Origin of the sequence: Chelatococcus asaccharovorans (assembly GCF_003201475.1) — a bacterium.
Taxonomy (GTDB): domain Bacteria; phylum Pseudomonadota; class Alphaproteobacteria; order Rhizobiales; family Beijerinckiaceae; genus Chelatococcus; species Chelatococcus asaccharovorans.
Genome location: NZ_QJJK01000007.1, coordinates 225,160 through 338,988, shown reverse-complemented (window position 1 = coordinate 338,988; position 113,829 = coordinate 225,160). Strand labels below are relative to the sequence as shown.

Sequence of the window (113,829 nt, the reverse complement as noted above, 5' to 3'; positions counted from 1 at the left end):
GCCAGCTCCTCACCCGCGCGGGCAACCTCGCGTTCCTGAAGCGTGGCGATCAGGTTGCGCCGATAGACGACGCGTCCGTCGGATTGGCGGACAGCGTCGCCGTGGTCGATCAGCGCCTCGCGTCGGCGCGCCATCGCCTCGCGCACCTGTTCGCCGAACCCTGACGCTGACAGATCCGACTCGCCCGCGCCCACCAGCCGCCGGTCGAGCCAGGTCGCACCGTCTGATCCGATCTGGCGTTCGAGGTCGAAAGTGGAAAGGATGCGGATATTGGCGCGGGCACTATGCCCGGCATCATAGCCGGCGGCGCGCACCTCGAAATCTGCCGGGATGCGCCATTGATCGCCGTCGATCCGCTCGGCGATCCCGGCGCGGCGCAACGCCTCCAGCCGACGGACATGGGCATCGACGAAGCCCTCATAGTCCCCACCCGGCACACGACCGTCGAACCGAGCCTGCTCCAGATGGCGGCTCGGCCGATAGATGCCGTCTTCGGCCACCCACGCGCCATCCTCATCGCGGCCCTCTCGTTTCCGCTCGGGCCACGAACAGACCGCCCGACTGCGGCACGTTCGCGGAGAGATCGCGCACCGGCGCTGCAGCCGGAGTGTCGCCCGATCGCTCAGCGGAGATGGCACGCGATCAGATTGCCGAACTCGACATCAAAGGCTCACCCGGCTGGGGCTATGGCCTCGGCTTCTCGATCCTGCGCGATTCAACGGCGGCTGGCGTAACCTAGTCTCCCGGCACTTGGCGCTGGGGCGGAGCCTATGGCCATAGCTGGTTCGTCGATCCCATCAGAGGCCTGACGCTGGTCGCCTTCACCAGCACCGCGCTCGAAGGCATGTCGAATGGCGGACGCTTCTCCGCCGACCTCAGCCGGGCACTTTATGCCGCGATCGGACCATAGGGCGGAGCGACCCCTCCGAATATTTCGCCATCGCCGCCGTTTCCCGCACGCTAGCGTTCAATGCCTTCAACGTAGGAGCAAGATGCATCACCTTGGTCGCAGTCATTCCACAGCGATCGAAGGCGATCGACATGAAACGCGAGCAGACAATTTCACAAGAAGATTCAGCCTTGGCCTCCGACACGGCGCAGCCATCCGCTAGCGAGCCTGTCGCGAGCGGCCCGAAGCGGTTTCAGCCACCCGCTGATCTGTTCAAGCGCGTGATCCGTCGCCCGGAGCTTGCGTTCAATCCGCATGTCAAATCCAACTCAGTAGTTTTAATTTGCAACCGCACTAGACCCGACGACGCTTCCGTTTGCTTGGCCCATCGACACCTGGAGATCGTTCACCGATGCTGGGGAACAGAGATTGCCGCGCGCTCAGGTCTGCTGGATGAAATCCGTGATCAGCCTGCCGACTTTGTCTGGGGCGTCTTCGAGGCAGTAGTGACCGACGCCGGCCAGGCGCTGCACGGGCGCGGACGGAAAGATTTGAGTGAAGAGCGGCAGAAAATGCTCGGCGTGGAGCGTCCGGTCTGCCTCACCCCAAATGGCAATGGCAGGTCTGGAGCGAATTGCCCGATCGGCGGCCGCGTCGGGCGTCTCGAACCGGTGCGCTCCGGTCGCAAAGCCCTTGGCCCAGCCGATTGCGCCGAGACACTCGGCAGTACTTGCGAAAGGCGACCCGTATGCGTCGAGCCAGGTGTCCGTGATCAGAGTGTGGTTTTCGAAACCGTTGAGCTTCAGCGTGCTCAGGATATTGAAGCCGAGCTGTCCCAGGACCGGTTCGAGACTGCCGTCCGCCTCTGCCTTCGCGATCCATTGGAACCACGGCGACACGCCGGCATTCGCCGTGACTCGTTCGACAAGATCGGCCTGGCCAAACGGGGTCGGCCCGTTGGTCGAGATCACGCGTTGAATGCGATCGGGATGGCGGGCGGCGAGCCCCATGCCGACAGGGCCGCCAAAGTCATGCATCACGAGGGTGATGTCGTTCAGATCGAGCGAAAGAACGAAGCGCTCCAGATTGTCGATGTGATCCTGCAACCAGTACGACCGGTCCGGCGGCGTATCGCTTTTTCCGAAGCCCATATGGTCCGGGACGACGACGCGGTGTGTTGCGCTCAACACGGGAATCAGGTGGCGGAACAGGTAGCCCCAGGTGGGCTCACCGTGCAGGCAGAGAACGACCGCTGCTCCGCGGGGCCCCTCATCGACATAGTGCATGCGATAGCCGGGGACATCGGTGAAATGCGGCGCGTAAGGGAAGCTGCTGCCGAACGTGGCATCGGCTCTGGTCATCGATGTCTCCAATCCCGGAGCCTGCGCAAGCTGACGTCCGGAGTTTCAAGTTAAAACCAAGCTTGTTGATACCGCTTGAGGTTTCAACTTGCAACCACTATATCTAGCGAAAGCCGCGATCTTCCCGATTTCGATGGGAAGGGGGACGCGGGAGATCGAGCGGGGGGAGCAAGTCACGATGGTCAAGCGAGTCAGCCATAAAGACTCGATGTGCGGTGTTGCCAGGCCGTTGGATGCAATCGGTGACTGGTGGTCGTTGTTGATCGTTCGAGATGCTTTCGATGGCTTGCGCCGGTTCGGAGAGTTTCAAAAGAACCTAGGACTTGCGAAGAACGTCCTCGCGGCGCGACTGCGCAACCTCGTCGCCCACGGCATTATGGACACCGTCCCGGCGTCCGACGGCAGCCCCTACCAGGAATACGTGCTGACAGAAAAGGGACGCGGCCTGTTTCCGCTCCTCGTCGCTCTCAGGCAGTGGGGCGAGGACTTCTTCTTTGAGCCTGACGAGGCTCATGTCCTGCTGGTCGATAGGAAGAGCGGCCTTCCGGTGCGGAAGCTGGAGCTTCGTTCCCAAGACGGGCGGGTTCTGGGGCCCGAAGATACTGTCGTCCGTCCGCCGACGAGTTCAACACATGCTTGGCGATGAAACTGCGCTCTCGCGTAGCGACGAACCTTCATCTGAATGGCTAATCAGGTATTCGAACAAGCATAGGAATCGGTATCCTATGGAATTTCCGTGGTCCGCTAGGCAGCAATCTCCGGACTTCCCTTGAGTGTGCACCGAACGCCGGTCAGGCGGACGACCTTGGATGCCACCTCTCCCTGAAGCGTCAGGAGACTCTTGCCATTCAGGTGGGCCGATAAGGCTGCCTCGTCTGCGTAGAGCTCGTACAGAATAAGCGTGGTCTCGTCCTCCACTGGGATCAAAACCTCAAATGCGATAGCCCCCGCCTCTTCCTTCAAACACCGCGTGCGGTGACGAAGGACGGCCTCAAGCACTTCTTCTCGTTTGCCCGACTGGGCGATAATTGTTCCGATGATGGCAAGCTGGGTCATTTCCGAACCTCTATCCGTTAGCGGCATCAAAAAGCGCATCGGGCGGTGTCTCCGCGGTGGCCGTCCGAAGTCGTGGACCGGACCAGCAACCGCCGCACAATTCGCGGCCTTCGATACGACGTCTCATCGCCCGTCGAGGAAGCCGACGACAGCGGTCAGGAAGGCTGCCGGATCCTCAATCATCGGCGCTTGCCCCAGAGTCGCGATTGTCGAAGGCGATGGTCCTGAATTTCTCGTCGAGCGCCGGCCGGAACTGGGCCCAGAGGCCGCGATCCGCCGATGTGCCGGCAATGAGCAGGAGATCGGGACCGTTGCCCGAAACATCGTATGCGAGTTGGACGCCGTGGTTCGTTACGAATGGCATGGCATTTCCCCCTGGCCTCAAAAGCGGACGACGAGCTTGCCGAAGTGGCGGCCGCTCGCGAGTTCGTCATAGGCCGCCCCCGCCTCGTCGAACGCGAAGCTCCTGTCGATGACCGGCTTGATGCGGTGCTCGACGAGGAAGGCGTTCATCGCCTCGAACTGCTCGGCCGAGCCGACATTGATGCCGTCGATGGTGCCGTTGATCTGCTGAAGACGAATGAGGTTCGAGCGCGGTCCGAAGCCCGTGAAGACGCCGATCTGGGCAATGTGCCCCCAGGCCGCGAGCGCACGTAGCGAACGGTCGAAGGTGTCCGGCCCGCCGAGCTCCAGGATGTGCGAGACGCCGAGCCCATCGGTCAGTTCGCGCACCGCGACGTCCCAGTCCGGCGTCGTGCGGTAGTTCACCGTTGCGAAGGCGCCGAGCGCTTCGGCCCGCTTGCGCTTTTCGTCGGAAGACGACAGCACTATCGTCCTCGCCCCCACGGTGCTCGCGATCTGCAGTCCGAAGAGCGCGACGCCGCCGGTGCCCTGAACCAGAAGCGTGTCGCCGGCTGCGATGCCGCCGCGGACCATGAGCGCCTGCCAGGCGGTCAAGGCCGCGCATGGCAAGGTGGCGGCCTCCTCGAAGCTCAGCTCGTCGGGAATGCGCACCAGCGAGGCTTCGGGAACGGTGATCAGATCCGCGAGCACGCCATCGGTGTCGCCACCGCCGAGGGCCGCTCGCCCATATGCCTCGCGATAGGGACCGGCTACCCAGTCCCGATAGAAGATCGGCGCCACGCGATCCCCCTCGCGCCAGCGCGTCACGCTCTTGCCCGTCGCCACGACTCGCCCCGCGCCGTCGGAGAGCGGAACCAGCCCTTCACGCACGGCTCCGAGTTGACCGCGTAGGACGAGCAGGTCGCGGTAGTTGAGGCTCGCGGCTTCCACCCTCACCAGCACGTCGCCCTGCCCTGGCACCGGCGCCGCATCCTCGACCTGGTTGAGACGGCTACCGCCATCGGTCGGAACGAGCCGGTAAGCGCGGTGTGTGACTGATGGCGATACGGCAGCTTTGGTCACGGTCTTCTCCTTGCGAGGATTAAAATAGTGACCGCTAGTCAATTAGGCGATTGCGCGCCGGTCAAGATATTTTTACATTGACTGCTATGAAAATGATCGAAAAGCGGCCCCGCGGGCGACCGCGCGCACTCGACCGCGACGAGGCGCTGGAAACGGCGCTGCAGCTTTTCTGGCGGCACGGCTACGAGGGCACCTCCATCGCCGACCTAACGGCAGCCATGGGCGTGACCCCGCCGAGCCTCTACACCGCGTTCGGCAGCAAGGAGCGGCTCTATCAGGAGGCGTTGGACCGCTACGGCGCGTCCTATGGCTCCTTCACCGCACGGGCGCTGGCTGAGGAGCCGACGGCGCGCCGGGCGGTAGAACGCATCCTGCAGGAGTCAGTGGCGGTCTATTCCGAAGGGCCGGCACCGCGTGGCTGCATGCTGGCCAGCGGCGCGGTGACCTGCGCGCCCGAGCACACCTTGGTGGTCGCGGATCTGTCCCGGCGAAGAGTGGCGACGATCGCCGCGATCAAGGCGCGGTTCGATCGCGCCGTGATCGAAGGCGAGCTTGCGCCCTCGACCGACACGGAGGCGCTGGCTGCCTTCTATGCGGCGGTCGTTCAGGGCCTGTCGATCCAGGCGCGCGACGGCGTCGAACGCGACGTGCTGGATGCCGTCGCCACGACGGCGCTGAGCGCCTGGCCCGGCGAAGCGACTTCGGATCGCCACCCGGAGTCATAATACGAACCCGTCAGGCGATGGTCAGCTCCCTGTACGCCTTACAATTCCGCAGCGAAGGACGGTCTGCCGCCTCGTCCCTCATCTTCGATCTCACACCTGCCTGTGATCGAGCGCCAGTCTTGATGCCAGCGCCGTCAGTACGCCCGCCATTACCCAACGCTGGATCTTCAACCAGGTCGGCCGCGTAGAAAACCAACTGGCGACGGAACCGGCCGCGAAGACGATGGCGAGGTTGACGGAGAAGCTGACCGCGATCTGCGTCAAACCAAGGGTGATGCTTTGCAGCAGCAGATGCCCTTCAAACGGGTCGATGAACTGAGGGAGCAACGACAGATAAAGCACTGCGATCTTCGGGTTTAACAGGTTCGTGACGAAGCCCATCATGAAGAGCTTGCGCGGCCCGTCGATATCCAGATCTGTCCTTGGAGAGAGAACGGATCGGGCACCGGGTTTGATCGTGCCCCAGGCCAAGTAGAGCAGATATGCAGCCCCCACCCACTGGATTGCCTCGTAGGCATAGGGAACGGCAAGTAGAATTGCCGTCAGGCCAAATGCTGCGCAAAACATGTAGAATACAAAGCCGAATATAACCCCCAACAGGGATATGAATCCCGCTCTCCGCCCTTGGCAGATGGAGCGTGTAATCAGGTAGATCATGTTCGGACCGGGGGTCAGAACCATCCCGAGCGAAACCAGGGCAAACATTGCCAGGCTGACCAAAGGCACCATCGTCAATTCTCCGAACCGAGGCTGTTTGCCAAATTGTCCCGGCAGTAGTATCGGTGCAATTTATATATTGCACTCGGAGCAATTTAATGAACGACTTCCGCGATATCGCCGATGCCGTTGCGTCCGACATCACGTCCGGTCGTCTCCGCCCCGGAGAGCGACTTCCGCCGCAGCGCCAGTTTGCCTATCGGCATCGCATCGCGGCGTCGACGGCGAGCCGGGTTTATGCGGAACTGACGCGCCGAGGGTTGATTTCGGGAGAAGTCGGCCGAGGAACCTATGTTCGCACCGCACTCGCACAGCCCGCTCCAGCTCTTACCGAGCCGAGCTTTGCTCCACTTGATCTCGAGCTGAACTTTCCGCTGCTGCCAGAACAGGGCGCCGCCTTGATCCAAGCCCTCCAAGCAACTCTTCGCCTGGATACCATTCATCAAGCGCTCCGCCCTGTTGGAACGGCCGCCACGACCCAGGCGCGAGCGGTCGCAGCAGAATTTCTTGGTCGCGCTGGATGGAAACCGGGTGCCGAGGGCATCCTGTTCACCGGAAACGGGAAGCAGGCGATTGCCTCCGTCATGGCAGCGTTGGCAGCGCCAGGCGACAGGATCGGCGTCGAGGCCCTGACCTACCCGGTCGTGAAAGGCATCGCCGCGCGGCTCGGAATATCGCTAGCACCACTCAAGCTCGACCAAAAAGGGATAGTGCCCGACGCGCTTATGGAGGCGCATCGTTCAGGCCCGTTGAGAGCGATCTACCTGCAGCCATGCCTTCACAATCCTTTGGGCATCACCATGGATGACGCCCGGCGCAGAGATATTGCAGCAATTCTCAAACGAACCGGGCTGATTGCGATCGAGGATGCGATCTATAGTTTTCTCGCCGATGAGGCGCCGCTGGCGGCTCTCGCACCCGATCAGGTCATCCTTGTCGACAGTTTGTCCAAACGCATCGCGCCGGGGATGACGTTGGGCTTCATTGCCTCTCCTGCTGGCCTTACCGAGCGGATCGCTCAGAGCGTCCGCTCGGGTGCTTGGTCTGCTGCGGGATTGCCGCTGGCTGTTGGCTTGCAATTGATGGTCGATGGTACCGCGGATCAAATTGCCAAACTCAAGCGGGAAGATGCCTCTGCACGACAGGTCATGGCTCGCGCTGCTTTGGCTGGCCTCAATGTCAAAGGTGATCCTCGCGCTTACCAGCTCTGGCTGGAGCTGCCGCGCGCATGGCGGGTCGATTCCTTCGTTGCGGCGGCATTCCGACAGGGCATCGCCATTTCTCCAGGCAGCGCCTTCACCGCCCGCCCCGGACACGCGCCGAACGCCGTGCGAATTGCTCTTTCGGCTCCGCCACGGGACGCTCTGCTTGCTGGCCTGCAGACACTTCGTCATTTGGTCAGCGACGACAACCCCGATGTCGAGTGACGACCGACGTAGCGGCCGGTCGCGCGGCTCTCTGGCCTGCGTCCGCAGAGGCGTCTAAGCCGAGCTGATCGGTATGATCGAGCGCGCCTCGGCCGATACAAACCGTCAGGCGCCCGCCAGATCCTTAAAGGCCTCAAGACCTGCGCGTTCTATCCAGCATTCGGCGAGTCGTCCGCTCTCGACACGCCAGATGGCGATCCCCGAGAACCTGACGGGACGCCCATCGGCGGGAAGCCCGAACATCCCGTTGTTGAGACCCGAGCACATCCACCGCGCAACCACGCGGTCGCCGGTCGCGTTGGCGAAGACTTCGAGGATGTCGTTGCGCGCGTTCGTCAGCACGTTTTGAAAATCGCTTATGCGCCGCGCCCAACGGAAAGGCACTGTGACCGACGATCATCGTCATGGTCTCGCCGCCGCCAATCCCTCGCTGGCCAGCGCATTCGCGATGGTCGGCTGCGCCGTTCCCGCCACCCACTCGGGCAGTCGCTTGCGGACCTCGCTCGACCAGCGCTTCTCCTCGCTGCGGGTCTTCGGCAAGTCGACGCAAAGCGGCATTATCGTTGCTGGGCGACCAAATTGCGCAGAACGGAAGGATTTCGTCCGCGGTCGGGCGAACGTGACACCCGGGAATAGTGCTGCCGTTGTCGTTTCGCCGATTATGGTCAAACCACGCCCGAGCGCCACGAGGTGCATTAAGCTGTCCCCGCCGACTGCCTGATGGTGAACTCCAGGATGGCGCCCAAGATCGGCAAGCCGCTTGACAAGATCGTCGTCGACTTCCTTTCCAGGAGCACCTTCGCTGACGATGATGTATTCGTCAGCGAGCACTCCGAAATCGATGTCGCCTTCAATCATATTCGCCAGTGGCTTGCGAGGGCTCTCAGCTTTCCGCGACTGGCACCGTCCTCCGGTGTGGCTCATCACCCGGCGCCGGTCTAGACCCTCGAACAGGGCCTGCGCCGCTGTCAACCGCAGCACGCCGTCCTCGATCTTCGGCCAGCGGAATTCGCCAACCTCCAGCCGCTTGGCGACGAGCACCACGCCGGTGCCGTCCGCTGCCATGCCATACTGTGAGCGTCAGCGCACACGCCGCCAATCCGAGTCTGATCATCATTGCGGCGGGGACTCTGCCGATTTGTCTGTCCACTCGGGAGGAGCGCCGACCTTGTCGAGGAGCGCCCTTGCAAGTCCAGAGGAACGACCAAAAGCGTCGCAGGCTGCATATTTTGGCTCGCCGCCGAGCCAGGACTGTATGTGCTGGCCGGACGGTAAACTCAGATCAAGCGGCTGCGGCTCCTTTCCGGTGATAAGCATCCGTGAAAATTCATCGCCGAATGTAGAGGCGAGACTATAGGCGTCACCAACCTCTGAGACGCGGGGGGTGTTCGTGATCGAATTCGCGCCGCGAGCCCACACCATTGCCGCACGTTGGACGCCGGTACGGTCGGTAGCCTCCGCCTCGACCGCAAGCCCACCCAGCCCGATCGGAAGGCGTGGAATACCAACGGGCAGAACAGCGCCGCTTCCCAGAGTAACGGCGGTCGAAACGCCCGCCATAACCTTGTCGGTTGGCAACACATCGGTGACGACAGCCCGGACTTTTAGATCAGCGGGCTGGCCCGGGGCGACGATCTCATACTTGTCGCTCAACGCAACGCATAATTCGCGATCCAATGCTCTCGACACCAGGACGCGATCTTGCTCGGTCGTTACGCGTGATTTTGCACCAGGCGAGTAGGCGGTTGGCATGATGCTGACGGTCGTTGCCGCGGCCACGACGTTTGTATCGACGTAGTTTCTTGATTTCGAGAAAGACCCCTTCGGCTCACCGAGATTGGTGTACGAGGTCAGCGTGCCTCCTTCCTGCAGAGGCACGGATGCACACCCAGCAGCCGTCAGAATTATGGGCAATGCAAAGCAGGCGGATTTTAAGTCAATCATTTTCGGGCCATCCTTGCGTCGGAAGCACGTCACCCCAGGCGCGAAATGGGGCAGCAGCCCGGCGGTTCCGTTCGGCTTGTCGTTCCCATGCTGACGTGCCCGTCTTCGCGACGTCCGATCGCCGTTGCTTCGATCCGTGCAAGGCCGATTTCTGACAGCGCCTTTCGACCACGTTGGACAAATTGCTCGCCCGCTTGGGTGAGTGTCACTCCACTCGAAGAGCGGACGAAGAACGCTGTGCCAACCCTTTCTTCCAGTTCGCGGATACGGCGGCTGATCGCCGACTCCTGAACGCCCAATGCAGCAGCCGCTCGACGGAAGCTGCCATAATCCGCCGCAGCAATAACGTAGTTGAGATGGCGGACCTGGACGGGCACAACTACCCCCTTTGGGAGTGAAGTGTACTTCGCGTCGTAGCGTCACTTTCCGTTTCGGTGGGAAGATGATCCATCGCCATGTTCCGAGCTCCCTATGCTTTCCTCAAGCCTGCAAGGTAAGAAGGTCGCACCGCGAGAAAGGCCAAAAGGCGCTGCTGGTAATCCGCCGCGACGGCGCGTTGTACGGACGGGCGCGCAGCAATAGCCGTCCGCCAAGCCGTAACTTTCGGCTTGTCTGCAAATATGCCGAAATCTTCAATCCGGTCGAAGACATCGAAATAGCGGAATATCGGTCCGAAGATGGCATCTACCAGAGAAAACTCAGCCCCGGCGAAATAGGGACCATCCGTCAACCTCGCTTCGATCTGAACGAATTTTGCCGCGATCGAATCGACCTTGACCTCGAAGGCCGTGGCATCCGCCGCGTTATAGAGCCCAGCGATGTCGTTCAGGATCGACGATCCGAACTCGATCCACGAACGATGCTCGGCGCGCGCGAGCGGATCGACAGGGTGGAGGGGATGGGGTTCGGTCTCTTCCAGATATTCGAGAATAACGGCGCTCTCGAAAATGGCATGCTCGCCCACTTTGAGCACCGGCGTCTTGCCCAAGGGTGAGATCGCCAGGAACCAGTCAGGCTTGTTGGCCAAATCGATGTCGATGCGCTCAAAAGGCACCGACTTTTCCGTGAGCGCGATCACAGCGCGCTGCACATAGGGACAGAGATGGTGACTGATCAGCGTAAGACGGCTCATCGTTCACTCACCCCAGACATAAAACAGGTCATCGCCTTCGATGCGCGTCGACAGGAACATGAGGCGCGACCCCTTGGGTGCCGGGCCTTCGGTGCGCTCGCCGGTGGTCATGTCGAAGGCGGCATTGTGCCAAGGGCAGACAAGCCTGCCTTCCTTGCATTCCAGTGGCCCCCCGAAATGCAGGCATACATTGGCCGCCGCCTTAATCGTATCTTCGCTTCTGTAGACATGCACTTCACGGCCAAAGAACGGGACGACGATCGTGCCGGCCCGAGGAATGTCGGCAATCTTGCAAAGCTCGTGTTTCATGATGATCTCCTCATTGAATGACGATTTCATGGCTGCTCGGTGATGGAGCGCGGGCCGGCAAGAACGCGCGACACGGCATAGGCGCCATCGCCCAGCAGGAATTGAACGAAGCTGACGGCCAGAAGAAAGGCCGGGTATTCCCAGCCGCCGCCGGGCGCGGTGAAGACCCAGCCATTGGCGGCATGAACCCAGATAATGGCCCCCAGCAGGGCCGGAGACAGGGCCACAACCACCCAGCGCGTTTGAAGGCCGAGGATCAGCAGGACACCGCCGAGCACTTCACCCGTAATGGTGACATAGGCCAGCCAGCCGGGCAGTCCCGCCTTGACGAAAAAGGCCGCCGTCCCGTCGAACCCATAGGTCAGAACCTTCAACACAATACTGTGGGCAAGATACATGCCCCCTAGACTCAGGCGCAGCACAAGCGCCGCCAGGTCAGACGAGGGTTTCATTGGCTTTCCGCCTCCAGTAGATGCAGTTGCATGTTGTTTAATGCAATTGCATCTAACTGTCAAGCTTGATGCAATTGCATGTACCTGTATAATATCGAAATGGATAAGAGACCTTCCGACACGGTAATTCGCGCCTGGACGCGCTTGATGCGGGCGCAGCAGCTCGCGCTGGGTTCCATCGAAGGTGCGCTGAAGGCGGCGGGCCTGCCGCCGCTGGTTTGGTACGACGTGCTGCTTGAGGTCGAACGCGCCGGCCCGGACGGCTTGCGTCCGTACGAACTGGAACGCGCCATGCTTCTGGCGCAGTATAATTTGTCGCGGCTGATCGACCGCATTGAAGCCGCCGGATATGTCGAGCGAAAGCTTTGCACCGATGACGGCCGCGGGCAACGGGTCGTTATGACCGATGCGGGCAAGGTCATCCGCCGCCAAATGTGGCCCGTCTACGCCCGAGCAATAGAATGCGCGGTTGGTGACCGCCTGTCGGAGGAAGAGGCAGAAATCCTCGGCGACCTGCTTGGCCGATTGATCGGCGGTCAGGACGACCTGACAATTCCGAAAACGGCATCAAACACAGTTCGTGCTCGTGAACTAGCTCAGTGAGCAAGGCCGCCATTCTCTATTTGGAGGCATCTGTTCAAGGTTTGTTTTCGACTATTACCTGCGTCAACTCTTTGCCGTCAGCCAGCCTGATGTTTGGACACATCAAACGCCGCGCATGAGGTTGGCCCGTCAATACCAGTCTCCTGCTGCCGATATAGAGAGCGCCGAGACGTGCTCAATCGAGCTAACCCGGTTTCCTGGATGAAATCGCGGGGCCCATCTCACGGAGCCGAGAATATATGCACACCGTACATGCCAATGAGAATTGCGCCAGCCAGCGTGGCAGATAAAATCGAACCGACGACAAAACGCCGCGCAAAGGTATATAGCGGTAAGAACTGTTCCTGGAATAGGATAGCTATTTGTAAACTTGACACTATTATGGAATCCCGCAAGTAGGAAAAGGTTACGCAAGCGCCAGAACAGGAGCCGCAATACGATGAGCTATGCGTCTCACGCCTTCGGCCCCTCTAGTCGCTCGACCCCATAGCGGCGCAGAAACGCCGACTCTATTTCTCCTTCTGAAAGGCCTCCGTATCGATACGCTGGCGACAAGACAGGCTCTACGGACTGCAGTGTGATCGTCACGACCTCATGGATCGGGTATTGCCGTCCATGGCTCGACCATATGTGCTCTGCTCCCGTCGAGTAGGCCACCGAAGGCGGTTCGTGGACCGTCGCTTGCCCTCTCAAGCGAACCCCGCGTCGCTGAAAAATGTCTGCGACGGCAATGGTAACCCTTGGATCGCGCCGCAAATTCTCGATCGTCGTGCGAGAGGCCATGTTCACGAAGAATAGGAGACCATCCCTCACCGAGAGTGACGCGATCGGGGCGAGGTTTGCGGAACCGTCGTTGTTTGTGGTCGCGACAAACGACAATCCAGCTCGCTCGATCAATTCTATGGCCTCTGGGCCAAGCGTCAGGCTGCTTGTCATGGCGTAACCCTCCCGCCATTAACGTGGATGACCTGCCCGGTGATGAAGCTCGCTGTCGGCCCGGCGAGAAACAGGATAGGTCCCACTATGTCTTCGGGCTGCGCGATGCGCCGCATCGGGATCGTTGGAACGTAGGCATCGCTCATCTTGCGAAACCACTCGTCGCCACCTGAGTTGAGCGCCTTGATCCCGCGCTCACCGCCGCCGCCGGCCAAGAAAGAAGTCTCTATGGCGCTGGGGGCAACCAGGTTCGCTCGGATCTTCGGCGCATTCTCGATCGCAAGCGATTTGGTCAAAGCGACAAGACCGGCTTTTGCAGCCGCGTACGCGCTTTCTCCCGAGATCGGATTGTAAGCGAGGCTAGACCCCACCATGACAATGTTCGGCTCCTTTCCTCGTTTGAGCAAAGGCAGCGTTGCGGCGCTTACCATGAACGCCGAACGAAGATTACCTGCAGCAATCGCGTCCCACTCCTCGATCGGCATTTCCTCGATAGTAGACGGCGGCACTGACATGAAGCCAACGAGGAAAACGAGAATATCAACGGAATCCCATTGGGCCGTAAGGGCGCTGAGACCTTCCTTGACGGATTTATCGTCGGCGGCATCGACTGCAAAGGCGATGACGCCCTCTGGAACCGGGTGTGCGTCAATCGAACGCTGAAGCGCGAAGACAGCGACTTCGAGCCCCATCTCAGCGCAAGCCTTTACAAGCGGCCGGCCGATACCACCGCACCCTCCGACTATTAGGATTCGACGCCCAGAATTCGGTGAAAGTCGGGAAAAATCTTGGACACCAACTAAGGCGCTCATGACCAGCTCCAGCGCGAATGAAATCTTGCGCGAGGTTGCGATCCGGCGTTTGATATGTCCAATTCGATCTCTAGAGATAATTGATATGAAAAACATATCACTTGATACGCGCCGGCTCCGCTACTTCGTCGCGGTTGCTGAGGCGCTCAATTTCCGAAGGGCCGCGGAGGTGCTGAACATCTCGCAGCCCCCCTTGAGCCAGCAGATTCAGACGCTCGAGGCCGAACTTGGCGCCAGCTTGTTCATCCGTCACCGGCGATCGATTGAGTTGACAGATGCAGGGCACGTCTTGCTGCACCGCACGCGGTCGTTGCTCGCGTTAATGGAGGCGACTGCCGTGGAGGTCGGTATGGTCGGCCGCGGCGAAATGGGAATGCTTGGTATTGGATACATGAGCGCCGCCATGCTTGGGCGCCTTGCTTCCATCCTGGCCATGTTCCGACTTAAAAAGCCAAAGGTTGAAGTGCGGCTCAAGCAAGCTCAGCCCCGCGATCAAATCGACGCAATCGCATCTGGCGAAATCGATGTCGGATTACTTTCCGTTTCGACGACATTGAAAGGCGCAGTCTCGGGAAAGCCAGAACTCGCTCTTGAACCGCTATGGACGGAAGAGATGGTACTGGCGTTGCCAATAGATCATCGCTTGGCCAATCAACCGTACTTATCCTTCCAACATTTCGACGACGAGACGTTCATGACCTTACCGCGAGCCCCCTTACCTGGCGCCTACGACCAGCTCGTGCACCTCTGTCATGGCCCTGACACGGCGAGAACAGTGCGTATTCAGGAGGTTGAGGAATTGCCCGCCTCGTTGGCGTTGGTCGCCGCCGGCTATGGCATAGGCCTCGTGCCCGTATGCGTGATGGAAAGCTGGAGTGGTGCACTCATGTTTCGCAGACTGACAGAGCGACCGGCAATTCAAGTGTCGATGCTGTCGCGGCGGGACAATCGCTCACCGGTTCTTTCCGCGTTTCGCAATGCGGTGACGCACCACAATCGAGGCGCACAATATTCGGCCGACGCTCTTCACTGATCGAATACGGTCGCTTGCAAGCTGCCAGGCCCATGAAAACGTGCGGACTTGAATCTGGAGTTCAGGGTCCTGCTGCTGGTGCCGGCAGCGCAATCCCACGCCGCACGGCTGGCCGAGCTTTGATGCGCTCGCGCCATCGCGAGAGATGCAGATGGTGGGCAGGCACGCCGCAAGACGGTCGATAGTCATCACGGCCCCTTCGCAGGTGCCGGCAGCGGTCTCGGCCGGGCTCGCCTTGGCCGTCTTTTCCTGTCGCCTTGCTCCGCCCGGCACCATCGAAATCGGCGAACGATTCAGGCTGCCGCGCCTGCCGTCGTCAGAGATCGTGCTGCACTCGACCCTCAGCGACCCCAAATCGCGGGCCGCGCTGCGCACATTGGCCGCGGCTTTTCGGAAGCACCGCGCGATGGCCGCATAGCGGCGCGCGAAAGGTGTCTGGCCTCGATGGATAGTCATCACGGCCCCGTCGCAGGTGCCGGCAGCGCAATACCACGCCGCACCGCTGACCGAGCTGCGACGCGCTCGTGCCATCGCGAGAGATGCAGATGGTGGGCAAAGGAAAAGTCGCAAACGGCGGCGATATGTGTCCACCCGAACGTGGCGATGTCCGCGATGGAATAGGCGTCGCCAGCCAGCCAGGGATGGTCGGCCAGACGCGCATCCAGCGTGGCGAACGCCTCCTCAGTCAACTGTCGATATCGATCGATCACAATCGGCATTCTCGTCTCGGCAAACATCTCAAAATGTACGCGCTGACCGAGAAGCGGCCCCATGCTTGATGCGTGGAACACAAGCCATTTGATGGCCTCCCAGCGCGGCCTGGTTTCCAGCGGCAGCAGCTGGCCCGTTTTCTCCGCGAGGTAGAGGAGGATCGCCGCAGATTCGAACAGCACGACACCTGTTTCGTCGTCTGTGATCACCGGAATTCGTCCATGTGGATTGAGGGCGAGAAATTCGGGTCGCTTGTGCTCGCCGGCCGACAATTTCACGTGATGCAATCGGTACGGCAACCCAAGTTCCTCAAGCGCGATCGTCGCCTTGAAACCGTTCGGTGAGGACGTCGTGTAGAGATCGATCATCCTTGGTGCCCCACAACGACAGTCGCTGCACCCGCCTCGCGTTGGTCGGGTTTGTTCCCGAGGGTGAGGACCAGCAGCGCCGCGACGACCGAAACGGCAACCGAACCGGTCCATAGGAATCCATAGGCCCCGGTCATGTCGAAGAGCATTCCACCCGCCAGCGCGCCAAGCGCACCCCCGAGCGCGTGACCGCCGGAGATCAGGCCCATTGCCAAGCCGATGCGTTCAATTCCGAAATGGCTCGCCGCGAGCCCGACCGTTACAGGTACTGTCGAATAATCGACCAGGCCAAACAGGACGACGAAGACATAAAGCAGTCGGATGTCCGGCGCGACGTGAAGCAGGAGCACGAAACTTCCGGCCCGGATGAGATAGATCGATGCCAATAGCAGCGGACGATGAACGCGGTCGACCAGATACCCGGCGAGGACCATGCCGGCGAGATTAACAGCCGACAGCACGCCATAGGCTGACGCGCTTGGCAAAGGCGGAAAGCCGCAAAATGACGCGTAGGGTAAAAGATGCGTCTCGATCACGCCGGTGGTCGTGAAGCCGCAAATCAGAAAGCTCCAGAATAGGATGTGGAAAGCGGGAGCCCGAATGAGTGCCCCGACACCAGACAACATCGACGATTGTCGAACTGCCGCCTCGCCGTTCTCCGATGGCAGCAGCGCATAGGCAGCAACGGCCAGCGTGAGAGCGCAAATGGCCAATGCACTGAAGCCAAGCCGCCAACTCGCGCTCTGCATCAGCACTGCCACGATTGGAACCACGATCAACTGCCCGCCCGTGGCTCCGGAGGTTCCAATCCCGGTAGCCAGACCGCGCCGCTCATCGAAGCTTCTGGCAATCGCCGATGCCACGACATTCGTTGCCACGGCGGTGAAGCCGATGGCTGCAACCAAGCCGAACCCGATGGCGAAGATTATTGACGAATGAGAGAGAGACACAAGGCCCGCTCCGAGCGCGATCGCCAGCATCCCGCCGCTCATGAGAAGTCGTGGTCCATGCTGGTCGATGATCCGGCCAGCGATCGGCGCTGCAAACGCCATGACCAGAAGCGCCAAAGCGCCCACATCCGACAGAAACGAGCGGGTCCAGCCCACATCACGCTCAATAACCGGCATCGCCAGCCCAAGCACTGCGCGTACCGAGAACGACACCGCAAGCGCAGCGAAGCCGACGAGAACGAGAATCCATCGATTGATTTTCATGAGCGAGTCAGTCCTTTCTCGCGCCGGTCGCCTTTTCCGCGGAATCGTGCGGACGTCGGAACGCACCGTCACCTGATTGTCAGTTGAGAATCGAAGGTTCGGCCTGTTGCTGCGGCTTTCGTGGCACCGCGCCACGCCAGAGGATGCCGAGGGTGGCCGCGACATCGAGCGCGACGCAGAGGCCAAGAGCCGCCGAATAACCTTGAAAGGTGTCGTGGATGTAGCCGAGCAATGCAGGGGCCAAAGCATAGACAAACTGTCCAACTGCCGTGCTCAAACCGACGATGAGCCCGAAGACATGATCCGGGAACTCACGATGAATGATCAGCGGCGGCAAGGTGATGAGATTGCCGACCGACAGTCCAAACAGGATCACCGCGCCATGAAGCACCGTCGGGCTCATTGGCCACAGGATGATGGCGAGAAGCGCGATCGCCTGGCTCGACAGACAACCGGCCGTCACCGCTCGCTGATCCACGGAGTCGATCACGAAGCCTAGGCCGACACGCCCGAACACTGCCGCTCCGCTGGCGGACATCAGCGCGATACTTGTTCCGTGGGCCCCTAGCGTCGGCAGGAGAACCGCCACCTGATGCATGAGAAAGCCAGCCTGAGCTGCAAGCCCCAAAGACATGGGAGCGGTGACAGACCAGAAGTGGACGGATCGGAACACCTGCCTTGTCGTCAGAACAGGGCGAACCGCCTTGTTTCCGATCGCTGCATTTAGCCGCGGATCTTTTGATTGCCGATTGGTCCTAACGCGAAGCCCAAAAGCAAGAAGCGGGAAGAGCAGGATCAACATGCTCGCGGCAACAAGGGATACCACCGCTCCTAAGCCAATACTGGCGCTGAGAATAACGAGAGCCGGCGCTACTGCGATGCCCGAAACACTGGCTCCGTTGAGCGCGAGACTAATCGCTAACCCACGTCGGCGGTCGAACCAGTGGGACAGTGTCGTGGCAATAGCGGTCGAACTGGTGCATGACCAGCCTGCACCCAAGAGCAGCGCCGCGCCGAACATGTGCCATGGCGCAGTGGCCAGTGAAAAGCCGACCGCCCCAAGGCCTAGCAGCACAGCGCCGCAACCGAGCACAATACGTAGATCGCAACGCGCCAGCAGGCGCGGCGCGATCATCAGGCAAGCTGCGCCAAACAGATAATAGACGGTGGTGGCCGTCGAAATCAGCGCCGTCGACCAACCATTGAACCGTTGCAACTCAGCCAGATAGACGGCCAGGCCGTAGAAGCCTAGACCCCAGCTGAATACCGCGAGGACGAAACAAGCAAGCACCGCAACCCAGCCGTCACGAAACTCTCCTGACCTTGCGGAGCTCGTCGTCGGCGTATGCGATGCGTTTCCGCCGGGGATTTCTCGCGCTTCATCTTGCTTCACTGGCGGCATCGATAAAACTCGCCTCTAAAGAACAGGCATGCTAAATTATGAACCTGTCGTCGGAGGCGAATTTACTGCTGATAATATGCACTTGAAAAATCATATGTCCTAAGTGAAGAGTTTAGGCTGGCTAAGGTATGAATCCTGTTTTTCCACTTCTCGCACTGCGCGCATTCGCAGAAAGCGGGCGTCATGGCAGCATCAAGCGGGCGGCTGCGGCGATGGGCGTGACCTCGGGAGCTGTCAGCCAGCAGATCAGGCATTTGGAAGAACGGTTCGGCATCGCGCTGTTCACGCGCACACGCTATGGCGTCAAATTGACGGAGGCGGGCGCGAAGATTCACCCAGGCTTGCTTCGGGCGTTCGACCAGATCGAAGCCAGTCTTGAGGCTCTCGAAGCTATCAATGCGCGCCAGACGCTTACCGTCAGCACGGTCGCATCATTTGCGGCGTCATGGCTGGTGCCTCGCCTCGGCCGGTTCACCAACCGCTATCCCGAGATCGAGATTCGGGTTGAGGCGACATCGAGCCTGGTCGATCTTCGGCGCGACCGAGTCGATATCGCTATTCGCCATGGCTTGGGGAACTATCCCGGCCTGATCGCAGAGTACTTATTGGCTCCGGTGCTCTTGCCCGTTGCTAGCTCCAAGCTGCTATCGGACGGTCCGCCGATTCTCGAACCTGTCGACTGCCTTGCCTATCCGTTGTTGCAGGACGCCGACCGGTCCGATTGGCGTCTCTGGTTTAGTGCCGTCGGCGTTTCTGACGATCCTCGAGCTGAGCGCGGTCCAGCATTCACGGATGATCTGCTTCTCCTGCGTGCCGCTATCGCTGGCCAAGGTATTGCCTTGGTGCGAGACGTCTATGCTGCCGACGAACTCGCTTCCGGTCGCCTCGCCCTTGCGCTCGATCGGGCCTGGCCGACCGATTTCGCCTATTATGCCGTCGCTCTACCAGATGCCGCGAAACACCAGCCTGCGCGCCATTTCATCGACTGGCTGAAGGAAGAAGCGGCCAATTGAGGCTTTTCAAACTGGCGCCCGCTTCGAGAACGACCGCCGATACTGAATGGGCGAGATTTTCAACGTCGCTGAGAAATGCTGGCGCAAGGACGCGGCTGTGCCGAAGCCGGTCAGCAAGGCGATTGATTCTACCGACTCACCCGTCGTTTCAAGCAGACGCTGCGCCTGCTCGATGCGCCGCTGCGCCAACCACGCGCCGAAGCTGGTCCCAATGGCCTTCTGAAAGCGCCGCGTGAAGGTCCGCCGGGTCAGCCCCGCCGCATCCGCGACGCTGTCCAAGCTATGGGCTTCATCAAGCGTGGCGAGAACCCTGTCGAGGGCCTGCGCAAAGCGATCTGCATCCCGTGTCCTGGTGACGGGATGTTCGATAAACTGCGCCTGACCGCCCTGCCGGTGTGGCGAAAGCACAAGCCGCCGCGCCAAGCGAAGTGCGCTCTCGGCACCAAAGCGCGCGCGCACAATATGGAGGCAGCAATCAAGGCCCGCCGCCACGCCCGCCGAGGTGACGACATCGCCATTATCCACATAGAGCACCTCCGGCTCGACGATTATGTCCGGGTAGAGGGCACGCAACTGATCGACATAGGCCCAGTGCGTGGTTGCCCGGCGTCCCGTCAGCAACCCGGTTGCCGCTATGGCGAAGGTCCCGAGGCAGAGCCCGACCAGCAACGCGCCGCGCCCATGTGCCTTGCGCAGCGCCTCTACCAGCTCAGCTGGAACGGGTTGATCAAGAGCCGTCCAACTGGGGACGATGACCATATCCGCCTCTTCAAGGCCGCCGAGTCCATGCGGCGCGCCGAGCGTCAAGCCGGCTTCGGTTCGGATGAGCCCTTCGTCAATGGCGCAGACCCGGAAATCGAAACGCGGCAGGCCAAGATGTCTCTGATCCTCGCCGAACACCAGGCAGGGCACGGAAAGGTGAAAGGGACTGATGCCGTCGAAGGCGACGGCGGCGACGACCGGATCGGCCATGGCAACTCCAAAGGCAATTTCGTGAATGTCCCGATTCTTTCGAATAATGTCAATTGGGCCAATTTCGATCTGCCGTGCCCGGATTATGCTGTTCGCCACCAACACCACATCAGAGAGGCATGGATCATGACCCAGAGCACCCCTAACACGCCACTTCGCGCCCTAATCGTCGTCGACGCGCAAAACGATTATGACGGCGGCAATCTGGCGATCCAGCACCCGCCCTTTCCCGATGGCATCGAAAATATTACGCGGGCCATAGACGAAGCCCATGCCGCTGGGATCAAGATCGTGATCGTCAAGCAGCTATCGCCTGAAGACAGCCCTGTCTTCGCCAAGGGCAGCCATGGCGGCGCGCTGCATCCGAAGATCGCCGACAGGCCGCGCGACCACCTGATTGAAAAGTCGCTGCCCAGCGCCTTCACCGGCACCGATCTTGAGACATGGTTGCGCGCCAACGCCATTGATACGGTGACGGTGGTGGGCTTCATGACCCATAACTGCGTCCTCTCGACCATTGTCCACGCGCTCCACATGGGCTTTTCGGTCGAATTTCTGTCGGATGCGGCAGGCTCCATTCCCTATGCCAACAGCGCCGGTTACGCCTCGGCCGAAGAGATTCACCGGGTCGTGCGCATCGTCCTTCAGTCGCGCTTCGCGGCAGTGCTCCATACGGCGGATTGGATCGAGCGCCTTAAAGCGGGCGTGCTGCCTGAGCGCGATACGATCTATGCGTCATACCAGCGGGCTCTGGCGAGGCCGGATGTGTGAGCACCGACTAGCTTAGATCGTCATGCTTTGAGGGGCGGTGAGTATTTCGTCGACGAAGTTAAGCCCTCCAGCACCGATTGTTCGATCGTCCGATATCCGATTTACACGCCACAATACGACGCGCTGCTACGCGCAGATATTCGAGCTTCCATTCTGCATCATCTATCGCCTTCTATCCTCTCAGATGGGAGCGAAGGGATATTGGAATGAGGCAGCAAGCCGAGCCATTCATGCGGCGTACCATACGCCGGCATCAACTCCGGGAAATGGTCCCCCTAGCTGACACCACCATCTACGACATGGAACAGCGCGGCGAATTTCCGCAGCGCTTCTACCTCACGTCTCGATGCGTGGTTTGGGATCTTTCCGAGGTTGAAGCTTGGCTGGAGGAAAGGCGCCGCGCCTCACGCGCCAAGCTTGTGAAGCGTGCGCCCATTCCCGATGTCCAACTTCGCAAATCACGCCCGATCAAACATCCGGTTCGGGCGTGAGCAGGTCCATCGTTGGCGGATAGAGGGTTGGCGTGTATTTCTGGCCGGCGACCCAAGCGTCAACGAGATTGGACCACTCCTGCATCATGTGCCGACGCTGCGGTTCGTATTCCGCTTTGTTGTAGACGCCGCGTGACGAGCGCCCGTCCTCGTGGGCGAGGCACTTCTCGATCCAGTCGCTGTTGAAGCCCATCTCGTTCAGGAGCGTCGAGCCGGTCCGGCGCAGGTCGTGGACCGTGAACGGTTCCAACGGCAGCCCCTCTTTCTTGGCCCGCGCCACAACCGCCGTGGTCACGCGATTGAAGGTCGCGCGCGACATGGGGGCGTCGGCGTCGTAGCGCGACGGCAGCAGAAAGCGCGAGTTACCGGCGCAGGTCTTGAGCGCAATCAGGATGTCGAGCGACTGTTGCGACAGATAGACGTTGTGCGCCTTCGACCGCTTCATCCGCTCCTTCGGAATGGTCCAGACGGCGTTCTCGAAATCGACCTCGTCCCAGACCGCGTCCTGCAGCTCGCTCTTGCGCACCATGGTGAGCAGGATCAGACGCAAGCCAAGACGGATCGTCGGCAGGGTCGGCACGTGCTCGATCTCAAGCAGCATAATCTTGATCTCGGCCGGCGACAGCGCGCGGTCCTTCGGCTGGAAGGTCGCGATCGAGGCCGGCCCGACCTCGTCGGCCGGGTTCGGCACCTTCTCGCCGTGCAGGATGGCGAAGGCGAAGATCTGTTTGACGATGTCGCGCGCGTGGATGGCGGTTGCCGGCGCGCCGCGCTCTTTCACCTTGGCGCAGAGCTGACGCAGATCGTCCGGCGTCACCTCGGTCAGAAGACGGTTCTTCCAGGCAGGGAGAATGTCGCGATCGAGGATAGCCTTGCGCATCGAGCGGGTGCTTTCCGCCATCCGCGCTTCCTTGATCCATAAGGCGCCCACCGCACCGAAGCTGCGCTCCATGGCCTTGCGCCGTTTGTCGCGCTGTTTCTCGTGCGCGGGAGAAAGCCCCTCCGCCACGTGCTTGCGAGCGGCGATGCAGCGCTCGCGGGCTTCGGCGAGCGTGAGGCCATCGGCGCCATAGCGGCCGATCGTCAGCGTCTCCCGGCGACCGTTCAAACGGTAGTCGTACCGGAAGGTGATTTGGCCTGTCGTAGCGACGGAAACGTACATACCGTCACGGTCGGCCACCTTGTATAATTTATCTTTTGGTTTCAGCCTCTTGATGGCCATGTCGGTGAGCATGGGGACGGCCTCGTTGACGATCCAAAGCGCCTTTTCGAGCCCCAATTTTACCGTCAAATCTGATACCGTCAATCAACGCCAATAATCGTTATAAAACAGCACACTAACTTGGTTTTCAGTAGGCTGCTTCCGTTTTTGGCCTGACGGTAGGGCAAAAATCCGGCTGCCGGCGAAAAACGCATACCGTCGCGCGCACCGTCAGAGCCCATCGCTTCAAGGCGATAGGCTCCGATAGTGAACGCTTGACTTTTTGTTTGATTTCAGCTAGTTATGATGATGTGGTGATAGTTCGCGAAACGCCGCGAACATGCATCATTTCACTCCCACTCGATCGTTCCCGGTGGCTTTGACGTCACATCGTAGGTGACGCGGTTGATGCCGCGCACCTCATTGATGATGCGGGTGGCCACGCGGCCGAGGAAGGCCATGTCGAAGGGATAGAAATCCGCCGTCATGCCGTCGACGGAGGTGACGGCGCGCAGTGCACAGACGAATTCATAAGTGCGATAATCGCCCATCACACCGACGGTCTGCACCGGCAGCAGCACCGCAAAGGCCTGCCAGATCGTGTCGTAGAGCCCGGCCTTGCGGATCTCGTCGAGGTAGATCGCGTCGGCCTTGCGCAGGATGTCGAGCTTCTCGCGCGTCACGCCGCCCGGAAGGCGGATCGCGAGGCCCGGCCCCGGGAAGGGATGGCGCCCGATGAACTGTTCGGGCAGGCCAAGCTCGCGGCCGAGCGCACGCACCTCGTCCTTGAACAATTCGCGCAAGGGCTCGACAAGCTGCATGTTCATGCGCTCGGGCAACCCGCCGACATTGTGATGGGATTTGATGGTGACCGAGGGGCCGCCGGAGAAGGACACGCTTTCGATCACATCCGGATAGAGCGTGCCCTGCGCCAGGAATTGCGGAGAGCCCTTGCCGTCGGCCGCGATCTTCTTCGCCTCGTCCTCGAACACCTCGATGAACAGGCGGCCGATGATCTTGCGCTTCACCTCCGGATCGGCAACGCCTTCGAGTTCGCCGATGAAGCGCTCTGAGGCATCAACATGCACCAGCGGCAGGTTGTAGTGGTCGCGGAACATCGTGACGACTTCCGCAGCCTCATTGAGGCGCATCAGGCCGTGATCGACGAAGACGCAGGTGAGCTGATCACCGATCGCCTCATGGATGAGCACGGCCGCCACCGAGGAATCGACCCCGCCGGACAGCGCGCAGAGCACCCGGCCATCGCCCACTTGCGCACGGATCTTGCGGATCATCTCGGCCCGGTAGGCGGCCATGGTCCAATCGGATTTCAGGCCGACGATATTGTGCACGAAATTAGCGATGAGCTTCGCCCCGTCCGGCGTATGCACGACCTCGGGATGGAACATGGTGGTGTAGTAGTGCCGGCTCTCGTCCGCTGCGATGGCGAAGGGCGCGTTCTCGGATGTGGCGATAACCTCGAAGCCCTCGGGCAGGCGGGTGACGCGGTCGCCGTGGCTCATCCAGACGGGATAGCGCCCACCGACCTCCCACACCCCCTCGAACAGAGGGCTCGCCGCCTTGATCTCGACATCGGCGCGGCCGAATTCCGCGGCGTGTCCACCCTCGACCGCCCCGCCAAGCTGCAGGCAGAGCGTCTGTTGTCCGTAGCAGATGCCGAGGATCGGCACGCCGGACTCAAACACGGCCTGCGGGGCCCGGGGACTGCCGTCCGCTGTCACCGAAGCGGGGCCGCCGGAGAAGATGACGCCTTTTGGCTTCAGAGAAGCGAAAGCTTCTTCTGCTTTGCTAAAGGGGACTATTTCGGAGTAGACGCCAACCTCGCGCACGCGGCGCGCGATGAGCTGGGTGACCTGGCTGCCGAAATCGATGATGAGGATGCTGTCATGCATGGCATTGAGCTACGGGATAGCGTCCAAAGATGCAAGGATCTCGAACGTGTCGCGGGCCATCGATCGCCACCATACGGGTGCGGAGCACGCACCGCACGCCCTGCCGCCAACGCGCTTGACCGTTGACGGTATGATGGCACCACAGAACGCGCATACGGCCCGGCGAGCAGACGGGGAGCCACGTCCCGATAGCCCCTCCTCCGCGGAGCGCCCGGCCGCGGCGCCGATCGAGGTGGAGATTCGCGACGGCACTGTCTTCGCGGCAGACATGGAATCGCGAACGCACGCCCTGGCCATCGCCGATCTCGCCGGCCGCGCCGCCGAGCCCAATCCCTTCATGCATCCGGCCTTCATCAAGGCCGCTGCCGCTGAATACGGCCCAGCCGCGATCGCAGTCCTCTTCGCCTGGCGTGGGGAGGCCCGCGACCCGCATGCGCTCCTGGGGGCGCTCGTCCTGCGGAGGCTACGCACTCCCTTCCGGCTCTGGTCGGCCAGTGTGGAAGGGCGCTTCCACGACTTCTCTTTCCTCTCGACGCCGGTCGTCGACGCGTCCGCCCTCGAGCCGGTGCTGACGGCGATCCTCGATGCCATGGCAGGTTCATCACTGCCGAAGCGTCTGTCCTTCTCCCTCATTGGGGACGAGGGACCGGTGATGACCGGGCTCAAGACGGTCCTCCGGCAGCGGCATTCACCGCTGGCCGTCATGGCCAGCTATCGTCGCGCGCTCGCGCGCAGCGACAACCCGGCTGCCTTCACGCCATCGGCCTCGACCCGCAAGAAGCTGCGCCAATACAGGCGCAGGCTCGCGGAACAGGGACCTGTCGCGGTGACGCGCCATCAAACGCCGGCGGAGGTGACGATGGCACTCGAGGAATTCCTGCAGCTTGAGGCTTCCGGCTGGAAGGGCCGCGCCGGGACCGCCCTCATCAGCCGCGCCGCCGATGCCGACTTCGCCCGGGCCGCCTTTCCGGCCATGGCCGCAACGGGCGATGCCGTGATCGACGTGCTACGGCTCGATGGCAAGGCGGCGGCCATTCAGATCCTCGCGCGGTCCGGCCGGGGCTATTTCACCTGGAAGATCGCCTATGACGAAGCGCTGCGTGATTATTCTCCAGGCGTTCTCCTGGTGGAAGACTACACGACGCATTTGATGTCGGACCCGGCGGTCGGCTTCCTCGATTCCTGCTCGCACGATGATACGGGGTTCATGGCGGCGCTGTGGAAGGATCGCCAGCCCATCGCCGACGTCATCTTCGATGTCCGTCCGGGCGAACGGGCAGGCACGGTGCTGCTCACGGCCCTCGAGCGCAATCTGCTGAACCTCCGCGGCCGGCTCAAGAGCCTTTACTACCGCTACAAGGATCGCAGGAAGCCGGCCAGGACGTGAGGATCAGGGCGCGCGACGCATCACGGCGATAAAGAAGGCATCCGTACCCGTGCGATGGGGCGTGAGCAGGATGCCGCCGCCCGGCGTCGCCCATTGCGCCAGTTCCGGAAAGCCGGCCGCGGCTGCAACCTCAGCCGCAGGCAGGAGCGTGAAGCCGCGGTGACGCTGGCCGAAGGCCGCGATGGCGTCGTCGTTCTCCTCCGGCAGAACCGAGCAGGTGATATAGGCGATACGGCCGCCGGGCCGCGCGAGAGACGCCGCGCGATCGAGCACCACCGCCTGATCACGACAGCGCTCGGCGAGGCCGCCGGGCCGCAGGCGCCATTTGGCATCAGGATTGCGCCGCCAGGTGCCGCTACCGGTGCAGGGCGCATCGACGAGAACGAGATCGACCGTCCCGGCCAGATCGGCCAGGGGATCGGGCCTGCGGGGATCGTAGCGCCCGCGTGGCGTCCGCACCGTGACATTGGTCGCGCCCGAGCGCTGGAGGCGCGCGTGGCTGGCGACCAGGCGCCGCGCGTCGACATCGGTGGCGACGATCTCGCCGGAGTTGTCCATCAGCGCCGCGAGCGCCAACGTCTTGCCGCCCGCACCCGCGCAGAGATCCACGACGCGCGATCCAGGCACAACGCCGCTCAGCACGCTGACGAGTTGCGAGCCCTCGTCCTGGATCTCGAACCAGCCGTCGAGAAATTCGGGCTCGGCCTGGAGCGCCGGGCCGCGCCCGTCCTCGCCCACGGGGAAGCGCAGGCCGAATGGCGACAGCGGCGTGTTTTCCGGGCCGAGATGGGCCAGCGCCTCGCGCACCGTGCGCCGATCGCTCTTCAGGCTGTTGACGCGCACGTCGAGCGGGGCGCGGGCGGTCAGGGCCCGCATCTCGTCGCGAAGTGCAGGACCGAAAGCGCGCATGAACGACGGCAGAAGCCATTCCGGGCAGTCGCAGGCGGCAGCCAAGGGTGCAGCGTCGAGCTGCGCCGCGCGTGCGAGACGCGCCCGTTCGTCCACAGACAGCGCTTCGGGCGCGAACCGCTCGCCGCTGAAGAGCGCCGCGATCGCCTCGCCGTCCAGTCCGCGCTGCAGGGCGAGCATGCCGATCATCAGCGCGCGCGGCGTCTCGCCTTCCATGACCCAGGCGCTGGACGCACGGCGCCGCAACGCATCATAGACGAGGCTCGCGATGGCCGCCCGGTCCTTCGAGCCTGCGAACCGCCGCGCCAGGCCCCAATCCTTGAGCGCGTCGGGCGCGGGACGACGGCGCTCGATGAGATCGGCCAGAACCTCGATGGCTCCGGCCACGCGGGCCGCGGGTGTCATGCGAAAAATCCTGCCGTCACGCGCTCGCGAGAATCCGCACCGCGAAAATAATCCACATCACGACCAGCACCATGACGCCGAAACCGAAGGCTGGTCCACGCACCCGCACATTATTGGACGTTACGTGGATGAAGGCGTGTACCAGCCGCGTCGCCACGAATATCCACGACATCACCACGAATAAGAAATCAGCCTGGCGCGTGATGAGCGCAAAAGCCACCAGCGCATAGAACAGCACCGGGACCTCGAACTGGTTCTTGAAGGCATTGCCGAACTGCCGCGCCCGCCCATGCCACTGGCGGTCGTCAAGAGCGACCGCCGCGACATCGACCTTTCCGGACCTGAGGGCGGCTGCGCGTATCGGCGCGAGCGACAGCAGGAGGGCGAAAGCCAGAGCGACCAGCACGAAGACAGGCAGCAACACCATTGGCACGGTCATCGGTCAATCCCGCGTGCGATAGTTCGGGCTTTCGCGCGTGATCGTCACATCGTGGACGTGGCTTTCGCGCAGTCCCGCGCCGCTGATGCGGACGAACTCCGCATTCTTGCGCAGCTCTTCCAGGTTACGCGCGCCGACATAGCCCATGGCGGCGCGCAGGCCGCCGACGAGCTGGTGGAGAACGCTCGCCACGCTGCCCTTGTAGGGCACCTGGCCTTCGATGCCTTCCGGCACGAGCTTGAGCGTATCCTTGATATCCTGCTGGAAATAGCGATCCGCGGAACCGCGCGCCATCGCCCCGACGGAGCCCATGCCGCGATAAGCCTTGTAGGAACGCCCCTGCCACAGGAACACCTCGCCGGGCGCTTCGTCCGTGCCGGCAAGCAGCGAGCCGACCATGCAGCAATGGGCCCCCGCCGCCAAAGCCTTGGCGAAATCGCCGGAAAACTTGATGCCGCCGTCGGCGATGACGGGTACGTTCTGAACCGAGGCTGCGGAGACCGCGTCCATGATGGCGGTGAGCTGGGGCACGCCGACGCCGGCGACGATGCGCGTGGTGCAGATCGACCCAGGGCCGATGCCGACCTTGATCGCGTCGGCGCCGGCGTCGATCAACGCCTTGGCGCCGCTGGCTGTCGCGATATTTCCGGCGATCACCTGCACGGAGTTCGACAGCTTCTTGACCTTCGTCACCGCGTCCAGCACGCGCTGGGAATGACCGTGGGCTGTATCGACCACGATGAGATCGCAGCCGGCATCGATCAGAAGTTCGGCACGCCGGAAACCATCCTCACCCGTCGTGGTCGCCGCGGCGACCCGCAGACGCCCCTGCTCGTCCTTGGCGGCATGGGGATAGGCAATCTGCTTCTCCATATCCTTGACGGTGATGAGGCCGATGCAGCGGTAGTGATCATCGACCACGAGCAGCTTCTCGATGCGGAACTGATGCAGGAGGCGCTTCGCCTCGTCCTGGCTCACCCCCTCGCGGACGGTGATCAGCTTGTCCTTGGTCATCAGTTCGGCGACCGGCTGCTGCGGATTGGTGGCGAAGCGCACGTCGCGATTGGTCAGGATGCCGACGAGCTTGCCGCGATTCCCGTTCGGGCCTTCCTCGACCACGGGAATACCCGAGATGCCGTGATGCTTCATCAGCGCGAAGGCATCGGCGAGCGTCGCCTTGGGGTGGATCGTCACCGGATTGACGATCATGCCCGATTCGAACTTCTTGACGAGGCGAACCTCGTCAGCCTGCTGCTCGGGCGTGAGGTTGCGATGGATGACCCCGAGGCCACCGTTCTGGGCCATGGCGATCGCCATGCGCGCCTCGGTGACGGTGTCCATCGCCGAGGCGATGACCGGCAAGTTGATGGTGATGGTGCGGGTCAGCTGCGTGCGGACATCGACTTCGCCCGGCATGACCTCGGAGTGACCGGGCTGCAGGAGCACATCGTCGAAGGTCAAAGCCTCACGGAACGGACTGTCATGGATGACCGGCATCGCCAACCCTTTCTTCAATCTGGTGAAGCAGTCCGCGGAGGCCCAGGGTGCCTCACCGTACGGCGATCGCTTCGCTGTCGCACCGATTCGGAAACATCCGGAGACCGGCCGCGACAATTCTACGGGGTGAGCATGACACCTGGCGAAAACCGTCCCGGAAGGTCGGCTGTCGCGTCAACGTCACGCTGTTGAGTTGGCAGCGGCCTGTACCATGCCCGAAGCGCGCCGTCGAGTATGCGCGACGGACTTTGGCCGCTGCGTCCATGCGTGAAGGAGCGACCAGACCCGCGCTCCAAGCCGACCTCGCCCCAAAGAGCTGTGATATGGGGACGTATTGTCCCGCGTGAAACCAATAAGCTGAGGCCGCGATGGCCCGCCCCATGCTCGTCCCCCTCATCGTCGCCTGCGCCCTGTTCATGGAGAACACGGACTCGACGGTAATCGCCACGTCCCTGCCGGCGATCGCGCTCGATCTCGGCGAAGACCCCATCGCGCTCAAGCTTGCGCTCACCTCCTATCTCGTCAGCCTGGCGGTGTTCATCCCGATCAGTGGGTGGATGGCGGACCGGTTCGGCGCCAAGACCATATTCCGCCTCGCCATGGCCGTGTTCATGCTGGGGTCTATCGGCTGCGCTTTTTCGCATTCGCTCGAGACCTTCGTGCTGGCGCGTTTCTTCCAGGGCATGGGCGGCGCCATGATGGTGCCGGTGGGCCGGCTGGTGCTGCTGCGCAGTGTGCCGCGCAACCAGATGGTGCAGGCGCTCGCCTATCTCTCCATCCCGGCGATGATAGGGCCGGTGTTCGGCCCGCCGCTGGGGGGCTTCATCACCACCTATTTCCACTGGCAGTGGATCTTCTTCATCAACATCCCGATCGGCATTGCGGGCATCGTGCTGGCGACAGTGTTCTTCGAGAACATCCGCGAGGAGGATGTGCCGCCGCTGGATGTCATCGGCGCGCTCCTGTCGGCCGGTGGCCTCTCGCTGGTCATGTTCGGCCTGGCGACCGGCGGCCGTCACCTCGTGCCACCGATCGTATCCTTCGGCGCCACCGTCGCGGGTGCAGTCTGCATCGCGAGCTATGTGCGCCACGCCCGGCGGGTACCGCATCCGGTGCTCGACTTCGAATTGCTGCGGATACCGACCTTCCGAATCGGCGTCGTCGCCGCCTTCCTGTTTCGTGTCGGCATCGGCGCGATCCCGTTCCTGCTGCCTTTGATGCTGCAGGTCGGCTTCGGGCTCGATCCATTGCATTCGGGGCTCATCACCTTTGCGTCAGCGGCCGGTGCGCTGTTCATGAAGACGCTCGCCGCGCGCATCCTGCGGCGCTACGGCTTCCGCCGCGTCATGACGATCAACGCGGTCATCGGCTCGGCCTTCCTCATCGTCCAGGGCTTCTTCACCGCCGACATGCCCTATCTCTTGATGATCGGACTGCTGCTGATCGGCGGCTGCTTCCGCTCCCTCCAGTTCACGGGGCTGAATGCGCTGACGTTCGCGGATGTGTCGAAGCGTGGCATGAGCCTCGCGACAAGCTTCTCCAGCGTTGCCCAACAGCTCTCCTTGAGTGTCGGCGTCGCCGTCGGCGCCTTCGTGCTCGAGGCCGTGAGCAGCCGCCACCCTGCCCCCGGCATCGTCGCGTCCGATTTCTGGCCGGCGTTCCTGACGGTCGCGCTGATTTCGGCGAGTTCGCTCTTCGTGCTGCGCGGCCTCAGCCCCCATGCCGGCGCCGAAGTCTCAGGCCACAGCGATCCCCGCAAGGCGACCGCGGGCAGCATCGAGGAACAGCGCCAGCCGGCGGAATGAGGCGCTCCGGCGCGCCTTACTCACCGGCGGCTTCAGCGGCCTTCGGAGCGCCGCGGCCCCGGAACCCCATCGCGAGCACATAGAGTTCCGCGGAATCGGAGCGGCTCGCGGCAGGCTTGATATGGCGCACGTCGCGAAAATCGCGCTTGAGATCGGCGAGAAGGGCGTTCTCCGTTCCGCCCTGGAGCACCTTCGCCAGGAAGGAGCCGCCCGGCGCCAGAATCTGGCGGGCGAAGTCGGCCGCCGTCTCGGCGAGGCCCATGATCTTGAGATGATCGGTCTTCCTGTGACCGGTTGCGTTGGCCGCCATGTCCGACAGGACGACGTCGGCGGGACCACCGAGCAGCGCGATCAGGCGATCGGGCGCCTCGTCGGCGAGAAAATCGAGCTGGATGAAATCGACGCCCGGCAAGGGATCGATCGGCAGGAGATCGATGCCGACGACACGCCCCGGCCCCTCCCCGGCGCCGTTGATGCCGACCTTGGCGGCGGCCACCTGCGACCAACCGCCGGGGGCCGCCCCGAGATCCACGATACGCTGTCCACGCTTGAGGATAGGGTGCTTCTGGTCGATCTCGATGAGCTTGAAGGCTGCCCGCGAGCGATAGCCTTCGCGTTTCGCCCGCGCGACATAGGGATCGTTCAACTGGCGGGCGAGCCACTTCTGCGACGCGAGCGTGCGCTTGCCCGCCGTCTTGACGCGCACCTTGAGCGCGCGTGGCGCCTCATCCGAACCCTTCTGCTTCATCAACCCCATCCACCACGCCAGACACCGTCCTCGCGCATAAGCGTCATGAGGATGCCCTCGCGCAAGCCCCTGTCGGCAATCCGCAGGCGCTCGCTCGGGAAGGCGCGGCGGATCGCCTCCAGGATCGCGCAGCCGGCCAGGACGAGGTCCGCACGCTCGCGCCCGATGCAGGGATTGGCCATGCGCTGGTCGTAGCCGGTGTCGAGGAGGTGGTCGATGACATCCGACACCTCGCTGTCGGCCATCCACAAGCCGTCGACGCGCCGGCGATCGTAGCGCGGCAGGGCGAGATGGACCCCGGCGATGGTCGTTACCGTCCCGGATGTCCCGAGCAGATGGAACCCGCGTTTCGACGCGGCGATGCCGGCGCGTTCCGCAAAACCTGCAACGAGCCGCGCCACATGCGACACCATCGCCTCGAAGGACTCGCGTGTGACATCGGCGCCGCCATGCAGTTCCGCGAGCGTCACGACGCCGGTCGGCATGGATTCCCAGGCGCGCACACGCTCACTTGTTTCGAGCCGCCCGGATGCGGCCGCTCCTTCGAGCCAGATGATCTCCGTGGACCCGCCGCCGATATCGAACACGATCACGGCATCGGCATCGGGGTCGGCAAGATTGGCGCATCCCGTGACGGCAAGATAGGCCTCGGTCTGCCGATCAACCACTTCCAGCGCGAGTCCGGTCTCGCGCTCGACGCGCTCGATAAATTGCGGGCCATTCACGGCCGCCCGGCAGGCTTCCGTGGCAATCAGGCGCGCGCGCGCCACCCCATTGGCATCGATCTTCGCGCGGCAGATCTTGAGCGCTTCAATGGCGCGGGCAATCGCCGGCTCCCCGAGCTGGTTGGCACGTGCCATCCCCTCGCCCAGACGCACGATCCGCGAGAACGCATCAACGACACGAAAGCCCCTGTAGGTCGGCTCAGCGACCAGCAGCCGGCAGTTGTTGGTTCCGAGATCAAGCGCGGCATAGGTATCCGCCCGCACCCCGCTGCGGCGCCAGCGCCGGCGGCGACCGCGTCTGCGCGGCTTTCTGATCTGCAGAGAAAGCCCCTCCACAGCATCGTTCTGTCGCGCCAGCACAGCAATGCTGTCGGCGCCTGCATCATCCATGACCACCACGGCCGTAAATCCTTGCGCGGCATGCGGCCGAGGACCAGCCACCTCGCCACGCTCTCATTCTCGGTCAGAGTAGCAGTGCAATGGATGCAATGCCAAGCGTTAACCGGTCGAAGTGGCGCGATGGCGCGGTCCGGCGGACGCACCCATTCGCCATGATTTCGCTTCAGAACAGCGAGCGGCGGCTTAATTAACGGTAAAATATACACATAACCATGTCTTTCAACCCGGATCCGTTCGTCAATCATCACGTCAAAAACTGATCTTTGTATATATCCACATACGCGATCAACATGCAGCTGCGCATTGATTGCAATGCCATCCCATTTCGAGGCATAGATACTTCATTCTAAAGGATATTTTTTCTACATATTACATTTTTACTTTCATTAACCATAATCCGATTGCGAGACAGACAATGAATATGGGCCATCTCAGGACAGTACTCGTACTCTTCGGTGCCATTGGAGGCACGGCCAGTGCTTTCGCGGCGGATCTGGGGATACCTCCCGTCCCGCCGCCGGAGCCCATTCCTCCGATTTTCACCTGGACCGGTCCCTATGCCGGGGTCAACGCGGGCTATGCCTTAGGGCGGCTGCGCACCAAGGTCGGCTGGGCCGGCCGGGGCGGTTACACCGCCGCCGACCCGGCCTTCACCGCCGTTCTCGGCCACACCAGCCGTGACCGCGGCGGCTTCACCGGCGGCGCGCAGGCCGGTTACAACTACCAGACGGGCGTGATCGTGCTCGGTGTCGAGGCCGACATCAATGCGCTCAAGATGCGCCGAGACGCGATCGCTTTCGCGCGCTATGCCAATGGAGAGACCGGGGACACCATCGATGCGGCGATGCGCAGCGGCCAGTCGCTGCATTGGGTGGCAACGCTGCGCCCGCGCATCGGTTGGGCCGTGTTCGACAGGTTCATGGTCTACGGCACCGGCGGCCTGGCTGTTGCCCGCGCCAGCCAGCGATCCCTGGGCTTTCTCGCCATCACGGAGGCGAGCGCCGCTCCTGCGCAAGCCAACGCTGCCGCAACGGCACAGACAATCAGCCATTTCGGGACAATGGGCCGGAACGGATCGGGCTACCGCTTCGGCTGGACTCTCGGCGGCGGTGCGGAATATGCCGTCACGGACCAAATCTCGATGAAGGGGGAGTTCCTTCACATCCACTTGAAAGCGCGCAATGTGGCGGCGGCGCCGCTCGATCCGGCGACCGAGGGTGTTGCCTTCGGCGCCCGGAATTCGTCCTCGGCGCAGGTGATCCGCGCGGGTGTGAACTACCGTTTCTGAACGCCCCAAGGGATTTCTGAACGCCCCAAGGGATTCCGGCTGCCACCGCCCGCGCGTCCTCAACGTGCGGGCGGTTGCGGCCATCGGCTTTTGACCACACCGGCAATGCGCCGCGCCGCCAACCGGCCTCGGGGCAACTGGGCAGCGTGGCGCCTGTCAGCGTGGCAGGCCGCGCCAGGGGCTCGCCGATTGCAACTCTGCGCGATCACACCATCTGAACATCTTCACGATGGCCGATCTTCGCGATGGCCGATCTTGGTGATGGCCGATCTTGGCGATTGCCGAGACAACGGAGCTTCGCCATAGTGCGCGATGAAAATCCTGACGGCGCTTGCCGCCATTGTCTGCACGGAGCCCACCAATGGACACGACAGAACCCCATGCCGCGGCCGGCACACCGGAGGAATCCGGCATGCCAATGAGCCTTTTCATCTCCACGATCGTGGTGTCTCTCGTGCTCATCGGCGTATTCACCGTCAGTCACTTCGGCTGAGACAGACGCTTGTTCCCATGAGGACGGCGCGCCCGCACCGAAGGCGCGCCGTTTTTGATTCGCAGGCGGCAAGCATCAGGCCGACGCGGGATGCAGCCGACAGAGGCCGTCCTCGCCGTCAGAGCGCGATGATACGCAGAACATGCCGGCTGACCGGGTCGACGAAAACCATCTTCCGGTCAGGCGAGATGAAATAGGAATAGCCTGCCAGAGCCGGCATGATCACATGGCGATGCCAGCCGCGCACACCGAGGCGCATGAAACCCGTGCCGGTGGGAAGCCATTCGAGATGACCGATGCCGGGTGCGAATGACACGTAGCCCGTCGCCGGGATCACGCTGGCAGTATGCGTCAGCGGGACATAGGACGGCACGATGCTGCCGGGAACAACCTTGAGGCCGCTCGCGACGGTGGGCAGAACGCCTTCGACGGCGGTCGCGCCGTAGCCCGCGACCGCAACGGCCCGGGTCGTGGCAACGACCGGGGTCGTGGCGACATAGGTCTGCGCCGAGGCCTCGGCGGCACCGGCAATGAGACCGGCCGCGGCAATACCGATAATCAGAAATGACTTCATAGCAATAACTCCTGTTGCCAATGGCATCAGGAGAACCGGCCGGAAATTTGATTGTTCCCACCATAGGATTGCAACCAGAGAGGGAATTCAGGCTATGACTGCACTGCTGTGCCCGAAGACCTCGCATCGCCTGATCATGGTTACCAAATGCTTTACGGCATTCGGTCAGAACGCCGTAAAGCCTTGCCGGATTTGCTCTAAGGCGCGGTCAGGCGTCGGTAGAGATGCCAGGTCGCGTGGCCGAGGACAGGCATGACAACGATCAGGCCCACAAGAAGCGGCAGCGAGCCGAGGATGAGGGTCCCGGCGACGATCGCGCCCCAGGTCAACATCGGGATAGGGTTGGTCGTGAAGGCGCGCACCGAGGTTGCCACGGCCGCGACGATGCCGACATGCCGATCGATCAGCAACGGGAATGAGATGCTGCCGGCCGCCAGCACCACGAGCGCGAAGAGAAAGCCGACGCCGCCGCCGATGAGGATCAGCGCCCAGCCCGCCGGCGTGCCGAACACATCGGCGATGAACTGCCCCATGGAGGAGGGATAAGCAGGCCCGAGGGTGAAATGGTAGACGACCATCGCGGCCAGAAGCCAGAGCAGGAAGAGCAGGGTCATGGCGAGACCGAGCATCGCGACCGAGCCAAAAGCCGGCGAGGAGAAGACCTTGAAGGCCTCGAACCAGCCGCCCCGCTGCCCCAGCTCGCGACGCCGGCTGACCTCGTAAAGCCCGGTCGCGGCAAACGGACCGAGCAGGGCAAAGCCTGACGCCAGCGGGAAGACGAGATGCAGCATAGAGCGGCCGACTGCCAGTTGGCTCAGCACGAGCCCTGCAATCGGATAGATCAGCATCACGAACAGCACATCCGAGCGATAGCTGATGAAATCCTGCCACCCTCGGCGCAGAGCCTCGCGGAGATCGTTGAAACCGATGCGATTGACAGGCAGCCGACGCGCACGAACGGCATCGCCTTGATGATAGATCGCATGCCCAAACCCGCCTGCCACCTGCGCGGTCTGGTTCAACTGGTCCCACATCCACTCGACCGGATTGCGTATCGTCATCTCGCCCACTCCCGAACGAACAGTCCGCAGGGCCGCTGGCGCAAGGCGATGCATTCGATCGAAGGCCGGCTGCCCAGCTTCGGGACGGGCCGTTATGCCTGACCGAACGGTACGGATCTGTTCCGGCGAGCGGGCGCTCCTCCCCGAACGTCCGACGCCGGGGATCGGGCACCGATCCGCCCCACCACAGCGACGATGAGAGCGATCATACGCCTCAGCGTCGTGAATGACCATGATTAAGGTTCGGCCGGCCTGGCACACGTGAAGGCGCGGCGAGGCAAGGCGGGTAAATCCGAAGGGTGCTTCAGGCCGACGCCTTGAGCCGAGCCAGCTCAATCCATCTGCATGACGATCCCATCCCGGATCGTGACGCGCCGGTCCATGCGCCTGGCGAGGTCGAGGTTGTGGGTCGCTATGACGGCGCCGACGCGTGATGCACGCACCAGGGCGATCAATGTATGGAAGACGTGGTCGGCGGTACCGGGATCAAGATTGCCCGTCGGCTCGTCGGCGAGGAGCACGCGCGGGCCGTTGGCAACCGCGCGGGCAATGGCGACGCGCTGTTGCTCGCCGCCGGACAATTCCGCCGGACGGTGCTTCAGGCGCTGCCCGATGCCGAGAAAGGTCAGAAGATCGGTCGCACGCTGCCCCGCCACCTTGCGATCCAGGCCCCGAATGAGCTGCGGCAGCACCACATTCTCGAGCGCCGAGAATTCCGGCAGAAGATGATGGAACTGATAGACGAAGCCAATGTCGACGCGCCTGAGACGGGTGCGCTCGCTGTCGTCCAGCTCGACCGTAGGCCTTGCCCCGATATAGACCTCGCCGGCATCCGGCCGCTCCAGGAGCCCCGCCACGTGCAGCAGGGTCGATTTTCCCGTACCGGACGGGGCGACCAACGCCACGATCTCGCCCGGCCAGACCGCGAAATCGGCGCCGCGCAGAATGTCGAGGGTCGCGGTTCCCTGGATATAGCGACGTTCCACCCGGGACAGGAACAAGGCAGGCGGCGGGGGCGCAGATGGACTCATTCCCAGGTCACCCGTAACGCAAGGCTTCGACAGGATCGAGCCGTGCGGCCCGCCAGCTTGGATAGAGCGTGGCTATGAGCGACAGCACGATCGCCATCGTGACCACCGTCACGACCTCGCCCGGCTCGATCACCGCCGGCAGCCGGCTGAGGAAGTAGAGCTCGGCCGGGAAGAGATTGGTGTCGGTGAGCCAGGACATGAAGGCGCGGATCCGCTCCACGTTGAGCGTGATGACGAGCCCGAGGAAGAAGCCCGCGATCGTGCCCACGATGCCGATCGAGGCACCGGTGATCAGGAACACCCGCATGACCGCGCCACGCGTCGCCCCCATCGTCCGCAGGATGGCGATGTCCTCGCTCTTGTCCTTCACCAGCATGATGAGGCCGGAGATGATGTTGAGCGCCGCCACGAGGACGATGAGCGTGAGGATGAGGAACATCACGTTGCGCTCGACCTCGAGGGCCGAAAAGAACGTCCGGTTGCGCTGACGCCAGTCGCTCATCATGATCGGCCGGCCGGCCGCCGCGTCGATGCGGTCGCGGGCCGTATCGACGTCATCGGCGTTCCGCAGGAATACCTCGATGAGGCTTACATCGCCGTCACGGTTGAAGAAGGCCTGCGCCTCCTGCATCGGCATATAGACGAAGGAGCCATCGAACTCCGACATGCCGATCTCGAACACCGCCACCACGGGATAGGACTTGATGCGCGGCGCGACACCCATCGGCGTCGCAGACCCGCGCGGCGAGATGATGGTGATGCTGTCGCCCACCCGCACCCCGAGAAACTCGGCGAGCCGGCGGCCGATGGCGACCCCTCCCTTCTCGTCGAATCCGGCGAGGGTGCCCTCGCGGATCGTGTTCGCGATGAAGGGAATGTGCTTGATGTCCTGCTCCCGGACACCGCGCACCAGCGCACCGCCGTTGTTGCCGCTCTGGGAGGCAGAGGCGAGCGCCTGCCCCTCGACGAGGGGAACCGCCAGCGTCACGCCGTCGACGCCGGCGATGCGCTGCGCAACCGCGGCATAGTCCGTGAGGGGCTGATCGATCGGCTGCACGAAAATATGCCCGTTCACGCCGACAATCTTGCTGAGGAGCTCCTCCCGGAAACCGTTCATCACGGACATGACGACGATGAGAGTCGCCACGCCCAGCATGATGCCCAGGAAGGAGAAGCCGGCGATGACGGAGATGAATCCCTCACGCCGCCGCGCCCTGAGATAACGCGATGCCAGCATCCACTCGAAACCAGCGAAGGGACGCGTCGAATCCGATCCGGGTTCTGCGCTCATTCTTTACCCGTTTCCGGCTCCTCGATTACACAGACGCGGGGATCAACCAGCGACCTTGTTGACAGCCTCCTCGACGGATAGAAGCTCGCGCTCATCGCTGCCGCGCCGCTTCACCTCCACCTTTCCGTCGGCAAGCCCCTTCGGGCCGACGACGACCTGCCAGGGCAGCCCGATCAGATCGGCGGTGGCGAATTTCGCACCCGGCCGGTCGTCGGTGTCGTCATACAGCACCTCACGACCACGCAGGCCGAGCGCATGATAGATCTTGAGCGAAGCTTCGTCGGTCGCGGCGTCGCCGACCTTCAGATTGAGGAGCGCGACATCGAAGGGGGCCACCGGCTCCGGCCAGATGATGCCCTTCTCGTCATGGCTCGCCTCGATCAAGGCGGCGACGAGACGCGACGGCCCAATGCCGTAGGAGCCCATGTGAACAGGGACTTCGTGGCCGTCCGGCGCGGTCACGGTGGCGCCCATCGGCGCCGAGTACTTGGTCCCGAAATAGAAGATGTGGCCGACCTCGATGCCGCGCGCCGAGAGTTTGTCGCCCTCGCTGATGGCGGCATAGCGCGCCTCGTCGTGCTTCTCCGACGTCGCGGCATAGAGCGAGGTCCACGAATCGACGATGTCCTGGAGCCCGGCGACATCGTCAAAATCGGTCTCGGCGCCGGGGATGGGGAAGTCGAGGAAATCCTTGTGGCAGAAGACTTCGCTTTCGCCCGTATCCGCCAGGATGATGAACTCGTGACTGAGGTCACCGCCGATCGGCCCCGTGTCGGCCTGCATCGGAATGGCGCGCAGGCCGAGCCGCGCGAACGTCCTGAGATAGGCCACGAACATCTTGTTGTAGGAGTGGCGCGCGCCCTCCTTGTCCAGGTCGAAGGAATAGGCGTCCTTCATCAGAAACTCACGCGAACGCATGGTGCCGAAGCGCGGCCGGATCTCGTCCCTGAACTTCCATTGGATGTGGTAGAGGTTGAGCGGCAGATCCTTGTAGGACTTGACCGACGCCCGGAAGATCTCGGTGATCATTTCCTCGTTGGTCGGGCCGAACAGCATCTCGCGCTCATGGCGGTCGGCGATGCGCAGCATTTCCTTGCCGTAAGCGTCATAACGCCCGGATTCGCGCCACAGCTCCGCCGACTGGATGGTCGGCATGAGGAGCTCGACGGCACCCGCGCGATTCTGCTCCTCGCGGACGATCGCCGAAATCCTGTTCAGGACTTTGAGGCCGAGCGGCAGCCAAGCGTAAATTCCGGCCGATTCCTGGCGGATCATACCCGCGCGCAGCATCAGACGGTGGGAAACAATGTCCGCCTCCTTGGGCGTTTCACGCAGGACGGGAAGGAAGTAGCGGCTGAGGCGCATCGGGACCTTGCATCAAGAGACTAAGACGATCATTGAGATTCGAGAGGATCGACACAACACCTCTACCGCCGAAAATACAAGCAGTCCCCGGCATATTGGCGTCTGCAGGCCATTCGCCGCGCGTTCGGCGACACCATCGCCGCGTCGCGCAGCGCTCCCCCCGACGTCGTGCGACGGCCCGCCTACGCGCCTCTCAGCGGATCGCGACGGCCCACAGACTTACCGCCGATTGCGGCAGACGCGCGGCTGCCAAAGCTCCGATCCACCACGTCGACGCCCAATGTGCAGGCATTTTCGGTACCGACTTTGCTTTGCGCTGCATGCGTCCGGCATGGCGTGATGCGCAATTGCAAAAAATGCAGGCATGCTATGCTCAAAAGGATGACAACGCCTTTTAGATCGACTATGGATTGTGGCGGATGAATGTCCTGACCGGGATTAACTGGTATCAGGATACGGTCCAGGTCTCGGGAGGAAATATCGCCGTTTCAGAAAAAGGCGTGCAGGCGCTGCATCGAAAGGCGATAAAAGAAAATCCATTCTCGAAGCAAGGCGAAAGCCTTGCTTTTTTTTCTGAGCGAAGCGCAAGCGCCTGTTGTCAAGGCCCCGAGACGCATTTCATCTTCGCAGACAATGATTCAAAATCGCGACATAGCTCGCTGATATTATTTGAATTTTCGAGCAATGTGGGAGCTTGTGAACGGTCTTGGCCGCGATCACGCGGAGGCCCGCGTCGAGCGGCCTCAGTTCCAGTGCCCGCTGCGCGCGAGGCTGATCAACGGACCGCACCGATCAACGGAACATGGGGTGGCTGATGTGATCGCCCGGCTTGGCGCCAATCCGCGCGGCTGTGCCGGCATTCAGCTCGAGAACGCCAAGGACTGGCTCGCCAGACGGAATAAGCCGCTCGGAGAACGGCTCGGTGTGCTCCTCGATGCGTGCGATCGTGCCATCTTTGCGGATGAACAGCATGTCGAGGGGCAGGTAGGTGTTGCTCATCCACATGGTCACGGGCTGCACCTCCTGAAAGTCGAAGAGCATGCCGCGATCGGCAGGCAGATAGCGCCGCTCCATCAGACCACGGCCTCGCTGCGCCGCGGTGCGCATCACCTCGACGGAAAAGGCATGTCTGCCGCTCGTTGTGGAGATCGTGAGGTCCTCGAGCCCCGTCTGCGCATTGACAAGCATGATGGCATCGCCCGGATGCGGCTGGCCCTGCGCGGGCGGAATCCAGACGAGCGGCGCCAGCAGCGCCGAGACCAACAGAAGCTTAAAGGCCGCAGCGAACCCGGTGAACACGACCATGAGACCCTCTTAAGCCAGAACGCGGCGATGGTTGCTTATGCCCCCGTCGCTGACAAGACACCTCATCTCGATCGCGCCTCCCTCACTATCACATCCCAGGCGCAAAGGGACCAACGCGCTGTCGCTCACGGTTGAGCGCACCGGCATGACGCAGTGCCTTGAAGGCATGAAACGCAATTGAAGGCATGAAACGCAAGCGCTGCCCGTGCCTGTGCAAGCCAAACGGGCGCTCCTGTCAGCGGGCCTTGAAAAATCCAACCGGGCCGCGCCAGGCCGGGATGTGACGTCGATCCATCCCGACAGCCTGTCATCACGACGGGCCCTGCGCTGAACAATCGCCTGCCCGCCGATCATTGTACAAAATTGAATAAAATCAGTAATTTGGTCGTAAAATCAAACAAAATGAATCAGGATCTGCGGCTCAATGCGACGCGGGGGCCATGCCGCCGTCGAGAGGCCGAACCTCCGCGGCCATCAAGCCCTTCGGGCCATTGCCGAAACGCACGAGCACCATCTGACCGGGCTTCAGTTCCATCAGACCGTACCGGCGCAGCGTTTCCATATGGACGAAGATGTCCGGCGTCCCCTCGCCGCGGGTCACGAAACCGAAGCCGCGCAAGCGGTTGAACCATTTGACCTCGACCTGCTCGAGCCCGCTCGTGGGGACAACGGTCACGCGGGTGCGCGCCGGCAGCTCCGAGGGATGGATCGCCGACGTTTCATCCATGGAGATGATGCGGAAGGCCTGCAGCCCGCGGGAGCGCTGCACCGCCTCACAGACCACGCGAGCGCCTTCATTGGCGGTCTCGTAGCCGTCGCGGCGAAGGCAGGATACGTGGAGAAGCACGTCCGGCATGCCGTTGTCCGGAACGATGAAGCCAAACCCCTTGGAAACGTCGAACCATTTGATGCGCCCGACCACCTCAATGAGATCGAGCGCACGGTCTCCTTCGGCAACGTCGGATTGGGTGAGGCCGGAAACTGCCTCGTCTGCTTTTTGTTGTCCGATGTGCGGACCAATTAAACTTGTTTCAAAATCGTTGGACATTGAACCACCAGCCGAATCACAAATGTCAATTTACAAGCGCGAGAATAACATCGCGTCCAAGGCGGCAAAGTCAGAAAGGCATGCGGTTGGACCGCCCGCCATGGAGATATCTTAAGATCTTATTGCACGGGGAAAAGAAAAAACGACAGGGGGAGTGCAACTTTCCGTTGCACTCCCGAACGTTAGAGGTTGCAGAGAGCCCGCACTCAGTTACCGCGCAAGGCGTCCACGCGATCGCGCGCTTCCTGAGCAAGCGTGCGAATTTGTCCCCAGTTGCGCTCAGTGACAGCTTTTAGCGGAACGAGCCATGAACCGCCGACGCAGACCACCTGCGGCAGGGTCAGATAATCTTTCAAATTGTCCGGATCGACACCGCCGGTCGGACAGAAGGTGGCGTCCGGGAATGGCCCGGAGAGCGCCTTCAGCATCTTGACACCGCCAGCGAGACCTGCCGGGAAAAACTTCACCAGCGAACGGCCGAGCGCCATGGCGCTCATCAGCTCGGACGCGGTTGCGATGCCCGGCAGCCACGGCAGATCGGCCGCGACCGCCGCATGGTGGAGCGGTTCATTGAAGCCGGGGCTGACGGCAACGGCTGCGCCCGCCTCCTTGACCGCCGCGAAATGCTCCGGCAGCGTCAGCGTGCCGGCTATAACGAGCACATCGGGGCATTGGCGGGCGACGGCTTCTACAGCCTTGAGGCCGGCGGCCGTGCGCAGGGTCAGCTCGACGACGTCGATGCCGCCATCGGCAAGGGCCTGCGTGAGAGGGACTGCGGCCTCGATATCGGGAACCGTGACGACGGGCACCACGCCGCACCGCCGGATACGCTCTACATAACCTTGCATCAGTCCAATCCCATTCACGCGTTCGAAACGGCCCGTGGCCATGTGGCCCGTGGTAACCCGCGGACCATAGCGACCGATGGCGACGTCCGTCACTATGCCTTATGGGACGGGGACGATCCAAGGGCGATGCAAGGGTGATCCATGGGTGATCCATGGGTGATCCATGCGTGATCCATGACGCGCCATCCGTGACCGGGCGATTGGCGCGCGCTGTGTCAGAATCAGTCGAACTCTGTCACATCTCTGATCTTGCCTGTAACGATTGCGCGCCAGCATGGATCAAGGGCCTTCCGTGGACCTCCCCCCGACTTCACCAGCCCAGCCGCATCGCCCGCCGCGCCCCCGCCTCCCGCTGGTCGATGTCGCGCGTGGCGTCGCCATCGTGGCGATGGTCATCTATCATTTCAGCTGGGATTTGAGCTTTTTCGGCCTCGTGGCCACGGATGTCGCCACGGCGCCGGGATGGCGTCTCTTCGCCCAGATGATCGCCGGATCCTTTCTCGGCCTCGTCGGTGTCGGGCTGGTCCTTGCCCACGGCGACGGGATCCGCTGGCGTCCTTTCCTGCGCCGCCTCGGCCTCATTGCGCTGGCCGCGGCGGCGGTCACGCTGGGCTCCTATCTGCTCTTTCCGGACAGCTTCATCTTCTTCGGCATCCTCCACGCCATCGCCTTGACGAGCCTGCTCGGTCTGGCCTTCGTGCGACTGCCCTCAATCGTGACGGCAATCGCTGCGGCGATCGCCTTCGCGCTGCCCGCGCTCGCGTCCTCGGCCTTCTTCAATGCGCCCGGCTTGCTTTGGCTCGGCCTCGCGACCCGCGTGCCCTCGACCAACGACTATATCCCGCTCCTGCCGTGGTTCGGCTGCGTGCTGTCCGGGATTGTGATCGCCCAGCTCCTCCTGCGGCGCCCGCCCCTGCCGGGTTGGCTGCGACAGGAGGCGCCGGGTTCCGTGGGGCGCGGCCTCGTCTTTGCCGGGCGGCACAGCCTCGCCATCTATCTCCTCCATCAACTCGTGCTGCTCGGCCTGCTCTGGGCCTTCGTGCAGGTGGCAGAGCCCGCCCGCACCACGCCCTTCCAGCGCAGTTGCGCCAGGGCCTGCATCGACAACGGCAGCGATGCCGCCACCTGCTCGCGCTATTGCAGCTGCGCCAGCGATGCCATCTCCCGCCTGGATATGTGGGACAAGATGAACGCCAACAGCCTTCAACCCGAGGAGCGGCAACAGCTCAGCGGCGCATTCCGGCAATGCCGCGCCGGCGCGGAACGCCCGGCGCCGTGAGGATCGGTCCCGAGGTCGAGCCCGCCGCAAAACGCACGCCGGTGGACATGAGGCGTTGAGGAACCGCAATTGCGGGCTTATACGTCCCACTCCGCGATGAATGCGTGCCCGTCTAGCTTCTGCTTTGTCTGAACAGGTCGATCCGATGAATCCGCTCCAACGCGCCGTTGACGCCCTTCGGCGAGGCGACAGCCCGTTGCTCACCAGCGTTGCCGACGGGCAGGATGGGCTCGTCGTCGCGGATCTGGTGCGGGCGCTCGCGGACGAGGACAAGGCTGCAGCGCTCGTCTATGTGCTGCGCGACGACCGCCGGCTTGCGGCGACCGAGGCCGCGCTCGGCTTCATCGCGCCGGAACTCGAAGTGCTGAGCCTGCCGGCCTGGGATTGCCAGCCCTATGACCGCGTGTCGCCCACCGCCGCCATCACCGCGCGGCGCATGATGGCGCTCGCGCGGCTGGCGTCCTCCCGCTCCTCCGCCGAGAAGCCGCGCCTTCTCCTGACTACGGTCAACGCCCTCCTGCAGCGCGTGCCGCCGGTCGCCCTGATGGCCCGCGACAGCCTGTCGGCCGCGCCGGGCAACACGGTCGATATGGACGCGCTGGTGCAATGGCTGGAGATCAACGGTTTCCAGCGGACCGCCACCGTGCGCGACACCGGCGAATATGCGGTGCGCGGCGGCATCGTCGATCTCTATGCGCCCGGCTTGCCGGAGCCGCTGCGCCTCGATTTCTTCGGCGATACGCTCGAGTCGATCCGCGCCTTCGACGCGGAGACCCAGCGCACCACGCACCAGCTGCGCTCGCTCGATCTCGTGCCGATGAGCGAGGTGAAGCTCACCACCGACACCATCCGCCGCTTCCGCCAGGGCTATGTCACGGCCTTCGGCGCCGCGACGCGGGACGACACACTCTATGAGGCGGTGAGCGAGGGGCGCCGGCACCCGGGGCTCGAGCATTGGCTGCCGCTCTTCTATGAAGGGCTGGACACGGTCTTCGACTATGTGAAGGGCGCGCCCTTGGCCTTCGACCCGCTGGCGGAAGACGCCGCCGGCGAGCGGCTCGCCCAGATCAAGGACTATTATGAGGCCCGCCGCGCGAGCCCCGCCTCCGGCGCGACCGGCGGCGCCCCGCCCTACAAGCCGTTGCCGCCCGATGCGCTCTATCTCGGCGAACGGGAATGGAACGAGCGGCTCAAGGCTGGCGCGACCCTGCGCTTCTCGCCTTTCGCCCAGCCGGAAAGCGAAGCGCGCCTCGTCATCGATGCAGGCGGCAAGGCGGGACGCAGCTTCGCGCCGGAACGCGCCGACGGCGCCATCAACATCTTCGAGGCGGCGGTCGCCCATATCCGCGACTTGCAGGCCAAAGGCCGCAAGGTTGTCGTCGCGGCCTGGTCGGAAGGGTCGCGCGAGCGTCTCGGCTCCGTGCTCGCGGACCATGGGCTGAAAAAGGCGACGGCCGTCGGCCGTCTCTCGGTCGCCCTCGGGCTGCCGGCCGGCGAGGTCGCGCTCGCGGTCTGGGGCCTGGAGGCCGGCTTCGAGGCGGGCGATCTCGCGGTCGTCGGCGAGCAGGACATCCTCGGCGACCGGCTCGTCCGCCAGACGCGCAAGTCGCGCCGCGCGCAGGATTTCATTTCCGAGGTGTCGAGCCTGTCGGCCGGCGATCTCGTGGTCCATGTCGATCACGGCATCGGCCGCTTCGTCGGCCTGCAGACCATCGACGTCGCGGGCGCGCCACACGACTGCCTCGAACTGCATTATCTCGGTGGCGACAAGCTGTACCTGCCGGTCGAGAACATCGACCTCCTGTCGCGCTACGGCTCCGAGGATACGGAGGTCGCGCTTGACAAGCTCGGCGGCGCCGCCTGGCAGGCGCGCAAGGCCAAGCTCAAGCAGCGCATCCGCGAGATGGCGGGCGCGCTCATCAAGGTGGCCGCCGCGCGCGCCCTCAAGGAGGCGCCGCGGATCGTCCCGCCGCACGGGCTCTACGACGAATTCGCGGCGCGCTTCCCCTATGACGAGACCGAGGATCAGCAGAACGCGATCGACGCGGTGCTGGACGACCTCGCCTCCGGCCGGCCGATGGACCGCCTCGTCTGCGGCGACGTCGGCTTCGGCAAGACGGAAGTTGCCCTGCGCGCGGCCTTCGCCGTGGCGCTCTCGGGCCGTCAGGTCGCCGTGGTCGTACCCACGACCCTGCTCGCGCGTCAGCATTTCCGGGCCTTCGAGGAGCGCTTCCAGGGACTGCCGATCAAGGTGGCCCAGGCGTCGCGCTTCGTTCCGGCCGCCGAGTTGAAGGCCGTGAAAGCCGGTCTCGCCGACGGCACGGTCGATATCGTCGTGGGGACCCACGCCCTCCTCGGCAAGGCGATCCGTTTCAGGGAGCTCGGCCTCATCATCGTCGATGAGGAGCAGCATTTCGGCGTGAGCCACAAGGAACGCCTGAAGGATCTGCGCGCCGAGGTGCATGTGCTGACGCTGACCGCCACGCCAATCCCGCGCACGCTGCAGCTGGCATTGACCGGCGTACGCGAACTCTCGCTGATCGCGACGCCGCCCGTTGACCGGCTGGCTGTGCGCACCTTCATCTCGCCCTTCGACCCGCTGTCGGTGCGCGAGGCGCTGCTGCGCGAGCGCTATCGCGGCGGCCAGTCGTTCTATGTCTGTCCCCGCATCGACGATCTGGCAGAGGTCAAATCCTTCCTCGATCGCGAGGTGCCCGAGGTGAAGGTGGCGGTCGCCCACGGGCAGATGGCCGCCGGCCAGCTCGAAGACGTCATGACAGCCTTCTACGAGGGCAAGTTCGACCTTCTGTTGTCGACGACGATCGTCGAATCCGGCCTCGACATCCCGCGCGCCAATACCCTGATCGTGCATCGCGCGGACATGTTCGGCCTCGCCCAGCTCTATCAGCTGCGTGGCCGTGTCGGCCGCGCCAAGCTCAGGGCCTATGCGCTGCTCACGGTGCCCGCGAACCGGCGGCTGACCCAGAGTGCGGAGCGCCGCCTCAAGGTGCTGCAGTCGCTCGACACGCTGGGGGCTGGTTTCCAGCTCGCGAGCCACGATCTCGACATCCGCGGCGCCGGCAATCTTCTCGGCGAGGAGCAATCCGGGCATATCAAGGAGGTCGGCTACGAACTCTACCAGCAGATGCTGGAAGAAGCGGTGGCCCAGCTCAAGGCCGGGGTCGAGGATACCGAGGAGGGAGCCTGGTCGCCGACCATCACCGTCGGCACACCGGTGATGATCCCCGACAGCTTCGTGCCCGATCTCGACGTGCGTCTCGAACTCTACCGGCGCCTGTCGACCCTCGACACCGACGCGGAGATCGAGGGCTTCGGCGCCGAGCTCATCGACCGCTTCGGCAAGCTGCCTGAAGAAGTCGAGCAGTTGCTCAAGATCGTCTCGATCAAGGCCTTGTGCCGCAGGGCGAATGTGGAGAAAGTCGAAGCGGGGCCGAAAGGCGTCATCGTCTCGTTCCGCGACAACGCCTTCGCCAATCCGGAAGGGCTCGTCGCCTATATCGCCGAGCAGGGTTCGCTGGCCAAGGTGCGGCCGGACATGCGTATCGTCTTCATCGACGATTTCGCAACGCCCGCCCACCGCCTCAAGGGCACCACCGCCATCATGCGCGATCTCGCGCGTATCGCTGAACGCAAGAAGGCGGCGTGACCGAATGGCCTCTGCGATGCAAACTTGGCCGAACGAGCACGGCACAGCCGCCGGAATGGATGAGGAGACACGATCCGCATGGCCAGTCGCGTGATTCCCGTACCGCCCTTCACCCTCGTCATTTTCGGCGCGACTGGCGATCTTGCCCAGCGCAAGCTCCTGCCCGCTCTCTTCCACCGGGATCTCGCGGGCCAGCTGCCCGACGAAGGCAGCATCATCGGCACCTCTCGGCGCGATCTCAGCGACGAAGAATTCCAGGCCTTCGCGCGCAAGGCGATCGCCGACCATGTGCCGTCGCACGAGCTAGAGGATGAGGCGCTGGGCCGCTTCCTCAACCGCCTGTCCTATGTCAGCACCGACGCGGGCTCGGACCGCGGGTGGGACAAGCTGGGCGAACGCCTGTCCGGCGAGGGCGGTCCCATCCGCGTCTTCTATCTCGCGACGGGGCCGGACCTTTTCGGGCCGATCTGCCAGCGCATCGGCAGCCACGGTTTCGTGGACGAACACACGCGCGTGGTGGTGGAAAAGCCGATCGGCAAAGATCTGGAATCGGCGCGCGCTGTCAACGATGCCGTCGGCAAGGTCTTCCCCGAGGAGAGCGTCTACCGCATCGACCACTATCTCGGTAAGGAGACGGTGCAGAACCTGATGGCGCTCCGCTTCGCCAATGCCCTGTTCGAGCCGGTGTGGAACGCCGCCCATATCGACCATGTGCAGATCACGGTCGCCGAGTCGCTCGGGCTGGAGGGCCGCGCCGGCTACTACGACACAGCCGGCGCCATGCGCGACATGGTGCAGAACCACATCCTGCAACTCCTCTGCCTCGTGGCCATGGAACCGCCCACCTCGATCGCCGCGGATTCCGTGCGCGACGAGAAGCTCAAGGTGCTGAAGTCGCTCGTTCCGATCGATTCCACCAATGCCGCGGCGCTTACCGTGCGCGGCCAGTATCGCGCCGGCGCCTCGGCGGGTGGCGCCGTGCCGGGATATCTTGAGGAACTGGGTGCGCCATCGAGCCGCACCGCGACCTTCGTCGCGCTCAAGGCCGAGATCGCCAACTGGCGCTGGGCGGGCGTGCCCTTCTATCTCAGAACCGGCAAGCGGCTGGCGAGCCGTGTCTCCGAAATCGTGGTCACCTTCCGCAAGATCCCGCATTCGATGTTCGGCAGCGATGCAGGCGACATCGAAAGCAACCGCCTCGTCATCCGTCTGCAGCCCGATGAAGGCGTGAAGCTCTGGCTGATGATCAAGGATCCCGGCCCGGGCGGCATGCGGCTGCAGCATGTGCCGCTCGACATGACCTTCGCGGAGGCCTTCAAGGCCCGCAATCCCGATGCCTATGAGCGGCTCATCCTTGACGTCGTGCGCGGCAACCAGACCCTGTTCATGCGCCGCGACGAGGTCGAGGCAGCCTGGACCTGGGTCGATCCGATCATCGACGCGTGGCGCGACACAACCGAAGGCCCGAAGCCCTATACCGCCGGCACCTGGGGACCCTCCGCCGCCATCGCCCTGATCGAACGCGACGGCCGCACCTGGTACGAGGACGGGGTTTAACTTTTTTCGCCTTCCCCTGAGGCGTCCCCTCTCCACCCAACACCGCTGTTGCCGTGTTGGGCTCTACAAGAATGCCAAGTTGGCAACAGCCAACTTGGCGCGGGAGAGGGATAGGGTGAGGGTTCATAACCTGCACCGGGTCCCCCACCTGGCGAAAGAGAGGTTAAAAGCGGCGCCCAGGGCGCCTCACCTCACCGGGATGGCCGGGACAAGCCCGGCCATCCCGGAAAAGTGCCCCCCTATTCCTGGGTCGGCGTAAAGGTGGCCGACAGGTAATAGAGGTTGCCGGGGAAGACTTGCCGGGCGTGGGTGATCGATTCCCCGCCGCGCCAGGTCCGGCGCTCGACCACAAGGCAGGCCGTCTCGGGCGGGATATCGAGGGCTGCTGCATAGGCCTCGCCCGCATTGAGTGAGCGGATCCGATGTTCGGCCTGCGTCCAGGGGACGTGGCCGAGCAGCCATGTCCCGGGAGGTTCGCTCGCGAAATCGACGTCCGCCGCCATGGGCACGGCTGCCAGATTGAGACGTCGCACCTCGAAGGCGAAGGGCTCGCCGGCCGCGAAATGGCGACAGGTGAGGAGAAGGACATCCGCGCCGGCCTCGACCACCAGCAGTTGGCGGTCCTCGGGTGTCGCGCGGCGGCGCTGGCTTGATATCAGCTCGTAGCGATAGGCCTGCCCCCGGCTGACGATTTCCGCCTTGATGTCAGGGATCTCGAGGACAGCGGACTGAACCTGCGGGCGTGCCACAAAGGACCCGGCACGGCGGCGGCGCTCGATCAATCCAATTTCGGCAAGCCGCGACATCACCTTGTTCACGGTCATGCGCGAGCAGCCGTATTCCTGCATCAGCTCATGCTCGAAGGGAATGCGGTAGCCCGGCGGCCAGGCGCCGGAAACGATATTGCCTTCGATGTCAGCCCTGATCCGCTGATGGATGGAATCGGTCTGCGCCCGCCTCGGCGGCGCGATGGCATCGTTCATTCGGCCAGGACCTTGGCGAGCGTTGCCTTGTAGCGCGCTTCAATCGCGTCGCGCGACAGGTGTCGCCCCGCCTGCACGACCTGCCGCCCATGCCGCCAGACGCTGTCGACGATCGGACGCCGCGACGCGAAGATCCAGCCGTCGACATAACCGTCGGTACGCTGCCCGTCGGCGAAAGCCGAGGCATCGAGGGCGACGATGTCGGCGGATTGACCGACCGCCAGTTCCCCCACCGCGACGCCGAGCGCCCGCGCACCGCCGCGGCGCGCGGCATCGAACAGGCTGCGCCCGGTGGACCGATTGGCTCCGGCCGCCATCACATTGCGGCTGCGCAGCGCCAAACGCTGGCTGTATTCGAGCATCGCGAGCTCTCCGGGCACGTCGATCAGGATGTTGGAATCAGTGCCGACGCCATAATAGCCGCCGGCCCCCGCAAAGCGATCGGCCGGGAAGATCCCGTCGCCGAGATTGGCTTCGGTCAGCGGGCAGAGGCCGGCCGTCGCGCCGCTCGCTGCGAGCGCCATGGTCTCAGCATCGGTCATATGGGTAGCGTGGATCAGGCACCAGCGGCGATCGACCGGCGTGCCCTTCTCGGCCATCGCCTGCATCAGCCATTCCACCGGCCGCTTGCCGCTGAAGGCGACGCTGTCCTCAACCTCCTTCACCTGTTCGGCGACGTGAATATGCAGAGGCCCTTCCGGCGCGAGTTGCACGACCTCCATCAGTTCGTCCGCCGTCACGGCCCGCAGGCTGTGGGGAGCCACGCCGATATTGGCAGCCGGAAGGTTCGCGATGCTGGTTCGCGCGCGCTCCAATAAGACAGCGAATTGATCAAGTGAATTGACGAAGCGACGCTGGCCCTCGGTGGGAGGCAGGCCGCCGAAACCGGCATGGGCATAGAAGACCGGCAGCAAGGTCAGCGCGATGCCGGTAGCCTCCGCGGCGGCGGCAATCCGCGCGCTGAGCTCGCCGATATCGGCATAGGCCGCGCCATCGCGATCATGATGCAGATAGTGGAATTCACCGACGCGGGTGAAGCCAGCCTCCAGCATTTCGGCATAGGCGAGCGCCGCGATCGCCTCCACATCGTCCGGGGTCAGCCGGTCAAGAAAGCGGTACATGACCTGACGCCAGCTCCAGAAGCTGTCCCGGCTTTCGCCGCGCACTTCGGCAAGGCCGGCCATGCCGCGCTGGAAGGCATGGCTGTGCAGATTCGGCTGGCCGGGCAGGCCGATGCCATGACGCGCATCGCCGGGCGCGGCGGCGACGCCCGCGTCCAGCGCGATAATCTGCCCGCCCTCGATGGTGAGGCGCACACCGTCCTGCCAGCCCTTTTCCGTCAGTGCCGATTGAAACCACAGGTGCATGCCGCCCTCCATCAACTGCGCTTGACAGCCCCTTATATGTCTATACAAGAAATATGTATAGGCATTTTAAAATCAGCCACCAGGCCAAACAGAGGGTGGAGATAACGATGGTAGGCGAAACGGCACCGAACCCATCGCAAGCGGACCCGACGCATCCGCGCATCTGGCTGAACGCGCGCATCGCGACGATGGCCCCATCCCGGGCGGGTCTTGGTGGGCGCGAAGGTCTTGGAACCATCGAGGGCGGCGCCATCGCCACCGTGGGTGGGCGGATCATTCATGTCGGCGATGCGGCCGATCTGCCCGTGCTCCCCGACGCGGAGCGCATCGACTGCGAAGGCCGCTGGATCACGCCTGGCTTGATCGACTGCCATACCCATCTCGTCTTCGGCGGGGACCGCAGCCACGAGTTCGAGCTGCGCCTCGCCGGTGCAAGCTATGAGGAGATCGCGCGGGCGGGCGGCGGCATCAATTCCACCGTGACAGCGACGCGGAACGCCAGCGAGGATGAGCTCGTCGCGGCGAGCCTGGCGCGGCTCGACCGGCTGATGGCCGACGGGGTCACGACGGTCGAGGTCAAATCCGGCTACGGCCTCTCGGCCGATGCGGAGCTGAAGCAACTGCGTGCGGCGCGGCGCCTCGGCGGGCTGCGGCACGCCGACATCGTGACGACCTTCCTCGGCGCCCACGCCCTGCCGCGCGAGTTCGACGACAAGGACCGCTTCATCGACGTGCTGATCGCCGACATCCTGCCGCGCGTCGCCAAGGAAAAGCTTGCGGATGCGGTCGACGCCTTCTGCGAGGGCATCGCCTTCTCACCCGCCCAGTGCGAGCGCTTCTTCAAGGCCGCGCAGGCGCTCGGCCTCCCCGTCAAAATCCATGCCGACCAGCTCTCGGATCTCGGCGGTGCGGCGCTGGCCGCGCGCCTCGGCGCCTTGTCCGCCGATCATCTCGAATATACGAGCGATCAGGGCGCAGCCGCCATGGCCGCCGCCGGCACGGTCGCCGTCATCCTGCCGGGTGCCTTCTACTTCCTGCGCGAGACGCACAAGCCGCCGATCGAGGCCTTTCGCCGGCACGGCACGCCGATGGCCGTCGCGACAGACTGCAATCCCGGCACCTCGCCGCTGACCTCGCTGCTGCTCGCCATGAACATGGCCGCAACGCTGATGCGCATGACGGTCGACGAATGCCTCCTCGGCGTGACGCGCGAAGCAGCCCGGGCTCTCGGGCGACAGGACCACATTGGCACCCTCGAGGTCGGCAAGCAGTGCGACCTCGCCATCTGGGACATCGAGCGTCCCGCAGAACTCGTTTATCGCATGGGGTTCAGCCCACTCCATGCGCGCGTATGGAGAGGACAATGACTTCGATCACACTTGAGCCTGGCCGCATCCCGCTTGACGCCTGGCGCGCCATCTATCGCGGCGCCGGCGTCGCCCTCGACGCGAGCGTGCGTCCCGCCATAGCACGCTCGGCGGAGGCGGTGGCCAGCATCGTCGCCAAGGGCGAGCCGATCTACGGCATCAATACCGGCTTCGGCAAGCTCGCCTCGATCCAGATCGGCCTCCACGAGCTGGAGACCCTGCAGCGTAACATCGTGCTCTCCCATGCCGCCGGCGTTGGCGAGCCGATGCCGGTTCCGGTCGCGCGGCTGATGATGGCGCTCAAGCTCGCAAGCCTCGCCCGCGGCGCCTCGGGCGTGAAGCTTGAAACCATCGACATGCTGCTCGCCTTTCTCGACAAGGGCATCACGCCGGTCGTGCCGGCGCAGGGCTCGGTCGGCGCCTCGGGCGACCTCGCCCCGCTCGCCCATATGACGACCGTGATGATCGGCGTGGGCGAGGCCTTCGTCGATGGCGTGCGCATACCTGCCGCCAAGGCGCTCGCGCAGGCGGGCCTGAAACCGCTGACGCTCGGCGCCAAGGAAGGGCTCGCGCTCCTCAACGGCACGCAGTTCTCTACCGCCAACGCGCTTGCCGGCTTGTTTGAAACGGAGCGCCTGTTCCAGACGGCGCTCGTCACCGGTGCCCTCTCCACCGACGCCGCGCGCGGCTCGGACGCCCCCTTCGACAGGCGTATCCATGACCTGCGCGGCCACGCCGGCCAGCGCGAGGTGGGCGCCGTGCTGCTCACCCTCATGGCCGGCAGCGCGATCCGCCAGTCGCATCTGACCGGCGACGACCGCGTCCAGGACCCCTATTGCCTGCGCTGCCAGCCGCAGGTCATGGGCGCCTGCCTCGACCTCCTGCGGCAGGCGGCCGCCACTCTGACCATCGAGGCAAACGGCGTTTCCGACAATCCGCTTGTCTTCGCGGATGACGGCGAGGTCATTTCCGGCGGCAACTTCCATGCCGAACCCGTGGCCTTCGCCGCGGATATGATCGCCATGGCGATCTGCGAGATCGGCTCGCTCTCCGAGCGCCGCATCACGCTCCTGACCGACCCCGCGCTGTCGCGCCTGCCGGCCTTCCTCACGCCGAAGCCCGGCCTCAACTCCGGCTTCATGATCCCGCAGGTCACCGCCGCCGCCCTCGTCTCCGAGAACAAGCAGAGCGCCTTCCCGGCGAGCGTCGATTCCATCCCGACCTCTGCCAACCAGGAAGACCATGTCTCCATGGCGGCCCACGGCGCCCGTCGCCTCATCCGCATGGCCGAGAACCTGACCGGCGTCATCGGCATCGAGCTGCTCGCCGCCGCGCAGGGTTGCGACTTCCACAAGCCGCTCGCCTCGAGCGCGCCGCTTGAAGCCGTGCGCGACCGGCTGCGCCGCGAGGTGCCGACGCTGGAGGATGACCGCTATTTCCATCCGGACATGGCGGCCGCCAATGCGCTCATCCGCGCCGGCGAAATCATCAAGGCAGCCGATCACGCCCTGCCGGGCCTGGAGGGGTAAGCATGGCGGAGACATCCCACCCCTGGCTGACGATACGGCGCGGCGACGCGCCGCTCCTCGTCAGCCTGCCCCACACCGGCACGGAAATCCCGGCCGATATCGCGCATGGCCTTGTCTCGCCGTGGCTCGCCCGCAAGGATGCCGACTGGTGGATCGACAAGCTCTATGACTTCGCCGCCGATCTCGACGCGACGATCGTCCATACGGCCATTTCGCGCACGGTGATCGACGTCAACCGCGCCCCGAGCGGCGCCTCGCTCTATCCCGGGCAGGCAACGACAGACCTCTGCCCGACGACGAGCTTCGACGGCGAGCCCCTGTACAAGCCCGGCGCCGAGCCCACCGCGGCGGATATCGACGCGCGACGCGCGGCCTATTTCCAGCCCTATCACACGGCTCTCGACGCCGAGCTCAAGCGCCTGCGCGCGGCCCACCCCAAGGTCGTGCTCTACGACTGCCACTCCATCCGTTCGGTCATTCCCCGGCTGTTCGAGGGCGAGCTGCCTGAGTTCAATATCGGCACCAACAGCGGCAAGAGCTGCGATCCCGCGCTGGAGACGCTCGTCGCCGAGGCCTGCGCGGCCACGGGCCGGACCAGCGTCGTCAACGGACGCTTCAAGGGCGGCTTCATCACGCGTGACCACGGCCGCCCCGACCGCGGTGTGCATGCCGTCCAAATGGAGCTCGGCTGCCGCGGCTATATGCACGAGCCTGCCGCCGTGGACGAGGCCAACTGGCCTTCGCCCTACGACCCCGCCTATGCCGCGCCCATGCGCGCCTTCCTCACCCAACTGCTGACATCCATGCTCGCCTTCGCGCGTTCGTAAGAGGACCGCTGCCATGACGACCCATACCCGCATCGACAATGCCCGCGTCATCCGCGCGCCGCGCGGCCCCGAGATCAGCGCCAAGAGCTGGCTGACCGAGGCGCCGCTGCGCATGCTGATGAACAACCTCGACCCCGATGTCGCCGAGCGGCCACAGGAGCTCGTCGTCTATGGCGGCATCGGCCGCGCCGCACGCGACTGGGAGAGCTTCGACCGCATCGTCGCGGCGCTACGCCGGCTGGAGGACGATGAGACCCTGCTCGTGCAGTCCGGCAAGCCGGTCGGCGTGTTCCGCACCCACAAGGATGCGCCGCGCGTCCTCATCGCCAATTCGAACCTCGTGCCGCACTGGGCGAACTGGGACCATTTCAACGAACTCGACAAGAAGGGCCTGGCCATGTACGGCCAGATGACCGCCGGCTCCTGGATCTACATCGGCGCCCAAGGCATCGTGCAGGGCACCTACGAGACCTTCGTCGAGATGGGCCGCCAGCATTTCGGTGGCGACCTCGCCGGCAAATGGATCCTGACCGCCGGTCTCGGCGGCATGGGCGGCGCCCAGCCGCTCGCCGCGACCATGGCCGGCGCCTCCTGCCTCGCCATCGAATGCCAGCCGAGCCGCATCGATTTCCGCCTGCGCACGGGCTATGTCGACGTGAAGGCCGACACGCTGGATGAGGCACTGGCAATCATTGATACGTCCTGCGCCGACAAGAAGCCGATCTCCGTGGCGCTCCTCGGCAATGCCGCCGAAATCCTGCCCGAAATGGTGAAGCGCGGCATCAAGCCCGACGTGGTGACGGACCAGACCTCGGCGCATGATCCGGTCAATGGCTATCTGCCTGCCGGCTGGACGCTCGCCCAATGGGAAGAGCGCCGGCAGTCCGATCCCAAGGGCGTCGCCAAGGCCGCCAAGGCCTCGATGGCGGTGCATGTCAGGGCGATGCTGGACTTCTTCCACGCCGGCATTCCGACCGTCGACTACGGCAACAACATCCGCCAGATGGCGCTGGAGGAAGGCGTCACCAACGCCTTCGACTTCCCCGGCTTCGTGCCGGCCTATATCCGGCCGCTGTTCTGCCGCGGTATCGGTCCCTTCCGCTGGGCCGCGCTCTCGGGCGATCCGGAGGATATCGCCCGGACGGATGCCAAGGTGAAGGAACTCATCCCCGACAACGCGCATCTCCATAACTGGCTCGACATGGCCGGCGAGCGCATCAAGTTCCAGGGCCTGCCGGCGCGCATCTGCTGGGTCGGCCTCGGCGATCGCCACCGGCTCGGCCTAGCCTTCAACGAGATGGTGCGCAACGGCGAACTCAAGGCGCCGATCGTCATCGGCCGCGATCACCTCGACTCCGGCTCGGTCGCCTCGCCGAACCGCGAGACGGAAGCCATGCAGGACGGCTCGGACGCCGTGTCGGACTGGCCGCTCCTCAACGCGCTCCTCAATACCGCCTCCGGCGCGACCTGGGTGTCACTGCACCACGGCGGCGGCGTCGGCATGGGCTTCTCGCAGCATGCCGGCATGGTCATCGTCTGCGACGGCTCGACCGACGCGGATGCCCGCATCGCGCGGGTGCTGTGGAACGACCCGGCAACCGGCGTGATGCGCCATGCGGATGCGGGTTATGACATCGCCATCGACTGCGCCCGCCAGAACGGGCTCGATCTGCCCTCTCTCTGAGGATATGTCATGCATCTTCTGAAACATCGCGATCACCGGAAGATGCCGTGGAAGAACGGCGGCGGTGTCACCTACGAGGTGGCTGCCGCCCCGGACGGTGCCGCTCTCGACGCCTTCGACTGGCGGGTCAGCATGGCCCAGGTCGCGGCGCCGGGGCCGTTCTCGGCCTTCCCCGGCTGCGATCGCATCCTGACCGTCCTGTCGGGAGGGCCGATGACCTTGCGCGTGGGGGATGCGCCCGCCCGCATGCTCGATGATGCGAGCACGCCCTTCGCTTTCGCGGCCGATGTCCCATGCGCGGCAGAGACCGTGGATACGGCCCTGCTCGATCTCAATGTGATGGTGCGCCGCGGCCGCGCGACGGCCAGCGTCACGCGTCATCGCGGCGTCAATCTGCGGATCAGCCCACGCGAGACCTCGACGACCTTCGTGCTCGTCAAGGGCGGGACAGCCGCGATCAATTGTCTGCCGACGCTGATGCAGGACGGCGATGTGCTCAAGCTCGCACCGTCCGATCCGCCGGTGACGATCAGCCCCGGCGCCGAGGCCGTGCTCTACGAGATCCGCGTCACCACAGCCCAGGGACATTGACCGCGTCTGGCGCCGTGACCGCGCGGCGCTGCGCGATCATCACCGCTTCCGCGCGATCCACGCGCCCCAGAACAGGCTTGCGAAGAACCGCTGCGGATCGGTGAAGCCGGCGGCATCGAGCAGCGCGAAAACCGCCTCTTCCGACGGCGGCGGATCGGCGCCTTGCAGAATTTTGCCGCGCTTGGCTTCCACCTCCGCGGCGTCGGCGCCAAACATGCGCCAGCGCTCGCCCCACGCCTTCAACAGCAACGGCTTGTCCGCATAGGCATAGTGATTGCCCGCAAGGATCAGCGGAGCGCCCGGCGCCAGGCGGCTCGCGATCGCCCGAAGGATGGCGCGCTTAGCGTCATCGCCCGGCAGATGATGCAGGACGCCGACAAGCGTGGCCGCATCGAAAAGCTCATGCCCGGCCAATTCCTCGACGGTGCCAAGGTTGAGATCGACCCGGGCGGCGAGCCCGCGCTCCTCCAGCCGCGCTTGGGCAAGGGCAAGCATCGGCGGCGAGGGATCGACCCCCACGAACCGCCAGTCCGGCTCAAGCTCTGCCGCCGCGACCACCTCCTGGGCGGTACCGCCGATACCCACCACGAGAATGCGGCAGGCCCGCCCTGAGCCGAGACTGGCGGCCAACATGCAGGCGGCCAGTTCGTGACAGGCCTCATAACCGGCCAGGGCTATGCGGCTCTGCCGCTCATATTCCGCCGCGCGTTCGGGATCGAACTTGGCCGCGGCCGCGACCGTGTCAGGAGAAGACATTTGAGTTCCAGCTTGAGGAGTGAGAAGCCCTTCCAGGGCATGCGGATTTCATACGGAACCCAGCATGCTCCCGTGTTCACGAGTCGCGTCTTTCACATCTGATGGACGGGAAAGGCCCGCAGCTTGGCGAAGAACGGCGTGTCGTGCTCCGGCGGCAAAGGCACTTCGCCGCAATACCAGGAGAAGACATCCTTGTCCTGTTCGTCGAGCAAAACCTCGAAGGCCGCCAGGTCCGCCTCGTCGAGTTCGGCAAGCCGCGCATCGGCGAAGCGGCCGAAGATCAGGTCCATTTCGCGGATGCCGCGATGCCAGGCGCGAAACTTCAGCCGCCGTAGCCGCACCGTATGCGCATCACTTTCCATGTCCATGAGCAACTCCCTCCGACGCAACCTCGCCCAGCCTATACGCGCAATCACGGTCGATGTCAGTCTGTGCGGAAGCGGCGCTTCCTTCGCACATCAGCAGACTATAGGCGATGTGCGCGAAGTATCTGATAACAGTCTAAATTCCGCCTCAATGCGATATTGAAATCTTAATTTCAAATAACTGATGAGCTTATACATGCCTCATATACCAAGAGCAAAATGGTCATTGGACTGGCAGAAAGATGATAGATTTAACAAGAACCTAACAGAGAAAATTATTCTACAAGCCGCGAAGAAGAATTTGTTTATTGCCAAAGCCCTAAAAAATGGGACATTGACCGTCAATGCGGGCCCTCACAAAAAAGGAGCACCAGATGGTGGCGGCGACGCTCGGCTTCACGTTTCAATTCGCATAGACGGGGAAGCCCGCCATCTCCTCGTGAGAAGCGGCGGCGGCGGGCGCAAGAACTGCCGCAAGAACTGCTATGAGTTCTTCAAGGTGGCACGTCTCAGTCCCGGCACCGAATTTCTCCAACTATGGGCCGTAGAGCAGCGCCGGGCTGCCGAAGACGCCGGCCCGGCACACCCGCTGCGATAAAGAACCGCCGCAGGGAGGTTTACAGCGGGGGAGCTTTCGGACATGGAAACAACCCATGCGTCCCAATGCTCTCGACCCCCTGTTCGCCCCCCTGTCGGCTCTGAGCGGCGTCGGCCCCCGGATGGCGCAGCTCTTCGCGCGGCTGCTCGATGCGCCGTCGGGGGATGCGCGGGTCATCGACCTCCTCTTTCACCTGCCCCATAGCGGCATCGACCGGCGCGCCCGACCGACCATCGCCCAGGCCGAGCCGGGCGCGGTGGTGACGCTCGACGTCACGGTGACCGAGCATCGGCCGCCGCCGCCCGGGCGCAGCCGCGCGCCGTTCCGCGTCGTGGTGGAGGATGAGACCGGCGATGTGACGCTCGCCTTCTTCAACATGACGCAGGCACGCCTCGACAAGATGCTGCCGCTTGGCGCCAAACGCCTCGTATCGGGCAAGATCGAATTGTGGGACGGGCACCGGCAGATGGTGCATCCCGACCGGATCCTCGCCGCGGACGAGGCTGACACACTGCCGCCTGTGGAGCCCGTCTATGGTCTGACCGAAGGCCTGTCGGCCCGCTACGTCGCGCGCATCGCCGCCGGCGCCCTGGAGCGCCTTCCCTCCCTGCCGGAGTGGCAGGACGCAGCCTGGATCCGCGCGCAGGGCTTTCCGGCCTTCGACGCTGCCTTGCGGACCCTGCACCACCCGCTCGACATGGCGCCCTTCGCCCCGGAGGCGCCGGCACGCCGCCGCTTGGCCTATGACGAACTCCTCGCCACCCAGCTCGCGCTCGCCCTGATGCGCGCGCAAGGGCGGCGAAGAACGGGGCGCAGCCTCGCCATCGACGGTCATCTCGCCGATGCCATCCGCTCGCATCTGCCCTTCGCGCTGACGGCCTCGCAGGAGAAGGCGGTCGCGGACATCCGCGCCGACCTCACCTCCCCGCACCGCATGGTGCGCCTGCTTCAAGGCGATGTCGGATCAGGCAAGACGGTCGTCGCCCTCCTCGCCATGGCGAGCGCAGCGGAGGCGGGCCGGCAGGCCGCGTTGATGGCGCCCACCGAAATCCTCGCCCGGCAGCATCACGCGCGTCTGGCCCCACTCGCCGCCGCCGCCGGCATCGAAGTGGGGCTCCTGACGGGGCGCGACAAAGGCGCCGAGCGCGCGAAGACGATCGCCAGGCTCGCCAGCGGCGAGATGAACCTCGTCGTCGGCACGCACGCCCTTTTCCAGGAGGGCGTGACCTTTCAGGATCTCGGCTTCGCCGTCATCGACGAGCAACACCGCTTCGGCGTGCACCAGCGCTTCGCACTTGGGCGCAAGGGCGACGCCGTCGACCTCCTGGTCATGACCGCCACGCCAATCCCGCGCTCGCTCGTCCTGAGCTATTTCGGCGACATGGACGTCTCGATCCTCAGCGAGAAGCCCGCCGGCCGCAAGCCGATCGACACCCGCGCGCTGCCACTGGACCGTCTCGACGAGGTCGTCGACGGAATCGGACGGGCGTTGAAGCAAGGCGCGCGCGTCTATTGGGTCTGCCCGCTCGTCGCCGAATCCGAAACGCTCGACGTCGCCGCGGTCGAGGAACGGCACGCCATGCTCCAGCAGTTCTTCGGCGACCGGGTCGGCCTCCTCCATGGCAAGATGGCCGGCCGCGACAAGGACGCCGCGATGGGGGCGTTCCAGCGCGGCGAGACGCGCATTCTCGTCGCGACGACGGTCATCGAGGTCGGCGTCGACGTGCCGGAAGCGACGATCATGGTCATCGAGCACGCCGAACGCTTCGGCCTTGCCCAGCTCCACCAGCTCAGGGGCCGCGTCGGCCGCGGCGCCGAGCGGTCAAGCTGCCTCCTGCTCTACAAGGCGCCGCTCGGCGAGGTCGCGAAGGCGCGCCTCGGCGTCATCCGCGAGACGGAGGACGGCTTTCGCATCGCGGAGGAAGACTTGAAGCTGCGCGGCGAGGGCGAGATCCTGGGCACGCGCCAGTCGGGCGCGCCGGATTTCAAGCTCGCCCGGGTCGACCAGGACGCCGACCTTGTCGCCGCCGCACGCGACGATGCGCGGCTCATCCTTGAGAAGGATCCGAAACTGACCGGGCCACGGGGCGAAGCCCTGCGGTTCCTGCTCTACCTGTTCGAGCGCGACGAGGCGATCAGGCTGCTGCGCGGGGCGGGTTGAAGCCCCGCCCCTATTCGACCTTCTCAACGACGCGCGGCGACGGGGCGGGATCAGCCGTCAGGCGCGCGGTTTCGGCGAGTTGAGCGAGTTTGACCTGCGCATTCGCGGCCGGCTGGATCATGCCCGCCGACATGATCAGCTTGGCGGCATCCTCGACCGAGATCGGCACTTCGATCAGGTCGCGCCGCGGCACGAAGAAAAAGAAGCCCGTCGTGGGATTGGGGGTGCAGGGCATGAAGGCGCTGACGTAGTCGCCGGCTTCCGGCATCTGCGCGGCCAGATCCTCCGATGGCGGCGCCGAGAGAAAGACGATGGACCACATGCCAGGCGCCGGGAACTGCACGAGCCCGACCTTGCGGAAGGAACTGCCGGACTGGGAGAAGATGGTCTCGAAAACCTGTTTAACGCCCTTGTAAAGGCCGCGGACCACGGGCATGCGCGCCAACAGGCGCTCGCCGAGGCTGAGCAGGGTCCTCCCGACGAGCCCGGCCGTGAGGAAGCCGAGCAGCGTCAAGCCGACGAAGGCCACGATCAGGCCGAAGCCGGGAATGGCGAAGGGCAGATAGGTCTCGGGCAGATAAGGCAACGGGATGAGAGGTTTGACCCAGCCATCGACCAAAGTGACCAGCCACCAGATGATATAGGCGGTGATGGCCAGCGGCCCCGCCACGATGAGCCCCGTGAAAAAATAGGTCTTCAAGCGTGCTCCGACGGTCAACGGACCACTCAGGGTCGTCATGTCACGCACGACCTCATGGGCGCTCGGCACCAGCGCCTCTTCGGTGCCACTCCCCAGCCGCCCCTCGTTCCGATGACTGTCGTCCAAAGCCGAGCCTTCTCCGCCGAGCCCACCTGTACCGGGGCACCTTGCCGCACCGCACCGATGGCGCGATCTCGAAGGCAAAGAATAGCACGCTTTTCCGCTGTGTTGCAGCGCGGCAAGATCACGCCGGCGTGACAGCGCCTCGCCAGACCGACCTATTCAACAGTGACCGATTTGGCGAGATTGCGGGGCTGGTCGACGTCTTTGCCCATCACCACGGCGGTGTGATAGGCGAGGAGTTGCACCGGCACGGCATAGACGATCGGCGCGATGACCGGATCGAGTGCCGGCATGCCGATGGCGGCGAAAGTCGCGACGCCGGCTTCTTCGACCGCCCTCTCCTCGCCGATCAGGATGATCTTGCCGCCCCGCGCCGCCACTTCCTGGACGTTGGACACGGTCTTGTCGAAAACAGCGTCATGGGGCGCGAGCACGATGACCGGCATCGCTTCGTCGATCAGCGCAATGGGGCCGTGCTTCAACTCGCCCGCGGCATAGCCTTCGGCATGGATGTAGGAAATTTCCTTGAGCTTGAGAGCGCCCTCAAGCGCCAAGGGGAAGGCGGGGCCGCGCCCGAGATAGAGCACGTCGCGCGCCTTGGCGAGTTCCCGGGCGAGATGCTCGATCTCGCGCTCGCTGGAAAGACTGTCGGCCATGGCGCCCGGCACGGCGACGAGGGAAGCCACGAGGCGCTGCTCCTCGGCCTCCGACAAGGTGCCACGCGCGCGCCCGGCCGCGATGGCGAGCGCCAGCAGCACCGCGAGCTGGCAGGTGAAGGCCTTCGTGGAGGCGACGCCGATCTCCGGCCCCGCCAGCGTCGGCATCACCACGTCGCTCTCGCGGGCGATGGTCGATGTCGGCACATTCACGATGGACAGGATGTGCTGTTTCTCGCCCTTGGCATAACGCAGCGAGGCGAGCGTATCCGCTGTCTCGCCCGACTGGGAGATGAACAGCGCAAGCTCCCCCTCGTCCAGCGGCATCTCGCGATAGCGGAACTCGGATGCGACGTCGATATCGACGGCAAGCCGCGCCAGCCGCTCGAACCAGTATTTGGCAACGAGGCCGGCATAATAGGCGGTGCCGCAGGAGGAGATGACGAGGCGCCTGAGCTTGGCGAAATCGAACGGCAACGCCGTCGGCAGCTTCACCCGGCCGGTCGCCAGATCGACATAATGGGCAATCGTGCGCCCGACCACTTCCGGCTGCTCGTGGATTTCCTTCGCCATGAAATGGCGATGGTTGCCCTTGTCGGCGATGAAGGCGCTCTGGGCGATCTGCTGGCGCGGCCGGGTGACCACGCCTCCGCCATGATCGTGGATCGTCGCCCCGGCGCGGGTCAGGACAGCCCAGTCGCCGTCATCGAGATAGGTGATGCTGTCGGTGAAAGGCGCGAGGGCCAGGGCGTCGGAGCCCAGATACATCTCGCCCTGGCCATAACCGACGGCGAGCGGCGCGCCATGGCGGGCACCGATCATCAAGTCGTCCTCGCCGGTGAAGAGAAAGGCCAAGGCGAAGGCCCCCTTCAAGCGTGGCAGGACGGTGGCGACAGCCTCAGCCGGGGAGCGCCCGCGCTCCAGCTCGCGCGAGACGAGTTGCGCCACGACCTCGGTGTCGGTCTCACTCTCGAAGTAAGCCCCATCGGCCACAAGCTCCGCCTTGAGCTCGCGGAAATTCTCGATGATCCCGTTATGGACGACCGCGATGCGGGCGGTGGCGTGCGGATGCGCGTTGGTCTCGTTGGGACGGCCATGGGTCGCCCAGCGCGTATGACCGATCCCGCTCGCGCCGGCGAGCGGCGTGACGGCAAGCTTCTCCTCGAGATTGCGGAGTTTGCCTTCAGCCCGGCGGCGATCGAGCCGACCGCCGTCCAGCGTCGCAACGCCGGCCGAATCATAGCCGCGATACTCGAGCCGCTTCAGGGCGTCGACAACTTGCGCTGCCACCGGCCCACGGCCGAGAATTCCAACGATGCCGCACATTAGCCGACCACCTCGCTGCAGGGACCCATTCAAGCCCGTACGGGCTAGCAGAAGCGCGGCAGTCTGACCAAATCAAGTTGCATAAACGTTTGTGTCCAGCCTCCAAACGCGATCAATGATCCCCCTTTGGGCCGAACTTATCCCTAAAGAGAGGTACCCAGCCCTCCTTGACGGCCTGGCGGCCCCGCCCCAGCGCCAGCGCATCGGCGGGGACATCGGCCGTAATGACCGAGCCCGAGCCCACAAAGGCGCCGTCCCCTACGGTGACCGGCGCGACGAGCGAGGAATTGGAGCCGATGAACGCGTTGGCGCCGATCGTGGTGCGGTGCTTGCGGAAACCGTCGTAGTTGCAGGTGATGGTCCCTGCGCCGATATTGGTGGCCGCGCCGACGGAGGCGTCGCCGATGTAGGTCAGGTGATTGACCTTGGCGCCGGCGCCCAGGGTCGCTGCCTTGATTTCCACGAAATTGCCGACGCGCGCCCCCTCGCCGAGATCCGCGCCGGGTCTGAGCCGCGCGAAGGGGCCGACCGAGGCCCCCGCTCCGACCGTCGCCCCCTCGATATGTGAGAAGGCGTGGATGACGGCGCCGTCGCCGATGGTGACGCCGGGACCGAAAACGACGTTCGGCTCAACGACGACATCCGTGCCGAAGGCGGTATCGGCCGCGAGAAAAACCGTATCGGGGGCGACCAGCGTGACCCCCATGGCGAGGGCAGCGCCGCGCAGGCGCTTCTGGAAAGATGCTTCTGCCTGAGCGAGTTGCGCGCGATCGTTGACACCTTGAATCTCGTCCTCGCTCACGGTGAGGGCGCGGGTCGCAAGGCCGCGGCGATGGGCGATCTCGACGACATCGGTGAGGTAGTATTCACCCTTGGCATTGCTGTTGCCCACGGCTTCGAGGAGGGCAATCGCGGTGCTGCCGGCGAGCGCCATCACCCCTCCATTGCAGAGCGTGATCGCCCTCTCGCTCGCGCTCGCGTCCTTATGCTCGCGGATCGCCAGGAGGGCGTCGCCATCCCGCACCAGCCGGCCATAGCCGGTCGGATCGGCAGCCTCGAAGCCGAGCACGGCCACCGCGGCGCCATCGGCCAAGGCTTCGCGTAGCCGGCGAAATGTCTCCGCGGTCACGAGCGGCGTGTCACCGAAGGCGATGATCACGTCCTCGGCACCGCGCGCGATCGCTGCGCGCGCTGCCAGCACGGCATGCGCTGTCCCGAGGCGTTCCCGTTGTTCGTGGATTTCGGCGGCAGGGATGGCCTTTTTTGCCGCCGCGGCCACGTCGTCACGGTCGGGGCCGACGACGACGGCAATTTCGCCCGCGCCCGCCGCGGTCGTCGTCGCCAGGACATGGCCGAGCATCGAACGGCCCGCGACCTCATGCAGCACCTTGGGACGCCGGGAACGCATGCGTGTGCCCTCGCCCGCGGCCAGGACGACCGCCAGACAACGGCGCGCGTCATGATTGCGGGCGGATGGCGAGGAGGCGCGCTCACCGGATGTCGTCATAGCTCAATCGTCCTTCCCAGAGGCTGATAAGGGGGCAGCCACAGCCCGATGGCCGTTTCCGAGGCTTCTGTCAAAGCTTTGCCCGTATTTGGTGATCAAGATCCTTCGCGGCACGCATGAATCCACCTCGCGGCCCGACCGATAGCCATGTTAAATGTCAGCCGCCCCGGCTGGAAGCCCCGCTCTCTCCAAGCGCCTTCCTCACTCTAGGAACAGTGGACCGTCGTGTCAGATACAATGCCGTGCCCAATCACTCATGATCGCGTCACACTCGATCGCCGCGAACTTGTTGGCCTCGGCGCTGCCGTGTCGGCCGTGGGGCTTCTTGGCACGAGCCCTGCCAGCGCCCAGAATCAGAACGTCATCGACGCGGCCCTGCAGACGCTTGGCGACGGCAAGACCTTCGATTCCGCCCGCATGGCCGAGGTCGCGAAATTCCTGGCGACGCGCCCCTTCGTGCCGTTGCCCAACGATTTGCCGGATGCCTTCGCGAAGCTGCCGTTCGAGCAATACACGGCGATACGTATCAAGCCCGAATCGTCGATCTGGTATCGCGAGGGGCGTGGCTTTGCGGTCGAGCCGCTGCATCGCGGCTTCGTCTATGGCAACAAGGTGCAGATCTTCGTGGTCGAGGACGGCGTGATCCGGCGCATCGGCTATGATCGCAACGCCTTCGATTTCGGCAAGGTCCCTCCCCCGGCGGACGATCAGGACCTCGGCTTCTCCGGTTTCCGCGTCATGGCCGACAGCGGTGGCGGTGGAAGCTGGGAGGCTGCCATCTTTCAGGGCGCCACCTTCTTCAGGGCGCGCGCGCGCGGCCAGGAATACGGCGTCTTCGCGCGCACGCTGATCCTCAAGCCGGCGGACACCCGTGGCGAGGAGGTCCCCTTCTTCCGGGCCTTCTGGATCGACCGCCCGACGGCCGGATCCGGCGCGATGGTGATCAATGCTCTTCTCGATTCCGAGAACGTCACCGGCACCGCCCGTTTCACCTTGCGCCCCGGCGAGATGACGATCACCGATCTCGAGGTCAGCCTCTATCCGCGCGCCGCGATCGACCATGTGGGTTACGGCGCGATGACCGGCGCCTTCCTCTTCGGCCCGAACGACCAGGCGGCGACGCCGGATGTGCGCGCGGCCGTCTATGAGGTGAAGGGCCTGCAGATCCACAACGGCCGAGGCGAATGGATCTGGCGACCGGTCAGCAACCCGAGCAATCTCGAAATTTCGGCCTTCGTGGATACGAACCCCGCCGGCTTCGGCCTCCTGCAGCGCGACCGCGACTATGCCGTGTTTCAGGATGACCGCCAGCGCTTCGACCGTCGTCCAAGCCTCTGGCTGGAGCCCCTGGGGGAATGGGGCGTCGGACAGGTGCAGCTCATCGAGATCCCCACCGATTCCGAGCTCAACGACAATATTATCGCCTATTGGCGCCCGAAGGACGCGCTGGCCGCCGGCAGCGAAGTGAGCTTCGCCTCCCGTCTGTACTGGTGCTGGTCACCGCCTGAACGACCGGCCATGGCGATTGTGACAGGCACCCGCATCGGCCATGCGGGCTCCGGCCGGGTCATGCGATTTGCCGTGGATTATCGCGCGGAGGCCTTCGCTGACGCCAATCTACTGCGCGATGCGAAGGCGACGGTGACGGCCTCGCCCGGCAAGATCAGCAGGCTCCAACTTTGGCCCTATCCCGAGCGCAAGATATTGCGTGCGACATTCGACCTGGACCCGGGGAGTGATACCGCGTCCGAACTTCGCCTGGTCATCGAGAATGCAGGGAAACCTTTGGGCGAGACGTGGCTTTACCGGTGGACAGGCTGAACGCGGTGACGATGATCGAACCTCCCCTGCCCAAGGATCCAGCGCTGATTGATAAACTCGATATGGTCAATGATTCCGGACAACAGGCGCTCTGCGCGCAAGATGCCGTGGTGAGGGACACTTCTCGCTCCGAGGCCATGACCCTTGACCCGGCTTCGCCTTATCGGGGCGGGCAGGACAGGCGCGCCGCAACTGAGCAAGGCGAGGTCTCCTCGGACGGCCTGCCCACCGACCCGCTGCCACCGGAGAAGCGGCTTGCCATGCCGACGCAATCGCTGCGGGCATGGTCGCCGCGGGATCGACGCCGGTTCGTCGCGCCCCACAGGATCCGCGCGCCGTGGCTCGCGCGCATTCTGGTCTTCGGTGGGGCGGCTGCCCTCACCGGCTATGGCGCCTGGGAAATGTACCAGGTTGTGTCGGTGAGCCGCACCACCGTGCTGCAGTGGGTGCTGCTCGTCCTGTTCACCATCAATTTTTCCTGGATCGCGCTGGCCTTCACCAGCGCTCTGCTCGGCTTCGCGACATTGCTTTTCGCCCGGCGTGACAGGGACACGCTGCCAGGAGCGCTCACTCAGCGCACGGCCGTCGTGATGCCCATCTATAACGAGTCGACGGCGCGCGTGTTCAGTGCCTTCGCCGCCATCCGTGAATCGGTGGAAGACACCGGTCTCGGGGAGCATTTCGACTATTTCATCCTGTCGGATACCACCCAACCCGACATCTGGCTGGCGGAGGAGCGCGCCTTCCTCGATCTGCGCCGTCGTTACGGCAACGATTGCCGCATCTATTACCGTCACCGGGTGAAGAACACCCACCGTAAGGCCGGCAATATCGCCGACTTCGTGACCCGCTGGGGTGGCGCCTATGACCACATGCTGGTCCTCGACGCCGACAGCCTGATGACCGGACGCTGCATCGTCCGTCTCGCCCATACCATGGAGAACGATCCGGACGCCGGCATCATCCAGAGCCTGCCGATGATCATCAACCGCAACACGCTGTTCGCACGTGTCCAGCAGTTTGCGGCTCGCGTCTACGGCCCCCTGATCGCCAAGGGCCTCGCGGTCTGGATGGGCAAGGACGGCAATTACTGGGGCCACAACGCCATCATCCGCACCGCCGCCTTCGCTGCCCATTGCGGCCTGCCGGACCTGCCGGGCAAGCCGCCCTTCGGCGGTCACATCCTGAGCCACGACTTCGTCGAGGCCGGGCTCATCCGCCGCGCCGGCTGGACCGTCTACATGATTCCCGAAATGGCCGGCAGCTACGAGGAAAGCCCGCCATCGCTGATCGACGTGGCGGCGCGTGATCGCCGCTGGTGCCAGGGCAACCTGCAGCATTCGCGGGTGATCGGCGCGCGCGGCTTCACATTGGCGACGCGCCAGCATTTCGCGACGGGCATCTTCTCCTACCTCGCCTCGCCGCTGTGGCTCCTGCAACTCATCGTCGGTATCGTTCTGGTCTGGCAGACGCATTACGTGCGGCCGGAGTATTTCACCCGCGAGTTCTCGCTGTTTCCCGTGTGGCCGCGGTTCGACCCCGAGCGCGCCTTGTTCCTGTTCGCGGTCACCATGGGGATCCTGCTGGCGCCCAAGTTCTTCGGCCTCCTGCTGATGCTCCTGACCAAACAGGAACGGCGCGCGAGCGGCGGCGGCATCCGCCTCGTCATTTCCTTCGTCGTCGAGATCATCCTTTCGGCGCTCCTTGCGCCGATCATGATGCTCATCCAGTCCGGGGCCGTATTCCAGATCCTCGCCGGACGCGACACCGGCTGGCAGCCGCAGCGCCGCGACGACGGCTCGATTCCCTTCCGTGACATCGTGCGGCGCCATCGTACCCACACGATCCTCGGACTGATCACCGGCGTCTCCGCCTTCATGATCGCGCCGTCCCTGTTCGGCTGGATGTCGCCCACCATCGTCGGCCTGGTGCTCGCCATCCCGATCTCCTGGGCCGCCGGCACCCTGGCCCTCGGCCTTGCGCTGAAACGGGTGGGACTGCTGCTCACGCCGGAGGAAACCACTCGCCCGCCGATCGCCGAGCGGGCAGGAGAACTCAATGCGGACTTCCTGCGCGACGGCTTCGATGACGCGGATGCGCTCGACGTGATCCATCGCGATGCCGACGTGCGCGCCTGGCACGAGATGCTCCTGCCGTACGGTTTCAAGCGCCACCGCGGCCAGATCGAGGCCGACCATGCGCTTGCACTCGCCAAGCTGATCGATGCCGAGACCATCGAGGATGCGCGCGCCTGGCTGAAGCCGAAGGAGCGCATGGTCGTGCTGCAGGACCGGGGCATGCTCTCCATGCTCTCGAAACTGCCGACCCAACGTCAACTCTCGGCCGAGGCGGCATGAGGCAATCGGCCGGGCCCGGCCGAATCCCGCACTGGACTCGCGCGGCACGGCCGCTCGCGTCGCAGGCGGCTCTCCACATGCCAACGGTTTAAGATGGTTGACCCGGAGCCCTTGAGACCGTATCTCAAGGCACTTCCTTTGGGAGCGCGTAGCTCAGCCGGTAGAGCAACTGACTTTTAATCAGTAGGTCCTGGGTTCGAGCCCCAGCGCGCTCACCACAAGCCGTTCAAATTGCCTGGAAGTTCGGACGCATGAATGTCTCGCTGCATCGAGCCGTTGCGAGCCGGATCCGCACGATTTGCTTTTTCGGCTCTCCCTGCTGCCCCCGTGAATCGACGCCCGCAGGCGAGGCGCATCGCATGACGATCGCTGCAAGCGCGACGCCCGGCAGGGTGACGATAGCGGCAGAGGCTCGTCGCGCGCCTGCGCTTCATCCGACGTTCGCAGCGCGGATCGCCCTTACCGGCCCCACCGCAGCGCCAGAACGTCGAGCCGCTTCGCAAGCTCGAGGAGTTGGGCGCGTGCGGCAGGGTTGAGCGGCGGCAGCGGGCTGCGGAGCGTGTCATGCCGGATCACGCCGCCTTCCTTCATGAGGGCCTTGCAGGCGGCCAGGCCGCATTGCCGGTTTTCATGATTGATCAGCGGCAGCCAGCGCGCATAAGCGTCCAGCGCCTTCTCCCGGTCCCCGGCGAAATAGGGATCGGTGATCTGCCGAATGCCGTCGGGATAGCCCCCGCCCGTCATCGCGCCGGTCGCGCCAGCGTCGAGATCGGCCATCAGCGTAATCGCCTCCTCGCCGTCCCACGGTCCGACGATCGCCTCGCCGCCCTCCTCGATCAAGGCGCGCAACTTCGCCGCGGCGTGTGGAACCTCGATCTTGAAATAGGCGAGGTGCTCGATCTCCTTCGCCATACGGGCGAGGAAGGGCACCGACAGCGGCGTGCCGGCGACCGGCGCGTCCTGCACCATGATGGGGATGTCTATCGCATCGGAGACGGCCTTGTAGAAGGCGTGGATGGAGGCTTCCGGCACGCGGAAGGTCGCGCCGTGATAGGGCGGCATGATCATCACCATCGCCGCCCCCCTCTCCTGCGCGCGCTTCGAGCGCTCGGCACAGATGTGGGTGGCGAAATGCGTGGTCGTGACGATCACCGGCACGCGGCCGGCGACGTGCTCCAGAACCGTGGTCATGACGAGGTCGCGCTCGTCATCGGTGAGGACGAACTGCTCGGAGAAATTGGCAAGGATGCACAGGCCATGCGAGCCGGCGTCGATCATGAAGTCGATCGCCCGCTTCTGGCCGTCGAGGTCGAGCCGGCCCTCGGCGTCGAACACCGTGGGCGCCACCGGAAAGACACCCTTATAAGGTGGAGCGGCGGGAGTGGAGGTCGTCATGGGTCACCTTCCGTGCGGAGCGTCAGCCGGACATAATACCGGCTCAGATGGCGCGCGCGATCGCGGCATGGCTGGAGGGGGCTCGTCGCGCAGGATGACGACACGATGCGCGGTCATCCCGGATGTTCTCCCCCCGTAGCTTGGCTATATCTTGGCCACTTATAGTCTTGGCCAATTGCACTCTTGGCGTAACGCGTTCTTGGGTGCATTGCATTCTGATGACCATCACATAGTCCGGCACGATCGAAAAGGCCTATTATCTGACCATTTCGCAAACTGCGCTTGCTTGCCGAGGCGAGCCGGTGCCTCCCCCCGCGCGGATGCGGCCATTTCCCCTGCCGCCGCATGAAGCGATGCGTCGCGCTGTGTGATGCTCACCTATGAGCCGACAGTTGAAACGTCCTGTCCACAGCCAATCGCGCACGCGAAACCTTTACCGTACGACGTATTCAGAGAATGCGGGACGAATCCGGCGCGTGTCTGACCGCGCGAAATGTTGATCTGATTGATAAAAATATAGCCACGCGCTAGCTTGCCGAAGATTTCACCGTCGACACAGGATAAGGGGTTCCAGACGTGGCAAGCGGATACGCCAAAAGTGTTCAGTCGCGCGACCTCGGCGAAGCTGTCCGCGCGAAATGGATCTGGTTCCTGTGCCTCGGCCTGCTGTTGATTGCCGGCGGGGTCCTCGCCATCATGCTGCCGGTCATTTCGACGATCGCGGCGAGCCTGGTGCTCGGCGTCGTCCTTGCCTGCGTCGGCATTGTGCAGATCATCCAATCCTTCCAGGTGAAGGGCTGGGCCGGCTTCATCTGGCATCTGCTGATCGGCGTGATCCAGTTCGTGGGCGGCGTGCTCATCTATCTCAACCCGCTGGCGGGTGCGATCGCCATTACGGGGCTCATTGCCATCGTGTTCCTGGTCCAGGGCCTGTCGCAGATCGCGCTGGCGATCAGGCTGCGCCCGCAGAGCGGCTGGGGGTGGCTTCTCGGCTCCGGGATCATCGCCTTGCTGGCAAGCGCCGCGCTGCTGCTGAAGTTTCCCTACACCAGCGTCTACACACCGGGTACGATCGCCGGTATTTCGCTGCTATTAGCCGGCTGCGCCTATCTCGCCATCGCTTTCACCGCGCGGCGCATCGGGTCGACGCTTTAGACAGCCCTGCGTCTGCTCCGATGCCCGTGGCTTTCGCACGACCAAGCCATCAACGAAATGGGCATCGGCGTGCTGCAGTCTCGATGACAGGCTGTTCATCTTGACGTCTCGCCGACGCTTGTTTTTTGGTTCTAGCGCCGTTATCAGGCAAGGCGGGTGTCGGTTGGGTTGGGCCGCCGGCAGGTTACGAGCTGGTCGGGCCGCCAGCTCCGGAGACTGACATCCATGGTCCAAAAGGCCGCGACGCGGACGCCGACACGTGCACAAATGCTGGCTGAACGCGCAGCCGCATCCATCGAGCGCTTCATCCATATCGAGGCGACGAGCGGCGTCGTGCTCATGGTGGCCGCCGCCATCGCACTGGCCTGGGCCAACTCCCCTCTTGCGCATAGCTACCACGCCCTGTGGCATCTGCCGGTCACGCTCGGCTTGGGCGACTACGTCTTCGAGCGCTCGCTGCATTTCTGGATCAATGACGCCCTGATGACCGTGTTCTTTCTGGTCGTCGGGATGGAGATCCGGCGCGAGATCCACGAAGGCGCGTTGTCGGACGTGCGGCAGGCCGCACTGCCGATCATGGCTGCCATCGGCGGGGTCGTCGTCCCAGCGATCATCTACGTGGTGCTCGTCGGACAGGGCGAGGTATTGCGCGGGTGGGCGGTGCCGACCGCCACCGACATTGCTTTCGCGGTCGGCGTGCTCGCCCTGCTCGGCAAGTCGATACCGAGCAACGTGCGGATATTCCTGCTGGCACTCGCCATCATCGACGACATTATCGCGGTCCTGATCATCGCCGTGTTCTACTCCGGCTCCCTTGAACCCGCGGGACTGTTCATATCCATGGGCGGCGTCGCCTTGGTCCTGCTCATGCAATGGATCGGTGTCGCCAATGCCTATGCCTATGTGGTGCCGGCCGCGGTGCTTTGGGCGGGATTGCTCTATACCGGAGCGCATCCGACCCTTGCGGGCGTGGTGCTTGGCTTGATGACACCCGTGCATGTGGCACGCAGCCGCGAGCGCCCGCTCGATATGGCCATGAAGGCGATCAACGATATCGTTGCGCTCCGGCAGGCCCCTTCGCATGCGGATAATGGACTGGCGCCCTCGCTCAAGACGTTGCGCAGGGCGCAGCGTGATTTGCTGCCCCCCGTGACGCGGGTGCAGATGGCGCTGCATCCCTGGGTCGCCTTCGGCGTCATGCCCCTGTTCGCGCTCGCCAATGCCGGCGTCAGCCTCGATGGCGTGGATCTCGACGCGCCCGGTGCGGTGTCCGTGCTGTTGGGCGTTCTTCTCGCCCTTGTCGTCGGCAAGCCCGTCGGGGTGCTGGCCGTTTCCTGGCTGGCGGTGAAACTCCGGCTTTGCCGGATGCCCGCCGGTATCGACATGGCGGGTCTCGCGCTGATCGGCCTGCTCGCAGGTATCGGCTTCACCATGTCGATCTTCATCGCGACGCTCGCCTTCGCGGATGACAATCTCCTCAACGCGGCGAAACTCGGCGTCCTCGTGGCCTCCGTCATCGCGGCCACGGCGGGACTGGCCTGGGGACGGATTGCCATGGGACGCCGGTAGGCAACCGCGTCAGCAATCCGCCGGCGTGGATGAGCCCGGCCCAAGGCGATCGACGATCACCGCGCCGGCCTTCATCACGAAATCGACCTCCCGAAAGGCCTCCCTGTCCTCGAGAGGGTCTTTCCGCAGAGCGATGAGATCGGCCGCCAGCGAGACCTCGAGTTTTCCGACACTCTGATCGATGAGGAGCGTCTTCGCCGCCTGCGAGGTCGCAGCACGGATGGTTTGGGCCGCCGAGAGCCCGCCGCGTATCAGCCAGGCCATCTCCATCCAGGTATCCTCAAACGGCGTCTCACGGACGCCCGCATCATTGCCGCAGACCATCGGCACACCAAGGGCGACGAATTTGCCGAAATTCTCCACCATCACGTCGAACTGGCGCAGCGCATGGGCCTCCTGGGGCGTCGCCGCGCCCCGCGCACGCACCGCATCGAGCGCGCGGGTGGCGGTGGAGAGATTGGCCATCATCGCCGAGCCGCTATCGCGCACGACGGCGGCAATGTTAGGATCATAGCGGCGGACAATCATGCCATCGGCGTCGCGTTCATAGAAGGCGCAATGCTCGAGGCTGTCGATGCGGGCCAACGCCGAGCGTCGAATGCTCTCAGTCGACAGCACGTGGGACACGCTTGGCAATGCGCGCCGCCGCGCCTCTTCAGCGATCAGGTTGAGGGTCTCCTGCGCGAAGATCGTTTCGACGGGGTCGGAGCCCGGCGTCATGGAACCGCCGCTCGCCATCACCTTCACACTGCGGCCGCCCTCGCGCTCCAGACGGTCGATATGCCTGAGGATGTCATCGTCGGTTTCGACGATCCCGTGCATGAAATGCAGATGGCCCGCGTGGACCGTGATGGGCGGGCCGGAACACAGGATCGTCGGCAGCGGCACGGGTGCGAGGTCCGGCCGGCGGGCGAGAGCCAGCATCGACCAGCTCGAGCCGCAGTCGCGGATCGTCGTCACCCCGCTGAGGAGCATGCGGTGGGCATTGCCCATGGCCCGCATCAGCCGTTCCTCGTCATTCTCCGCATAGAAGTCGTCGAGCGGCGCAGGCGATGCGCTGAATTCGAGATGCACATGGGTGTTGATGAGACCGGGCAGGACATAGCGCTCTCCCATGTCGATCACGCGGGCGCCGGCCGGCGGGGCGGCGGGTGCTTCGGCGCGCGCGGTGATGACGCCGCCCTCAATGCGCAGCAGGCCGGGCGTGAAGCGGCCATCGCTGTCGTTCCAGAGATGGTCGGCGCGGATCCAGAGGCTGTCAGTCATTGTCGACCATTGGGTTGAGGAGCCGATAGACCACATCGACCAGCAAATTGACGATGAGCACGAAGGACGAGGCGACGAGCAGCAGCCCCTGAATCACGGGATAGTCGCGCCGCAGCACGGCCTGGACACCGAGGCTGCCGATGCCGGGCAGTTGGAAGAGCGTCTCCGTGATGAAGGCCCCGCTGAGGAGCAAGGCCATCGACAGGCCGATGATGGTGATGATCGTGATGATCGCGTTGCGGAAGGCATGTTTGCCGACCACGACCCGTTCGGGCAGGCCCTTGGCGCGCGCCGTGCGGATGAAATCGGCCTCCAGCACCTGCAACAGGCTGGCGCGCGTCATGCGGGCGAGAAGTGCAGATTGCGACAGACCGAGCGCCACGGCCGGCAAGGCCAGGTGGTGGAGCCAGGGCAGCAGGCCGTCGCTCAAGGGCTCGTAGCGCCCGATCGGAAAGAGACGCCATTCCACGCCGAGCAGATAGATCAGCAGCATGCCGACGACGAATTCGGGGACACTCAGGAAAGTCAGGGACAGGCCGATCGTCGACGCGTCCTTCCAGCTGTTCGGCGACAGGGCTGCGATGATCCCCAAGGGGACGCCCACGACGATGGCGACGAGAAGCGCAAGCAGGCCGAGACTGAAGGTGACGGGCAGCCGCTCGATGATGGCATCCGCCACCGAGCGGCCGAGGAAGAACGAGTTGCCGAGATCGCCGGTCATGGAACCGGCGACCCATACGCCGAGCTGTTCAATATAAGGACGATCGAGACCGAGCCGCGCACGCGCGATCGCCAGCCCCTCCGCGCCCGTGTCCTGCCCGACGAACCCGGCGGCGGGGTCGCCGGGCGTCGCATGAACGATCACGAAGGACAGGACGCTGACGGCGATCCACATCGGAACGAACAGGATCAGCCGGCGTAGGATCATATTGAACATGGCGGATCCCGCGCGCCCCGTTACTTCTTGGTCTGGGAGACATCCCAGAAGCGCGGCGTGACATAGAAGGGGATGTAACCCTTCAAGGTGGTGCGGGTGCCTTCCGGCTCGAAATAATCGCCGATGCGGAGAACGGGCAGATCATCCCAGACGATTTGCTGAACCTCCGCCCAGGCCTTCTTGCGCTCGTCATCGGGCAAGCCTGAATTGACCTTGGCGAGCGCGCCTTCCATCGCCTGGTTGCAGTAGCCGAAGGCGGAAACCGTGCCGCATTGCAGCGACGAGAGCGTCTGGAACGGGTCGAGCCGCGGCGACCAACCGGTCTGGTTGATGCCCCAGTCGGTCTTCTCCTGCGCGCGCTTGATCTGCGACGGCCAGTCCATCAGCTCCAGCTTGACGTTGATGCCGGCCTTCTGCCACTGCGCCGCGAGAGCCTGGCTCGCCTTGAACATCCAGCTGTAGTTCTGGTTGGTAATGAAGGTGATCGGCTCGCCGTTATAGCCGGCTTCGGCAAGAAGCTTCTTCACGGTATCAGCATTCGGCGCGTTGTAGGCCTGCGCGCCGGCCTCCGAATACCACTGCTTCTGCTCCGGGAAGAAGATGCTCGGCTGGACGCGATAGTAATCCTTGCGGCCGAACGAAGCGGCCTGCAGGATCTGCTCCGGGTTGATCGCCGCTTCCAGGGCCTTGCGGAACGGCTTCTTGGACACCCAGGGATCCTTGTGGTCGAGTTCAACGAGGATTGCCCAGCGCGGCTTGACGATTTCGATCTTCAGCGCCTTGTCGCCCTCGAGCTGCGGGACGGCCGTGATCGGCAGCGCTTCCGCATAGTCGAAATCGCCCGTCTGCAAGCCCGCGACCCGCGCCGCCTCCTCCGGCACGGGCAGGAAATTCACCTCGTCCGCGCAGGCCGTCCGCGCGCCACCGAAGCCTGTCGGCCCCTTGAAGCGCGTGTCGGTCACATAGTCGGGAAATTTGGACATGCTGATGCTGACGTCCGGCCGCCAGCGATTGAGCTTGTAGGGGCCCGTGCCGATGATGTCGGCGCCCGTCACTTCCTTGTCGCCATATTTCGCAACGATGTCCGCAGGGTAGATCGCGACCGTCGGCGAGGGGATGGCGAGGTTGCTGAGGAATGGAAAATCGGCTTTCAGCGTGAATTTCACCGTCTTCGGATCGATGGTCTCGACCGATTGCACGTTCTTGAAGCGGCCCGCGCCGGGCGAGACCTTCAGGAAGCGCTGAACGGACGCCGTCACGTCGTCGGCCGTCATGGTCTTGCCGTTGTGGAACTTGATGCCGTCACGCAAGGTGAAGGTATAGGTGAGGCCGTCGTCGCTGCGCACCCAGCTTTCGGCAAGTTGAGGAATGACCTGATAATTCTCGTCGTAGGTCACCAGCGATTCAAACAGGTAGATCGCCACCTGGCGGCTGGCGTTGGTCGTCGACAGAATGGCATCCATCGTCGAGGCGTTGGTCGTCATCGCAGCCTGGATCTTGCCGCCCTGCACCTCGCAGGCGGCATAGGCGGCGGGCGCGGCACCGGCGAGCAGCAGACAGCCAAGCACGGCTGAGGTCGGCATCGTCTTCATATCAGGTCCCCTCTCGTCTTGTGAGTTATGGCCGTTCAGATTCTGAGATCGTCCAATCCTGTGGCTTTGATGGGCGGGCGCTGGGGCGCGAATTCGGCAAAGCGCCTGGCCGCGCCCATATCCTTGAGACCAATTCCGGTGACGACGCAGGTGACGGTCGCCTCGGGATCGATCTCGCCCCGACGCGCCGCCGCCATCAAGGCGGCCGCCGCATAGGCACCCTGCGGCTCGGCGAAGATGCCTTCCTTGGTAGCGAGCCAAGTCTGCGCCTCGGCGATCGCATCGGCACCAAGCGGCGTCAGGGTTCCTCCCGTCGCCTTGATCGCGCCGTCGGCCCAGTCACCGTCGAGCGGCAGATAATAATCGCCGGATGCGTAGGGCTCCTCATGCAGCTTGTCGATCGGCGCATAGTTGCGGTCGATCCGCTGGCCGCCATGGATCACGGGTATGGCCGTCGCCTGCGCGAGCCCGACAAGTTCCTGAAAGCCCTTGTAGACGCCACCGAGCAGGCCACCGCCGCCCACGCAGCAGAATACCATGTCCGGCACCTGGCCGAGGCTTGCGGTGATCTCGAAGGCGATGGTCTTGGTGCCCTCCACCATGAAGGGATTGACCGGCCGCGCCGAAATCATCGGCACGATGTCACGGGCCGCGCAAAAGGCGCCGAGATCGGCATAGAGCTGCCAGTAGCTGCGGACGTGGCCCGGCGTCGGTGCCGGCACCAGATAGAGCTGAGCACCATAGACGCTGATCTGGTCGCGCTTGCCGTCGGCCGTATCCTCGGCCACCAGGACGATGGCGTCATAACCGGCCTTCGCGCAATAGGCGGACAACGCGTTGCCGACATTGCCGGACGAGACCGTCGCGTAGCGGCTGCGTCCCCAGGACCGGCCCATGCTGATCGCGACCGACATCTGGCGGTCCTTGAACGACCCGGTCGGGTTCGACCCTTCGAGCTTAAAGAACAGGTTCTTCAGCCCGAGTTCGCGCGCGAAGCGTTCCGAGCGGACGAGCGGGGTGTTGCCCTCGCCGATACTGACCACATGCGACTGGTCGAACGGCGTGAGCACGGCACCGAAGCGCTCCCACATGGAGCCGGCCGTCTTCCAGCGGGCGGCGAAGACCTCGGCCGCCGCGTCGAGGTCGAAGGTCACGCTGATTTCGCCGCCGTCGTCCGGCGCACGCAGGGTCGGGCCGATCGGGTAGCGCGTGCCCGTCTTCACATTGGTCAGCCAAGCGCGGTTGAGATCGTCGGTCATCGGGATAGCCATATGTGGGAGATCTGCCAGGGAACTGTCATTACGGCGCCAGGATCTCGCGGCCGCGCACCATCACCCATGCGGGGGCGCGGAAGGCTGCGGGATCCTCGAGAGGATTGTCGGCAAGCGCGATCATGTCAGCGCGCAGCCCCGCGCGGATCGCGCCGGCCTCATGATCGATCCGCATGGCACGGGCCACGATGGTCGTCGCATTGCGGACGGCTTGCAGCGGCGTCAGGCCCGCCTCGACCATCAGGACCACCTCCCGCCATGTCTCGTCGAAAGGGGTCGCTGCCGTGCCGGCATCGGTGCCGCAGATCATCGGAATGCCCTGATCCGCCATATCCTTGAAAATCTGCATCATCCGCCGCTCCTGCGCGAGGCGGAAATGCTCGTGGGGCGTGCCCTCGCCCGTCGCGCGCACCATGTCCAGCGCGTGGGTGCTGGCGGCGAGCCCCATCATCACGGCCGCGCCGCTGGCGCGGATCGCATCCGTCACATCCTGGCGGTAGACCCGCTCCATCCAGCCCTCGGGCGAGCGCTCGAAGAAGGCGCAGTGCTCGATACTGTCGAAGCCGGCGCGGGCGCTGCGGATCGTGCCCTCGGACGACAGACAATGGGAGACCGTCGACATATCGAGGCTGCGCGCTTCCTCGACCAGCGCCACGAGCTCGGCCAGTTCAAAGGCCGGCACTTCGGGGCGCGTTCCCGGCGTCATCTGGCCACCGGTCGCCATGACCTTGGCGCTCCTGGCACCGGCAGCGTGGGTCTCGCGCACAAGCGCCCTCACCTCGTCGCTGGTCGTCGCCTCGCCGCCCATATAGTGAAGGTGCCCGCAGACCGCCGTGATCGGCGGGCCGCACATCAGGAGATTGGGCAGGACGGCCTCGCCTTCCTCCGCGGCGGCGAGCATCGCCTGCATCACCGTCATATCGGAGCCGCAGTCGCGCGCCGTGGTCACGCCGCTCAGCGCCATGGCGCGGGCATTGGCGAGGGCCCGGGCGACACGCTGTTCGGGTGTCTCCGCCAGATACACCTCTCTGACGTTGTCCGTGCCGTTGAAGGCGAAATGAACATGGCTGTTCATCAGCCCGGGGAACAGGAAGAGCCCGTCGAGATCGACCACGCGCGCGCCGGCGGCGGCGGGATGCGAGGCGATCTCCGTTCGCGGCCCGATCGCGGTGATCGCGCCGCCTTCGACGAGCACGTCCTGGCCCGGAACGACCGCGCCTTCGTCGTCAAGGAACACCCCGGCCGAACGGATAAGTGCGGCGTCCGTCATCGCTGCCTCCGCTTCGGATCGATCGCCTGGCCAAGCCCGTCGCCGAGAAGATTGAGCGAGAGCACAGTCAGGCCCAGGGCAAGGCCGGGATAGACGATCAGCCAGGACGCCTGCTGGAAGCTCGAGCGCGCCTCGCCCAGGATGTTGCCCCAACTCGGTTCCGGCGGCTGCAGCCCGAGGCCGACGAAGCTCAGGCCTGCCTCGCCGAGGATCGCATAGGCGAAGAGGAAAGTTTCCTGCACCATCAGGGCCGGCAGGATCCCGGGCAGGATGTGGACGAACAGGACGCGCGGGCGCGACACGCCGATCGCCTCTGCCGCTTCCACATAGGTTTGCTCGCGCAGGACGAGCGCCTCCCCACGGACGATCCGGGCGGTGCGCGGGATATAGACGAGCGAGAGGGCGAGCACGACGTTCAGCGCCGTATTGCCGAAGGCCGCGAGAATGGCCAACGCCAGGAGGAGCGCGGGAAAGGCCATCAGCACGTCCATCGAGCGCATCAGGAGCCCGTCGAGCTTGCGGATCGTACCGGCCAGAAGCCCGATGACCGTGCCCGCGACAGCGGTGACGGCCATCACGGAGGCGCCGATCATGAGGCTGTTGTGCCCGCCGTAGACAATGCGCGCGAGGAGGTCGCGCCCCAGCGCATCCGTGCCGAGCCAGTGCTCGGCGGATGGTCCGGTGAGGATCATCGCGTAGTCGAGCGCTTCAGGATCGAGAGGAACGACGAGCGGCAATCCGAACAAGGCGATGAGCATGGCCGCGAACAGGAGGCCGCCGGTGAGCAGAAGGAGGTTGAGGCGCGGGAAACGCCGTCTTTTCACCGCCTGTTCTGCGCCAGCCGCCAAAACCATGTTCCTGCCCCCACGTTCCTGCCCGCCACGCTCCGTGCCATGCAAAAAGCCGTCGCGCCGGGGCGGAGAAACAAGGCCAAGGACGAACCCTCTGCATTGTCTTGTATATGAGACATTGTGTCTGTATTATAGACACAATAGAGACATGCCCCCTTCATTGCAAGGCTGAGGATAAGGCCCTCGGCAAGATAAAAGGCTCAATCCAAAGCAGCACTCGCCAAGGCAGCACTCGCAGGATGTCGTCATCTTTTCCTCGGGGGACCCGCGTGACCCATGAAACGCAGCGATCAACCGGCATCGGCCGGGCGATCGATATTCTGGACTATCTCAATCGCAGGCGCAGCCCGGTCGGCATCGGCGATCTCGCCCGCGCGCTCAAGGCGCCGCGCTCGTCCATCTACAGCATCGTCGGACGGCTTGCGGAAGCGGAGATCCTCCAGCTCGACCGGGACAACAATGTCTTCTTCGGCCGTGCCGTCTATCTCTATGGCGATGCCTATCTCGCCTCGCAGCCGCTTGTGCGGCTTGGGCGCGACGAGGTCATCAGGCTGTCTCGAGAAACCGGGGAGACGACGCAGCTGTGCATGCTCGTCGCCGCGAAATACACCGTCGCCTTCATGCATCCGGGCGCCAGCCTGTTCCGGATCAGTTCGGAAGCCGGCGTTCTCGTGCCTATCCCCTGGACGGCGTCAGGCCGGCTCCTTCTCGGCGGCATGAGCGACCGCGAGATCGAAGACCTGATACCGAGGGAGGACTATGTGCTGCCGAACGGCGCGGTCATCGATCCCGCCCAGTTCATCCGCGAAGTCAGGGACGCCTGCGCCGGCAATGTCATGGAGACGACAGGCCTGTCGGACCCCTATACGACCTGTCTCGCCTCCGCCATCTTCGACCACATGCGGATGCCCGTTGCCACCATCTGTTTCATGGTTCCGGCGAATACGCCCGACAGCCGCAAGCAGGACCTGCTCCAGCACCTCAAGCAAAGCGCAGACAAGGTCTCGCTATCGCTCCTGACCGCATCGCGACAGGCAGGCATCGCCGGCGCGAGCGATGCAGCCTGATCACTCTTCAGGTTGCGGTCTCCTGGACATGTCATGCCCGGCTCGGCTGGCCCGAGGCGGGATCGCCGATCCAACCCATCGGAAGCCGGCGCCCGGCGCATCGCGGCCGCCCGCGACCATAGGGGCGGAGTGCCGAAGCGATCGTGGGCGCGATCATGGGCGCGTGTCTGGAATGTGAGCGCGCCGGGCATGGCCATCGTGGCGTGCGCTCATTACAATAAACTGACGTCAATCGCATTTTCCACGGAATGGAACAGGAGAGCCAAGGCCATAATGAGCGGATCGGCACCATCATCAGACATCCCCGTGGCACCAGCCTTCACGTCCCATCGCTATGCGGTGGGCGATGCGACCATCTGGGCCGTCTTCGACGGACGAAATCCGATTCCTCTTGCGGACGGCTTCGTGCGAAATGCGCCCCGGGCGGATGTCAGCGCCGCGCTGGTGGCCGCCGGCGGTGATCCCGATATCGTGCCGATCACCTTCACGCCCATCGTGATCGAGAGCGGCGCGCGGCGCATCGTGATCGATACCGGCATCGGCGAGGCCAATATCGAAGCGAGCGGCGGCAAATCCGGCTGGTTCCAGACGAATCTGGCGGCCGCCGGCATCGACCGTCGCGAGATCGACACGGTCATCATTTCCCATTTCCATGGCGACCATATCAACGGCCTCCTGACCCGCGACGGCCATCGCGCCTTCCCCAATGCCGCGATCCACGTGCCGCGGGTGGAATGGGATTTCTGGATGGATGACGCCCGGATGGCGGCCGCACCGCACGACCGCGCCAAGGCTGCCTTCGCCAATGCGCGGCGCGTGTTCGACGCCTTGAACCGGCAGGTCACCCCCTTTGACTGGGACGACGAGGTGGTGCCTGGCGTCACGGCCGTCGGCACGCCGGGTCACACGCCGGGCCATACCTCTTTCCGGGTGACGTTCGGCGGCGAGGCCGTCTTCGTTCAGTCAGACGTCACCAACCTGCCAGCATTGTTTGCGCGCCACCCGCATTGGCAGGCGATCTTCGACTTCGACCCTGAAATGGCCGTCACCACCCGTTTGAGGATCTACGAGATGCTCGCGGCCGAGGACATCCGCGTGCAGGGCTTCCACTATCCTTTCCCCGGCCTCGCGCGCATCAAGAAGCTTGCCGACGGCTTCCTGGCTGTGCCTGTCGACGGCTGAGAGTACTTTTCTGCTGTGCGCTGTCGAGCGCCGTCGAACGGAGTTCTAGATGGTCCCAGGACGTGATCCCAGGACGCGAGGCGGCCGTTGTCCGGGCACGGCCGCCTCGCGCTCCGCCACCCATCATCCCCCGATTTGGATGTCGGCCCCATTGCTCCAGAGGTGCTCGACGCCCGTCTTGAGGCCTTTCACCCGTTTGTCATAGACGGTGATCACCGAAGGCGTGACGATGTCGAGCGTCGGCAGGTCCTGCACGACCAGCTTCTGGAATGCGTTGAAGAGTTCGCGGCGCTTCTTCGGATCGACCTCGACAGCCGCGGCTTCCAGCAGGCGGTCGACCTCCGGGTTCACGTATCGGGACCCGTTGCTAAAGGGCACGCCGACCTTGAAATTCTTCGACCAATAGAGGCGCTGGATTCCGACCGTCGGGTCGTACAGATTGCTCATACCCTCGATAGCGATGTCGAAATCGCGGTCCGTGAAGATGCGCTTCACGAAGGTGGCAAAATCCTGCGTGCGCAGTTCCACCTTGATGCCGACCTTGGCCAGTGCCTGGGCGAAATACTCAGCAGTCTGCTTGGGAGGACCGGAGGGCTGGGTCGGATCGATATAGAGCTTAAAGCGGAAGCCGTCAGCGCCGCGCGCGTAACCCGCCTCGTCGAGAAGCTTTTCCGCCTTGACCGGATCGAAGGCATATTTCGGCAGGTCTGGCGTGTAGAACTTCGCAAGGTCAGGGCTCACGGGCCCGTCGAGCCGCGTCGCATAGCCGAGATAGATGGTGCTGACGATGAAGTCCTTGTCGACCGCATGGGCGATCGCATGGCGCACCCGGATATCGGCGAGATACGTGTTCTCGAGGTTGAATTCCGCACGAGCGATGCTCGGTGAATAAGGTGGCGGATCCGTATCGACGACGAGGTTCGGGTTGGCCTTCAGGCGGTCGATATCCGTGAGCGGAAGATTGGCGATTGAGACCTGCACCTCACCGGCCTCGATGGCGGCGACCGCCGCGGCCGGGTCGATGATGAAGCGGAAGATGATCTGATCGAGGTAAGGTTTTGGAGAACCCCAATATCTGTCATTGCGCTCGAAGATCGCATGGCTGCCGCGCACCCATTCGACGAATTTGTAGGGACCCGTGCCGACGGGTGCAACATTGTGCGGGTTTTCGGCGATCTTCGTTCCCGCATAGAGGTGTTTTGGCACCATCGGCGCCTCGAAGCTTGCAAAAGCGCTCAGCAGATAGGGCGCTGGCTTGGACAGAACGAGTTCCACCTCATGCCGATTGAGGACATTCACCTGTTCCACAGAGGCGAAGGTGGCGCGGCCGCGCGGATGGTTCTCCTTCAAGGCGAGGATGGAGAACGCGACGTCCTCGGCGGTAAAATCCTTGCCATCGTGCCATGTGACGCCCTCGCGTAGCTTGAACCGATAGTGCAGGCCGTCCTCGCTCACCTCCCATGCGGTCGCCAGAAGCGGTTGCGGATTAAAATCCGTGTCGTAGGTCAGGAGGCTCTCCGTCGCCTTGCCGCTGATGTAGTAGGCGGCGCCGGCGGTGTGGGCGATCAGTACGAGAACCGGCGGCTCGGTGCCAATATTAATAGAGACGCTCCCGCCGCGCGGCTTCTCCTCAGCGGCACCGGAGACACCGGAAAACGCGGCCAGGGCGGCGAACGCCACGGTGGACGTCAGAACGGCGCGACGCGTCGACACCAGGGCACCGGAATTTTTTGTCGTCATTGGATTATTCCCAAGGATTGTCCCCAAGCGGTCTCATCGCCGCTGGCGGAAGGGCCGGATTTCATGAATGCCCATGCGCGGGCGACGCTCTATTGAGACGGTCGATAGTCCGTCAGGCGACGCGCTGCGGACGAGCCAGCGGGACGACGTCCGCCGACGCGGAGCCCGAGCGCGGTACGCGCCCTTCGACCGGATGGCCCGGATCGGTGAAGCCCGGGGTCGACGGATGGCCTGTCGCAACCAGCCGATCGACCAGCGCCTCGTCATCCGCGTCGAGTTTCACATCGAGCGCCCTGATATAGGCGTCCCACTGGTCCTCGGTGCGGGGGCCGGCAATTGCCGAGGTGACGAGTCGGTTGTTGAGCACCCAGGCGAGAGCGAAATCGGCCGCCGCAATGCCTTTTCCTTCGGCATGCGTGGCGATCTGCTTGGCGATGGCGATCGATTCGTCGCGGAACTCCACGTCGTGCATGCGCTTGTCGCCACGGCCGGCGCGGGTGTCGGCGGCTGGTGCCTCGCCAAGATTGTACTTGCCGGTCAGCACGCCGCGCGCCAACGGGCTGTAGGAGACGACGCCGAGGCCGTAGGCGGCCGCTGCCGGCAGTTGCTCGGCCTCCGCCGTGCGGTTGACGATGTTGTAGAGCGGCTGGCTGGCGATCGGCCTGTCGATGCCGAGCTGGTCGGCGAGATGCGAGACTTCCGCGATCCGCCAGCCGCGAAAATTCGAGACGCCGAAATAGCGGAGTTTGCCGAGTTTGATGAGGTCCGCGATCGCCCGCATGGGTTCCTCGAGCGGAGCGTCGAAGACAGCGCGGTGAAAATAGAGGATATCGATATAGTCGGTGCCGAGGTTGCGCAGCGAATTCTCGACCGTCTGGTAGACCCATTTGCGGGAATAACCGCCAAGGTTCGGCCCCGGCGTGTGCGAGTTCACGAATTTGGTCGCCACCACCCAATGGTCGCGGTTCTTCCTGATGCCGCGGCCGACCACCTCTTCGGATTTACCGTCGTGATAGACATCGGCAGTGTCGATGAAATTGATGCCCTGCTCGCGCGCCTTGTCGATGATGCGGAAGGCGACGTCGTCCGGCGTCTGGTTACCGAACATCATGGCTCCCAGCGTCAAAGGCGACACCTTGAGGGCGCTGCGGCCCAGATAGCGATACTCAACCATGTGTGAACTCCTCGTCATTCAGTTGGTTCGTCCGCGAAATGGCACGCCACATGATGGCCGGGTGCCACAGGACGGAATTCGGGTTCCTGCGTGCGGCAGAGATTCGTCGCGAGTGGGCATCGGGTATGGAAGCGACAGCCCGGCGGAATGTGGCTCGGGCTCGGCAGGTCGCCCCCGAGCGGGGCCGCATGGCGCCGGCGCGAGGGATCGGGCACCGCCGCCATCATGGCCCGCGTATAGGGATGGCGCGGATCAGACCAGAGCGTCGCATTGTCGGCGCTTTCGACGATCCGCCCGAGGTACATGACCATGACCCGGTCGGCAAAGTAGCGCACCACCGAGAGATCGTGACTGATGAAAAGATAGGAAAGGCCGAATTCCTTCTTCATCGCCACGAGCAGATTGAGGATTTGCGCCTGGATGGAGAGGTCGAGGGCGGAAACCGGCTCGTCGCAGACGATCAGTTCAGGATTCAGCAGCAGGGCGCGGGCAATGCCGATGCGCTGCCGCTGACCGCCGGAAAATTCGTGCGGATAACGGCTGACCGAATCGGCCGGCAGCCCGACCTTGGCAACGATGTCGGCAACCCTGCGCCGCCGCTCGGCCCGGTCACCGGCCTTGTGCACCACGAGCGGCGCCTCCAGGATCTCGCCGATCGCGTGCCGCGGATTGAGCGAGGCGAAAGGATCTTGGAAGATCATCTGGACCGACTTGCGCACGGTTCGCAGCCGCCGCTGGTCCAGCATGGTGATGTCCTCGCCTTTGAACACGATCCTGCCGTCGGTCGGATCGACGAGGCGGAGCACCGTCTTGCCGAGGGTGGACTTGCCGCAGCCGCTTTCCCCGACGAGAGCCACCGTCTCGCCGCGCTCGACGACGAGGTCCACCCCATCGACCGCACGCAGGAGCCCGTCCCGGCTCTTGTAATGGGTCTTAAGGTCAGAGACTGAAAGCAGCGGCATGGGGCATGGCCTCGACGGGGACGGTGAAGGGGCACGCCACCAGGCGCTCCGGCGCCGGAACGGTGAGCGGCGGCATGTGATGGCCGCAGCTTGCGCGCGCCTCGGCGCAGCGCGGCCGGAAGGGGCAGCCCGTCTCGCCGCCCGCCGAGACGATCGAGCCCGGGATTTCGGAGAGCGCGCCGTCCCGATAGTGGAAATCGTTCTTCAACCGGGGCGAGGCGGCCAGCAGGCCACGCGTATAGGGATGCAGAGGGTTGTCGAACAGATCACCCGGCAGCGCCTCCTCCACCTTGCGGCCGGCATACATGACGACAACCTTGTCGGCCCATTGCGCCACCACGCCGAGATCGTGGGTGATGAGGACGACGGCCATCCGCAGTTCGCACCTCAGCGTGTCGAGCAGATCGAGCACCTGCGCCTGGATGGTAACGTCGAGCGCCGTGGTCGGCTCGTCGGCGATCAGCAGCTTTGGCTTGCAGGCGACGGCCATCGCGATCATGACGCGCTGGCGCATGCCACCCGACAACTGATGCGGATAATCGTCCACCCGCTTTTCTGCCGCCGGGATGCGGACCAGCTCCAGGAGCTCGATGGCCCGCGCCCGCGCTGCCCGCCCCGTCAGTCTTTCATGCACCCTGAGCACTTCGCCAATCTGCCGGCCGATCGTCATGACCGGATTCAGGCTGTTCATCGGCTCCTGGAAGATCATGCCGATATCGCGCCCGCGCAGGTGCCGCATTCCGCGCGCATCGAGCTTGATGAGATCGCGGCCGTCGAATGCGATCCGGCCGCTCGCAATTTGTGCGCCGCGCGGCAGGAGCCGCATCAGCGCCAAGGCGGTCAGCGATTTTCCCGAGCCGGATTCGCCGACGATCGCCAGAGTCTCCCCCTCGCCCGCCTCGAAGGAAAGATTGCGGACCGGCTCGGCGCGCGGAAAACGGATGGTGAGATTTTCGACCTGGAGAAGCGGGGCCATGGGTCTACCCCTCCTGCGAGAAGCGGGGGTTGAGAGCGTCGTTCAGGCCATCGCCGATCAGGTTGAGCGCCAGCACCGTGACGACGATGGCAAGCCCCGGCAGCGCCGTCAGATACCAGGCGGTACGCACGAGCTCACGACCCGTACCGATCATCGAGCCCCAGCTCACCACGTTCGGATCGCCGAGCCCCATGAAGGACAGCGCCGATTCCATCAGGATGGCGGTCGCCACCATGACGGAGGACGTGACGATGATCGGCGGCAGCGCATTCGGCAGGATCTCACTGAAGATGATGCGCCTATGGCCGTAGCCGAGACTGCGGGCAGCGACCACGAAGTCCTTCTCGCGGATCGCGCGGAACTCGGCGCGCGTCAGCCGCGCCACCGTCGGCCAGGAGATGATGGCGATCGCCAAGGTTACGGTCGTGGCCGAAGGCCGTGCGATCGCCACCAGCACGACCAGCAGCACGAAGCTCGGGGGTGTCTGGAAGATCTCGATCAGCCGCACCAGCAGGTCGTCGATCCGGCCGCCGAAATAGCCGGCGACCGCGCCGAGCACCACGCCGAACGTAAGACTGAGCGCTGTCGCCACCAGACCGACGAAAAGCGAAATGCGCGCGCCGTGCACGATGCCCGCGAGCACGTCGCGACCAAGCGAATCCGTGCCCAGCGGAAAGGCCGGGTTCTGGCCAGGCCAGAGGAAGGGACGGCCCACCATGGAGAGCGGATCGCCGGGATAGATGACCGGCGCGATCAGGGCGATGAGGATGACGAAGGCCAGGAAGCCCGTGCCGAACAGGGCGTTTGGATTGGACAGGAAGACCTTGAGCGCCCGGCGACCGTTGGTGACCGAGACCGCGGCGCTCTGCTGCGAACGGGCGTCCGGCGCCCGCATGTTGGACCAAGAAGGTGCTTCCGCAGGGGTGGGCGGCGCAGGCTGCTCGGCCGCCTCGACCTGCCGGTCAGTCGCGACGCCGCGCAGGGTTGCGATATCGGTGGTAGACATCAGCGGGCTCCAATACGGGGATCGAGCCAGGCGTGGACGAGATCCACGGCGGCATTGGCGACGATGACGAGAAGCGAGGACAGCAGCAGGATGCCGAGCAGGACGGTGAAATCGCGGCCCATCACCGCCTCGAAGGCAAGCCGCCCGAGCCCCGGCCAGCTATAGACCGTCTCCACCACCACGGCTCCGCCGAGCATGCCGCCGATATGCATACCCGCCATCGTCGTGATCGGGATCAGGGCGTTGCGCAGGATATGCCGCGCCGTGACGCCGAAGGGCGTCAGGCCCTTGGCATAGGCCGTGCGGACGAAATCCTGGTTCTTGACTTCCAACATCGAGGCGCGCGTCAGGCGTGCATAGATCGCCACGTAGAAGAGCGCCAGCGAGGTCGCCGGCAGCACCATGTAGCGCGCCTTGTCCAGAAGCGCGGGCAGGCCCGTCAGGCGCGAGCCGATCGTGCCCGCACCGCCGCTCGGCAGCCAGCCGAGTTTCACCGAGAAGAAGACGATCAGCATGAGGCCGATCCAGAAGCTCGGGATCGAATAAAAGAGCAGCGAGAAGACCGACAGCACGCGGTCCGGAAGGCGCCCGGCAAAGGTCGCCATCAGCGAGCCGAGCACCACGCCGATGAGGATGGCGACCATGAGCGCCACCACCATCAGTGTCAGCGTGCCCGGCAGCCGCTGCGCGATCAGATCGGCGACCGGCATCCCGTAACGCGGCGAGAAGCCGAGGCTGAGCTGCATGAGATTGCTGAGGTAGTGCCCTAATTGCGTGAGCAGGGGATTGTCGAGCCCGAAGCGCGACCGGAGCGCTGCCATGGTCTCCACCGTCGCCGATCCCGCCTCGCCGGCCATGACATCGGCCGCGTCGCCCGGGGCAAGCTGCAGCAGGAAGAAATTCAGAATGACGATCCCGAGCATCGTCGGAACGGCCTGCAGCAGGGTGCGTCTCAGCGTTCGTCCAATTCTCACAAGCGCCGGCATGAACAGGGTCTCTTCGTCGGTGAGTTCTCGGGGGGGCTTGAAGGTCGGCAGGTTCCCGGCGAAGCGCAGGAAAGCCGCGATGCTTCCGATTGCCGCAGCACGGGATGCCGTGATTTTTGATTGTTGACTAATTCTATAGGCTTTGTCAAATATGATTCAGCGAATGCAGCTTGGCAGCCCCGAGATCGGGGAATGGTATTTCCAGTGCCGGCTGCGCCTTGGCTGTCTTATGGAAAACCGCGTCATTGTCGTGCGAAAAATTGATTAAAATTCGATAAATTCAAGATTTATCGAATATTCGCGCGGTTTTATCGCTAGTGGAGGGTCTTAATGACACGTGAGGGCAATATTTCGCAAATCTGGTACACGAGATGTCCGGTCCCGACGCCGGTTGGGCTTTCAGTACAGCTCGGCCTTCTCGAAGATTCATTCTCTAAACAGGGAATCACCCTCAACTCGATCATCGACAGCAAGGACCGAAACATCCGGTCGAGTCATTTCAATCACCACCTCGACTATTCCTTCCGCCATGGCGGCAACGTGCCGCCGATCCGCGCACGCTCCGAGGGCAGTCGGACCCGACTGGTCGGCATCACCTGGACCGATGAGTTCCAGGCGATCATCACTTTGCCGGACAGCGGCATCGCGACGACGAAGGATCTCGCCGGCCGGCGTTTCGGCATCGCCCGCCGCCCGCCCGGCATCGTCGATTTCATGGCTGCGACGGCGCTGAAGGGCCTCGTCTCGGCATTGTCGTTGGAGGGGCTCACCCCTGACGACGTCGAGATCGTCGACATCCCGCTGCCCGACTCGGTGCTCGACGATCGCGAGGGACCGCAGCTTTACGGCCTGCGTAACCGCCAGGCCTATGGGCCGGAAATGGCTGCTCTTCTGCGCGGTGAGGTGGATGCCATCTACGTGAAGGGAACGCCGGGCATCAGCATCGCCAATCTCTTCGCCACCCGGACAGTGGTGGAGTTCGGCTTCCATCCCGATCCGAAGATCCGCGTCAATTCCGGCTCGCCGCGCCTCCTCACCGTCGATGAACGACTGGCGGAGGAGAGGCCAGACCTCGTCGCGACGCTGATCGAGACGCTGAAGCGGACGAGTGACTGGGCGCAGACGCATGCCGACGAGGTGCGCCGCTTCGTTGCCCGCGAGGTGGGGGCCTCAGAAGAAGTGGTCGCCGCGGCCAACGGGCCGGACCTCCACAGGCATCTCGGCATCGGGCTCGAGGCGGAGCTGGTCGACGCGGTCGGCCATTACAAGGACTTTCTGCACGAATGGGGCTTCCTCGCGGGCAGTTTCGACATCGAAACCTGGATCGACCGCCGCCCCTGGGCGCTGATCGAGACCCGCGCCGTCGCCTGACCGGAGAATTTCATGACCCTTTCGACCGACTTTTCGACGGTGATCGCCAAAGCCGAGGAACTGGGACAACGTTTCGCGCTGACCGCCCGGCATTACGACGAGACCGGCGAATTCCCCTTCGCCAATTTCGACGCGCTTTACGAGACCGGTCTGCTGGGGCTTGTCACCTCGGTCGAGCATGGGGGTCGCGGCGGCGGGCTGACCGAAGCGCTGGCGGTCGTTTCCGCCGTTGCCCGCGGCGAGCCGTCGACCGCGCTGGTGCTCGCGATGCATTACAGTCAGCATTATGCGATCCGCGCCTCGGGCCAATGGCCGACGCATCTCGTGGACCGCGTCACCCGGGCCAACCGGGAAGGCGTCGCCCTGCTCAACGCCGCGCAGGTAGAGCCGCGCGTCGGCTCGCCTTCACACGGAATGCTGCCGGATACCATTGCCCGCCGGGCGGGCGACGTGTGGCGCATTTCCGGCCGTAAGACTTATGCGACCGGCATTCCGCTCTTGCGCTGGGTGTCCGTACTCGCCGTCACCGATGAGCCGGAACCGCGGCTCGGCTCCTTCCTCGTGCCGACATCGGCCGACGGTCTCCGGGTCGAGAAGACCTGGAACGCCACCGGCATGCGCGCCACGAACAGCGACGATCTGATCCTAGACGCGGTCGCCATTCCGCTGGAGGACGCGCTCGACCTCGCACCGGCCAAGGAAGGTCTGAAGCGCGACGAGCGGGCGAGCGCCTGGTATTTCAGCCTCGTTCCGGCGGTTTATGACGGCGCGGCGCGCGGCGCCCGCGACTGGCTCACCGAATTCGTGACGACCCGGGCGCCCGCCAGCCTCGGCGCGCCGCTTTCGACCGTAGCCCGCATTCAGGACGGGCTTGGACAGATCGAGGTCTGGCTGGCGGCCAACCGCCGGCTGCTGCGTTCGATCGCCGAGGATTTCGATTCCGGCCGGCCGTTCAGCCCCGATGAGGCGGCGGTCAAGCACACGGTCATCGAAAACGCCATCGCCGTCACCACGCTGGCGCTGGAGCTCGGCGGTAATCCCGGCATCAGCCGCGACAATCCGCTGGAGCGGCATCACCGCGATGCACTGTGCGGCAAGGCACACGCGCCGCAGAACAATCTCGTCCGAACCATACTCGCGAGGGCAGCGCTCGGCCGTCATGCGGCGAAACCCGCCGTTTCGCTGGAGCCCGTTCCGGTGCGCCCTCATCCGCAACCCCGCCTCGCCGTCGTCGGCGGGTAGCCAAAGAGATCGGCGATGGCCACCCCTCTCTCCTCTGTTTGGTACACGCGCTGCCCCGCGCCGACGCCGCTCTCGATCGCCCACCAGCTCGGATGGATAGACCGGCAGTTCCGTGCCGCGGGCGTTTCGGTTCGCTCGATCCGCGACAGCAAGGACCCGGCGATCCGCCAGAGCCATTTCACGCACGCCCTCGACTATTCCTTCCGGCAGGGCGGCAATATCCCGCCGATCTGGGCGCGCTCCGGTGGGCGCGAGACCCGCGTGGTCGGCATCACCACCACCGACGAATTCCAGGCGATCATCGCTCTGCCTTCCTCCGGCATCCGGACGGGCGCGGGCCTCAAGGGCCGACGCCTCGGAGTGCCGCGGAAGCCCGTTGAAAAGATTGTCGATTTCCAGCGCGCCACGGCGCTGAAGGGCATCGTGTCCGCTCTCTCCCTCGAGGGGCTGACGCATGACGATGTCGAACTCGTCTATCTCGACAGCGCGGAGGCCAACCTCATCGAAAGAGGCAACGCAGTCTTCCTCGGCCTGAAGCGCCGCTACCCCTATGGCGACGAACTTCTGGCGCTGGCGCGCGGCGAGATCGACGCATTTTTCGTCAAGGGTGCGGAAGGCGTCGTTCTGGCCAACCAGATCGGCGCCGTCGTCGTGTCGGACTTCGGCTTCCACCCGGACGCGAAGATCCGCATCAACAATGGTACGCCGCGCCCGCTGACGGTCGACGCCCGCTTCCTCGACGAACACTTCGACCGGGTCGTCGATCTGGTCGCCACCGTCGGGCAGGTCGCCGGCTGGGCGGAGACGAACCCGGACGATGCGGTGCGCCTTATCGCCAACGAGATCGGCGTCGGCGAGGATGCGATCTGGGCCGCCAACGGACCGGACATCCACAGGCATCTGACCCTTTCGCTCGACGACGACCAGATCGAAGCCTTCGACCATTTCAAGCGCTTCCTGCTCGAATGGGGTTTCATCACGGCGGATTTCGACGTGTTTTCCTGGATCGACCGCAGGCCGCTCGAGGCCGCAACCCGACGAGCGGTCGCATGAGCCCTGCTCCGATCCTTGTCACAGGCGCCACCGGCACACTCGGCCAGCTCGTCGTCAAACGGTTGATCGCACTCGATCGTCCGGTGCGGGTCTTCACGCGCCGGCCGGATGCCGCGCGCAAACACTTCGGCGCCGCGGTCCAGATCGCCGTTGGGGAATTCGCCGACCGCACGTCGCTGGATGCGGCGCTGCGCGGCATCGACCGCCTTCTTCTGCTGTCGCCGATCAGCGAACGTCTCGCGGCCGATCAGATCGCCGTCGCCGATGCGGCAGCGACGGCGGGCGTGCGTCGCATCGTGAAGATCTCCGGCTCGGACTGGACGATTGAGCCGGCCGGCAGTTCCATCTCGGGAGACGCCCATGCCGCCATCGAGCGGCATCTCCGCACGCTTTCGCTCGAAAAGGTCTGGCTGCGTCCCAACGCCTGGATGCAGGTGTCGCTCGCCAACACGATCCGTCAAGTGCAGGCCGGCAACCCCATCATCGCGGCCAATCCCGACGCCGGTATCGGCTACATCGACGCCCGCGACATCGCCGATGTCGCCGTCCACCAGCTCATGGCCGACGCACTCGCCGGCGAGATGCTGAACCTCACCGGTCCCGAGGTCGTCGCCGCCCGCCAGGTCGCCGCTCTTCTCTCTTCCGCCTTCGAACGGCCGGTCGCGGCGATCGCCAGGCCGCTGGTCGCGGCCGCCGCGGAGGCCGATTTCGAGCACCGCGCCGTCGCGCAATTCACGGCGCTGATCGCCGCCGGGCGCGCCGCGGTAACGACCGATGTCGTGGCCACCCTCACCGGCCGAGCGCCGCGGGACATCCAGACTTTCATTGCCGAACATCTCGCCGCCGAGGCGGCCCTTGCCGGGTAGACATCCATGAGCATTCCTTTCGTCGACATCGCCATCATCGGCGGGGGGCCTGGCGGCCTTGCGCTCGCCCAGGGGCTGCAGAAGAACGGCATAGACACCGCGGTCTTCGAGCGCGATCCGGTACGCGCCGACTACGTGCAGGGTTTTCGCCTGAGGTTGCGGCAGCGCGGCATCGACGCGCTCGAGGCCAATCTGCCGCCATATCTGTTCGAGGCGTTCCTTGCGACGCTCGGACGGGCGCCGGCGGAAACGCTGACGCTGGACGAGACCTTCGCGCGGATCGACGCGCCCGAATTGGCGAATGCGGAGCCCGAGGACACCCATATCGAGAAATCCGCGAGCCGCATCACGCTGAGGCAGATCCTGCTCGCCGGCCTCGAGGACATCGTCCACACCGACAAGACCTTCGCACACTACGAGAACCAGCAGGACGGCACGGTGATCGCCCATTTCACCGATGGCTCGGCCGTGCGGTGCAACCTTCTGGTCGGCGCCGACGGCGCGGGTTCGGCCGTGCGCCGGCAACGGCTGCCTGGCCTGGAGAGCGTCGATACCGGCGTTCGCAGGGTCGCAGGCAAGATCACGCTTTCCGAAGCGGAACGGCATGGCATCTCCCCGCTGCTCACCGATTTCAACGTCAATATCCTGCCGCATGACGGCCGCCGCATGATGATCACGAGCCATAGGGTCGATCCGGACGCTTCTGCCCGCTACGGCAGCATCGGGGCGGGAGACCCGACGCATCGCGATATTCCGGGTTTCCACTTCGACAATACGACCAGCTACACGTGGTGGAACACCGCCTACGAACGCGGCGAGCTGGGGCCGGACGAGGACATCGAAAGGCTCGACGGAGCCGAACTGCTTCAGGTCCTGCTGTCAAGGGTCGGTCATTGGGACGAGCGCATCCTGGCGCTCATCCGCCACACCGATCCCTCGACGGTGGGGCTGCTGAAGGTCAAGACGTCAACGCCCGGCGCTGTCTGGGAAACCGGCCCGGTCACCCTGCTCGGCGATTCCATCCATGCAATGACCTATTTTCGTGCACTCGGATGTAACACCGCGCTCCACGACACCGGCCTGCTCGTTCCGGAGCTCGTCAAGGCGCGTCGACGCGACAAGCCGCTTCTCGCCGCCGTCCACGACTATGAGGTCGCGATGCGCGCGCACGGCTACGAGGCCGTTCGTTCCTCGCTGACCGCCCTTGAGCGCAACCTCGCCGGCAGCCGGCCGCTGGCGGCTGCGGCCGCGCGATAAACCGGGATTGGCCATCATGTCCATCGTCGTCTTCGGCGCCTCCGGCAATATCGGCGGCAACATCCTCAAAGAAGCCTTGGCGCGAGGCTATCGCGTCACCGGCGTCACCCGTTCGCGCGATCTCGATCCCGCCGCGGGGCTCACCGCTCTCAAGGCCGACATCGCCGATGCAGGGGACGTCGCGAAGATCGTCGCGGGGCACGACGCGGTCGTCAGTGCCTACAGTCCCGGCCTGCGCCGCTATTCGGCAGAACACGCCGCGGACCTGATCCGCAAGGCCCACGAGGCGCTGTTTGCGGGCGTCGCGCGGGCGGGCGTCCGGCGCATCATCATCGTCGGTGGCGTCGGGAGCCTGGAGGCGAGCCCTGGCGTGGATGTGGTCGACAGTGATTTCTACCCCGTCGAACACAAGGCCCATACGCTGCGCAACCGTGAGATCCTGCGCAGCCTGAGACGCGGCGAACACGACCTAGACTGGACCTATGTCTCCCCGCCGCTGAACATCGAACCCGGCGCGCGCACCGGAACCTACCGACTCGGCGAGAACCAGCTCCTGCGCGACGCGGCTGGCGAAAGCCGGATTTCCGAGGCCGACTTCGCGATCGCGATCCTCGACGAACTCGACAAGGGGCAGTTCATCCGCCGGCGTTTCACCGCGGCCTATTAACCGGCCGTCGCGCCTCTTTTGAACCCAGGACACCAGACGCATGACCAGCCCCGCGCGAAAACTTAACCTCAATGTCGGCATCAACACGACCGGCTATCTGCCGGCGGCCTGGAAATACCGCACCGGCACGCGCCAGGAGATCACCGATCCCGGCTATTATCGCCGGCTGACCGAGCTCGCCCATAAGGGCCTGTTCGACGCCGTGTTCCTGTCGGATCACCCCGCGTTGATGACCGATCCGAAGGGGCGGCCCTTCCATACGATCGATCCCCTGATGCTCTCCACCGGCCTCGCGGCGCAGGTGCCGGATATCGGCTTCGTCGCGACGATGACCTCGACCTACAATTCGCCCTACAACTTCGCGCGGCGCACCCAGTCAGCGGATATCATCGCGGGGGGACGAATGATCATCAACATCGTCTCGTCGTTCAACCCGAGCGTCTCCGCCAATTTCGGCGCCGCGCCCCTGCCGCCGCGCAGCGAACGTTACGCCAAGGCGCTCGAATTCCTCGATGTCGCGAAGAAGCTCTGGGCGAGCTGGGACTGGGCTCGCGAGGGCGAGGTTCCGGAAGATCGCTTCTGGGACGCGTCGAGCGCGGCGCCGATCGACCATGACGGCCCCTATTTCACCGTCAAAGGACCGCTCAACGTGCCGCGCGGCCCGCAGGGCCATCCTGTGCTGGCGCAGGCGGGCGCCTCCGAGGGCGGCATCGACCTGGCCGCCCGCCATGGCGAGATCATATACTGCAACATCCTGTCCAGGCCGGCAGGCCGGGCCTTCGGCAGGAAGGTCAGGGATCGGGCCGTCTCCTTCGGGCGCGACCCATCCGGTATCCGCATCGTCCCCGGCCTCGTCGTCATCCTCGGCGAAAGCCGCGAGGAGGCCCTCCGCAAGCACGAGCTGTTCAGCGGCACGGGCTCCGAGGATGGGCTGATCGCCCGCTTCGTGAGGGAAAACGGGATCGATCCGGACGGATTCGACCCCGACGCCGTGCTGGATGCCGAACGCTTCATACCCGATCCGAACAGGCAGCAGGCCGTCGGCATGGGACTAGGGCTCGCCGATCTCCTCACACATGAGACGCTGACGGCGCGACAGGCGGTGCGCCGTTCGGAAGGCCATCATCGGCTCCTTCTCGGTACGCCCGAGGAGGTTGCCGAGGCCATCATCGATCTCTGGGCCGACGGTACTGTGGACGGCTACACGCTGCAGCCGCCGCGCGCGCCGGACGACATCGCGGACTTCGTCGCGAAAGTCGTCCCGATCCTGCAGGATCGGGGCGTCTACCGGACGCGCTATGAGGAGGCGACGGTTCGCGACCGCTATGGACTGCCCTACCCCGCCTGACGAGGTCCCATTTCGGTTCCGTTCAGGTGAGACCGAGAGAATGCGTATGCTCGACCTTCGGCGGCGCCGCGAAATGCGGGCCGACGAGGCGGCGCCATTCCTGGAAGTCGCTGGATTCGCGGAAATGAACCATGTGGTCCTCAAGCGTCGCCCAGCCGACGACGAGGCGGTAAACATTCGGCCGCTCGATCGTGCGCTGCAGGTCGAAGCTCACGAAGCCCTTCGCCCGCTGGAACAAGGGCACCGCCATCTTGGCAGCAGCCTCGAAAGCTTCTTCGTCGCCGGGCTTGATCTCCAGTTCAGCCATCTCGAAAATCATGCGTCACAACTCCATGCTTGGCGGCCCATGTCCGCGCCTGTCTCACAGACGACACTCGGCACGCAGGGCCTCCTGCATAGCCTATCGTTGGGAAGGGATCGAGCCAGACGTCACGCCAACAAGCCGGTCGTCGTCCAGACGCGGGGATCGATCGCCGCGCCCGCTCCCAGGCAGTCATAGACGGCATCCGGGCGGAAGGCATAGCGCGCTTCGATCGCGGGCGTCAGTGCGACCCCGATGCCGGGTGCGGTCGGGGCGGACAGACAGCCATCGGCGATCGACAGCGGCGCGGCCAGCATGGCGTCGCGAAGGGGAAAGCGTGGCATCGGCCATTCGGCGAGCCGCGCGCCACCGGCGAAGGCGGCCGTATAGTTCGCGCCGAGGCAGGCAGCCCCGCCCCAGTTGTGCACCACCGTCTCGCAGCCGGCACGGCGCGCGGCGGCGAAGACCTCCATGGTTGCGCCAATGCCGCCCAGCACCGTGGCGTCCGGCTGGACAAGATCGTAAAGGCCGGCGGCCACGCGCCGGCACAGCTCGTCGGGAGTCGTCACGATTTCGCCGCCCGCGATCCTGGTGGCGAGCCTGCCGCGCAGGAGCCGATAGGACTCGATGTCTGCCGGGCCAAGCGCCTCCTCCAGAAAGGCGATGCGGCGCGAGGTTCTTGCGTGCACCGCCTCGACGAAAGTGACGACGTCGCTCACCGTCTGCGCCGGGTTGGCGAGGTTCTGCGTCATGTCGATGGCGACCGCGACACCCGCCTCGCCCGCCCGTTCCAGGGTCCAGACGGCTTTGTCGACCTCCTCGCGGCGCGCGCGGATCTTGAACAGCGTGATGCCTTTGGCGGCCAGGAGGTCGATTTCGCCCTGCATGGCGGCGGGCGTCGTGGAATCGCCACCACTGCCGTAAAGCGCAATATGGTCGACGGTTCGACCACCGAAGAGGTCCATTGCCGGCACACCCAACCGCTTGGCCTTGGCGTCCACCAGCGCAATCTCGAAAGCCGAGATGACATGACGCGCGGCCCCCGTGAGGCTCCAGTAGTCGGTCATCCGCCTGAGATCGATGAGACGCGCGCTGATGGCATCCCCCTCCCGCCCGATGACGGCGGGCGCCAGGAGCTTGACGATCTCGGCAAAGACGAGCGGGGCGAACACCGCGAGATAGCCCTCACCAAGACCTTTCGAGCCATCGTCGAAGGCGATTTCGACCATGCCGACCGTGCGGAAGCCCGACGCCAGGTGCCGCCGGCGTTCGAGGTTGTCCGCATCGGCATAGGGCGCGCTGAGGAGGACGGGACGGACGGACTGGACGACGGGCATCAGATGAAGAGCTCCGGCACGGCCTCTCGGGCGATGGGACCCAGACGCCGGGCTTCACCGGCATCGATGAAGCGATAGGGCCGACGCAGCCGCGTGCCGACCGGCGCCCAGTCGCCGATCGCGGCGAGAAGCTTGTCGAGCGCCGCGTTGGAATAGCCGTGGTCGCGGCGGAACGGCCAGATGTGCGTGTCGATAAAGGCTTGAAGGCGCGCCTCAACGTCGAGGCAGGCGGCGATATCGGTCGCCATCAGATCGGTCCAGCGTTGCGCGCCGCGCGGGTTGAGGCAGGCGACGTTGGAGAACGCCCCCGCCGCGACCCCTTCGCGCATGCCGGTGGCCAGATGATGCCCAGGCACGAACAGCGAGATGCCTGCGAGATGCGCGCGTGCCGCCGCATACCAGGCCGCGTCGCCGTCGCCGAGCTTGACGGCCTCGACCGTCGGCGCGCGCGCCAGCACCCACTGCAATTCAGGCGGTGTCAGCACGCGCTTGGCATGCGGGGGATTATAGAGAACCAAAGGCACGCCGTCGGCCGCGTGTGCGGCCAGATCGAGAAAATCGACGGCCTCGCCATCGGTCAGCGGCCACCAGTCCGGCAGGATGATCTGGATGGCACGCGGCTTGAGCGCGGCCGCACGGGCGACGCGCTGACGCGTCACCATCGGGTCGGAATGGCAGGCGCCGATAACGAAGGGCATGCCGGCGGACGCGCAGGCCGCGGCAAGCGTCGCCTGCACGCGGTCGTATTCCGCTTCCGTCTGGTTGTGGAATTCCCCCGCCGTGCCATTGGAGTAGATGCCGTCGACCTGCGCGTCGATCAGCACGTCGATTTCGGCCTTGAGGCTGCCGAAAGCGATGCTGTCGTCATCGGCAATCGGCAATAGCAGGGTCGCCCAGTTGCCACGAAGCCGCGCGCGCATCGCCGCCTCCCTCAGGGCTTGCGGATGGCAGCGAACGGCCGGCCGCGCTTGAGCACGCCGCGTTCAAGAAAGATCTTGGTGATCTCCTCCTCGGCGTCCTTAAACACCTGCGAATTGCGGCCCTCGAGACCGCGCGGGCGCGCAATATCGATGTCGATGACGCGATCGATGCGCCCGGGGCGCGGCGACATGATCACCACACGGTCCGACAACAGCACCGCCTCGTCGATCGAGTGCGTGATGAACACCACTGTCTTGCCCGTGGCGAGCCACAGCTCCTCGAGATCGACGCGCACCTGCTCGCGCGTCAGCGCGTCGAGTGCACCGAGCGGCTCGTCCATCAGGAGGAGCGAGGGATCGTGGATCAGCGCCCGCGCGATCGAGGCGCGCTGCTGCATGCCGCCGGACAACTGGCGCGGATAGGCATCCTCGAAGCCGCTGAGGCCCACGGCCGCCAAAAGGTCTATGGCGCGATCGCGGTAAGCCGCCGGGTCGAGCCCACGCAGCTCCGGCTGGAGCAGCAGGTTGTCGATGACGCTGCGCCATTCCAGAAGCACCGGCTTCTGGAAGACGATGCCGACATCGGTGATGGGCCGGTCGACCACCCTGCCCGCGACGGAGATCGCGCCGCCGGAGGTCGGCATCAGGCCGGCGATCAGCCTGAGCAACGTGCTCTTGCCGCAGCCCGACGGGCCGACGATCGAGACGAACTCGCCCCGGCCAATCGTCAGGTCGATGTCGAGGAGCGCCTCGACGCGGCGCCCCTCGCTGTCGAAGATCTTCGAGACACCCTTGATGACGATGCCGCCGTCCTGCGTGCCTGAGGCAAGCGTTGCTGCTGCTGTCATCCCGCGCTCCGCTATCCCGTGAGGTGCGTTGGTGTCAGCGCCCTTGCGCCCGAAGATCGCAACGTTGCTCATTGGGGAACGAACTCATTGGTATAGAAGGCTGTCAACGGCTTGTCGGTCTTGATCCCGCGATACTCCTTCTGGACATCGAGGGTCATCTGCCAGTCCTTCTCGGCGCCGAAGCCGAGCGGCTTGTCCTTGTTGTTGTCCGAACGCAGCGCGCTGATGACGTCTGCCAGCTGCTTGCGGAAGGCGGCTTCCGAACTCGTCGGCTTGACCGCGAGACATGCCTTCACGACGTCGTCCGGGTTCTTGATCGCGTGGTCCCAGGCCCGCTGCGTCACCGCGATGAAGCGTTTCACCAGATCCGGGTTCTTGTTGATGAGATCGGTCGTGGTCGCCACCGACGAGACGATCGTGTTCACCCCGAGCTCGGGATAGGTCACGGCGAAATATTTGAAGCCGCGCGCCTCAAGATCCGGCACGCCATCGAGGCCGATGAGGATACCATCGACCTGCCCGCTCATCAGCGTCGCATATTGCGCGGCCGGGTCGACGGTCAGGATCTTCACGTCCTCGGGCTTCATCTTGTTGGCGGCAAGCACCGCCTGGAACATCTGCAGCGCGCCGGAACCGGCGAGCGTCACATATTGCTTGCCCTTGAGATCGGCGGCGGTCTTGATCGGCTTGTCAGCCGGCGAAACGACCGCGAGCAGGCTCTTGTTGATGAGGCTGTAGACCGTCTTCACGGGGAGCCCGCGGGCCACACCGGCGATCACAACCGCCGGATCGACCAGACCGAAGGTATCCGTCCCGGCGGCGACGAGTTGCGCCGTGTCGGCCGAGCCACGCCCCTCGCCGATCTCCTTGATCTCGATGCCGGCTTCCTTGAACCATCCCTTGTCGCGGGCCATATGCCATGGGCAGTGCCAGCCATTGAGGATCGTATTCAGACGCAGGCTGACCTGATCAGCGGCCTGTGCATTTGCAGCCGTGAGCATCAAGCCGGCAGCAGCACAGACTAGGGCCGTGATTTTCGATGATTTTTTTGTCGATGACATGACCATTTCCTCCCGGATTGTTATACGCGCTGTTCGTATTCTTGAATCGGCGTCGAACGACGCCCAAATTTCTCATCCTGCCCGCTTCGTGGGCCTGGTCTGACAGCGCCGCGACATAGCGCACAGCGTCCTTTGGGCAGGCTCAGGCGTTCATGGGAACGGGGTCACGCTGCGACACGTGCCAGGGAATCGTGAAGCGCTCGATCGCTTCGACGATGTAGTAGACGACGATGCCGACGAGGCTGATGACGAAGACGCCTGCAAAGACCATCGGCGTGTCGAGCTCGCCGCGCCATTCGAGCAGGAGGTAGCCAAGTCCGCGGTCCGAGGCGATGAACTCCGCGACGACCGCGCCGGTTGAGGCGAGCGCGACGCCGACCTTCAGGCCGGTGAAGATCTGCGGCAACGCCTGCGGCAGCTTGATCTTGCGGAACATCGTCCAGGTTGAGGTGCCGGTGGAGCGCGCGAGATCCATAATGTCCGGGTCGACCGCGCGGAAACCGGCAACGGCGCTGAGCGTGATCGGAAAGAAGGCGAGCAGGAAGACCAGCATGGTCTTCGGCGTGTAGCCGAAGCCGAACCAGACGATGAACAACGGCGCGATGGCGATCTTCGGGATCACCTGGAAGACGAGCATGATCGGCTCGACCGTGTCCTCGACGACGCGCGAGGAGACGATGGCAAGGGCGAGCGGGATCGAGACGACGATGGCGATGAGATAACCGCCCAGCATCACCGATGTGGTGATCCAGGTTGCCGCCAAGGTGCGCTGCCATTGCCCGAGGAAGGCCGTGAAGACCTGCGAGGGCGGCGGCAGCAGGTAGTCCGGAATCGCCAGCAGGCGCGGCGCCAGCTCCCAGGCGACCAGGATGACCACGAGCGTCATCAGCACGAGCTTGCGCCGCTTGAGGAAGGCCAGCAGCGCGTTCGGCTTGGGCGGAACGGCCTGCTGAACGGCTCCGCCCTGTGCGGCGGCGCCCCCCGCGCGCGTCTCGACGGATGAGGGTGAAGAGACCTGTCCCGCGGATTGCCCTGTCATGCGCCCTTCCCTGTCGGATGCCGCGCCATGCGCGCCACGACCGCAGCCCGCTGGGCCTGTCGCGTCACATGGTCGTCGTGCGCTCCTCGCGATCGTTCCAGATCTTTTCTCTTGGTTTTGGTATAACACCTTGACGGCATGATGGTGTCAAGGGCAGACTGAACGAACTTTGCAAGAGGATTTGCAAGGGGAATTGCAAGAGGGCCGGTGAACAGGGCCCAAGGTCTGGGAAACGCAGGCAGAAGGGGCACAGAGTTGCATCAGGATGTGGCGCAGCTGTTCGATTTGAGCGGCCAGGTCGCGCTGGTGACGGGCGGCGCGAGCAAGCTCGGCCTCGATGCGGCTGATATCCTGGCGGCCGCCGGCTGCGCGGTTGCGGTGACCTCCCGCGATCCCGAGAAGGCTCAACGGTCGGCCGCCGCGATCGCCGATCGCTATGGGGTCAAGACCTTCGGCGTCGGGCTGGATCAGAGCCGTTTCGCGCCGGTGCGTGATGCGGTCGCCGCCGTCGCAGACTGGTCCGGCGGCCGTCTCGACATCCTCGTCAACAACAGTGGGGGCGGATCGGGCGGCAGCGTCGCGCGCCTGTTCGAGCGCGACCCGGACGACATCGACGCCCTTATCCGCACCAATCTCACCGGCGTCATCTACTGCTGCCGCGAGGCCGGGCGCCTCATGGCGGAGCGCCGCTCCGGCCGCATCATTTCCATCGCCTCGATCGCCGCCTACGTCGGGCGTGACCGCGCGGTCTATGATCGCAACGGCCTTGCCGGCCAACCGGTGGACTACGCCGCCGCCAAGGCCGGCATCCTCGGGATGACGCGCGATCTCGCCGCCTATCTCGCGCCGATGGGGATTACCGTCAACGCAATCTCACCGGGCGGCTTCGAGCGGCCCGACATGCCGCTGGGCTTCGTTGCGGACTATTCCCGGCTCACCGCGCTGGGCCGTATGGGCCGCGACGGCTTCGATCTGAAAGGCGCCATCCTGTTTCTGGCCTCGCCCGCCTCGGGCTATGTCACGGGCCAGGACATCCTGGTCGACGGGGGCTTCACGCTATGGAAATAGGGGTGGCATGAGCACATCCGATCAGAAGCTCGGCCCCATCGCGCGGCGCAAGCTGTCCGACGAGGTCGTGCAGCGGCTCGAGGCCGCGATCCGCGACGGCACGTTTCCACCGGGATCGCCGCTGCCCTCCGAACGCGAACTGATGACGTTGTTCGGGGTCGGCCGCCCCTCGATTCGCGAGGCGCTCTACGCCCTGCAGCGCATCGGCCTGGTCCGGCTGGCCACCGGCGAGCGACCGCGCGTCACCGAGCCCACCGCACGGCAGGTCCTGCGCGAACTCGACAGCACGGTGCGCCACTGGCTGGAGCAAGCCGGCGCTTTGCGGCATTTCGAGCAGGTCCGCCTTTTCCTGGAAATGGGCCTCGTTCGCCACGCCTCAACCCATGCCACCGATCAGCAGATCGCGCAGCTGCGCGCCGCCTTGGAGCGCAACGAGGCCGAAATCGGCAATGCGCGCGAATTCGCACTGACGGATGCCGCCTTCCACCGCGTCCTCGCGGAGATGCCAGGCAACCCGGTCTTCGTCGCCATGCACGATGCGGCCGTCGAGTGGATCATCGGCCAGCGCCCGCCGATCGCCGACCCCGAGACCAACAACCGCATGAGCTACGCGGGTCACCTCGCGGTCTTCAATGCCATCGCAGCGCGCGACGCCGAGGCCGCCGCCGAGGCCATGCGCCGGCATCTCGAGGAAGCCTACAATCGTTATGCCCGCAACTGAGCCGCTCGGCCGGGGCAGAGATTACCCAAGGAGATTTTTCCGTGACCCAGTCCCCGGCCCAGACGTTCGGCGGCATCCTCTCGGCGCTCGTCACGCCCTACCGCGCCGATTTCAGTCTCAACGAGGAGATCATTCCCGGGCTGATTGACCATGAACTCGCCCAAGGCGTTGCCGGCTTCTATGTAGGAGGCAGTACGGGCGAGGCGTTCCTGCAATCGCCGGAGGAGCGCGGGCGCCTGATCGCCGCCGTCGCCCGCGCCGCGAAGGGACGCGGCACGCTGATCGCCCATGTCGGCACCATCGCGACCGAGGACACGCTCCGCATCGCCCGGTCGGCGGCCGATGCGGGCTTCGATGCCGTGTCCGCCATTCCGCCGTTCTACTACGATTTTTCCGCAGCCGAGCTGATTGCGCATTACAAGGCCCTCGCCGCGGCAACGCCGCTTCCCGTCGTCGTCTATAATTTCGGCGGTCGCACGGGCAAGCTCGGGCCGAACGAGATCATGCAACTGCTCGACGATCCGCGCATCATCGGCATCAAGCACACCTCGCAGGATCTGTTCCAGCTGGAGCGGTTCAAGGCCCATCGTCCCGACGCGGTCGTCTACAACGGCTATGACGAGATGTGCCTCGGCGGCCTCGCCATGGGTGCCGATGGGGCGATCGGCACCACCTACAACTTCATGGGCCATCTTTTCGTGGCGCTCTACAAGGCCTTCCAGGAAGGCCGCATGGCCGAGGCGCTGGCTCTGCAGAAGCGCGCCAACCGCGTCATCGAGGTGCTGATCGACGTCGGCGTTTTCCCAGCAACCAAGGGCTTCCTGAAACTGCAGGGCTTTGACTGCGGCGAATGCCGCGCGCCGTTCCGCCGGCTGGACGCCAAGGACTGGCAGAAGCTCGAGGCATGCGCCGCCGAATTTCTGAACGACTGATTGACAGGGAATGACACGGGGGAGCGGGGCGCGCTGATCCCTTCCTCACGGGAGGGATCAGCGCAGTGATAACGGCTCGGGCGCACAGGTTGAGGTCGTGCCCATAGAGCATTGTCCGATCAGTTTGAAACACCTGATCCACCAGCGTCATCCCCGGCCCTTGTGCCGGAACGACCACGCAACGCGGCTATTGCCGAGTTGCGCATTGGATAAGCTGAAGTCGGGCAAGCCCGACTTCAGTGAGAAGCCCGGCCATCACAGCTGAACAATTCTGAGTATCGATTGAATCTAAAGCTGCCGCTCGATGGCGCGGCGCGTCAGGCTTTCCAGAAAATCGAGCAGCCGGGTAACATGAGCGGCGGCGTCCTGCGCGGAACCGGCGGCAATCGCACGCAGGATATCGTTGTGAAGCGCCGCCGCGATGGTGAAACTGCCGGTATCCTGAATATAGGCATACCAGAACCTTCGCGACAGGCCGAGCACCAGCCCCATGGTGCGGCTGAGCATCGCGTTGCGCGAGGCCTTGGTGCGGATATCGTGGATGGCCCGGTTGGCACTGAGATAGGCACGCTGGTCGCCACGTTCCGCTGCGGCGGTGATCTCGTCGGCAAGCCGCAGCATCTCGCGCCGCTCGTCCGGCGTCGCCCGTTCCGCCGCAAGCCGCGCCACCAGGTCCTCCAGCGGCCGCCGCACCTCGAGAAGTTCGAGCTGCCGCATGACGTCGACCGGCGTCACCAGTGCCCCGCGGCGGGGATGGATCTCGATAAAGCCCTCCAGCTTCAGCCGCTGCAGGGCCTCGCGAATGGGCGTGCGGCCGCAATTGAGTTCATCGGCGAGCTGGTTTTCGGAAATCATCGAGCCCGGCAAAAGCTCGCGCGTCACGATCATTTCCTCGATCCGCCGATAGGCGATCTCAGCAAGCGAGTCCGAGGTCTGTTCTGCCGCCGGTGTCGTTGTAACTGGCATCAACTCACGATTCGATTGTCATTCTTCGCACGCAACATACCGCTTGACGATGCTGTTCGGCAACTGATATGTCAGATGCCGACAAAGCTGCCATGTCAGCTGACGATCATTCGTTGACGAGGATCAAAGCGACATGGCCGGGCCACCAGAGCCAGCGCCTGCGCTATCGGCGCGCCAGGGAGGTTTAACCGTGGATATTCGTTCACGCCTGCGCATCGACACGGATGTGGTTGTCGCCGGTGGTGGAGCCGCAGGCGTTGCCGCGGCCGTGACAGCGGCCCGTGCCGGCCTGCGCGTGGTGCTGGTGGAACGCTATGGCTTCTGCGGCGGCGGGGCGGTCGCCGGGTTGTCGGGCACCGTCTGCGGCCTCTATGAAGCGACAGACAATCGTGAGGCCGCCCCTCGCCAGGTGGTGTTCGGCTTTGCCGATGCGTTCGTCCAGGCCCTCGAGACGCGTGGCGGCCTGACCCCACCCCTGCCCTATGGCAAGACCTGGACGCGAGTTCACGATCCTCTCGTCTGGCGTGAGACGGCCGATGTGCTGCTGCGCGATGCCGGCGTGGAGACCATTTACCATGCCACCGTTACCGGCGTTCTCTGCGAAGGCGGCGAACGCATAGAGGGCGTCGAACTCTGGACCAAGCAAGGTCCGGTCGATGTCCGCGCCGCGGTGACGATCGACGCGAGCGGCGATGCCGATCTCGTTGCCATGGCGGGCTTCCCCGCCTTCATCGGCGACCAGGGCCGCGTCCAGAACCCGACCATGATCTTTCGCATGCTGGGCGTCGACACGGAGCGCTTCGTCGCCGCTTACGGCCATGACACCATCATGCCGGAAGCGATCTCCAGGCTGATCCAGGCCGAGAATGAGAGCGGAGGCTACAAGCTGCCGCGCGCCAAGATCTGGCTGTTCACGACGACACGGCCGGGCGAATTGCTCTGCAACTGCACCCGCGTTATCGGCGCGGATGGGCGCGAGCTCAACACCTTGTTCTGGCGCGACTTTTCCGAGGCCGAAAGCGAGGGGCGGCGGCAGATGCGCGACTATGCGCGCTTCTTCCGCGACCATCTCGCCGGCTGCGAGAACGCCTTCATCAACGACACCGGCGTGCAGGTGGGCGTGCGCCAGACCCGGCAGATCGAGGGCATCACGAAGCTCGCCAACAGCGACGTCATCGCCGGCCGCAAACGGCGCGACGGCATCGCGCGCTCGCCCTGGCCGATCGAGTTGCATGCCGGCACGAAGCCCAAGGTCGAGTGGTTGCTCGATGACGTCTACGAGGTGCCCTACGGTTGCTTCGTGCCCCAGCGCGGCGAAGGCCTGATCGCCGCCGGGCGCTGCCTCTCGGCGGAACACGAGGCCGTGGCCTCCGCCCGCGTCACGGCCCAGTGCTTTTCCTACGGCCACGCCATCGGTCACGCCGCGGCCCTTGCGGTCAGGGAGCGGATGGCGCCGCGCGCCATCGACGGCGCGGACCTGCGTCTCCTGCTCAATCGCGACGGCGCACGGCTGGATTGAGGATTATTTTGCGATGAATGCTGCCATGAATGACATCTCTCCAGCGAACAGCGCACGCGTTGGCGTCGACCAGCGGAATGGGATTGTCGTCCTCACGCTCAACCGGCCTGAGCGCCGCAATGCGCTTGGTACGGACACCATCCGCGCCCTCGCCCAGGCGCTTGATACCGCGGAGACCGATCAAGCCATCGGCGCCATCGTCCTGACCGGTGCCGCGCCTGCCTTCTGCGCGGGCAGCGACCTGAAGGAACTCGGCCCCCTCTCGGTGGAAGAGATGCGTCGCCACGAGGCCGACACGGCGGCCGTCGCCCGGCGCATCGGCATGCTCAGCACGCCGGTGATCGCAGCCGTCGAGGGCTTCGCGCTCGGCGGCGGCTTCATCCTGGCAGCCTCCTGCGACGTGGTGGTCACCGCCGACAATGCGCGCTGGCACCTGCCGGAGGTGCCGAACGGCTGGCTTCCGCCGTGGGGTCTCGGTGCCCTGGTCGCCCGTGTTGGCCCGACGAAGGCGCGCCTCCTGACATGGGGGGCGGAGCCCATCGACGGCACGGAGGCGCTACGGCTCGGCGTCGCCGACTATGCGGCGCCCGCCGGCGAGGCGCTGGCGCGGGCAACCGCGCTGGCGGAAAAACTCGCGGCCCTGCCGCGGGAGGCCGTGGCCTCGACCAAACGCTTTTTTGAGCCCTTCGCGACGCTCGACGGTGAGCGGCTCGATCATCTGGCGGGCCATATGTTCGCCGCCGATTGCGCCGCGCCGGCCGCCAAAGCGACCTTGCAACGTTTCGTGGTGAAGTCATGATCAAGATCGTCGATGCGGCCGAGGCCGTAGCCAGCATCCCCGACGGCGCAACCGTCGCGTCCGTCGGCGTGATCGGCTGGATAACCCCGGACAAGGTGCTGAAGGCGCTGGGCGACCGCTTCCGGGCCACCAGCCACCCGCGCGATCTCACCTTCTATTTTCCCTGCGGCACCGGCGACGCGCAGGGTGTGAAGGGCATGGACCATGTGGCCCAGGAAGGCCTCATGAAGCGGATCGTCACGGGCTCCTACATCAACCCGGTCGATCCCGTCACCGGCCGTAGGCCCGAGCTGATGCGCCTCGTCCGCGAGAACCGCATCGAGGCCTATTCCTGGCCGATCGGCGCCTCCATGCACTGGCTGCGCGAGGTCGCCCGCAAGAGCCCGGGCTATATGACGCGCGTCGGCGTCGGCACCTATATCGATCCCGACCACGGCGGTGGCAAGTTCACGGCGAAGGCTGAGGAAGACCTCGTCCGCAAGATCGAATTCGACGGCGAGACGCTTCTCTACTATCCGACCTGGCCGCTCGACGTGGCGATCGTCCGGGCATCGAGCGCCGACGAGCACGGCAATCTCTCCTTCGAGGACGAGGCGCTGGTGTCCTCCAACCTGGGGCTCGCGCTGGCCGCGAAAGCCAGCGGCGGACGCGTCATCGCCCAGGTGCGCCGCATCCTGCCGGCCGGCGAACGCCCCGCCTCCGGCGTTGCCATTCCCGGCATGTTCGTTGATGCGCTTGTGGTCGATCCGGCGATGATGATGACGACGGAGACACCCTTCGACCCCGCGTATTTCAGCGGTGTACGCCGTCCCCTCTGCGATTTGCCGCGTCCGGCCCCGGGGCCGGACAAGGTGATCGCAGCGCGTGCCGCGCGCGAGGTGCGCAAGCACGAACTGTCGATCTTTGGCTTCGGCGCCGCCGCCGACATCCCCCTCGTCATGGCGGAGCAGGGTCTGTTCGATGACGGCGCGCTCGCAGACTATTACTTCACCACGGAGCACGGTTCCTACGGCGGCGTCGTGATGTCGGGATGGCAGTTCTCGGCCAATATCAACCCCGACGCCATCATGGACGGGCTCTACCAGTTCGACGTCATCGACGGCGGGCTCTGCCGCTTCGCGGCGCTCGCCTTCGCCGAATTCGATTCCACCGGCGTCGTCAATGTCAGCCGTTTCGGCAACGCCAATCCGGGCGCCGGCGGTTTCATCGACATCGCCCATAACGCACGTCGTCTCGTCTTCACCGGGACGTTCACCACCGGCGGTCTCGACGCCCGTGTGGAAGACGGAGCGCTGTGCATCATCCGCGACGGGCGCGTCTCGAAATTCGTCGAAACCGCCGAAAGCGTGACCTATCGTGTCTTTGAGGGCCTGGCCGAACGCGGCCAGTCGGCGCTCGTCGTGACGGAGCGCGCCGTATTCGAGGCGACACCGGAAGGCCTCGTGCTCAGCGAAGTCGCGCCGGGCGTCGATGTGCGCAGCCATATCCTCGACCGGATGGCTTTCGCGCCCGTCGCCATCCGCGACCCACTTCCCCTGATGGATGCGGGCCATTTCGCATCCGAAACACGCCCGCTCGACATGGCCGTTTGAGATGGCCGTTTGAGATGGCCGCCTAGCAACCAGACGCGATCGCCCACGGAGGCTCACCCTTTGCCCCGCCATCACTCAGACATCGATCCCCGCCTGATCGCCGCGCTGCGCAAAGGCGCCGTTCTGCCGGCCCATCCGCTGGCGCTCGACAGCGCCCGGCAGCTCGACGTCACGCGCCAGCGCGCGTTGACCCGCTACTATCTCGATGCCGGTGCGACAGGTGTTGCCGTCGGCGTCCACACCACCCAATTCGCGATACGCACTATCGGCCTCTATGAGCCGGTTCTGCGGATTGCGGCGGAGACGGCAGCCGACTGGCAGGCCCATCCCGCGCTCCTCGTCGCGGGGGTCACCGGCCGCACGGGCCAGGCCGTCAAAGAGGCCGATATTGCCCGCGAGCTCGGCTATCACGCCGCCCTTCTCAACGTCGCGGCCTTCAAAGGCGCGTCCGAGGCGGAGGTGCTCGACCATTGCCGGCGCGTCGCGGCGGAAATCCCGATCATCGGCTTTGCGCTCCTGCCCGCCGTCGGCGGTTTCCATCTGAGCTACGGATTCTGGCGTGAATTTGCCGCAATCGAGAATGCCATCGCCATCAAGATGGCGCCGTTCGACCGCTACCGCACGCTCGACATCGTGCGCGCCGTTGTGGACGCTGGCGCGGCCGACCGCGTCACCCTCTACACCGGCAACGACGATCATATCGTGCTCGATCTGCTGCAGCCCTTCGCCGTTCGCAGCGCCGACGGGCGATCCGAACGGCGGGCGCGCATTCGTGGCGGGCTTCTCGGCCACTGGAGCGTCTGGACGAAGAGCGCTGTCGATCTCTTGGCACGTATCCACGCCTTGCCGGACGATGCACCCGTCCCCGTCGATCTCCTCGCCCAGGATTCCATCGTGACGGATTGCAACGGCGCGATCTATGACGCCGCCCATAATCTCGCCGGCTGCATCCCCGGCTGCCTGGAGGTGCTACGGCGCCAAGGACTGATGACCGGTATCACCTGCCTCGACCCGAACGAGCGCCTCAGCCCCGGACAGGCGGAGGAGATCGACCGTGTCTATGCACAATATCCGGAAATGAACGACGATGCCTTCGTCGGGGCGAACCTCGACCGTTGGCTCTCCGAGCGCGGCGCAGCCGTGCCGCTCGTCGCCTGAGGCAAACTTGCATGAAGCGGCCTAGGCCGCTTCGCTAAGAACAGTCCGGCGACGCAGAGCGCTGCGATGCCGATCGGTACAAGGGAGGAATTTCATGCTGACCCGTCAGGGATCCACTTCAGACTATCTCCATCCCGGCCTATTCCCCGAGGCCTTCCGCGACGTGGCGCATCTCGAGGACTTCATGTCCTTGCCGACGCTTGAGCTCGCCGAGGACCTGGAGGCAATCGAGGGTGACGTCATCATCCTCGGCGTCGCCGGCAAGGTCGGCGTCTGTCTCGCGCGGATGATCAAGCGCGCTGCGCCGCAGAAGCGCGTGGTGGGCGTGTCACGCTTCTCGGAGGAAGGGCTCGAGGCGCATCTCAACAGCTTCGGCGTCGAGACGATCCGCTGTGACCTGCTCGACGAGAAGGCTGTCAATGAACTGCCGAAACTGGCCAATGTCATTTACATGGCCGGGTTGAAATTCGACTACAAGGGCCGCGAGGACTTCCTGTGGGCGATGAATACGATCGCCCCCGGTATCGTCGCGCGTGCCTTCGCCGGATCGCGGATCGTCGCCTTCTCGACCATCCACGTCTATCCCTGGTCCAACCCGCTGCACGGCGGCGTGACCGAAGCGATGCCGCCCTTCGCGCGGCCCGGCGAA

General features: G+C 64.4%; 102 protein-coding genes, 1 tRNA gene and 5 pseudogenes (2 of these 108 cut by a window edge). 46 read left to right on the top strand and 62 right to left on the bottom strand.

Annotated features, from left to right (window positions below):
* Positions 1–500 (bottom strand): annotated as a pseudogene (locus C7450_RS34645) (DUF3363 domain-containing protein); it reaches 239 nt to the left of the window's first position.
* Positions 501–1,329: 829 nt separating this feature from the next.
* A complete protein-coding gene (locus tag C7450_RS18330; RefSeq protein WP_110375882.1) occupies positions 1,330–2,250 on the bottom strand; it encodes an alpha/beta fold hydrolase in 921 nt (306 codons plus the stop codon).
* Positions 2,251–2,428: 178 nt separating this feature from the next.
* Here C7450_RS18330 and C7450_RS18325 point away from each other — a divergent pair, with 178 nt between their 5' ends.
* Complete coding sequence (locus C7450_RS18325) at positions 2,429–2,896, top strand: winged helix-turn-helix transcriptional regulator (protein WP_110376009.1); 468 nt, start codon at positions 2,429–2,431, stop codon at positions 2,894–2,896.
* Between the two features lie 98 nt (positions 2,897–2,994).
* On the opposite strand, the pseudogene C7450_RS18320 reads toward C7450_RS18325, so the two are convergent.
* The 3 genes and pseudogenes from C7450_RS18320 to C7450_RS18310 form a co-directional block, all read right to left on the bottom strand.
* Positions 2,995–3,399, bottom strand: a pseudogene (locus C7450_RS18320) (putative quinol monooxygenase); the annotation flags it as partial.
* Positions 3,400–3,481: 82 nt separating this feature from the next.
* On the bottom strand, positions 3,482–3,670 hold the full coding sequence (locus C7450_RS18315; RefSeq protein ID WP_110375880.1) for an alpha/beta fold hydrolase: 189 nt from the start codon (positions 3,668–3,670) through the stop codon (positions 3,482–3,484).
* Positions 3,671–3,687: 17 nt separating this feature from the next.
* Entirely contained in the window at positions 3,688–4,731 is a 1,044-nt protein-coding gene (locus C7450_RS18310; protein ID WP_110375879.1) for a zinc-dependent alcohol dehydrogenase family protein, read from the bottom strand.
* 86 nt (positions 4,732–4,817) lie between these two features.
* On the opposite strand from C7450_RS18310, the gene C7450_RS18305 reads away from it, so the two are divergent.
* The gene (locus tag C7450_RS18305; protein WP_110375878.1) at positions 4,818–5,456 is read left to right on the top strand and encodes a TetR/AcrR family transcriptional regulator; all 639 of its coding nucleotides are present in this window, start codon (positions 4,818–4,820) and stop codon (positions 5,454–5,456) included.
* A gap of 90 nt (positions 5,457–5,546) precedes the next feature.
* Here C7450_RS18305 and C7450_RS18300 read toward each other — a convergent pair whose 3' ends face one another.
* The gene (locus tag C7450_RS18300; protein ID WP_110375877.1) at positions 5,547–6,185 is read right to left on the bottom strand and encodes a LysE family translocator; all 639 of its coding nucleotides are present in this window, start codon (positions 6,183–6,185) and stop codon (positions 5,547–5,549) included.
* A gap of 86 nt (positions 6,186–6,271) precedes the next feature.
* Between C7450_RS18300 and C7450_RS18295 the strand changes: the two genes are divergently transcribed.
* A complete protein-coding gene (locus tag C7450_RS18295; protein WP_110375876.1) occupies positions 6,272–7,600 on the top strand; it encodes an aminotransferase-like domain-containing protein in 1,329 nt (442 codons plus the stop codon).
* 105 nt (positions 7,601–7,705) lie between these two features.
* On the opposite strand, the gene C7450_RS18290 is transcribed toward C7450_RS18295, so the two are convergent.
* The 8 genes and pseudogenes from C7450_RS18290 to C7450_RS18260 all read right to left on the bottom strand — a co-directional run bounded on the left by C7450_RS18290 (position 7,706) and on the right by C7450_RS18260 (position 11,437).
* Positions 7,706–7,984 (bottom strand): ester cyclase, encoded by a 279-nt coding sequence (locus C7450_RS18290; protein WP_110375875.1) that lies wholly within the window; start codon positions 7,982–7,984, stop codon positions 7,706–7,708.
* Positions 7,985–8,011: 27 nt separating this feature from the next.
* A pseudogene (locus C7450_RS34640) lies at positions 8,012–8,140 on the bottom strand (nucleotidyl transferase AbiEii/AbiGii toxin family protein); the annotation flags it as partial.
* Positions 8,141–8,536: 396 nt separating this feature from the next.
* Positions 8,537–8,665: pseudogene (tnpB, locus tag C7450_RS34905) on the bottom strand (IS66 family insertion sequence element accessory protein TnpB); the annotation flags it as partial.
* A gap of 48 nt (positions 8,666–8,713) precedes the next feature.
* Positions 8,714–9,544: a DUF3313 domain-containing protein gene (locus C7450_RS18280; RefSeq protein ID WP_110375873.1), complete on the bottom strand. Its 831-nt coding sequence runs from the start codon at positions 9,542–9,544 to the stop codon at positions 8,714–8,716.
* Positions 9,545–9,573: 29 nt separating this feature from the next.
* Positions 9,574–9,921, bottom strand: a complete 348-nt coding sequence (locus C7450_RS18275) for a LysR family transcriptional regulator (RefSeq protein ID WP_110375872.1) — start codon at positions 9,919–9,921, stop codon at positions 9,574–9,576.
* Positions 9,922–10,013: 92 nt separating this feature from the next.
* Positions 10,014–10,676 carry a glutathione S-transferase family protein gene (locus C7450_RS18270; RefSeq protein WP_110375871.1) on the bottom strand — a complete coding sequence of 221 codons (663 nt, stop codon included), beginning with the start codon at positions 10,674–10,676 and terminating at the stop codon, positions 10,014–10,016.
* Positions 10,677–10,679: 3 nt separating this feature from the next.
* Positions 10,680–11,015 (bottom strand): Rieske (2Fe-2S) protein, encoded by a 336-nt coding sequence (locus tag C7450_RS18265; RefSeq protein ID WP_245449894.1) that lies wholly within the window; start codon positions 11,013–11,015, stop codon positions 10,680–10,682.
* Complete coding sequence (locus C7450_RS18260; protein WP_110375870.1) at positions 11,012–11,437, bottom strand: DoxX family protein; 426 nt, start codon at positions 11,435–11,437, stop codon at positions 11,012–11,014. Before C7450_RS18260 ends, C7450_RS18265 begins: the two co-directional genes overlap by 4 nt.
* Positions 11,438–11,515: 78 nt before the next feature.
* On the opposite strand from C7450_RS18260, the gene C7450_RS18255 reads away from it, so the two are divergent.
* Positions 11,516–12,040: a MarR family winged helix-turn-helix transcriptional regulator gene (locus C7450_RS18255; protein ID WP_245449892.1), complete on the top strand. Its 525-nt coding sequence runs from the start codon at positions 11,516–11,518 to the stop codon at positions 12,038–12,040.
* Positions 12,041–12,493: 453 nt separating this feature from the next.
* On the opposite strand, the gene C7450_RS35155 is transcribed toward C7450_RS18255, so the two are convergent.
* Both C7450_RS35155 and C7450_RS18245 read right to left on the bottom strand, forming a co-directional pair.
* The gene (locus C7450_RS35155) at positions 12,494–12,976 is read right to left on the bottom strand and encodes a pyridoxamine 5'-phosphate oxidase family protein (protein ID WP_110375869.1); all 483 of its coding nucleotides are present in this window, start codon (positions 12,974–12,976) and stop codon (positions 12,494–12,496) included.
* Positions 12,973–13,788 (bottom strand): SDR family NAD(P)-dependent oxidoreductase, encoded by an 816-nt coding sequence (locus C7450_RS18245; protein ID WP_281064277.1) that lies wholly within the window; start codon positions 13,786–13,788, stop codon positions 12,973–12,975. Before C7450_RS18245 ends, C7450_RS35155 begins: the two co-directional genes overlap by 4 nt.
* Before the next feature lie 85 nt (positions 13,789–13,873).
* Here C7450_RS18245 and C7450_RS18240 point away from each other — a divergent pair, with 85 nt between their 5' ends.
* Together C7450_RS18240 and C7450_RS18230 are read left to right on the top strand one after the other, a co-directional pair.
* Complete coding sequence (locus C7450_RS18240) at positions 13,874–14,821, top strand: LysR substrate-binding domain-containing protein (protein ID WP_170147303.1); 948 nt, start codon at positions 13,874–13,876, stop codon at positions 14,819–14,821.
* Between the two features lie 199 nt (positions 14,822–15,020).
* Positions 15,021–15,239, top strand: a pseudogene (locus tag C7450_RS18230) (LysR family transcriptional regulator); the annotation flags it as partial.
* Positions 15,240–15,276: 37 nt separating this feature from the next.
* Here the strand turns inward: C7450_RS18230 and C7450_RS18225 are convergent.
* From C7450_RS18225 to C7450_RS18215, 3 genes are all read right to left on the bottom strand, one after another.
* Entirely contained in the window at positions 15,277–15,900 is a 624-nt protein-coding gene (locus tag C7450_RS18225) for a glutathione S-transferase family protein (RefSeq protein WP_110375867.1), read from the bottom strand.
* Positions 15,897–17,114, bottom strand: coding sequence for an MFS transporter (locus C7450_RS18220; RefSeq protein WP_110375866.1), 1,218 nt, complete (start codon positions 17,112–17,114; stop codon positions 15,897–15,899). The genes C7450_RS18225 and C7450_RS18220 overlap by 4 nt, the downstream gene beginning before the upstream one ends.
* Positions 17,115–17,193: 79 nt before the next feature.
* Positions 17,194–18,516, bottom strand: coding sequence for an MFS transporter (locus tag C7450_RS18215; protein ID WP_110375865.1), 1,323 nt, complete (start codon positions 18,514–18,516; stop codon positions 17,194–17,196).
* A gap of 128 nt (positions 18,517–18,644) precedes the next feature.
* Between C7450_RS18215 and C7450_RS18210 the strand changes: the two genes are divergently transcribed.
* Positions 18,645–19,529, top strand: a complete 885-nt coding sequence (locus tag C7450_RS18210) for a LysR substrate-binding domain-containing protein (RefSeq protein WP_110375864.1) — start codon at positions 18,645–18,647, stop codon at positions 19,527–19,529.
* A gap of 6 nt (positions 19,530–19,535) precedes the next feature.
* Here the strand turns inward: C7450_RS18210 and C7450_RS35150 are convergent, their stop codons facing one another.
* The gene (locus C7450_RS35150; protein WP_110375863.1) at positions 19,536–20,501 is read right to left on the bottom strand and encodes a GlxA family transcriptional regulator; all 966 of its coding nucleotides are present in this window, start codon (positions 20,499–20,501) and stop codon (positions 19,536–19,538) included.
* Between C7450_RS35150 and C7450_RS18200 the strand changes: the two genes are divergently transcribed.
* Both C7450_RS18200 and C7450_RS18195 read left to right on the top strand, forming a co-directional pair.
* Complete coding sequence (locus C7450_RS18200; RefSeq protein ID WP_342588526.1) at positions 20,406–21,272, top strand: cysteine hydrolase family protein; 867 nt, start codon at positions 20,406–20,408, stop codon at positions 21,270–21,272. The genes C7450_RS35150 and C7450_RS18200 overlap by 96 nt on opposite strands.
* 206 nt (positions 21,273–21,478) lie before the next feature.
* On the top strand, positions 21,479–21,763 hold the full coding sequence (locus C7450_RS18195; protein ID WP_425351227.1) for a helix-turn-helix transcriptional regulator: 285 nt from the start codon (positions 21,479–21,481) through the stop codon (positions 21,761–21,763).
* Here C7450_RS18195 and C7450_RS18190 read toward each other — a convergent pair.
* Positions 21,741–22,997, bottom strand: coding sequence for a tyrosine-type recombinase/integrase (locus C7450_RS18190; protein WP_110376004.1), 1,257 nt, complete (start codon positions 22,995–22,997; stop codon positions 21,741–21,743). The genes C7450_RS18195 and C7450_RS18190 overlap by 23 nt on opposite strands.
* 317 nt (positions 22,998–23,314) lie before the next feature.
* Positions 23,315–24,877 (bottom strand): glutamine-hydrolyzing GMP synthase, encoded by a 1,563-nt coding sequence (guaA, locus tag C7450_RS18185; protein ID WP_110375862.1) that lies wholly within the window; start codon positions 24,875–24,877, stop codon positions 23,315–23,317.
* A 46-nt stretch (positions 24,878–24,923) separates the two neighbouring features.
* Between guaA and C7450_RS18180 the strand changes: the two genes are divergently transcribed.
* On the top strand, positions 24,924–26,264 hold the full coding sequence (locus C7450_RS18180; RefSeq protein ID WP_170147302.1) for a GNAT family N-acetyltransferase: 1,341 nt from the start codon (positions 24,924–24,926) through the stop codon (positions 26,262–26,264).
* A 3-nt stretch (positions 26,265–26,267) separates the two neighbouring features.
* Here the strand turns inward: C7450_RS18180 and C7450_RS18175 are convergent, their stop codons facing one another.
* The 3 genes from C7450_RS18175 to guaB are packed head-to-tail and all read right to left on the bottom strand — an operon-like array spanning position 26,268 to position 29,514.
* On the bottom strand, positions 26,268–27,578 hold the full coding sequence (locus C7450_RS18175) for an RsmB/NOP family class I SAM-dependent RNA methyltransferase (protein ID WP_110375861.1): 1,311 nt from the start codon (positions 27,576–27,578) through the stop codon (positions 26,268–26,270).
* Positions 27,579–27,594: 16 nt separating this feature from the next.
* Positions 27,595–28,017 (bottom strand): MAPEG family protein, encoded by a 423-nt coding sequence (locus tag C7450_RS18170; RefSeq protein WP_110375860.1) that lies wholly within the window; start codon positions 28,015–28,017, stop codon positions 27,595–27,597.
* Between the two features lie 3 nt (positions 28,018–28,020).
* Positions 28,021–29,514 carry an IMP dehydrogenase gene (gene guaB, locus C7450_RS18165; protein WP_110375859.1) on the bottom strand — a complete coding sequence of 498 codons (1,494 nt, stop codon included), beginning with the start codon at positions 29,512–29,514 and terminating at the stop codon, positions 28,021–28,023.
* Positions 29,515–29,882: 368 nt separating this feature from the next.
* Here guaB and C7450_RS18160 point away from each other — a divergent pair, with 368 nt between their 5' ends.
* Positions 29,883–31,319, top strand: a complete 1,437-nt coding sequence (locus C7450_RS18160) for a DHA2 family efflux MFS transporter permease subunit (RefSeq protein WP_110375858.1) — start codon at positions 29,883–29,885, stop codon at positions 31,317–31,319.
* 16 nt (positions 31,320–31,335) lie between these two features.
* Here the strand turns inward: C7450_RS18160 and C7450_RS18155 are convergent, their stop codons facing one another.
* Entirely contained in the window at positions 31,336–32,067 is a 732-nt protein-coding gene (locus tag C7450_RS18155; RefSeq protein WP_110375857.1) for an RlmE family RNA methyltransferase, read from the bottom strand.
* Positions 32,067–33,233, bottom strand: coding sequence for a Ppx/GppA phosphatase family protein (locus C7450_RS18150; protein ID WP_245449890.1), 1,167 nt, complete (start codon positions 33,231–33,233; stop codon positions 32,067–32,069). The genes C7450_RS18155 and C7450_RS18150 overlap by 1 nt, the downstream gene beginning before the upstream one ends.
* Positions 33,234–33,606: 373 nt before the next feature.
* Between C7450_RS18150 and C7450_RS18145 the strand changes: the two genes are divergently transcribed.
* Together C7450_RS18145 and C7450_RS34900 are read left to right on the top strand one after the other, a co-directional pair.
* Complete coding sequence (locus tag C7450_RS18145) at positions 33,607–34,479, top strand: outer membrane protein (RefSeq protein ID WP_110375855.1); 873 nt, start codon at positions 33,607–33,609, stop codon at positions 34,477–34,479.
* A 361-nt stretch (positions 34,480–34,840) separates the two neighbouring features.
* Positions 34,841–34,972: a hypothetical protein gene (locus tag C7450_RS34900; protein WP_281064276.1), complete on the top strand. Its 132-nt coding sequence runs from the start codon at positions 34,841–34,843 to the stop codon at positions 34,970–34,972.
* Between the two features lie 118 nt (positions 34,973–35,090).
* On the opposite strand, the gene C7450_RS18140 is transcribed toward C7450_RS34900, so the two are convergent.
* From C7450_RS18140 to proS, 5 genes are all read right to left on the bottom strand, one after another.
* Positions 35,091–35,546 (bottom strand): hypothetical protein, encoded by a 456-nt coding sequence (locus C7450_RS18140; protein WP_110375854.1) that lies wholly within the window; start codon positions 35,544–35,546, stop codon positions 35,091–35,093.
* Between the two features lie 197 nt (positions 35,547–35,743).
* A complete protein-coding gene (locus C7450_RS18135; RefSeq protein ID WP_110375853.1) occupies positions 35,744–36,607 on the bottom strand; it encodes a DUF2189 domain-containing protein in 864 nt (287 codons plus the stop codon).
* Between the two features lie 332 nt (positions 36,608–36,939).
* Positions 36,940–37,638: an ABC transporter ATP-binding protein gene (locus C7450_RS18130; RefSeq protein WP_110375852.1), complete on the bottom strand. Its 699-nt coding sequence runs from the start codon at positions 37,636–37,638 to the stop codon at positions 36,940–36,942.
* Positions 37,639–37,645: 7 nt separating this feature from the next.
* Positions 37,646–38,929 carry a lipoprotein-releasing ABC transporter permease subunit gene (locus C7450_RS18125; RefSeq protein WP_110375851.1) on the bottom strand — a complete coding sequence of 428 codons (1,284 nt, stop codon included), beginning with the start codon at positions 38,927–38,929 and terminating at the stop codon, positions 37,646–37,648.
* 42 nt (positions 38,930–38,971) lie between these two features.
* Entirely contained in the window at positions 38,972–40,294 is a 1,323-nt protein-coding gene (gene proS, locus C7450_RS18120; RefSeq protein WP_110375850.1) for a proline--tRNA ligase, read from the bottom strand.
* A 419-nt stretch (positions 40,295–40,713) separates the two neighbouring features.
* Here proS and C7450_RS33605 point away from each other — a divergent pair, with 419 nt between their 5' ends.
* Positions 40,714–41,109, top strand: coding sequence for a hypothetical protein (locus C7450_RS33605; protein WP_146227388.1), 396 nt, complete (start codon positions 40,714–40,716; stop codon positions 41,107–41,109).
* Here the strand turns inward: C7450_RS33605 and C7450_RS18115 are convergent.
* From C7450_RS18115 to eda, 3 genes are all read right to left on the bottom strand, one after another.
* Positions 41,087–41,599 (bottom strand): DUF192 domain-containing protein, encoded by a 513-nt coding sequence (locus C7450_RS18115; RefSeq protein WP_110375849.1) that lies wholly within the window; start codon positions 41,597–41,599, stop codon positions 41,087–41,089. The genes C7450_RS33605 and C7450_RS18115 overlap by 23 nt on opposite strands.
* Positions 41,600–42,020: 421 nt before the next feature.
* Positions 42,021–42,647, bottom strand: a complete 627-nt coding sequence (locus tag C7450_RS18110) for a cold-shock protein (RefSeq protein ID WP_110375848.1) — start codon at positions 42,645–42,647, stop codon at positions 42,021–42,023.
* A 206-nt stretch (positions 42,648–42,853) separates the two neighbouring features.
* Positions 42,854–43,495 (bottom strand): bifunctional 4-hydroxy-2-oxoglutarate aldolase/2-dehydro-3-deoxy-phosphogluconate aldolase, encoded by a 642-nt coding sequence (gene eda / locus C7450_RS18105; protein WP_110376001.1) that lies wholly within the window; start codon positions 43,493–43,495, stop codon positions 42,854–42,856.
* Between the two features lie 292 nt (positions 43,496–43,787).
* On the opposite strand from eda, the gene C7450_RS18100 reads away from it, so the two are divergent.
* The 3 genes from C7450_RS18100 (at position 43,788) to zwf (ending at position 49,998) form a co-directional block, all read left to right on the top strand.
* Positions 43,788–44,774, top strand: a complete 987-nt coding sequence (locus C7450_RS18100; RefSeq protein ID WP_170147301.1) for a heparan-alpha-glucosaminide N-acetyltransferase — start codon at positions 43,788–43,790, stop codon at positions 44,772–44,774.
* 100 nt (positions 44,775–44,874) lie between these two features.
* Entirely contained in the window at positions 44,875–48,441 is a 3,567-nt protein-coding gene (mfd, locus tag C7450_RS18095; protein ID WP_245449888.1) for a transcription-repair coupling factor, read from the top strand.
* Positions 48,442–48,519: 78 nt separating this feature from the next.
* On the top strand, positions 48,520–49,998 hold the full coding sequence (gene zwf, locus C7450_RS18090) for a glucose-6-phosphate dehydrogenase (protein WP_110375845.1): 1,479 nt from the start codon (positions 48,520–48,522) through the stop codon (positions 49,996–49,998).
* A 239-nt stretch (positions 49,999–50,237) separates the two neighbouring features.
* Here zwf and hutC read toward each other — a convergent pair whose 3' ends face one another.
* Both hutC and C7450_RS18080 read right to left on the bottom strand, forming a co-directional pair.
* Entirely contained in the window at positions 50,238–50,981 is a 744-nt protein-coding gene (hutC, locus tag C7450_RS18085; protein WP_110375844.1) for a histidine utilization transcriptional repressor HutC, read from the bottom strand.
* Positions 50,978–52,348, bottom strand: a complete 1,371-nt coding sequence (locus C7450_RS18080) for a formimidoylglutamate deiminase (RefSeq protein ID WP_110376000.1) — start codon at positions 52,346–52,348, stop codon at positions 50,978–50,980. The genes hutC and C7450_RS18080 overlap by 4 nt, the downstream gene beginning before the upstream one ends.
* A 107-nt stretch (positions 52,349–52,455) precedes the next feature.
* On the opposite strand from C7450_RS18080, the gene hutI reads away from it, so the two are divergent.
* From hutI to C7450_RS18055, 5 genes are read left to right on the top strand one after another with little or no spacing between them, the layout of a single operon-like run.
* Positions 52,456–53,715 (top strand): imidazolonepropionase, encoded by a 1,260-nt coding sequence (gene hutI, locus C7450_RS18075; RefSeq protein WP_110375843.1) that lies wholly within the window; start codon positions 52,456–52,458, stop codon positions 53,713–53,715.
* A complete protein-coding gene (gene hutH, locus C7450_RS18070; RefSeq protein ID WP_110375842.1) occupies positions 53,712–55,244 on the top strand; it encodes a histidine ammonia-lyase in 1,533 nt (510 codons plus the stop codon). Before hutI ends, hutH begins: the two co-directional genes overlap by 4 nt.
* A 2-nt stretch (positions 55,245–55,246) precedes the next feature.
* A complete protein-coding gene (gene hutG, locus C7450_RS18065) occupies positions 55,247–56,071 on the top strand; it encodes an N-formylglutamate deformylase (protein WP_110375841.1) in 825 nt (274 codons plus the stop codon).
* A 13-nt stretch (positions 56,072–56,084) separates the two neighbouring features.
* Positions 56,085–57,755 carry a urocanate hydratase gene (gene hutU, locus C7450_RS18060; RefSeq protein ID WP_110375840.1) on the top strand — a complete coding sequence of 557 codons (1,671 nt, stop codon included), beginning with the start codon at positions 56,085–56,087 and terminating at the stop codon, positions 57,753–57,755.
* A gap of 9 nt (positions 57,756–57,764) precedes the next feature.
* Positions 57,765–58,346 carry a HutD/Ves family protein gene (locus C7450_RS18055; protein ID WP_110375839.1) on the top strand — a complete coding sequence of 194 codons (582 nt, stop codon included), beginning with the start codon at positions 57,765–57,767 and terminating at the stop codon, positions 58,344–58,346.
* A 39-nt stretch (positions 58,347–58,385) separates the two neighbouring features.
* On the opposite strand, the gene C7450_RS18050 is transcribed toward C7450_RS18055, so the two are convergent.
* Together C7450_RS18050 and C7450_RS18045 are read right to left on the bottom strand one after the other, a co-directional pair.
* Entirely contained in the window at positions 58,386–59,102 is a 717-nt protein-coding gene (locus tag C7450_RS18050) for an SAM-dependent methyltransferase (protein WP_110375838.1), read from the bottom strand.
* A gap of 92 nt (positions 59,103–59,194) precedes the next feature.
* Positions 59,195–59,470, bottom strand: coding sequence for an FAD assembly factor SdhE (locus C7450_RS18045; RefSeq protein ID WP_110375837.1), 276 nt, complete (start codon positions 59,468–59,470; stop codon positions 59,195–59,197).
* Between the two features lie 193 nt (positions 59,471–59,663).
* On the opposite strand from C7450_RS18045, the gene C7450_RS33600 reads away from it, so the two are divergent.
* Together C7450_RS33600 and recG are read left to right on the top strand one after the other, a co-directional pair.
* On the top strand, positions 59,664–60,065 hold the full coding sequence (locus C7450_RS33600) for a hypothetical protein (RefSeq protein WP_146227386.1): 402 nt from the start codon (positions 59,664–59,666) through the stop codon (positions 60,063–60,065).
* Between the two features lie 55 nt (positions 60,066–60,120).
* A complete protein-coding gene (recG, locus tag C7450_RS18040) occupies positions 60,121–62,226 on the top strand; it encodes an ATP-dependent DNA helicase RecG (protein ID WP_110375836.1) in 2,106 nt (701 codons plus the stop codon).
* 10 nt (positions 62,227–62,236) lie between these two features.
* Here the strand turns inward: recG and C7450_RS18035 are convergent, their stop codons facing one another.
* From C7450_RS18035 to glmU, 3 genes are all read right to left on the bottom strand, one after another.
* Positions 62,237–63,052 carry a DUF502 domain-containing protein gene (locus C7450_RS18035; RefSeq protein ID WP_410369434.1) on the bottom strand — a complete coding sequence of 272 codons (816 nt, stop codon included), beginning with the start codon at positions 63,050–63,052 and terminating at the stop codon, positions 62,237–62,239.
* A 152-nt stretch (positions 63,053–63,204) separates the two neighbouring features.
* A complete protein-coding gene (gene glmS, locus C7450_RS18030) occupies positions 63,205–65,031 on the bottom strand; it encodes a glutamine--fructose-6-phosphate transaminase (isomerizing) (RefSeq protein WP_110375835.1) in 1,827 nt (608 codons plus the stop codon).
* A gap of 112 nt (positions 65,032–65,143) precedes the next feature.
* Positions 65,144–66,538, bottom strand: a complete 1,395-nt coding sequence (gene glmU, locus C7450_RS18025; protein WP_110375834.1) for a bifunctional UDP-N-acetylglucosamine diphosphorylase/glucosamine-1-phosphate N-acetyltransferase GlmU — start codon at positions 66,536–66,538, stop codon at positions 65,144–65,146.
* A gap of 237 nt (positions 66,539–66,775) precedes the next feature.
* Between glmU and C7450_RS18020 the strand changes: the two genes are divergently transcribed.
* The 3 genes from C7450_RS18020 to C7450_RS18010 all read left to right on the top strand — a co-directional run bounded on the left by C7450_RS18020 (position 66,776) and on the right by C7450_RS18010 (position 70,934).
* A complete protein-coding gene (locus C7450_RS18020) occupies positions 66,776–68,359 on the top strand; it encodes an OpgD/OpgG family glucan biosynthesis protein (protein ID WP_110375833.1) in 1,584 nt (527 codons plus the stop codon).
* Between the two features lie 137 nt (positions 68,360–68,496).
* Positions 68,497–70,716 carry a glucans biosynthesis glucosyltransferase MdoH gene (gene mdoH / locus C7450_RS18015; RefSeq protein WP_110375998.1) on the top strand — a complete coding sequence of 740 codons (2,220 nt, stop codon included), beginning with the start codon at positions 68,497–68,499 and terminating at the stop codon, positions 70,714–70,716.
* Positions 70,717–70,858: 142 nt separating this feature from the next.
* Positions 70,859–70,934: transfer RNA gene (locus C7450_RS18010), tRNA-Lys, on the top strand.
* 241 nt (positions 70,935–71,175) lie between these two features.
* Here the strand turns inward: C7450_RS18010 and C7450_RS18005 are convergent.
* The gene (locus tag C7450_RS18005) at positions 71,176–72,111 is read right to left on the bottom strand and encodes a dihydrodipicolinate synthase family protein (RefSeq protein ID WP_110375832.1); all 936 of its coding nucleotides are present in this window, start codon (positions 72,109–72,111) and stop codon (positions 71,176–71,178) included.
* 576 nt (positions 72,112–72,687) lie between these two features.
* On the opposite strand from C7450_RS18005, the gene C7450_RS18000 reads away from it, so the two are divergent.
* Complete coding sequence (locus C7450_RS18000; protein ID WP_245449886.1) at positions 72,688–73,266, top strand: HdeD family acid-resistance protein; 579 nt, start codon at positions 72,688–72,690, stop codon at positions 73,264–73,266.
* A 225-nt stretch (positions 73,267–73,491) separates the two neighbouring features.
* Positions 73,492–74,835: a Na+/H+ antiporter NhaA gene (gene nhaA, locus C7450_RS17995; RefSeq protein ID WP_110375831.1), complete on the top strand. Its 1,344-nt coding sequence runs from the start codon at positions 73,492–73,494 to the stop codon at positions 74,833–74,835.
* A 9-nt stretch (positions 74,836–74,844) separates the two neighbouring features.
* Here the strand turns inward: nhaA and C7450_RS17990 are convergent, their stop codons facing one another.
* The 6 genes from C7450_RS17990 to C7450_RS17965 are packed head-to-tail and all read right to left on the bottom strand — an operon-like array spanning position 74,845 to position 82,025.
* Positions 74,845–76,101, bottom strand: a complete 1,257-nt coding sequence (locus tag C7450_RS17990) for an amidohydrolase family protein (protein WP_170147299.1) — start codon at positions 76,099–76,101, stop codon at positions 74,845–74,847.
* On the bottom strand, positions 76,094–77,038 hold the full coding sequence (locus C7450_RS17985; protein WP_110375830.1) for an ABC transporter permease: 945 nt from the start codon (positions 77,036–77,038) through the stop codon (positions 76,094–76,096). Before C7450_RS17985 ends, C7450_RS17990 begins: the two co-directional genes overlap by 8 nt.
* Before the next feature lie 20 nt (positions 77,039–77,058).
* Positions 77,059–78,630 (bottom strand): ABC transporter substrate-binding protein, encoded by a 1,572-nt coding sequence (locus C7450_RS17980; RefSeq protein WP_110375829.1) that lies wholly within the window; start codon positions 78,628–78,630, stop codon positions 77,059–77,061.
* Positions 78,631–78,665: 35 nt separating this feature from the next.
* Positions 78,666–79,889, bottom strand: coding sequence for a pyridoxal-phosphate dependent enzyme (locus C7450_RS17975; RefSeq protein ID WP_170147298.1), 1,224 nt, complete (start codon positions 79,887–79,889; stop codon positions 78,666–78,668).
* 40 nt (positions 79,890–79,929) lie between these two features.
* Positions 79,930–81,171 (bottom strand): amidohydrolase family protein, encoded by a 1,242-nt coding sequence (locus C7450_RS17970; protein WP_110375827.1) that lies wholly within the window; start codon positions 81,169–81,171, stop codon positions 79,930–79,932.
* Entirely contained in the window at positions 81,168–82,025 is an 858-nt protein-coding gene (locus C7450_RS17965; RefSeq protein ID WP_110375826.1) for an ABC transporter permease, read from the bottom strand. The genes C7450_RS17970 and C7450_RS17965 overlap by 4 nt, the downstream gene beginning before the upstream one ends.
* A gap of 266 nt (positions 82,026–82,291) precedes the next feature.
* On the opposite strand from C7450_RS17965, the gene C7450_RS17960 reads away from it, so the two are divergent.
* On the top strand, positions 82,292–83,089 hold the full coding sequence (locus C7450_RS17960; protein WP_170147297.1) for an IclR family transcriptional regulator: 798 nt from the start codon (positions 82,292–82,294) through the stop codon (positions 83,087–83,089).
* A 273-nt stretch (positions 83,090–83,362) separates the two neighbouring features.
* On the top strand, positions 83,363–84,271 hold the full coding sequence (locus C7450_RS17955) for an MBL fold metallo-hydrolase (protein WP_170147296.1): 909 nt from the start codon (positions 83,363–83,365) through the stop codon (positions 84,269–84,271).
* Between the two features lie 123 nt (positions 84,272–84,394).
* On the opposite strand, the gene C7450_RS17950 is transcribed toward C7450_RS17955, so the two are convergent.
* From C7450_RS17950 to C7450_RS17925, 6 genes are all read right to left on the bottom strand, one after another.
* Positions 84,395–86,011: an ABC transporter substrate-binding protein gene (locus C7450_RS17950; RefSeq protein ID WP_110375823.1), complete on the bottom strand. Its 1,617-nt coding sequence runs from the start codon at positions 86,009–86,011 to the stop codon at positions 84,395–84,397.
* A 112-nt stretch (positions 86,012–86,123) separates the two neighbouring features.
* Complete coding sequence (locus C7450_RS17945) at positions 86,124–87,185, bottom strand: aldo/keto reductase (protein WP_110375822.1); 1,062 nt, start codon at positions 87,183–87,185, stop codon at positions 86,124–86,126.
* A gap of 14 nt (positions 87,186–87,199) precedes the next feature.
* Entirely contained in the window at positions 87,200–88,147 is a 948-nt protein-coding gene (locus tag C7450_RS17940; protein ID WP_110375821.1) for an ABC transporter ATP-binding protein, read from the bottom strand.
* Positions 88,125–89,123, bottom strand: a complete 999-nt coding sequence (locus C7450_RS17935; protein ID WP_110375820.1) for an ABC transporter ATP-binding protein — start codon at positions 89,121–89,123, stop codon at positions 88,125–88,127. Before C7450_RS17935 ends, C7450_RS17940 begins: the two co-directional genes overlap by 23 nt.
* A gap of 4 nt (positions 89,124–89,127) precedes the next feature.
* Positions 89,128–90,129 (bottom strand): ABC transporter permease, encoded by a 1,002-nt coding sequence (locus tag C7450_RS17930; protein ID WP_110375819.1) that lies wholly within the window; start codon positions 90,127–90,129, stop codon positions 89,128–89,130.
* Positions 90,129–91,115 (bottom strand): ABC transporter permease, encoded by a 987-nt coding sequence (locus tag C7450_RS17925; RefSeq protein ID WP_110375818.1) that lies wholly within the window; start codon positions 91,113–91,115, stop codon positions 90,129–90,131. Before C7450_RS17925 ends, C7450_RS17930 begins: the two co-directional genes overlap by 1 nt.
* Before the next feature lie 330 nt (positions 91,116–91,445).
* On the opposite strand from C7450_RS17925, the gene C7450_RS17920 reads away from it, so the two are divergent.
* The 7 genes from C7450_RS17920 to C7450_RS17890 are packed head-to-tail and all read left to right on the top strand — an operon-like array spanning position 91,446 to position 98,919.
* Positions 91,446–92,486: an ABC transporter substrate-binding protein gene (locus tag C7450_RS17920; protein ID WP_110375817.1), complete on the top strand. Its 1,041-nt coding sequence runs from the start codon at positions 91,446–91,448 to the stop codon at positions 92,484–92,486.
* A 12-nt stretch (positions 92,487–92,498) separates the two neighbouring features.
* Positions 92,499–93,728 (top strand): acyl-CoA dehydrogenase family protein, encoded by a 1,230-nt coding sequence (locus C7450_RS17915; RefSeq protein ID WP_110375816.1) that lies wholly within the window; start codon positions 92,499–92,501, stop codon positions 93,726–93,728.
* A 15-nt stretch (positions 93,729–93,743) separates the two neighbouring features.
* Positions 93,744–94,781, top strand: coding sequence for an ABC transporter substrate-binding protein (locus tag C7450_RS17910; RefSeq protein ID WP_110375815.1), 1,038 nt, complete (start codon positions 93,744–93,746; stop codon positions 94,779–94,781).
* Positions 94,778–95,647, top strand: coding sequence for an NmrA family NAD(P)-binding protein (locus C7450_RS17905; protein ID WP_110375814.1), 870 nt, complete (start codon positions 94,778–94,780; stop codon positions 95,645–95,647). Before C7450_RS17910 ends, C7450_RS17905 begins: the two co-directional genes overlap by 4 nt.
* Before the next feature lie 6 nt (positions 95,648–95,653).
* The gene (locus C7450_RS17900; protein WP_110375813.1) at positions 95,654–96,904 is read left to right on the top strand and encodes an FAD-dependent oxidoreductase; all 1,251 of its coding nucleotides are present in this window, start codon (positions 95,654–95,656) and stop codon (positions 96,902–96,904) included.
* A gap of 16 nt (positions 96,905–96,920) precedes the next feature.
* Positions 96,921–97,571, top strand: a complete 651-nt coding sequence (locus C7450_RS17895) for an NAD(P)-dependent oxidoreductase (RefSeq protein WP_110375995.1) — start codon at positions 96,921–96,923, stop codon at positions 97,569–97,571.
* A gap of 40 nt (positions 97,572–97,611) precedes the next feature.
* Positions 97,612–98,919, top strand: a complete 1,308-nt coding sequence (locus tag C7450_RS17890; RefSeq protein WP_110375812.1) for an NtaA/DmoA family FMN-dependent monooxygenase — start codon at positions 97,612–97,614, stop codon at positions 98,917–98,919.
* 22 nt (positions 98,920–98,941) lie between these two features.
* On the opposite strand, the gene C7450_RS17885 is transcribed toward C7450_RS17890, so the two are convergent.
* From C7450_RS17885 to C7450_RS17860, 6 genes are all read right to left on the bottom strand, one after another.
* On the bottom strand, positions 98,942–99,238 hold the full coding sequence (locus C7450_RS17885; RefSeq protein WP_110375811.1) for an antibiotic biosynthesis monooxygenase family protein: 297 nt from the start codon (positions 99,236–99,238) through the stop codon (positions 98,942–98,944).
* A 110-nt stretch (positions 99,239–99,348) separates the two neighbouring features.
* On the bottom strand, positions 99,349–100,557 hold the full coding sequence (locus C7450_RS17880; protein WP_110375810.1) for an enolase C-terminal domain-like protein: 1,209 nt from the start codon (positions 100,555–100,557) through the stop codon (positions 99,349–99,351).
* Positions 100,557–101,477 carry a dihydrodipicolinate synthase family protein gene (locus C7450_RS17875; protein ID WP_110375809.1) on the bottom strand — a complete coding sequence of 307 codons (921 nt, stop codon included), beginning with the start codon at positions 101,475–101,477 and terminating at the stop codon, positions 100,557–100,559. The genes C7450_RS17880 and C7450_RS17875 overlap by 1 nt, the downstream gene beginning before the upstream one ends.
* An 11-nt stretch (positions 101,478–101,488) precedes the next feature.
* Positions 101,489–102,325 (bottom strand): ABC transporter ATP-binding protein, encoded by an 837-nt coding sequence (locus C7450_RS17870; protein WP_110375994.1) that lies wholly within the window; start codon positions 102,323–102,325, stop codon positions 101,489–101,491.
* A 68-nt stretch (positions 102,326–102,393) separates the two neighbouring features.
* Positions 102,394–103,386 carry an ABC transporter substrate-binding protein gene (locus tag C7450_RS17865; RefSeq protein ID WP_170147295.1) on the bottom strand — a complete coding sequence of 331 codons (993 nt, stop codon included), beginning with the start codon at positions 103,384–103,386 and terminating at the stop codon, positions 102,394–102,396.
* Positions 103,387–103,528: 142 nt separating this feature from the next.
* Positions 103,529–104,425, bottom strand: a complete 897-nt coding sequence (locus C7450_RS17860) for an ABC transporter permease (RefSeq protein WP_210206475.1) — start codon at positions 104,423–104,425, stop codon at positions 103,529–103,531.
* A 255-nt stretch (positions 104,426–104,680) separates the two neighbouring features.
* Here C7450_RS17860 and C7450_RS17855 point away from each other — a divergent pair, with 255 nt between their 5' ends.
* From C7450_RS17855 to C7450_RS17845, 3 genes are read left to right on the top strand one after another with little or no spacing between them, the layout of a single operon-like run.
* Positions 104,681–105,493, top strand: coding sequence for an SDR family NAD(P)-dependent oxidoreductase (locus C7450_RS17855; RefSeq protein WP_170147294.1), 813 nt, complete (start codon positions 104,681–104,683; stop codon positions 105,491–105,493).
* 7 nt (positions 105,494–105,500) lie between these two features.
* Positions 105,501–106,214 (top strand): transcriptional regulator NanR, encoded by a 714-nt coding sequence (gene nanR / locus C7450_RS17850; protein ID WP_110375806.1) that lies wholly within the window; start codon positions 105,501–105,503, stop codon positions 106,212–106,214.
* 41 nt (positions 106,215–106,255) lie between these two features.
* Positions 106,256–107,146 (top strand): N-acetylneuraminate lyase, encoded by an 891-nt coding sequence (locus tag C7450_RS17845; RefSeq protein ID WP_110375805.1) that lies wholly within the window; start codon positions 106,256–106,258, stop codon positions 107,144–107,146.
* A 288-nt stretch (positions 107,147–107,434) separates the two neighbouring features.
* Here the strand turns inward: C7450_RS17845 and C7450_RS17840 are convergent, their stop codons facing one another.
* Positions 107,435–108,112 carry a GntR family transcriptional regulator gene (locus C7450_RS17840; RefSeq protein ID WP_110375804.1) on the bottom strand — a complete coding sequence of 226 codons (678 nt, stop codon included), beginning with the start codon at positions 108,110–108,112 and terminating at the stop codon, positions 107,435–107,437.
* A 190-nt stretch (positions 108,113–108,302) separates the two neighbouring features.
* On the opposite strand from C7450_RS17840, the gene C7450_RS17835 reads away from it, so the two are divergent.
* The 5 genes from C7450_RS17835 to C7450_RS17815 form a co-directional block, all read left to right on the top strand.
* A complete protein-coding gene (locus tag C7450_RS17835; RefSeq protein ID WP_245449884.1) occupies positions 108,303–109,631 on the top strand; it encodes an FAD-dependent oxidoreductase in 1,329 nt (442 codons plus the stop codon).
* Positions 109,632–109,656: 25 nt separating this feature from the next.
* Positions 109,657–110,430 carry an enoyl-CoA hydratase/isomerase family protein gene (locus C7450_RS17830; RefSeq protein ID WP_110375992.1) on the top strand — a complete coding sequence of 258 codons (774 nt, stop codon included), beginning with the start codon at positions 109,657–109,659 and terminating at the stop codon, positions 110,428–110,430.
* Positions 110,427–112,022 (top strand): acyl CoA:acetate/3-ketoacid CoA transferase, encoded by a 1,596-nt coding sequence (locus C7450_RS17825; protein WP_110375802.1) that lies wholly within the window; start codon positions 110,427–110,429, stop codon positions 112,020–112,022. Before C7450_RS17830 ends, C7450_RS17825 begins: the two co-directional genes overlap by 4 nt.
* Before the next feature lie 60 nt (positions 112,023–112,082).
* Entirely contained in the window at positions 112,083–113,180 is a 1,098-nt protein-coding gene (locus C7450_RS17820) for a dihydrodipicolinate synthase family protein (RefSeq protein ID WP_110375801.1), read from the top strand.
* Positions 113,181–113,274: 94 nt separating this feature from the next.
* Positions 113,275–113,829: the 5' portion of an NAD-dependent epimerase/dehydratase family protein gene (locus C7450_RS17815; RefSeq protein WP_110375800.1), read on the top strand. Its footprint extends 513 nt past the window's final position; 555 of the gene's 1,068 nt are visible here — the first part of the coding sequence; the start codon lies at positions 113,275–113,277; its stop codon lies off the right edge, out of view.

What these genes read in the sequence shown, in the direction of transcription:
- C7450_RS18330 (WP_110375882.1), bottom strand. Translation starts at nt 2,250, where the DNA reads ATGACCAGAGCCGATGCCACGTTCGGCAGCAGCTTCCCTTACGCGCCG.
- C7450_RS18325 (WP_110376009.1), top strand. Translation starts at nt 2,429, where the DNA reads ATGGTCAAGCGAGTCAGCCATAAAGACTCGATGTGCGGTGTTGCCAGG.
- C7450_RS18315 (WP_110375880.1), bottom strand. Translation starts at nt 3,670, where the DNA reads ATGCCATTCGTAACGAACCACGGCGTCCAACTCGCATACGATGTTTCG.
- C7450_RS18305 (WP_110375878.1), top strand. Translation starts at nt 4,818, where the DNA reads ATGAAAATGATCGAAAAGCGGCCCCGCGGGCGACCGCGCGCACTCGAC.
- C7450_RS18300 (WP_110375877.1), bottom strand. Translation starts at nt 6,185, where the DNA reads ATGGTGCCTTTGGTCAGCCTGGCAATGTTTGCCCTGGTTTCGCTCGGG.
- C7450_RS18295 (WP_110375876.1), top strand. Translation starts at nt 6,272, where the DNA reads ATGAACGACTTCCGCGATATCGCCGATGCCGTTGCGTCCGACATCACG.
- C7450_RS18280 (WP_110375873.1), bottom strand. Translation starts at nt 9,544, where the DNA reads ATGATTGACTTAAAATCCGCCTGCTTTGCATTGCCCATAATTCTGACG.
- C7450_RS18270 (WP_110375871.1), bottom strand. Translation starts at nt 10,676, where the DNA reads ATGAGCCGTCTTACGCTGATCAGTCACCATCTCTGTCCCTATGTGCAG.
- C7450_RS18265 (WP_245449894.1), bottom strand. Translation starts at nt 11,015, where the DNA reads ATGAAATCGTCATTCAATGAGGAGATCATCATGAAACACGAGCTTTGC.
- C7450_RS18260 (WP_110375870.1), bottom strand. Translation starts at nt 11,437, where the DNA reads ATGAAACCCTCGTCTGACCTGGCGGCGCTTGTGCTGCGCCTGAGTCTA.
- C7450_RS18255 (WP_245449892.1), top strand. Translation starts at nt 11,516, where the DNA reads ATGTACCTGTATAATATCGAAATGGATAAGAGACCTTCCGACACGGTA.
- C7450_RS35155 (WP_110375869.1), bottom strand. Translation starts at nt 12,976, where the DNA reads ATGACAAGCAGCCTGACGCTTGGCCCAGAGGCCATAGAATTGATCGAG.
- C7450_RS18245 (WP_281064277.1), bottom strand. Translation starts at nt 13,788, where the DNA reads ATGAGCGCCTTAGTTGGTGTCCAAGATTTTTCCCGACTTTCACCGAAT.
- C7450_RS18240 (WP_170147303.1), top strand. Translation starts at nt 13,874, where the DNA reads ATGAAAAACATATCACTTGATACGCGCCGGCTCCGCTACTTCGTCGCG.
- C7450_RS18225 (WP_110375867.1), bottom strand. Translation starts at nt 15,900, where the DNA reads ATGATCGATCTCTACACGACGTCCTCACCGAACGGTTTCAAGGCGACG.
- C7450_RS18220 (WP_110375866.1), bottom strand. Translation starts at nt 17,114, where the DNA reads ATGAAAATCAATCGATGGATTCTCGTTCTCGTCGGCTTCGCTGCGCTT.
- C7450_RS18215 (WP_110375865.1), bottom strand. Translation starts at nt 18,516, where the DNA reads ATGCCGCCAGTGAAGCAAGATGAAGCGCGAGAAATCCCCGGCGGAAAC.
- C7450_RS18210 (WP_110375864.1), top strand. Translation starts at nt 18,645, where the DNA reads ATGAATCCTGTTTTTCCACTTCTCGCACTGCGCGCATTCGCAGAAAGC.
- C7450_RS18200 (WP_342588526.1), top strand. Translation starts at nt 20,406, where the DNA reads ATGTCTCTGATCCTCGCCGAACACCAGGCAGGGCACGGAAAGGTGAAA.
- C7450_RS35150 (WP_110375863.1), bottom strand. Translation starts at nt 20,501, where the DNA reads ATGGCCGATCCGGTCGTCGCCGCCGTCGCCTTCGACGGCATCAGTCCC.
- C7450_RS18195 (WP_425351227.1), top strand. Translation starts at nt 21,479, where the DNA reads ATGAGGCAGCAAGCCGAGCCATTCATGCGGCGTACCATACGCCGGCAT.
- C7450_RS18190 (WP_110376004.1), bottom strand. Translation starts at nt 22,997, where the DNA reads ATGCTCACCGACATGGCCATCAAGAGGCTGAAACCAAAAGATAAATTA.
- guaA (WP_110375862.1), bottom strand. Translation starts at nt 24,877, where the DNA reads ATGCATGACAGCATCCTCATCATCGATTTCGGCAGCCAGGTCACCCAG.
- C7450_RS18175 (WP_110375861.1), bottom strand. Translation starts at nt 27,578, where the DNA reads ATGACACCCGCGGCCCGCGTGGCCGGAGCCATCGAGGTTCTGGCCGAT.
- C7450_RS18170 (WP_110375860.1), bottom strand. Translation starts at nt 28,017, where the DNA reads ATGACCGTGCCAATGGTGTTGCTGCCTGTCTTCGTGCTGGTCGCTCTG.
- guaB (WP_110375859.1), bottom strand. Translation starts at nt 29,514, where the DNA reads ATGCCGGTCATCCATGACAGTCCGTTCCGTGAGGCTTTGACCTTCGAC.
- C7450_RS18160 (WP_110375858.1), top strand. Translation starts at nt 29,883, where the DNA reads ATGGCCCGCCCCATGCTCGTCCCCCTCATCGTCGCCTGCGCCCTGTTC.
- C7450_RS18155 (WP_110375857.1), bottom strand. Translation starts at nt 32,067, where the DNA reads ATGAAGCAGAAGGGTTCGGATGAGGCGCCACGCGCGCTCAAGGTGCGC.
- C7450_RS18145 (WP_110375855.1), top strand. Translation starts at nt 33,607, where the DNA reads ATGAATATGGGCCATCTCAGGACAGTACTCGTACTCTTCGGTGCCATT.
- C7450_RS34900 (WP_281064276.1), top strand. Translation starts at nt 34,841, where the DNA reads ATGGACACGACAGAACCCCATGCCGCGGCCGGCACACCGGAGGAATCC.
- C7450_RS18140 (WP_110375854.1), bottom strand. Translation starts at nt 35,546, where the DNA reads ATGAAGTCATTTCTGATTATCGGTATTGCCGCGGCCGGTCTCATTGCC.
- C7450_RS18135 (WP_110375853.1), bottom strand. Translation starts at nt 36,607, where the DNA reads ATGACGATACGCAATCCGGTCGAGTGGATGTGGGACCAGTTGAACCAG.
- C7450_RS18130 (WP_110375852.1), bottom strand. Translation starts at nt 37,638, where the DNA reads ATGAGTCCATCTGCGCCCCCGCCGCCTGCCTTGTTCCTGTCCCGGGTG.
- C7450_RS18125 (WP_110375851.1), bottom strand. Translation starts at nt 38,929, where the DNA reads ATGAGCGCAGAACCCGGATCGGATTCGACGCGTCCCTTCGCTGGTTTC.
- proS (WP_110375850.1), bottom strand. Translation starts at nt 40,294, where the DNA reads ATGCGCCTCAGCCGCTACTTCCTTCCCGTCCTGCGTGAAACGCCCAAG.
- C7450_RS33605 (WP_146227388.1), top strand. Translation starts at nt 40,714, where the DNA reads ATGAATGTCCTGACCGGGATTAACTGGTATCAGGATACGGTCCAGGTC.
- C7450_RS18115 (WP_110375849.1), bottom strand. Translation starts at nt 41,599, where the DNA reads ATGGTCGTGTTCACCGGGTTCGCTGCGGCCTTTAAGCTTCTGTTGGTC.
- C7450_RS18110 (WP_110375848.1), bottom strand. Translation starts at nt 42,647, where the DNA reads ATGTCCAACGATTTTGAAACAAGTTTAATTGGTCCGCACATCGGACAA.
- eda (WP_110376001.1), bottom strand. Translation starts at nt 43,495, where the DNA reads ATGCAAGGTTATGTAGAGCGTATCCGGCGGTGCGGCGTGGTGCCCGTC.
- mfd (WP_245449888.1), top strand. Translation starts at nt 44,875, where the DNA reads ATGCGTGCCCGTCTAGCTTCTGCTTTGTCTGAACAGGTCGATCCGATG.
- zwf (WP_110375845.1), top strand. Translation starts at nt 48,520, where the DNA reads ATGGCCAGTCGCGTGATTCCCGTACCGCCCTTCACCCTCGTCATTTTC.
- hutC (WP_110375844.1), bottom strand. Translation starts at nt 50,981, where the DNA reads ATGAACGATGCCATCGCGCCGCCGAGGCGGGCGCAGACCGATTCCATC.
- C7450_RS18080 (WP_110376000.1), bottom strand. Translation starts at nt 52,348, where the DNA reads ATGCACCTGTGGTTTCAATCGGCACTGACGGAAAAGGGCTGGCAGGAC.
- hutI (WP_110375843.1), top strand. Translation starts at nt 52,456, where the DNA reads ATGGTAGGCGAAACGGCACCGAACCCATCGCAAGCGGACCCGACGCAT.
- hutH (WP_110375842.1), top strand. Translation starts at nt 53,712, where the DNA reads ATGACTTCGATCACACTTGAGCCTGGCCGCATCCCGCTTGACGCCTGG.
- hutG (WP_110375841.1), top strand. Translation starts at nt 55,247, where the DNA reads ATGGCGGAGACATCCCACCCCTGGCTGACGATACGGCGCGGCGACGCG.
- hutU (WP_110375840.1), top strand. Translation starts at nt 56,085, where the DNA reads ATGACGACCCATACCCGCATCGACAATGCCCGCGTCATCCGCGCGCCG.
- C7450_RS18055 (WP_110375839.1), top strand. Translation starts at nt 57,765, where the DNA reads ATGCATCTTCTGAAACATCGCGATCACCGGAAGATGCCGTGGAAGAAC.
- C7450_RS18050 (WP_110375838.1), bottom strand. Translation starts at nt 59,102, where the DNA reads ATGTCTTCTCCTGACACGGTCGCGGCCGCGGCCAAGTTCGATCCCGAA.
- C7450_RS18045 (WP_110375837.1), bottom strand. Translation starts at nt 59,470, where the DNA reads ATGGACATGGAAAGTGATGCGCATACGGTGCGGCTACGGCGGCTGAAG.
- C7450_RS33600 (WP_146227386.1), top strand. Translation starts at nt 59,664, where the DNA reads ATGCCTCATATACCAAGAGCAAAATGGTCATTGGACTGGCAGAAAGAT.
- recG (WP_110375836.1), top strand. Translation starts at nt 60,121, where the DNA reads ATGCGTCCCAATGCTCTCGACCCCCTGTTCGCCCCCCTGTCGGCTCTG.
- glmS (WP_110375835.1), bottom strand. Translation starts at nt 65,031, where the DNA reads ATGTGCGGCATCGTTGGAATTCTCGGCCGTGGGCCGGTGGCAGCGCAA.
- glmU (WP_110375834.1), bottom strand. Translation starts at nt 66,538, where the DNA reads ATGACGACATCCGGTGAGCGCGCCTCCTCGCCATCCGCCCGCAATCAT.
- C7450_RS18020 (WP_110375833.1), top strand. Translation starts at nt 66,776, where the DNA reads ATGCCGTGCCCAATCACTCATGATCGCGTCACACTCGATCGCCGCGAA.
- mdoH (WP_110375998.1), top strand. Translation starts at nt 68,497, where the DNA reads ATGACCCTTGACCCGGCTTCGCCTTATCGGGGCGGGCAGGACAGGCGC.
- C7450_RS18005 (WP_110375832.1), bottom strand. Translation starts at nt 72,111, where the DNA reads ATGACGACCTCCACTCCCGCCGCTCCACCTTATAAGGGTGTCTTTCCG.
- nhaA (WP_110375831.1), top strand. Translation starts at nt 73,492, where the DNA reads ATGGTCCAAAAGGCCGCGACGCGGACGCCGACACGTGCACAAATGCTG.
- C7450_RS17990 (WP_170147299.1), bottom strand. Translation starts at nt 76,101, where the DNA reads ATGACTGACAGCCTCTGGATCCGCGCCGACCATCTCTGGAACGACAGC.
- C7450_RS17985 (WP_110375830.1), bottom strand. Translation starts at nt 77,038, where the DNA reads ATGTTCAATATGATCCTACGCCGGCTGATCCTGTTCGTTCCGATGTGG.
- C7450_RS17980 (WP_110375829.1), bottom strand. Translation starts at nt 78,630, where the DNA reads ATGAAGACGATGCCGACCTCAGCCGTGCTTGGCTGTCTGCTGCTCGCC.
- C7450_RS17975 (WP_170147298.1), bottom strand. Translation starts at nt 79,889, where the DNA reads ATGACCGACGATCTCAACCGCGCTTGGCTGACCAATGTGAAGACGGGC.
- C7450_RS17970 (WP_110375827.1), bottom strand. Translation starts at nt 81,171, where the DNA reads ATGACGGACGCCGCACTTATCCGTTCGGCCGGGGTGTTCCTTGACGAC.
- C7450_RS17965 (WP_110375826.1), bottom strand. Translation starts at nt 82,025, where the DNA reads ATGGTTTTGGCGGCTGGCGCAGAACAGGCGGTGAAAAGACGGCGTTTC.
- C7450_RS17955 (WP_170147296.1), top strand. Translation starts at nt 83,363, where the DNA reads ATGAGCGGATCGGCACCATCATCAGACATCCCCGTGGCACCAGCCTTC.
- C7450_RS17950 (WP_110375823.1), bottom strand. Translation starts at nt 86,011, where the DNA reads ATGACGACAAAAAATTCCGGTGCCCTGGTGTCGACGCGTCGCGCCGTT.
- C7450_RS17945 (WP_110375822.1), bottom strand. Translation starts at nt 87,185, where the DNA reads ATGGTTGAGTATCGCTATCTGGGCCGCAGCGCCCTCAAGGTGTCGCCT.
- C7450_RS17940 (WP_110375821.1), bottom strand. Translation starts at nt 88,147, where the DNA reads ATGCCGCTGCTTTCAGTCTCTGACCTTAAGACCCATTACAAGAGCCGG.
- C7450_RS17935 (WP_110375820.1), bottom strand. Translation starts at nt 89,123, where the DNA reads ATGGCCCCGCTTCTCCAGGTCGAAAATCTCACCATCCGTTTTCCGCGC.
- C7450_RS17930 (WP_110375819.1), bottom strand. Translation starts at nt 90,129, where the DNA reads ATGTCTACCACCGATATCGCAACCCTGCGCGGCGTCGCGACTGACCGG.
- C7450_RS17925 (WP_110375818.1), bottom strand. Translation starts at nt 91,115, where the DNA reads ATGCCGGCGCTTGTGAGAATTGGACGAACGCTGAGACGCACCCTGCTG.
- C7450_RS17920 (WP_110375817.1), top strand. Translation starts at nt 91,446, where the DNA reads ATGACACGTGAGGGCAATATTTCGCAAATCTGGTACACGAGATGTCCG.
- C7450_RS17915 (WP_110375816.1), top strand. Translation starts at nt 92,499, where the DNA reads ATGACCCTTTCGACCGACTTTTCGACGGTGATCGCCAAAGCCGAGGAA.
- C7450_RS17910 (WP_110375815.1), top strand. Translation starts at nt 93,744, where the DNA reads ATGGCCACCCCTCTCTCCTCTGTTTGGTACACGCGCTGCCCCGCGCCG.
- C7450_RS17905 (WP_110375814.1), top strand. Translation starts at nt 94,778, where the DNA reads ATGAGCCCTGCTCCGATCCTTGTCACAGGCGCCACCGGCACACTCGGC.
- C7450_RS17900 (WP_110375813.1), top strand. Translation starts at nt 95,654, where the DNA reads ATGAGCATTCCTTTCGTCGACATCGCCATCATCGGCGGGGGGCCTGGC.
- C7450_RS17895 (WP_110375995.1), top strand. Translation starts at nt 96,921, where the DNA reads ATGTCCATCGTCGTCTTCGGCGCCTCCGGCAATATCGGCGGCAACATC.
- C7450_RS17890 (WP_110375812.1), top strand. Translation starts at nt 97,612, where the DNA reads ATGACCAGCCCCGCGCGAAAACTTAACCTCAATGTCGGCATCAACACG.
- C7450_RS17885 (WP_110375811.1), bottom strand. Translation starts at nt 99,238, where the DNA reads ATGATTTTCGAGATGGCTGAACTGGAGATCAAGCCCGGCGACGAAGAA.
- C7450_RS17880 (WP_110375810.1), bottom strand. Translation starts at nt 100,557, where the DNA reads ATGCCCGTCGTCCAGTCCGTCCGTCCCGTCCTCCTCAGCGCGCCCTAT.
- C7450_RS17875 (WP_110375809.1), bottom strand. Translation starts at nt 101,477, where the DNA reads ATGCGCGCGCGGCTTCGTGGCAACTGGGCGACCCTGCTATTGCCGATT.
- C7450_RS17870 (WP_110375994.1), bottom strand. Translation starts at nt 102,325, where the DNA reads ATGACAGCAGCAGCAACGCTTGCCTCAGGCACGCAGGACGGCGGCATC.
- C7450_RS17865 (WP_170147295.1), bottom strand. Translation starts at nt 103,386, where the DNA reads ATGTCATCGACAAAAAAATCATCGAAAATCACGGCCCTAGTCTGTGCT.
- C7450_RS17860 (WP_210206475.1), bottom strand. Translation starts at nt 104,425, where the DNA reads ATGACAGGGCAATCCGCGGGACAGGTCTCTTCACCCTCATCCGTCGAG.
- nanR (WP_110375806.1), top strand. Translation starts at nt 105,501, where the DNA reads ATGAGCACATCCGATCAGAAGCTCGGCCCCATCGCGCGGCGCAAGCTG.
- C7450_RS17840 (WP_110375804.1), bottom strand. Translation starts at nt 108,112, where the DNA reads ATGCCAGTTACAACGACACCGGCGGCAGAACAGACCTCGGACTCGCTT.
- C7450_RS17830 (WP_110375992.1), top strand. Translation starts at nt 109,657, where the DNA reads ATGAATGACATCTCTCCAGCGAACAGCGCACGCGTTGGCGTCGACCAG.
- C7450_RS17825 (WP_110375802.1), top strand. Translation starts at nt 110,427, where the DNA reads ATGATCAAGATCGTCGATGCGGCCGAGGCCGTAGCCAGCATCCCCGAC.